General features: G+C 59.6%; 80 protein-coding genes and 3 tRNA genes (1 of these 83 cut by a window edge). 59 read left to right on the top strand and 24 right to left on the bottom strand.

Going from position 1 to position 81,992, the window contains the following annotated elements:
* Positions 1-414 precede the first annotated feature (414 nt).
* The 3 genes from K6T12_RS01895 to katG all read right to left on the bottom strand — a co-directional run bounded on the left by K6T12_RS01895 (position 415) and on the right by katG (position 5,644).
* Positions 415-2,235, bottom strand: coding sequence for an ATP-dependent nuclease (locus tag K6T12_RS01895; RefSeq protein ID WP_222218910.1), 1,821 nt, complete (start codon positions 2,233-2,235; stop codon positions 415-417).
* Between the two features lie 58 nt (positions 2,236-2,293).
* Positions 2,294-2,974 (bottom strand): hypothetical protein, encoded by a 681-nt coding sequence (locus tag K6T12_RS01890; RefSeq protein WP_222218908.1) that lies wholly within the window; start codon positions 2,972-2,974, stop codon positions 2,294-2,296.
* A gap of 519 nt (positions 2,975-3,493) precedes the next feature.
* Positions 3,494-5,644 carry a catalase/peroxidase HPI gene (gene katG, locus K6T12_RS01885; RefSeq protein ID WP_222218906.1) on the bottom strand — a complete coding sequence of 717 codons (2,151 nt, stop codon included), beginning with the start codon at positions 5,642-5,644 and terminating at the stop codon, positions 3,494-3,496.
* Positions 5,645-6,216: 572 nt separating this feature from the next.
* Here katG and K6T12_RS01880 point away from each other — a divergent pair.
* Both K6T12_RS01880 and K6T12_RS01875 read left to right on the top strand, forming a co-directional pair.
* Positions 6,217-6,744, top strand: coding sequence for a GNAT family N-acetyltransferase (locus K6T12_RS01880; protein WP_222218904.1), 528 nt, complete (start codon positions 6,217-6,219; stop codon positions 6,742-6,744).
* 13 nt (positions 6,745-6,757) lie between these two features.
* Entirely contained in the window at positions 6,758-7,609 is an 852-nt protein-coding gene (locus K6T12_RS01875) for a GNAT family N-acetyltransferase (RefSeq protein ID WP_222218902.1), read from the top strand.
* Between the two features lie 329 nt (positions 7,610-7,938).
* Here the strand turns inward: K6T12_RS01875 and K6T12_RS01870 are convergent, their stop codons facing one another.
* Positions 7,939-8,853, bottom strand: a complete 915-nt coding sequence (locus K6T12_RS01870) for a LysR substrate-binding domain-containing protein (RefSeq protein WP_222218900.1) — start codon at positions 8,851-8,853, stop codon at positions 7,939-7,941.
* A 177-nt stretch (positions 8,854-9,030) separates the two neighbouring features.
* On the opposite strand from K6T12_RS01870, the gene K6T12_RS01865 reads away from it, so the two are divergent.
* Positions 9,031-9,888: a PhzF family phenazine biosynthesis protein gene (locus K6T12_RS01865; protein ID WP_222218898.1), complete on the top strand. Its 858-nt coding sequence runs from the start codon at positions 9,031-9,033 to the stop codon at positions 9,886-9,888.
* A gap of 232 nt (positions 9,889-10,120) precedes the next feature.
* Here K6T12_RS01865 and K6T12_RS01860 read toward each other — a convergent pair whose 3' ends face one another.
* A complete protein-coding gene (locus tag K6T12_RS01860) occupies positions 10,121-10,765 on the bottom strand; it encodes a hypothetical protein (RefSeq protein WP_222218896.1) in 645 nt (214 codons plus the stop codon).
* A 510-nt stretch (positions 10,766-11,275) separates the two neighbouring features.
* Here K6T12_RS01860 and K6T12_RS01855 point away from each other — a divergent pair.
* The 7 genes from K6T12_RS01855 (at position 11,276) to K6T12_RS01825 (ending at position 17,212) form a co-directional block, all read left to right on the top strand.
* Entirely contained in the window at positions 11,276-11,566 is a 291-nt protein-coding gene (locus tag K6T12_RS01855) for a YciI family protein (protein WP_222218894.1), read from the top strand.
* 292 nt (positions 11,567-11,858) lie between these two features.
* Positions 11,859-13,172, top strand: coding sequence for a sigma-54-dependent Fis family transcriptional regulator (locus tag K6T12_RS01850; RefSeq protein WP_222218892.1), 1,314 nt, complete (start codon positions 11,859-11,861; stop codon positions 13,170-13,172).
* Between the two features lie 94 nt (positions 13,173-13,266).
* Positions 13,267-14,343 (top strand): META domain-containing protein, encoded by a 1,077-nt coding sequence (locus K6T12_RS01845; protein ID WP_222218890.1) that lies wholly within the window; start codon positions 13,267-13,269, stop codon positions 14,341-14,343.
* Positions 14,344-14,433: 90 nt separating this feature from the next.
* Positions 14,434-15,129: a class I SAM-dependent methyltransferase gene (locus K6T12_RS01840; RefSeq protein ID WP_222218888.1), complete on the top strand. Its 696-nt coding sequence runs from the start codon at positions 14,434-14,436 to the stop codon at positions 15,127-15,129.
* Between the two features lie 28 nt (positions 15,130-15,157).
* Positions 15,158-15,784, top strand: coding sequence for a LysE family translocator (locus tag K6T12_RS01835; RefSeq protein WP_255611477.1), 627 nt, complete (start codon positions 15,158-15,160; stop codon positions 15,782-15,784).
* A 16-nt stretch (positions 15,785-15,800) separates the two neighbouring features.
* On the top strand, positions 15,801-16,436 hold the full coding sequence (locus K6T12_RS01830) for a Crp/Fnr family transcriptional regulator (RefSeq protein WP_222218886.1): 636 nt from the start codon (positions 15,801-15,803) through the stop codon (positions 16,434-16,436).
* 38 nt (positions 16,437-16,474) lie between these two features.
* Positions 16,475-17,212 (top strand): SDR family oxidoreductase, encoded by a 738-nt coding sequence (locus tag K6T12_RS01825; protein WP_222218884.1) that lies wholly within the window; start codon positions 16,475-16,477, stop codon positions 17,210-17,212.
* A gap of 16 nt (positions 17,213-17,228) precedes the next feature.
* Here K6T12_RS01825 and K6T12_RS01820 read toward each other — a convergent pair whose 3' ends face one another.
* Together K6T12_RS01820 and K6T12_RS01815 are read right to left on the bottom strand one after the other, a co-directional pair.
* The gene (locus K6T12_RS01820; protein ID WP_222218882.1) at positions 17,229-17,618 is read right to left on the bottom strand and encodes a VOC family protein; all 390 of its coding nucleotides are present in this window, start codon (positions 17,616-17,618) and stop codon (positions 17,229-17,231) included.
* Between the two features lie 87 nt (positions 17,619-17,705).
* Positions 17,706-18,188: an HPP family protein gene (locus tag K6T12_RS01815; RefSeq protein WP_255611476.1), complete on the bottom strand. Its 483-nt coding sequence runs from the start codon at positions 18,186-18,188 to the stop codon at positions 17,706-17,708.
* A 123-nt stretch (positions 18,189-18,311) separates the two neighbouring features.
* Between K6T12_RS01815 and K6T12_RS01810 the strand changes: the two genes are divergently transcribed.
* The 6 genes from K6T12_RS01810 to nhaD all read left to right on the top strand — a co-directional run bounded on the left by K6T12_RS01810 (position 18,312) and on the right by nhaD (position 24,830).
* On the top strand, positions 18,312-18,884 hold the full coding sequence (locus K6T12_RS01810) for a TetR/AcrR family transcriptional regulator (protein WP_222218880.1): 573 nt from the start codon (positions 18,312-18,314) through the stop codon (positions 18,882-18,884).
* A gap of 144 nt (positions 18,885-19,028) precedes the next feature.
* Complete coding sequence (locus K6T12_RS01805) at positions 19,029-19,586, top strand: magnesium transporter (protein ID WP_222218878.1); 558 nt, start codon at positions 19,029-19,031, stop codon at positions 19,584-19,586.
* Positions 19,587-19,718: 132 nt separating this feature from the next.
* The gene (locus K6T12_RS01800) at positions 19,719-19,907 is read left to right on the top strand and encodes a hypothetical protein (RefSeq protein ID WP_222218876.1); all 189 of its coding nucleotides are present in this window, start codon (positions 19,719-19,721) and stop codon (positions 19,905-19,907) included.
* Between the two features lie 817 nt (positions 19,908-20,724).
* Positions 20,725-21,306: a heme-binding beta-barrel domain-containing protein gene (locus K6T12_RS01795; protein WP_222218874.1), complete on the top strand. Its 582-nt coding sequence runs from the start codon at positions 20,725-20,727 to the stop codon at positions 21,304-21,306.
* A 69-nt stretch (positions 21,307-21,375) separates the two neighbouring features.
* Positions 21,376-23,322, top strand: coding sequence for an alkaline phosphatase D family protein (locus K6T12_RS01790; protein WP_222218872.1), 1,947 nt, complete (start codon positions 21,376-21,378; stop codon positions 23,320-23,322).
* A 263-nt stretch (positions 23,323-23,585) separates the two neighbouring features.
* The gene (nhaD, locus tag K6T12_RS01785) at positions 23,586-24,830 is read left to right on the top strand and encodes a sodium:proton antiporter NhaD (RefSeq protein ID WP_222218870.1); all 1,245 of its coding nucleotides are present in this window, start codon (positions 23,586-23,588) and stop codon (positions 24,828-24,830) included.
* A 46-nt stretch (positions 24,831-24,876) separates the two neighbouring features.
* Here nhaD and purU read toward each other — a convergent pair whose 3' ends face one another.
* The 6 genes from purU to K6T12_RS01755 form a co-directional block, all read right to left on the bottom strand.
* On the bottom strand, positions 24,877-25,737 hold the full coding sequence (purU, locus tag K6T12_RS01780) for a formyltetrahydrofolate deformylase (RefSeq protein WP_222218868.1): 861 nt from the start codon (positions 25,735-25,737) through the stop codon (positions 24,877-24,879).
* Between the two features lie 575 nt (positions 25,738-26,312).
* Positions 26,313-26,975, bottom strand: a complete 663-nt coding sequence (locus K6T12_RS01775; RefSeq protein ID WP_255611475.1) for a TatD family nuclease-associated radical SAM protein — start codon at positions 26,973-26,975, stop codon at positions 26,313-26,315.
* Between the two features lie 120 nt (positions 26,976-27,095).
* Positions 27,096-27,686 (bottom strand): PqiC family protein, encoded by a 591-nt coding sequence (locus tag K6T12_RS01770; protein ID WP_222218866.1) that lies wholly within the window; start codon positions 27,684-27,686, stop codon positions 27,096-27,098.
* A complete protein-coding gene (gene pqiB / locus K6T12_RS01765; protein WP_222218864.1) occupies positions 27,683-29,302 on the bottom strand; it encodes an intermembrane transport protein PqiB in 1,620 nt (539 codons plus the stop codon). The genes K6T12_RS01770 and pqiB overlap by 4 nt, the downstream gene beginning before the upstream one ends.
* On the bottom strand, positions 29,289-29,963 hold the full coding sequence (locus K6T12_RS01760) for a paraquat-inducible protein A (RefSeq protein ID WP_222218862.1): 675 nt from the start codon (positions 29,961-29,963) through the stop codon (positions 29,289-29,291). Before K6T12_RS01760 ends, pqiB begins: the two co-directional genes overlap by 14 nt.
* Positions 29,956-30,579, bottom strand: coding sequence for a paraquat-inducible protein A (locus K6T12_RS01755; RefSeq protein ID WP_222218860.1), 624 nt, complete (start codon positions 30,577-30,579; stop codon positions 29,956-29,958). Before K6T12_RS01755 ends, K6T12_RS01760 begins: the two co-directional genes overlap by 8 nt.
* Positions 30,580-30,798: 219 nt before the next feature.
* On the opposite strand from K6T12_RS01755, the gene K6T12_RS01750 reads away from it, so the two are divergent.
* Positions 30,799-31,983: a cytochrome-c peroxidase gene (locus tag K6T12_RS01750; protein WP_255611474.1), complete on the top strand. Its 1,185-nt coding sequence runs from the start codon at positions 30,799-30,801 to the stop codon at positions 31,981-31,983.
* 358 nt (positions 31,984-32,341) lie between these two features.
* The gene (locus tag K6T12_RS01745) at positions 32,342-32,890 is read left to right on the top strand and encodes a hypothetical protein (RefSeq protein WP_255611473.1); all 549 of its coding nucleotides are present in this window, start codon (positions 32,342-32,344) and stop codon (positions 32,888-32,890) included.
* A gap of 71 nt (positions 32,891-32,961) precedes the next feature.
* On the opposite strand, the gene K6T12_RS01740 is transcribed toward K6T12_RS01745, so the two are convergent.
* Complete coding sequence (locus K6T12_RS01740) at positions 32,962-34,596, bottom strand: electron transfer flavoprotein-ubiquinone oxidoreductase (RefSeq protein WP_222218858.1); 1,635 nt, start codon at positions 34,594-34,596, stop codon at positions 32,962-32,964.
* Positions 34,597-34,906: 310 nt separating this feature from the next.
* Between K6T12_RS01740 and K6T12_RS01735 the strand changes: the two genes are divergently transcribed.
* Both K6T12_RS01735 and K6T12_RS01730 read left to right on the top strand, forming a co-directional pair.
* On the top strand, positions 34,907-35,656 hold the full coding sequence (locus K6T12_RS01735; RefSeq protein ID WP_222218856.1) for an electron transfer flavoprotein subunit beta/FixA family protein: 750 nt from the start codon (positions 34,907-34,909) through the stop codon (positions 35,654-35,656).
* 12 nt (positions 35,657-35,668) lie between these two features.
* On the top strand, positions 35,669-36,598 hold the full coding sequence (locus K6T12_RS01730; protein ID WP_222218854.1) for an electron transfer flavoprotein subunit alpha/FixB family protein: 930 nt from the start codon (positions 35,669-35,671) through the stop codon (positions 36,596-36,598).
* Positions 36,599-36,890: 292 nt separating this feature from the next.
* Here K6T12_RS01730 and K6T12_RS01725 read toward each other — a convergent pair whose 3' ends face one another.
* Positions 36,891-37,145: a hypothetical protein gene (locus K6T12_RS01725; RefSeq protein WP_315853552.1), complete on the bottom strand. Its 255-nt coding sequence runs from the start codon at positions 37,143-37,145 to the stop codon at positions 36,891-36,893.
* A gap of 322 nt (positions 37,146-37,467) precedes the next feature.
* Between K6T12_RS01725 and K6T12_RS01720 the strand changes: the two genes are divergently transcribed.
* The 3 genes from K6T12_RS01720 (at position 37,468) to K6T12_RS01710 (ending at position 40,391) form a co-directional block, all read left to right on the top strand.
* On the top strand, positions 37,468-38,034 hold the full coding sequence (locus tag K6T12_RS01720; protein ID WP_255611472.1) for a flavin reductase family protein: 567 nt from the start codon (positions 37,468-37,470) through the stop codon (positions 38,032-38,034).
* Positions 38,035-38,417: 383 nt separating this feature from the next.
* Positions 38,418-38,870, top strand: a complete 453-nt coding sequence (locus tag K6T12_RS01715; protein WP_222218850.1) for a VOC family protein — start codon at positions 38,418-38,420, stop codon at positions 38,868-38,870.
* A 198-nt stretch (positions 38,871-39,068) separates the two neighbouring features.
* Positions 39,069-40,391 (top strand): Na+/H+ antiporter family protein, encoded by a 1,323-nt coding sequence (locus K6T12_RS01710; RefSeq protein ID WP_222218848.1) that lies wholly within the window; start codon positions 39,069-39,071, stop codon positions 40,389-40,391.
* An 83-nt stretch (positions 40,392-40,474) separates the two neighbouring features.
* Here K6T12_RS01710 and K6T12_RS01705 read toward each other — a convergent pair whose 3' ends face one another.
* Positions 40,475-41,605: a GNAT family N-acetyltransferase gene (locus K6T12_RS01705; protein WP_222218846.1), complete on the bottom strand. Its 1,131-nt coding sequence runs from the start codon at positions 41,603-41,605 to the stop codon at positions 40,475-40,477.
* Between the two features lie 133 nt (positions 41,606-41,738).
* On the opposite strand from K6T12_RS01705, the gene K6T12_RS01700 reads away from it, so the two are divergent.
* The 19 genes from K6T12_RS01700 (at position 41,739) to nadA (ending at position 56,441) form a co-directional block, all read left to right on the top strand.
* On the top strand, positions 41,739-42,188 hold the full coding sequence (locus K6T12_RS01700; RefSeq protein WP_222218844.1) for an HIT domain-containing protein: 450 nt from the start codon (positions 41,739-41,741) through the stop codon (positions 42,186-42,188).
* A gap of 200 nt (positions 42,189-42,388) precedes the next feature.
* Complete coding sequence (locus K6T12_RS01695; protein ID WP_222218842.1) at positions 42,389-42,613, top strand: FmdB family zinc ribbon protein; 225 nt, start codon at positions 42,389-42,391, stop codon at positions 42,611-42,613.
* Between the two features lie 67 nt (positions 42,614-42,680).
* Positions 42,681-44,444: an aspartate--tRNA ligase gene (gene aspS / locus K6T12_RS01690; RefSeq protein ID WP_222218840.1), complete on the top strand. Its 1,764-nt coding sequence runs from the start codon at positions 42,681-42,683 to the stop codon at positions 44,442-44,444.
* Between the two features lie 115 nt (positions 44,445-44,559).
* Complete coding sequence (locus K6T12_RS01685; RefSeq protein ID WP_222218838.1) at positions 44,560-45,300, top strand: YebC/PmpR family DNA-binding transcriptional regulator; 741 nt, start codon at positions 44,560-44,562, stop codon at positions 45,298-45,300.
* A 95-nt stretch (positions 45,301-45,395) separates the two neighbouring features.
* Complete coding sequence (ruvC, locus tag K6T12_RS01680) at positions 45,396-45,911, top strand: crossover junction endodeoxyribonuclease RuvC (RefSeq protein ID WP_222218836.1); 516 nt, start codon at positions 45,396-45,398, stop codon at positions 45,909-45,911.
* A 99-nt stretch (positions 45,912-46,010) separates the two neighbouring features.
* On the top strand, positions 46,011-46,682 hold the full coding sequence (locus K6T12_RS01675; RefSeq protein ID WP_222218834.1) for a trimeric intracellular cation channel family protein: 672 nt from the start codon (positions 46,011-46,013) through the stop codon (positions 46,680-46,682).
* The gene (gene ruvA, locus K6T12_RS01670) at positions 46,679-47,308 is read left to right on the top strand and encodes a Holliday junction branch migration protein RuvA (protein ID WP_222218832.1); all 630 of its coding nucleotides are present in this window, start codon (positions 46,679-46,681) and stop codon (positions 47,306-47,308) included. The genes K6T12_RS01675 and ruvA overlap by 4 nt, the downstream gene beginning before the upstream one ends.
* 59 nt (positions 47,309-47,367) lie before the next feature.
* Positions 47,368-48,378: a Holliday junction branch migration DNA helicase RuvB gene (gene ruvB / locus K6T12_RS01665; protein WP_222218830.1), complete on the top strand. Its 1,011-nt coding sequence runs from the start codon at positions 47,368-47,370 to the stop codon at positions 48,376-48,378.
* A gap of 112 nt (positions 48,379-48,490) precedes the next feature.
* Positions 48,491-48,862 (top strand): TraR/DksA family transcriptional regulator, encoded by a 372-nt coding sequence (locus K6T12_RS01660; RefSeq protein WP_222218828.1) that lies wholly within the window; start codon positions 48,491-48,493, stop codon positions 48,860-48,862.
* A 523-nt stretch (positions 48,863-49,385) separates the two neighbouring features.
* Positions 49,386-50,066, top strand: a complete 681-nt coding sequence (gene tolQ, locus K6T12_RS01655; RefSeq protein ID WP_222218826.1) for a protein TolQ — start codon at positions 49,386-49,388, stop codon at positions 50,064-50,066.
* Between the two features lie 14 nt (positions 50,067-50,080).
* A complete protein-coding gene (gene tolR, locus K6T12_RS01650) occupies positions 50,081-50,497 on the top strand; it encodes a protein TolR (protein ID WP_222218824.1) in 417 nt (138 codons plus the stop codon).
* An 8-nt stretch (positions 50,498-50,505) separates the two neighbouring features.
* On the top strand, positions 50,506-51,474 hold the full coding sequence (tolA, locus tag K6T12_RS01645; RefSeq protein WP_222218822.1) for a cell envelope integrity protein TolA: 969 nt from the start codon (positions 50,506-50,508) through the stop codon (positions 51,472-51,474).
* A gap of 23 nt (positions 51,475-51,497) precedes the next feature.
* Entirely contained in the window at positions 51,498-52,772 is a 1,275-nt protein-coding gene (tolB, locus tag K6T12_RS01640; RefSeq protein ID WP_315853551.1) for a Tol-Pal system beta propeller repeat protein TolB, read from the top strand.
* 106 nt (positions 52,773-52,878) lie between these two features.
* Complete coding sequence (gene pal / locus K6T12_RS01635) at positions 52,879-53,409, top strand: peptidoglycan-associated lipoprotein Pal (RefSeq protein ID WP_222218820.1); 531 nt, start codon at positions 52,879-52,881, stop codon at positions 53,407-53,409.
* A gap of 3 nt (positions 53,410-53,412) precedes the next feature.
* Entirely contained in the window at positions 53,413-54,258 is an 846-nt protein-coding gene (gene ybgF / locus K6T12_RS01630; protein ID WP_222218818.1) for a tol-pal system protein YbgF, read from the top strand.
* 20 nt (positions 54,259-54,278) lie between these two features.
* Positions 54,279-54,968 carry a 7-cyano-7-deazaguanine synthase QueC gene (gene queC, locus K6T12_RS01625; RefSeq protein WP_222218816.1) on the top strand — a complete coding sequence of 230 codons (690 nt, stop codon included), beginning with the start codon at positions 54,279-54,281 and terminating at the stop codon, positions 54,966-54,968.
* A gap of 59 nt (positions 54,969-55,027) precedes the next feature.
* Positions 55,028-55,103 (top strand) — tRNA-Lys (locus K6T12_RS01620).
* Positions 55,104-55,137: 34 nt separating this feature from the next.
* Positions 55,138-55,213 (top strand) — tRNA-Lys (locus tag K6T12_RS01615).
* Positions 55,214-55,388: 175 nt separating this feature from the next.
* Entirely contained in the window at positions 55,389-56,441 is a 1,053-nt protein-coding gene (gene nadA, locus K6T12_RS01610) for a quinolinate synthase NadA (protein ID WP_222218814.1), read from the top strand.
* Between the two features lie 76 nt (positions 56,442-56,517).
* Here nadA and K6T12_RS01605 read toward each other — a convergent pair whose 3' ends face one another.
* Positions 56,518-56,991, bottom strand: coding sequence for a peroxiredoxin (locus K6T12_RS01605; protein ID WP_222218812.1), 474 nt, complete (start codon positions 56,989-56,991; stop codon positions 56,518-56,520).
* A 169-nt stretch (positions 56,992-57,160) separates the two neighbouring features.
* Between K6T12_RS01605 and dapA the strand changes: the two genes are divergently transcribed.
* The 3 genes from dapA (at position 57,161) to K6T12_RS01590 (ending at position 60,548) form a co-directional block, all read left to right on the top strand.
* Entirely contained in the window at positions 57,161-58,036 is an 876-nt protein-coding gene (gene dapA / locus K6T12_RS01600; RefSeq protein WP_222218810.1) for a 4-hydroxy-tetrahydrodipicolinate synthase, read from the top strand.
* A 16-nt stretch (positions 58,037-58,052) separates the two neighbouring features.
* Positions 58,053-59,483, top strand: a complete 1,431-nt coding sequence (gene bamC / locus K6T12_RS01595) for an outer membrane protein assembly factor BamC (protein ID WP_222218808.1) — start codon at positions 58,053-58,055, stop codon at positions 59,481-59,483.
* Between the two features lie 117 nt (positions 59,484-59,600).
* On the top strand, positions 59,601-60,548 hold the full coding sequence (locus tag K6T12_RS01590) for a 2-hydroxyacid dehydrogenase (protein WP_222218806.1): 948 nt from the start codon (positions 59,601-59,603) through the stop codon (positions 60,546-60,548).
* A gap of 269 nt (positions 60,549-60,817) precedes the next feature.
* Here the strand turns inward: K6T12_RS01590 and K6T12_RS01585 are convergent, their stop codons facing one another.
* Positions 60,818-61,447, bottom strand: a complete 630-nt coding sequence (locus K6T12_RS01585) for a pseudouridine synthase (protein ID WP_315853550.1) — start codon at positions 61,445-61,447, stop codon at positions 60,818-60,820.
* Positions 61,444-62,787: a 23S rRNA (uracil(1939)-C(5))-methyltransferase RlmD gene (rlmD, locus tag K6T12_RS01580; RefSeq protein WP_222218804.1), complete on the bottom strand. Its 1,344-nt coding sequence runs from the start codon at positions 62,785-62,787 to the stop codon at positions 61,444-61,446. Before rlmD ends, K6T12_RS01585 begins: the two co-directional genes overlap by 4 nt.
* Positions 62,788-62,913: 126 nt before the next feature.
* On the opposite strand from rlmD, the gene K6T12_RS01575 reads away from it, so the two are divergent.
* Together K6T12_RS01575 and K6T12_RS01570 are read left to right on the top strand one after the other, a co-directional pair.
* On the top strand, positions 62,914-63,900 hold the full coding sequence (locus tag K6T12_RS01575) for a glycosyl transferase family protein (RefSeq protein ID WP_222218803.1): 987 nt from the start codon (positions 62,914-62,916) through the stop codon (positions 63,898-63,900).
* Between the two features lie 69 nt (positions 63,901-63,969).
* On the top strand, positions 63,970-64,533 hold the full coding sequence (locus K6T12_RS01570) for a YcbK family protein (RefSeq protein ID WP_222218801.1): 564 nt from the start codon (positions 63,970-63,972) through the stop codon (positions 64,531-64,533).
* A 22-nt stretch (positions 64,534-64,555) separates the two neighbouring features.
* Here K6T12_RS01570 and K6T12_RS01565 read toward each other — a convergent pair whose 3' ends face one another.
* Both K6T12_RS01565 and K6T12_RS01560 read right to left on the bottom strand, forming a co-directional pair.
* Complete coding sequence (locus K6T12_RS01565; RefSeq protein ID WP_222218799.1) at positions 64,556-65,725, bottom strand: cation:proton antiporter domain-containing protein; 1,170 nt, start codon at positions 65,723-65,725, stop codon at positions 64,556-64,558.
* A gap of 65 nt (positions 65,726-65,790) precedes the next feature.
* On the bottom strand, positions 65,791-67,128 hold the full coding sequence (locus tag K6T12_RS01560) for an MATE family efflux transporter (RefSeq protein ID WP_222218797.1): 1,338 nt from the start codon (positions 67,126-67,128) through the stop codon (positions 65,791-65,793).
* Between the two features lie 164 nt (positions 67,129-67,292).
* Between K6T12_RS01560 and nfuA the strand changes: the two genes are divergently transcribed.
* The 5 genes from nfuA to K6T12_RS01535 all read left to right on the top strand — a co-directional run bounded on the left by nfuA (position 67,293) and on the right by K6T12_RS01535 (position 73,251).
* A complete protein-coding gene (gene nfuA, locus K6T12_RS01555) occupies positions 67,293-67,886 on the top strand; it encodes a Fe-S biogenesis protein NfuA (protein WP_222218795.1) in 594 nt (197 codons plus the stop codon).
* A gap of 468 nt (positions 67,887-68,354) precedes the next feature.
* Positions 68,355-70,781: an endopeptidase La gene (gene lon, locus K6T12_RS01550; protein WP_222218793.1), complete on the top strand. Its 2,427-nt coding sequence runs from the start codon at positions 68,355-68,357 to the stop codon at positions 70,779-70,781.
* A 133-nt stretch (positions 70,782-70,914) separates the two neighbouring features.
* Positions 70,915-71,190, top strand: coding sequence for an HU family DNA-binding protein (locus K6T12_RS01545; RefSeq protein WP_222218791.1), 276 nt, complete (start codon positions 70,915-70,917; stop codon positions 71,188-71,190).
* Between the two features lie 32 nt (positions 71,191-71,222).
* A tRNA-Asp gene (locus K6T12_RS01540) sits at positions 71,223-71,299 on the top strand.
* 68 nt (positions 71,300-71,367) lie between these two features.
* Positions 71,368-73,251 carry a SurA N-terminal domain-containing protein gene (locus K6T12_RS01535; RefSeq protein WP_222218789.1) on the top strand — a complete coding sequence of 628 codons (1,884 nt, stop codon included), beginning with the start codon at positions 71,368-71,370 and terminating at the stop codon, positions 73,249-73,251.
* A gap of 524 nt (positions 73,252-73,775) precedes the next feature.
* Here the strand turns inward: K6T12_RS01535 and K6T12_RS01530 are convergent.
* Together K6T12_RS01530 and K6T12_RS21725 are read right to left on the bottom strand one after the other, a co-directional pair.
* Complete coding sequence (locus tag K6T12_RS01530; RefSeq protein ID WP_222218787.1) at positions 73,776-74,078, bottom strand: hypothetical protein; 303 nt, start codon at positions 74,076-74,078, stop codon at positions 73,776-73,778.
* 49 nt (positions 74,079-74,127) lie between these two features.
* Positions 74,128-74,694, bottom strand: coding sequence for a PilZ domain-containing protein (locus K6T12_RS21725; protein ID WP_222218785.1), 567 nt, complete (start codon positions 74,692-74,694; stop codon positions 74,128-74,130).
* Positions 74,695-74,840: 146 nt separating this feature from the next.
* Here K6T12_RS21725 and K6T12_RS01520 point away from each other — a divergent pair, with 146 nt between their 5' ends.
* Both K6T12_RS01520 and lolD read left to right on the top strand, forming a co-directional pair.
* Positions 74,841-76,085 carry a lipoprotein-releasing ABC transporter permease subunit gene (locus K6T12_RS01520; RefSeq protein ID WP_222218783.1) on the top strand — a complete coding sequence of 415 codons (1,245 nt, stop codon included), beginning with the start codon at positions 74,841-74,843 and terminating at the stop codon, positions 76,083-76,085.
* Positions 76,078-76,758, top strand: coding sequence for a lipoprotein-releasing ABC transporter ATP-binding protein LolD (gene lolD, locus K6T12_RS01515; protein WP_222218781.1), 681 nt, complete (start codon positions 76,078-76,080; stop codon positions 76,756-76,758). Before K6T12_RS01520 ends, lolD begins: the two co-directional genes overlap by 8 nt.
* Before the next feature lie 168 nt (positions 76,759-76,926).
* On the opposite strand, the gene K6T12_RS01510 is transcribed toward lolD, so the two are convergent.
* On the bottom strand, positions 76,927-77,436 hold the full coding sequence (locus K6T12_RS01510) for a DUF2062 domain-containing protein (RefSeq protein WP_222218779.1): 510 nt from the start codon (positions 77,434-77,436) through the stop codon (positions 76,927-76,929).
* Between the two features lie 81 nt (positions 77,437-77,517).
* Between K6T12_RS01510 and K6T12_RS01505 the strand changes: the two genes are divergently transcribed.
* From K6T12_RS01505 to K6T12_RS01485, 5 genes are all read left to right on the top strand, one after another.
* Positions 77,518-79,731 carry a DNA internalization-related competence protein ComEC/Rec2 gene (locus tag K6T12_RS01505; RefSeq protein ID WP_315853548.1) on the top strand — a complete coding sequence of 738 codons (2,214 nt, stop codon included), beginning with the start codon at positions 77,518-77,520 and terminating at the stop codon, positions 79,729-79,731.
* Between the two features lie 79 nt (positions 79,732-79,810).
* Positions 79,811-80,431, top strand: a complete 621-nt coding sequence (locus tag K6T12_RS01500) for a MotA/TolQ/ExbB proton channel family protein (RefSeq protein ID WP_222218775.1) — start codon at positions 79,811-79,813, stop codon at positions 80,429-80,431.
* 12 nt (positions 80,432-80,443) lie between these two features.
* Positions 80,444-80,866 carry an ExbD/TolR family protein gene (locus K6T12_RS01495; protein WP_222218773.1) on the top strand — a complete coding sequence of 141 codons (423 nt, stop codon included), beginning with the start codon at positions 80,444-80,446 and terminating at the stop codon, positions 80,864-80,866.
* Positions 80,866-81,849: a tetraacyldisaccharide 4'-kinase gene (gene lpxK, locus K6T12_RS01490; protein WP_222218771.1), complete on the top strand. Its 984-nt coding sequence runs from the start codon at positions 80,866-80,868 to the stop codon at positions 81,847-81,849. Before K6T12_RS01495 ends, lpxK begins: the two co-directional genes overlap by 1 nt.
* Before the next feature lie 9 nt (positions 81,850-81,858).
* Positions 81,859-81,992, top strand: partial view of a Trm112 family protein gene (locus K6T12_RS01485; protein ID WP_222218769.1) — the 5' portion only. It continues 52 nt past the right edge of the window; the window shows 134 of its 186 coding nt (coding positions 1-134); the start codon lies at positions 81,859-81,861; its stop codon lies beyond the right edge, outside the window.

The raw sequence follows: 81,992 nt of genomic DNA, 5'->3' as shown, positions 1-81,992 counted from the left end.
TCAACTGCTGATAACTCATGGTGGTACTTCTTCTACTTTGGCGAGCTGAAGCGTATCACTGTCAGCAGTTGGCCACCTCCCGCCTTTCAACCATGAGTGTTGCACTTATTATCTGAATTCAGGGTTTCCTTGAATAAATCTTAGAAGTGAGATGCTATTTTTGGGGCTGTTATTCATGAAAAGGGTAGGTTTACCGATTGCACTGTACTCCTCAGGATGATTGTTCTTTAAATATGAACACAACTTCGAAATTTGTAGAAACCAAATAGCAACCAGTACGCCCAAAGCCGGGCCGATGATAAAAAGCAGTAAACCGACTAAAGCTTCCATTGCTCAAATTTTTCCGTGGGCTCATAACGTCCGCCAGCAGAGGCGCAGCTTCGCTGCGTCCTGCTGACTGGCTTTGTTTTGTTTTTATTCGCAAAATGCAAAGGTTACAATCTCTTTGAGAGTTGACTCACACTTTTCAGTTAAGTCTTGTGTGCCATCAATATAATCACGCACTCTTTTCCATGAGTTAAAAGGTTTATCAGTGGATTTAACAGATTCATTCTGCCCTTGATCCCAAAGTACATGTTCGAACGTGTCGTCAACCAAGAAAATCCTGTCAGCGGTTGCTATACTCGCTATTTTTTCGTTAGCCTTGTATGGATGAATTGAAGATTTTTCCTCCAGTTCAGCATCTGTAAGGCATTTTCTGTCGGTGTCATGAATAACTCGATAATCAATATCTAGAGCATTTAGCACTTTGGCCAGTGCTGGGATTGTCCATTTTCCTCCAGCCGAAACTACAGTAGTATCTTTATCGAGACTACCTTCAACTCCTAGTTTTTTGGCTAATTCACCAATCATACTAAATACCGCCACCTCTGTGTCGCCTTCAACTATAACAACACGTTTTGCAAACAAACTTTCGCAAACTGTAGGGTGGAAATCTAACGCAGCTCTCAAGATAGTGCGTTCGTCATATTCACCATCTTTTTCAAAAATATCGCTTTTAACTTGATGAACTTGCCGCTCGTTCCCACTATCTCTTTTTATTAGTTTAAGAGACTCTGGTTTCTCAGCAAGATTTATCAGGAAAGGGGAGTGTGTCGAACAAATTACTTGCCATTTAGGTGAGTTCGACCTTTTTTGTAAGGTTGATTTTAGCCTTCGCATTAGATGGGGGTGAATATAAAGCTCCGGTTCCTCATATAAAACGATAACTGTTCTTTGTTCACCTGAAACTTCTGACTCTACCGCAGCATTACTTTCTAACATTGCAAAAGCTAAGGCTCTTTGAACACCACTACCTTGATATTGAAGGCTTGTTTCAATTTCCTCATCCACGAGAAAAGTTGCAGCCTTCATAAACAAAGGTTCAATATCAATATCCCCAACGGCAAGCCTAACCTTTGAATCAAAGTCTAAAATCTGATTCAGTGTATTTGAAACCTGCTCAAGTGCATCACCCAACCCTTCTATTTCGCTACCGTCCTCTGCTTGCCCCTTCAACTTGTTCTGGAGTGATTCAGCCTTAGTGATGTAATCCTTGTATGTATTATCGTTCTTAACTTGTGGAAAGAGCTTATTAGTAAAAAGGAATGAAAAGGGGCTGTTGTTTGTGGCTTTAAGCTCATCTTCTATTTTGAAGCTTGCGGGAACATACATTACATGTGGGACTGCTTGTTGTAATGAGTTAGCAAACTTCTTAACGTGCCAATCTTCAGACTGAATAACATGATCTGAATGATTACCTACAGCGTGAGCCTCCAATTCAGTAGCTCTCTCTTTGAAAGCAGCAGCTGATTTAATCCCCAACTCATCAAAGATAGCCTTACAAGTTGCATCTTTCTTAGCATTGGTGAAGCTTTCATCAGACCATGGAAACCTAGTTTCAGTGTTATATACGGAGTATTCGTAACTATAGTCGGTCTGCTCTGCATTCCATTCAGCTGTTACGCGGATCTTTAGCTTGTCTCCAAAGAGTAATTTAGATATCGCCGGTTTGTTCTTCTCCCATTCTTCAAGATCACCAAATTCACATACTATTTCCATTAGTTGATCTGATGCCTTTTGACCTGGCCAATCTTCTAATTTAGGTTTCTTATTATCAAGAACTAAGTGAATAGCATTTAGTATTGTTGATTTGCCGATATTGTTGGGGCCAACAAGAGTTGTGAAGTTATTAATGTCGATTTCAGCGAACCCGATTCCTCGGAAATTACGTATGATGAGTTTTTCTAATTTCAAGATTCTCTCCTTGATTCAAAGTTTCCATGAAAATATAACAGCCCACTTAGGTAAATTCTTACCCAATATACTTAGCTGCAAAGATTGCTAGCTCTTGTGCTCTAACAGGCTCCCAGCCGCTCTGCACAGCAAACTGCCTTACAAGCTCTGGAGGTGCAGTGACACCATTCTTACGAAGTTCTGAAAACAGTTTCTTCGCCATTTCTTTGTCTGAAGGATGTGACAGCCCTGTTGCCATATTGATGCAACGACCTAGTTTTAAGACCACATCTTGAACAAATTGTGGCAAAGGATTAGTTGAAGCAACCCATGATTGATTACCGACAACTTGGGGTTTCCATGTTGAAAGCCAGCGCTTACCTTCTTCTTCATTCCATGGTAAGTACAAAATACTATTTGTATTATTAACCCCATCAATTACATCCATATCCTTAGCCGTTAGATATGTCGCTAATAAAACATCATATCTACCAAATGATTTGATGTTTTTAGGGATTTCCAGAGTAAGCTGAATTCCGTCACCTAAATTGACAGCTGAACCCTTAGTAAGAGCTTTCGCTGCTTTTTCGCCAAGGAACTGGGCAATATTTGAAGATGGAAACGATCCCTTAGTTGGGAATACTAATGTGATTTTGCTTAGCCCACTAGACTTGCAATTATGAAGTGCTTGGGCAAAAGCTAATTTTATTGCTTCTGGATTTGAACCGTGGTTTTCCACTAAAAACCTAGAAATTGGCATACTTTCTCCTTGACGCCTAACATTTTAATACTGCGCATGCGCGTTTAGGTGCAGAGCGCTATAGCGTGAAGAACGGCTAAGCTACTGAATGGAAAAGGTATTTGAGATGACACAGTCATTCTCCTCCGTTGAAAACGTGCATGCGTGTATGTGTTCAAGGCTGTGCGCAGTATCTGCCAGCCATCAATCCCTAATGCGTTGATATTGCCGAAGTTTATGCGATTCTGCCAGTGAAGATTTAGAACGGTCGTTTAACCGACTCGCACATTACCGCGGGAGTCTATTCAGCATACTTTATATAGCTTCAGTGATTCGGGGGGAGGGGCCAGAACAGGTCGGATGGGCAACATCTGAATCCTGTCCGGCAGCAGATGGGGCTGTAGGGCTACAGTCAGCACAATGGGAAGAGCTATTTGATCGATAGGGAGGGGCAGACCCGGCTATTCAACCTGCCACCCCTGATAAGGACGTACCCTCGCGCCGCAAAAATCACTGAGGCGCGGGGATACGTATCGAATATCAGGCCAGGTCGAAACGGTCGGCGTTCATCACCTTGGTCCAGGCGGCGACGAAGTCATTTACGAACTTCTCCTGGTTGTCATCCTGGGCATAGACTTCCGCGTAGGCGCGAAGGATGGAGTTGGAGCCGAACACCAGGTCGATACGGGATGCGGTCCACTTGACCTGATCCGTCTTGCGGTCGCGGATCTCGTAGAGGTTGTTACCGGCCGGCTTCCAGCTGTAGTTCATGTCCGTCAGGTTGACGAAGAAGTCGTTGCTCAGGACGCCTTCGCGGTCGGTGAATACGCCGACCTTGCTGCCGCCGTGGTTGGTGCCGAGCACCCGCATGCCGCCGACCAGCACCGTCATCTCGGGGGCGGTCAGCCCCATCAATTGGGTGCGGTCGAGCATCAGCTCTTCGGCGCTGACGGCATAGTCTTGCTTCAGCCAGTTGCGGTAGCCGTCATGGATCGGCTCCAGCACCTCGAACGAGTGGGCGTCGGTCATCTCTTCCGTTGCGTCGCCGCGGCCCGGTGAGAACGGCACGGTCACGTCGAATCCGGCAGCCTTGGCGGCTTGTTCGATACCGACACCACCGGCCAGCACGATCAGATCCGCCAGGCTGGCGCCACTGGCGGTGGCAATCGGTTCCAGTACCGCCAGCACCTTGCGCAGCCGTTCGGGTTCGTTGCCCTCCCAGTCCTTCTGCGGGGCCAGCCGGATGCGTGCGCCGTTGGCGCCGCCGCGGTTATCCGAACCGCGGAAGGTTCGGGCGCTGTCCCAGGCGGTGGCTACCATCTCGCCGACACTCAGGCCGCTGGCGGCGATCTTGGCTTTCACCGCCTGCACGTCGTAGTCGCTGCGGCCGGTGGGAATCGGGTCCTGCCAGATCAGGTCTTCCTGCGGCACATCGGGGCCGATATAGCGCGCCTTGGGCCCCATGTCGCGGTGGGTCAGCTTGAACCAGGCCCGGGCAAAGGTTTCGGAGAGGTAGGCCGGGTCCTTGTAGAAACGCTCGGAGATCTCCCGGTAGATCGGGTCCTTGATCATCGCCATGTCGGCATCGGTCATCATCGGGCTATGGCGGATCGATGGGTCTTCGACATCGACAGGCTTGTCTTCCTCCTTGATGTTGACCGGTTGCCATTGCCGGGCACCGGCGGGGCTGGTGCGGATCTCCCAGTCGTGGTTGAACAGCATCTGGAAATAGCCGTTATCCCACTGGGTGGGGTGCGTGGTCCAGGCGCCTTCCAGGCCGCTGGTCACCGCGTTGTGGCCGATGCCCCGGCTGGTTTTGTTGAGCCAGCCCAGACCCTGGTCCTCCACATCGCCGCCTTCCGGTTCCGGCCCCAGTATTGTGGCGTCGCCGTTGCCGTGGGTTTTGCCGACGGTATGGCCGCCGGCGGTCAGCGCGACGGTCTCTTCGTCATTCATCGCCATACGGGCGAAGGTGACCCGTACCGCCTCGGCCGTCTTCAGCGGATCGGGCTTGCCGTCAACGCCTTCGGGGTTGACGTAAATCAGGCCCATCTGCACCGCGGCAAGCGGGTTCTCTAGCGAGGCCTCGTCGCCGGCATCGGTATAGCGTTCCTTGGCCAGCCATTCCTTTTCCGCTCCCCAGTAGATGTCCTTTTCCGGGTGCCAGATATCTTCGCGGCCAAAGCCGAAGCCGAAGGTTTTCAAGCCCATGGATTCATAGGCGATGGTGCCGGCATAGGCGATCAGATCGGCCCAGCTGAGCTTGTTGCCATATTTTTGCTTGATCGGCCAGAGCAGGCGGCGGGCTTTATCGAGGTTTGCGTTGTCCGGCCAGGAGTTGAGCGGCGCGAAGCGCAGGTTGCCGGTACCGGCGCCGCCCCGGCCATCGGCGATGCGATAGCTGCCGGCCGCGTGCCAGGTCATGCGGATCATCAGACCGCCGTAGTGTCCCCAGTCCGCCGGCCACCAATCCTGGCTGTCGGTCATCAGCGCCTGCAGGTCTTGCTTGAGCGCGTCGAAATCAAGCTTCTTGACCTCTTCCCGGTAATTGAATCCGGTGGTCATCGGATTGGTCTTGCTATCGTGCTGATGCAGGATGTCGAGGTTGAGTGACTTGGGCCACCACTCCATGTTCGACATGCTGCTCTCGGTGGCAGCGCCGTGCATCACAGGGCATTTGTTTCCAGACATCGGTGATCTCCTATCCTTTTTTATTGACAGGGAGCTTGTATTAGAAAGTTGCTATAAGAATCTATGCCTAACTATAGGAGACCAAGAAGAGGGAAGCTGATTGTATTTTGCTAATGCCATATTCGGCTTTTTCTATCGAAAGGAAATGAGTGGTTGTTATTGAAAAGCGTCCGTTTATCAATGTGTTACAGGAAAAGGAATTAGCCCGCTCCAAAAAGCGGCTGCACTAGGTTGCAGGTGCAATCACGCAGAGACTGCTCAAGGAGTTTACAGCCTAAGGCAGGTGGGTGAAGGTTTCGGTGGTTTTGATATCCACATTCCCCAAGGGCTGTTGTGCTGTACGGATATCGGGAGCTGAGCGTCAGGGGGCAGTGGCGCACGAATGCGCCGGGGTATGGCAACTAACCGCTTTACGGATTCGTTGATCATGGGCGGCTTTCTTCACCCGTTTATTCAGGTTACTCTCGTCGAAGTGCTATCGATCCAGGCTTCTGCTAGCCGGGGCGATACTCAAACGGCAAGCAGGGAATACATAATGCCAGCCAAGTTCTCTTATTAAGGAAATAGTTTTCATGCGTGTCAATATCTCGGAAAGTATTAGTCTGGAACCGCTGGCTATATCAGATGCAGAAGAGCTTTTCCCACTGATTGATAGTGATCGATCCAGTCTTGGTGAATATCTTTACTGGGTTGATTCAGTGGTGGATGTTGAAACCACACGGGAATACATAAAAAGTAGAGTTAATAGTGGTCTCGCAGGGGCAAGCTGGTACAAGATCAAGTTTCTTTCCAGCACTGTAGGCGTATTCGGCGTAAAAATCATCCACCAGGATGAAGCGACGGCAGAGATCGGATACTGGCTTCACTCCGCCTATCATGGGAATGGTATAGTTTCTCAATCAGTGTCAGGTATCTCGCAGCACTTGAAATTGCAGCACTCTATACGCCGCATAGAGTTCAGGTGTCTTGAGAAAAACCGGGCAAGTATATCTGTGGCTCTACGTGCAGGTGGTGAATGTACGGGTATGATACCTGATTATCGAATTATCAATGGTGTATTGCAAAATCTAAACGTTTATACCGCAAAGTTGTCAGTTTGATAAGGAGTTTTTGATGCAAGATAAAAACTATTCCATCAGAGTGATGAGCCGTGACGAGGTTGATATCGCGGTTGAGTGGGCGGCAACAGAAGGTTGGAATCCGGGCCTTAAGGATGCCGACTGTTATATGGCAGCCGATCCAAATGGATTCCTGGTCGGTTGCCTTGGTGATGAACCGATCGCCACGATTTCGGTGATTAAATACGACGAGTATTTCGGCTTCCTCGGATTCTACATCGTTAAACCTGAATACCGAGGTCAGGGGTACGGCATTCAAATCTGGAATGCGGGCCTTAGATATCTGGAAGGTCAAAACATCGGTCTGGATGGAATTGTGGCCCAGCAGGACAATTATAAGAAGTCCGGCTTTAGACTGGCCTATCGAAACATCCGCTATGAAGGGGTTGGTGGGGGAGTTTCCCCAGAAGACATGGGCATTGTGAAGCTGTCTATTTTGCCGTTTGAAACCGTTGATGCATATGATCAGCCGTTTTTCCCAGCAACCAGATCGTCGTTCACCCGTTGTTGGATCAATCAACCGGAATGTCACTCCCTGGGGATCATGGAGCATGGGAAATTGGCAGGCTACGGCGTGATACGAAAATGCCGTAATGGCTACAAGATCGGCCCGCTCTTTGCGGACAACCCGAAGCTGGCCGAGTCCCTTTTTCGGGCCTTGAAAGCTAAAGCAACGTCATCCGATGCGATCTTTCTCGATACGCCAGAGGTCAATACGGCTGCGGTGTCCTTGGCAGAGAAATATGAGATGAGATGCTCATTTGAAACCGCCCGAATGTATACGGGGGCTTTTCCTGACATACCGTTGGATCGCGTTTTTGGCGTAACCTCCTTTGAAGTCGGTTGATCGAGGTTTGGCCGTTGGTAATGGAACGCACTCAACGGTTGCACGGCCGCGGGTGCTCTAATCATGATTATCTAATCCCTAACCCGCTACGATGCTAGCCAGACCATCTGGCCTGCCCCAGTAAAGTCGAGCCTGCTGTTGCGACCGAGGCGCATGGCAGCTAATCCCCGATTGCCGCTACGAAAGCGGTAGCCGGCGGGATGATATGAGTTCTCCCCGCGCGATATTGGCGCGGATCGCCGAGGTGCCGGGCGGTTGTCTCCATACCTGCTCGAAAAGCGGCTGTATTCATCCAGCTTTTTGGCCCGCTGGCATATGGGCAGCGCTTTCTATTCAACGTGGTCGCCTGCCGAGATCGGGGCCAGTTGCTGCCTCAGCCAGTCACGAAAACGTGCGACTTTCGGCCAGTTCGCTCGATCATAAGGGGTCGCGAAGTAATAGCGGAAGGGCGCCGACAGAGGCGGCGTGTTCAGTGCCACCAAACTGCCATTGGCCAGCGCATCCTGGGTGATATAGGTGCGCCCCAGGGCGATACCCTGGCCAGCCAGCGCCGCCTGCAACACCAGGTCGGTGCGACTGAAATACAGCACATCCGTACCCACTTCGATGCCCGTGCTTTCAGACCACTGCCGCCAGTCTTTCATACAGCTTTGCTCTCCGTCGGTCCTTGTCGCCAGCAGGGTTGCCGCTGTGAGCAGTTCCGTCTCATCCAGGCCGGGAAACCTTTGCAGCAGCAACGGGCTGCAGACGGGAAAAACCTGCTCCTGCCCCAGCAGTTCACTGGCAAAGCCGCTGGGCGGCGAGGACGCAAAGCGCAGAATCACATCGGCGCTGCCCGCTCCCGGTGGCCGTAATTGCTCCTCGGTATTCAGGTAAACCCGGATGTCAGGATTTTGAGCATGAAAATCCGGCAGCCTGGGCAACAGCCAGTACATGGCGAACGTAGAGAAGGTTTCCACCTGCAATACGCCTTGCTCCCGTTCGCTGTCAATACGGTCCAGCGCCGACTGAACTTCAGCGACGGCGTTGCGGATTCCCTTCAGCATAATCTCGCCCTGAGGCGTCAAGTGCATCCGCCGGGTGGTCCGTTCCAGCAACGGGTAACCCAGCTCCTGTTCCAGCCGTTTCATGGTTTGGCTGACGGCGCTCTGCGTCACCCCCATCTCCTCTGCGGCTGCGGTGAAGCTGCCCTGTCGGGCGACGGCATCCAGAAGCAGCAGGTCTACCAGTATACGCTTGTCCATGAGTACTCAATTATTAAGCTGAGCTAATAAGTATATCGTTCGTCAAGAACCTGTAGGGTCACCATAATCGAACCATAGCGCAATACACAAAGCGCATTAACCGGCTCGTTCCGTGTGAACAGCGCACTATATTTTGCAAATGAAATTAATGATTATGGGCTCTTTATGAAACACGCTATGAAACATCAGGTTGCCGTCTTCAGTGCTTTCGTCGATCAGGATTGCGGTGGCAATCCCGCCGGTGTGGTGTTGAATGCCGATCAAATGAGCGAAACCGAGATGCAGGCCATCGCGGCGGAGGCCGGTTTTCCGGAGACGGCGTTTGTATCCGCGTCTGAGGTTGCCGACATCAAACTGGACTTCTTTACACCGACCAAGCGCATTGCCCATTGCGGTCACGCCACCGTAGCCGCCGTTTCCGTATTGGCCAATCAGGGACAACTCGGCGAGGGTGAGCATACAAAAGAGACGGTGGACGGCCTGCGCCGCCTTCAAGTCCAGGATGGCAAAGCGTATCTGGAGCAGATCCCGCAACAGGTTGAACCGTTGACCGCAGAGCAAACCCGGCAGGTGGCGGACGCCGTTCAGCTTCCGATTGAAAAAATTACCTGCATCGCGCCACCGGCACGCATCGATAATGGGGTCGCTTTCATCGTGATCGCGCTGCCCGACGCCAACACCCTGAGAGACGTGCAGCCGGATTTCGAACGGATCAGCCGTATCAGTGAGCAGTTGGGATTGATCGGTTTCTACTTGATTGCACCGGATACCGAGGTAACCGGGCGTACTGCCAGTGCCCGCATGTTCGCCCCTTTCTACGGCATCGATGAAGAGCCCGCCACCGGCATGGGCGCCGGCTGCGCTGCTATCTATCTGCATCAGGTGATGAAACGGACAGATGATTGCTATCTGATTGAACAGGGACGCTTGATGACACCTGCCTCCCCCAGCTTGATCGAAATCCGTCTGGAAACTCAGGGCAGCCAGATCAATCGGCTATGGGTCGGCGGCAAGGGCAAAGTGATGGAACAGTAAAGCCAATGCCAATGCCAATGCCTTGCTCGGCCGGTTTCGTGCGTTCGTACGGTGCCCCCGCCACCTGGCGCTCAGGGGAAAGGTGTCTGTACGATGTCTAATAGAGGGGTCTTGCACCAACGGCTGCCAGATTTGGCCAACAGCCCCAACGGCTGAATTTACCGGCTCACACGGCTTTGCGCTTGGCTCCGGTGGCACGAGGGGGTAGGAAGCCTGTCACAGCGGCAGTGCGTCAAACATCCGGAGTGTTTTCTAAGTATTGAATCAAGGCTTGGAATTGGAATTGGGACTGGGCCTTGCCAGTTGGATCGACGATGCTGTGGCAGAAGTATTTCTCGATGTTGGCCGCTGTGATCTCTTTGCGGAGCGGGTCGTATGTCTCACCATTGGCGCCACCCGCCATGTGTCCCATCATGCGAATGAGCGCGATCTGGCTGATGCCGGCGGCGGCCTCGGTGTCGCCACTGGCGACCGCCTTGTTATAAAGTGCTTTTTCCTTCGGGCTCAGATTTGCCATGGTATTTACGAAGCCGCCAGCCTTTTGCATGTAATCGAGCTCCTCCGCAGTGAGCTGATCGGAGGATTTACTCTTGGAAGTTATTTCTGCAAGTTTCTTGTCGTTGGCGAACAGATAATCCTGATCTTCCTGCGTTCTACTAACTGCATCTTTAGCCTTGATCGCGGCAAGCTTTTCTTCGACCGACTTGTCGTCGCTTACAGCGATGGAAGAGGCCAAGGTGGCGATCTCTTGCGCTGGCCGGGACATGTGGATGTTTTCGGCAAAATTTGTCGTCGTTGCGGCAGGATTTTGCCGGGATGATGATGCACGCAAAGATTCGGCGGTGAAGTAACGGGCAGAAGTGGACTGAATTATCATGGCATGCCTCCGTTCTTTTAATGCACCAGACTTTTGGATCAGATTTAAGCACTATGCATGCCAACTAACCGCCCTTCAGTCGGGCAAAAGGGTTGGAGCTGAATTACAGCCACACTACATTTGTAACCGTTGCTCCGGCGGAGCGGCGTTGATCCCTGCATGAATCTTCCGGCGTTATCTAATCTCAGCCGGGGCTAAGTTGCGTTGGATATGGGCTTCAAACCGTATGCAGTCCAGTTCGATCTGTGGGATCTTCATCACGTCGAACCAGAAGAAGGTTTCCAGCGGTTCCTCGCCCAAGAACTTGAAGTTCAGATGGATGGGCAGGAATATGTCGTCTGCGCCCCTATTGAGCGGGATTTCATAACCATCCCGAGCAGGATAATTGGTCGTAGGCTTCTAACCGGCCATGCAGGGCAGCTGTCATTTGTAACACCAATGAAGTGGGTCGGGCGCGTGAGGGCTCAGACCGACAGATGGAATAAAGAACTTTAGCTAAGGATTTATCGAATGTTTCTACTGCTGCTGAACTACGTTAAACCGCTGTCCGAGGTGGATCGCTTCGTCGGCGAGCACCGCGAGTTTCTCGAGCGTTATTATGCTTCCGGGCATTTCCTGCTGTCCGGTCGCAAGGAGCCTCGCAGCGGTGGGGTGATTCTGGCTCGCGCCGACAACCGGCAGGCGATTGAGCAGATCGTCCGGCAAGACCCGTTCAGCCGCGAAGGGATCGCCGAGTACCAGATCGTCGAGTGGCTGCCATCGATGAGTGCCCCGGAGCTGGCGCAGCTGAAAGACGGCTAACCCGCTAAAGCGCCGGCGCATCGGTCGACCGGTGCTCTGCGAGTCGGGGCCCTGGCCGACCAGCTTGGCCCCGGTTATCCCACCTCTCTCATTCTGGCCGGGGCTGTCGCAGCCTGAGCGCCGCTATACTTTATAGGCACGGTCGCCAAGCCCGTGGCCAAGGTGGACGAGGGTTCATTTCCCCCCTTGGATTAACGGAATCGGATCGATTTCTACCGCTGGCTGTGGCGGCTAGTCTTGACCGCTTTAAGCGCCGGCCGGCGCTGACAGGCCCTGTGGCCGGGAGCGACCGATGGCAACCAGGCCCGCCCCAATCATTTCGGCCCAAGCCACTGCAGGTGAACTGACACCGGCTGCCCTGTTGCAGCAGAATGCACTGTTCATCGGCAGTGGCGGTGCCAGTGAGGGCAACCGTTCACTGGGCTTTCTGCCGGCGTTCTACGATATGGATACCGGTGGCGTGTATCCCTCCCGCTTTGCCAATGGCCTGCAGGCACCGATGCATCTGCTGGACGGCCTGCCGGAAGATCTGGTGGTGGCCCGCCAGGAAGATGGCCGGGTAACGGCGGTCAAGCCCGGTGTGGTGGCGGGGTTCCTGCGGCATGGCCAGTTCTTTACCCGCCAGCAGGCGGCTCAGGCGACCGAGCGGATGCGTGACCGTTCTCACCTGCTCAGTAATCCCGAGATGCATGATCGGCTGCTGTCGACCTGGGAGCAGTTCCTGCTGGAACAAACCTATCCCCGTGAGTTGATTCGCCCGGTGGTCGAGGATTCCTGGTATCGCTGCCAGTCATCGAAGGTCGATCCGGAGCTGCAACAGGCACCTGTACTCGCCCAGGAACAGTTGGAGCTGAGGCGTGCTTCTCAGTCGGATTTGCGCACCGCCGCTAAACCGGTATTGGAGCGTGCCGGCAGTTTGTTGTTCGAATCCGACAGCCTGGTTTTGCTGGCCGACACCGAGGGTTTGATCCTCGATATTGCCGGCGACCCGCCGGCCTGTGGCACCGGCCATAAGGTCAACCTGATCGAAGGGGCGCATTGGGGTGAAGCTTCGATCGGTACCAATGCGATCGGCACCGCACTGACTGCAGCGGAGCCGGTACAGCTGTATGGCGCCGAACATTTTTGTGCCGGTATCAAGCACTGGACCTGTTCAGCCGACCTGATCCGGGATCCGCACGATGGCCGGGTTCTCGGGGTACTGGACCTGTCCGGCCTGACCGACAGCTATCAGCGCCATGCACTGGACTTCGCGATGACCGCCGCCCGGATGATCGAAGCCAACCTGCAGGAACTCTATTTCCGCTGCCGGGAACAGGTGATCGAGGCCACCCGCGACCGGTTTCGCAACTGGCGGGGCCCGGGACTTCTGGCGTTCGACCGGCGCGGACGGCTGGTCAAAGCCAATGCGTTGGCCCATCGGGCGTTGCAGATGATCGGCGCCGATCTAGAGCTGACCCCGCAGACGAGATTGCCCGAACTGGATCTGGCGGCCCCGGCGACCGCAGCTGATACGCCGAACTGGCTGAATGCCCTGCAGCAGCAACCGATCATGCTCGGTCGGCATCGGGTCGGTACGCTGCTGATACTGTCCGGCTCCGAGTAAGTGATCGGTCTTGTGCCCTGGCGTGGGAACGAATACAAGGCACGGCGGTCTTCCTCTAGCCATGTAGTTGCCTGCCTCCGATGGGATCCTTTTGATGAACCTGACAAAAATACCGGGCGCGCTGGTCGGTGCGCTGTTGATGTTGCTGTTGCCCGGCTGTGCCGGAACAGTTTATGAGTCTGGTGAGGTCAAAGCGCCGGCGGAGTTCGCACAACTGCCGGCAAGCTTCACCGGCGAGCTGCCCTGTGCCGATTGTCCGGGCATCCGCTACCGGCTCAACCTGTTTGCCGATCACTCCTATTTCCTGAGCCGCCACTATCTGGACCGAGAGCCAGACAGCACCTTCTACGAACTCGGTGGCTGGGCGCTGGGTGCCGATGGGCGCCAGCTGGTACTGCGCAGTGAAGCAGCTGAACCGGTCCGCTTTGCAGTCGTTGACGCGGACAGCCTGCGGCTGCTGGATCGCGATGGACAACCGATCGGTTCCGAGCTGAACTACAGCCTTGAGCGTACGGCCCATTTCGAACGGATCGAGCCGCGCCTGAAGATGCGCGGCATGTACCAGTACCTGGCCGACGCCGCGATTTTCACCGAATGCCTGAGTCGCCAGCGCTGGCCGGTGGCCCTGTTGGCGGACAATGCGACACTGGAGCGCGACTACCTGGCACAGCGTCGCCAACCGGGCGAGCCATTGCTGGTCGAGCTGGATGGCCGGCTGGAGATGCGCCCGGCAATGGAGGGCGACCGGCTGCTGCCGACGCTGGTGGTCGAGCAGCACCGGGGCGTCTGGCCGGGCGAGAGTTGCGGCAGCCGCTTCGCGACCGAGCAGCTGGAGAACACCTACTGGAAGCTAACCCGGCTAATGGCAAAACCGGTAGCCGTATATGGTCAGCAACGCGAGCCCAGCCTGATCCTGCGGCCTGAAGACCGGCGCTTGGCCGGTTCTGGTGGCTGCAACCGGCTGATCGGCAGCTATCGGGTTGAAGGTAAAGAGATCAGCTTCGCCCTGGCCGCCAGCACCCGGATGGTCTGCCCGCAGGGGATGGATACCGAGCAGATATATATGGATGTGCTGGCGAAGGTACGTAATTGGCGGGTGGTCGGCCAGCACCTGGAATTGTACGATGCTGAGGGGGCGCTGCTGATGCGCTTTCAGGCGATCTATTTTTAGTTTTCGATGGGCTGGCGATAGTGTCTCTAGCAGAGTAGGGCACGCCACTGTCGTCGGCCTCAATCCCAATGGAATGGAATTAGCAGATCAATGTTTGACGATAAGAGCGCAGAGCAACAGATTCGCCAGAGCTGGCAACGCAATGCTGATCCCTGGGTCGAGGCGGTTCGGGCCCAGCGGATCGAAAGTCGCCGCCTCTGTACCGACCGGGCGATTGTCGAGGCGGTACTGAGTGTGGCGCCCAACCGATTGATCGATCTGGGCTGCGGCGAGGGCTGGCTCTGCCGCCGGCTGGCCGGGCAGGGGATCTCGGTAATCGGCATCGATGCCGTGCCGGCGTTGATCGACCAGGCGCGCCTGGCCGGCGATGGCGATTATCGGCTGCTGTCGTATGAACAGATTATCGCCGGGGAGCTGGCGGAGACTGTGGATACGGTGGTCTGCAATTTCTCGCTGTTCGGCAATGCCGCGGTGGCCGAACTGTTGCGTGCCGTTGCCAGGTTACTGGCGCCCGGCGGTATGCTGATCATCCAGACCCTGCACCCACTGACGAGCTGCGGCGACGAGCCCTACCGGGACGGCTGGCGTTCGGGAAGCTGGGCCGGCATCGACGGCAACTTTACCGACCCCGCGCCCTGGTATTTCCGTACCCTGGCCAGCTGGCTGCAGTTGCTGGCCGACTGCGGCTACCGGCTGCGCACATTGCAGGAACCTGTCCATCCCGCCAGCGGCAAGCCGGCCTCGGTGATCTTTATCGCCGAACCGGTTGCCGGCGGTGCAAGCTGAAGACCGATAACACGCAGGAGGCGTATCGATGTTTCCACTTGAAATCTGGCTGGCCTATAGCGTCGCCTGTTTGCTGCTGGTGATCTCGCCCGGGCCGGACAACCTGCTGGCGATCGGCCGTGGTATCAGCCAGGGGCGATTGGCGGCGCTGGTCTCCGGTCTGGCTTCCGGTAGCGGAATCCTGTTCCATGTATTTGCTGCCACTTTCGGCCTGACCCTGCTGCTGCAGACCTCGGCGCTGGCCTTCTATGCGGTGCAGCTGCTGGGCGCCGGCTACCTGATCTGGCTGGGTATCCGGGTGTTGCGCTCGCGCAGCCTGATCAGCCTCGATCCGGTCAAGCGGCAGCCGTTGGGCCGGATCTTTGCCACCGGTTTCCTGTCGGCGGCATTGAATCCGAAACCGGGCCTGTTCGTGCTGGCGTTCGTACCCCAGTTCGTCAATCCGGAACTGGGCTCGGTGACCACGCAGATGCTGGTTTACGGTGGCTGGTTTGCGCTGCTGACGGCGGCCGGCTTCGCCCTGATGGGTGTTTTCTCGGCCCGGCTGTCGGCCTGGTTGCAGGCTAAACCGAAGTTGGTTGCCGGCTTGAATATCGGTGCCGGCGCCACCTTTGTATCATCAGGGCTGGCGGTGGCCTTGATGAAACAGCGCTGAGCGAGGAGGGCGGTTCATGAACGGAAGATCTGACGTTAGCTTGCAGGCGCAACTTGAATTCCTGCACCAGGCACTGGCTGCGGTGGTGCCGTTGTCGGGTTCAGCCTGGCAGGCGGCGGAACCCCTGTTTTCCCGTTGCCGATTTGAAGCTGACGAACACCTGCTGAGCGCCGGTCGACCGGTCGATCAACTGCTGTTCCTGACCTCGGGGCTGGCCCGCTATTACTACCTCAACCGCGACGGGCGGGAGTTCAATAAGTCGTTCTGCGGTCCCGGTCAGGTCGCCAGCAGTGTATTGTCGCTGGTTACCGGTGAGCCGGCACCGTTCCATATCCAGGCCCTGGCGCCGGCCGAATGCCTGTCGCTGCGTTATACGGATTTTCTGATGCTGGCGGACAGCCAGGCCGATTGGAACCGGCTCTATCGGCGTATGCTGGAGCTGCTGGTGATCAAGAAGGAGCGCCGCGAAGCCGACTTCCTGTTGCTGTCGGCGGAGCAGCGCTACCAGAAGTTCCTGGCGGAGTTCGGTCAACTGGCCGGGCAGATTCCCAACTATCATATCGCCTCCTACCTGGGCATCACCGAAGTGGCCCTGTCCCGGATCCGTCGCCGAATGGGATTAACCCGGGTTAATGAAGCCGGCGCACGCTGAGCGGATACTCGGGCCTTCACCAACCGGGAGGCCCGACGATGAAACTGATTGGCAACACCATCTTGATTACCGGCGGCAGTGAAGGGATCGGCCTTGAGCTGGCCCGGGCGTTGCTGCCCGACAACCGGGTGATCATCTGCGGTCGCAATGACGATAAGCTCCAGCGTGCCAAGGCGGCATTGCCCGGTCTGCTGATCGAGCAGTGCGACCTGACCGACGAGCGCCAGCGCAACGCGCTGGTCGCCCGGCTGCTGGCGAGCTATCCGCAGTTGGATCTGTTGATCAATAACGCCGGAGGTAAACAGCCGGTCGATCTGCTGGAGGGGGACGACAACGACAGCGCCATGGCACGGGACCTGGCGCTGAACTTCATCGCGCCGGCGGCCTTATGTAACGCGTTGCTGCCGCAGCTGCGGGCCCGGCCACGGGCTGCCATCGTCAATATCACCACCGGCCTGGTCTACCTGCCGAAGGCCGAGCAGGCGTTCTACTGCGCCGCCAAGGCGGCATTGCATTCCTACAGCGAAAGCCTGCGCTGGCGATTGCAAGAGACATCGGTCGAGGTTTACGAGGTGTTGATGCCTCTGGTGGACACCCAGTTTCACCTGGGACAGTTGCCGGACAGCGTACCGGCGATCAGCGCCGAACAAGCGGCCCGGCTGACGTTGCAAGGGATCCGTGCCGGCTGCCATCAGATCAGACCGGGAAAGTCCAGGCTGGCCCGCTGGCTGGCGCTGCTGGCACCGCAGCGGGGGATGCGGCTGGTCAACGGGTAAATTGCAGCAGGGCGATTCAGCCGGCCATCTGCTCGATAAAGCCGGCTTCGTCGCGAATGCCGATCCGGTTGCCGTCCGGGTCGTGCAGGTTGATGGTCGAGCCCCAGTCGTTGCGGACGATCTCGGCGTCGATGCCCAGCGCCTTCAGCCGCGCCAGTGCCAGCTCGATATCGGCCACATTGAAACGTAGCTTGCAGGCGCCTTCGGCGATCGACTTGCCGCCGCGCTTGGCCTGGCCGCCGGTCTCGATCATCAGGTAGCTGCCGCCGAAGGCGCAGCAGGTCAGCCGGAAGTCGCCCTCTGTCTTTTGGAACAGGACCTCCAGGCCGAATACCGTCTGGTAGAACTCCACGCATTGGTCATAGTGTTCGGTATTCAGAATAATGCCGCTTCTGGCGATCTCCATGCTGTTGCTCCTTATCTCTGCAAATTTTCTTTCACGTCGGCCTGACTGTTTACTCCGTGCTGTGAACTGTCAACTTTAGAAAGCATCTCACAGCCAGCGGGTGGGGTAGCGACGACGGCAGATTACCCGGTGATAGATCAGTCCGAACAGCACGATCAGCACCGCTCCGATCGCCACCGGCGTGATCAGGAAACTCCAGCCCTGGCCGGTCAGCATTACCAATAGCGGGTTGGCGCCGGCCGGCGGATGGGTGGTGCCGGTCGCCAGCATCAAGGCCACCGCCAGGCCGACCGCCAAACCCAGCGACCAGGGCTGCACGCCGAACAGCTGCAATACGCTCAAGCCGATCAGCGTGGTCAGGATATGACCGGCGATGATGTTTTTCGGTTGGGCCAGCGGACTGTCCGGCAGGCCGAACAGGATCACCATGGTGGCGCCGAACGGGGCCATCAGCCACAGGCTGGCGCTGTTGAGTTGCTCCAGGCTGGCCAGGACGGTGATGCAGAGCATGGCGCCAAGACCGGCGATAAATGCCGGGCTGCGGGCCTGTTGCAGAAGGCTATTGATCATAAAACGGCTCCCAGTGAAAAATGTTGAATAGAGGTAGACCGATCTGTCTACCTTGGTCTGTATGGTAGACAGGTCGGTCTACTGCTGTCAACATGGCGTGGAAAGGCACTTTGAGGAGTCTCGATGGACAAACGACAGCAATTGGTCGAGACCGCTTTTGCGCTGTTTTACGCGCATGGCGTCGCGGCAGTGGGGATCAACCAGATACTCCAGGCATCGGGTATCGCCAAGAAAACCCTCTATCACCACTTCTCCAGCAAGGAGGAGTTGCTGGCCGCGGTGGTCGCCTACCGGGACGAGCGCTACTACGACTGGCTGGCTTCCCGGTTGGCTGCAGCCCGGAACGGCATCGAGGTGGTCGAGGCACTGTTCGATGCGCTGGATGACTGGTTCAACGATCGGGTCGATGCGCTGACCGACTTCCGTGGCTGTTTCTTTATCAATGTCTGCGGCGAGTACGGCGACCCCGAGCACCCGGTTCATCGTCAGTGCCAGAGTCACAAGCTTCGCGTCGTCCAACTGATCGCAGACCGGTTGCAACCGCTGGCCATCGACGACCGGCAACGTCTGGCGCTGAGTGAATCGATATGTCTGCTGAAGGAGGGAGCCACGGTGCAGGCCCATGTGCAGAATGATCTGGGCGCGGCACAGCGCGGCAAGCAGCTGGCACGACAACTGCTGCAGTCCTATCTGTAATCGGCGTGGCCGCTGTATTTGCCCAGGCGGTGCTATGCTAAACAGAGGTCAAAAGTGGAACATGCCGTAGTCCGCCGTTGTGAGCAGCTGCGCGGTTACGGTGCAGGACAGGAGGGACAGACCGCAAGCGATTGGAGGTGTGTCATGAACCGGCACTACTACGTCACCGATAACCTCGACGATGTCGAAATCGTGGAACAGGAACTGGAGTCCAGTGGCATCAATTCCGAACAGATCCACCTGCTCAGCGAGCGGGATGCCGAGGTCGACCATCATAAACACCTGCACGAAGTTACATCCTTTATGAAGAACGATGCGGTGCATTCCGGTGAGATCGGCGCCGTTATCGGCGTGGCGCTGTCGATGCTGGTATTGGGCGGCGCTTACCTGCTGGGCTGGACTGAGACTGCCGCCGGCTGGATACCCTTTATCTTCCTGGCGGTGATTATTCTGGGCTTCAGTACCTGGGAGGGTGGTTTTCTGGGCGTCCAGCGCCGCAATGCCCACTTCCGCCGCTTCAAGCGGTTATTGAAATCCGGCAAGCATATCTTCTTCGTCGACGTGGAGCCGGAACAGGAAGAGGTGGTCGAACGGGTGGTAGAACGTCATCCGCTGCTGAAAGCGGTTGGTACCGGTGAGGCGGCACCACATTGGCTGGTGGCCTGGCTACACCGCTGGCACCAGTTCCGCCGCTCTATCTAGAAGGCTTAGCAAAGGTTGTGCCGCAGCATCCTTGCGGACTGTTGTTCTGCCGGGGGCGCTGCTAGAATGGCGTTATCTTAACGGGCAGGCCTGTCGGTCTGCCCTCGCGCCAACAGTTCGGAGGGCCCAGCCATGACTCAGAACAGCACCACGACCCACCCGAAGTTCATCGAAGCGATGCAGAAACTCTCCGCCATGAGCGAAGAGGAACGTCTGTCCGAAGCAAACCGGGAGTTATTCGAACAGGCAATGGCCTATGCGCCGCTGGAGATCCAACCGAAGTTGGCTGCCATCTGTAAGAAGTACGATAACCTGCACTGAGTAATTCCACTCACCGACATCCCGAAAACGCCGCATTTGCGGCGTTTTTCATTTTTACCCCCGGTAATTTCTTCGCAGCAGCGGGCTCTGACCGCGACAAGGTGGCCGTAGTCCGTGGATGTCGCCCTCGGAGCGGGCTGCTACGGCAGGGCCTGTAGGGCGCCACCCGGGGTGCCACCGTCACCGGCGGTTGAAAACGCCTGTCGGCGTTCGGCCGGCCAGACCTACCCGGCCAGACCTACCCGGCCAGACCTACCCGGCCAGACCTACCCGGCCGGGCCTACCCGGCTAGGTCCGGCCCTACATTGGCATGGTGAAGAACCAGCAGGAGCGCCAGCCACAAGGGCTATAAAAGGCTGTTGTGGCCTGGTATCTACGGATCATCAGGAAACCTGCCCTCCCCAATAGTAGCGGGACACTCCGAATCAACCGGCACCGTGCCGGGCTATCCGGTTCGACCGGCTGCGTGCCGCTTGCGGCTTCCTCATGTAGCAGCGGGCTCAGACCGCGACAAGTTTGCCGTAGTCCGTGGATGTCGCCCTCGGAGCGGGCTGCTACGGCAGGAGCCAGTAGGGCGTCCCCGGGGCGCCACCGCCACCGGCGGTTGAAAACGCCTGGCGGCGTTTGGCCGGCCGGACCTACCCGGCCGGACCTACATTCTGTAGCAGTTCGCTCCGCGAGCGACTCTTGCCGCCGAAACAACCCGATTGGCTGAACCGGGACTGACACGTCTATCTTGTAGTCTATGTGTCGCACGGTGATCACCGGGATGCGGCGCGGTCTGTTCAAGCGGTCGATTGTGAAAGGAGTATGCATTATGGCCAAAACCATTAAGTTGCTGGCAGTGGAGCACCATCCGGAAGTGGATGTGGACCTGGGGCCGTTGTCGGCATTGGTGGGCACCTGGATCGGCAGTGGCCTGGACTTGGCGCCGACGCCCGACGGTACCCTGGAAACACCTTACCGGGAGGAGCTGACGTTCAGTGCGATTCCCTCGGTGCAGAACGGGCCGCAGAAGGTTTACGGTCTGCAGTACTGGAGCCGGCTCAGTCGGGAAGACGACCTGAGCCCGCTCTATCAGGAAACCGGCTACTGGTTGTGGATGCCCTTGCAGCAGCTGGTGGTGCGCCAGTTCGTGGTACCGAACGGTGTGGCGGTGATGGCCGGCGGCGAAGTGGCAGCCGATGCCAAGCGGATCGAGGTGACCGCCGAGAAGGGCTCCACCACCTTCGGTATCCTGCACTCGCCGTTTCTCGAAGACGAAGTGCCGATGGTTCGATTTTCCTCGCTCTTGGACCTCAGCGGTAACGTGCTGCGCTACGAGGAGCTCAGCGTGCTCGATTACCGTGACCAGATCTACGAGCATGTCGACCGGGCCCGGCTGATCCGTGCCAGTTGATGCCGATTGCCGAATGGCGGCGGCTTTCGGTATGGTGGCAGGGCATGTTGATCGATACAGGACCCTGCCGTGCCCCAGTCCGCCGATAGTTCCACCGCCACACTACCCGATATCCTCGCCGGCCCCATCGTCCGCCGCCTGAGCCAGCAGCAACTGGCGCTCTGGCTGGTCGGTTCGCGGCCGTTGACGATCCGTGCCGAGCTGTACCGGCCCGGCGACGCGGAACCGTTCCAGAGTACGCCGCTGGAGCCGGCCAATACCGAGCTGATCGCGGTCGGCGAGCGGGCTTATATCCACCTGATCCGGCTGCCGTTCGACCAGCCATTGGATGCAGGTTGTCTGTTCGAGTACGACCTGCGGCTCGACACCGCCGAGGGGGAGCGGGGGCTGGCCGATCTGCAGCCCTGGCTGCTCTACGATGGCCAGCAGCGGCCCAGCCTGATGCTGAAAAGCCGGCTCGATCGGCTGTTGCACGGCTCCTGCCGCAAACCCCACTATCCGGGCGAGGACGCACTGCTGCAGGCGGACCGCCAACTGGCCCTGGCGCAGGCCGGCGAGGAGACGCGGCCGGCACTGCTGATGATGTCGGGCGACCAGATCTACGCCGACGATGTCGCCGGGCCGATGTTGGTGGCAATCCACCGGACCATCGAGCTGCTGGGGCTTTGGCCGGAGCAGCTGGACGGTGCGCTGGTAGCGGATAGCGCAGCATTGCAGGCCAGCGAGCACTGCTACTACCGGCGCGAAGAGCTGCTGCCCCACGACAAGGCCAGCGCCACGCTGGAGGACCGCTTCTTCGCAGGGGTGCGCAAGCCGATCTTCACCAGCGACTCCGCCCATAACCATCTGATCACCCTGGCCGAGGTGATCGCCATGTACCTGCTGGTCTGGTCGCCGGTGCTCTGGCAACGGATCGATACGGCGCTGGAGCGGGTGCCGGACGACAACCGCCAGCGCTTCCTGAACGAGCAGCGGGAGATCAAGCGCTTCGCCGAGGGGCTGCCGCAGGTGCAGCGGTTAATGGCGCAGCTGCCGGTCTACATGATCTTTGACGACCACGATATCACCGACGACTGGAACCTGACCCGCGGCTGGGAGGAGACCGCCTACAACCATCCATTCTCGCGCCGAATCATCGGCAATGCGCTGATAGGCTATTGGCTGTGCCAGGGCTGGGGCAACGATCCGGAGCGGTTCGACGCCACCTTTATCAGCCAGCTGCAGCGCTATTTCCAGCGGCCGGAGAAAGCGCCGCAGGACCAGCTGATCGATGTTCTGCTGGAATTCGATGGCTGGGGCTACAGCGTGCCGAGCCAACCGAAGATGGTGGTGCTGGATACCCGTACCCGCCGTTGGTGGTCGGAGAGCAGCGCCGCCAAGCCGTCCGGCCTGATGGACTGGGAGGCGCTGTCGGAACTGCAACAGGAACTGATCGGCGAGCCGGCGGTGCTGCTGGTGTCGCCGGCGCCGATCTTCGGCGTCAAGCTGATCGAGACGGTGCAGCGGATGTTTACCTACTTCGGCCATGCGCTGCTGGTGGACGCCGAAAACTGGATGGCACATCCCGGCTCCGCCAACGTGATCCTGAATATCTTCAGCCACCCGAAAACGCCACAGCATTTCGTAATCCTGTCCGGCGACGTGCATTACTCCTTTGCCTACGACATCCGCCTGCGCCGGCGCAAGAACAGCCCGGCAATCTGGCAGATCACCTGCAGTGGCCTGAAGAACGAGTTTCCCCGTCGGTTGTTGCGTTGGTTCGACCGCATCAATAGCGCACTTTATAGCAGTCGCTCGCCATTGAACTGGTTTACCAAGCGGCGCCAGATGCGCATCAAGGCGCGCCGGCCGGTTGGCAATGGCGAGGCGCGATTGCTCAACGGCAACGGCATAGGTCTGTTGCAGCTGGATCGGCAGGGGCGGCCGGTCGAGGTGTCGGTACTGCAGGCGGATGGTCGGCAGACCGAGTTCGTCAGTCGCCAGCGTGCTGAAACAAAGGAAACCGAGCTGGCTTAGCCTGCTGTAAAGCAACCCTTTTTCAGAAAAATTGGGCCATTGGGTGAAAGTATCGGCTAGTTCGAGAGTGTAATAATACTCCTGCCAATAGCGGCTGCTGCAGTGCGGAAAACAGGCGTATAATCGTCCCGCTGCAGCGGCTCGTGACCACCAGACCATCCAAGTGGGCCGGGTGCTTGCCATGATCATGGCGAGGCATCCCTGCGGATGGACCGGTGCCGGCTGCACACCCCCCAATAACAAAAAAATGGTTAGCGAACATTATGCACACACTGCTGCTGTGCCTGATCGCGTTGGCGTTTCTGCTGATCGTGATCGAGGATATCGTGCACGTAAACAAGGCCAAGACCAGCCTGTTCCTCGGTACGTTGGTCTGGATTCTGGCGTTCATCTTTCCCGAGCAGGGCGTCGATGCGGCGGCTATTCAGCACAGCCTGAATGAGAACCTGCTCGACATCGCCACACTCTGGTTGTTCCTGATGGCGGCAATGACTTTCGTCGCCTATCTGAACCAGCAGGGCCTGATCACCCAGGTGGTTTACCGGCTGTTGCCGGGCCAGCTGAGTCAGCGTCGTTTGATGGTGCTGATGGCGTTGCTGGCGCTGTTGTTCAGTTCGCTGGCGGACAACATCACCGCCTCGCTGATCATGCTGTCGTTGCTGTCATCGCTGCAGCTGTCCGATAAACAGCTATTGAAGTTTGCCGCGCTGCTGGTGTTCGCAGTCAACTCCGGCGGTGTTGCGCTGATCACCGGTGACGTCACCACGCTGATGATCTTCCTGGCCGGTAAGGTAGGCATCACCGATCTGTTCCTGTTGATCCCTGCGGCATTGGCGGGGGTGTTCGTGCTGTTGGCCTGCCTGGTTCGCGGTAGCAGTGGCGAGCTGGAACTGCCCAAGTTCCGCCGACCGATCTCCGGCAGCGATAAGCTGCTGGCGCTGCTGTTCGTATTGACCATCGGCAATACGCTGCTGCTCAGTGTTTATTTCCGGGTACCGCCGGTCCTGACCTTCCTGTTTGGCCTGTCGGTGATGTTCCTCAGCTACCAGTTTCTGCACCGCAAGAAGGCGGAGCGTAAGAACATCCTGGAATTCATCCGCGAGATCGAGTTCGACACCCTGCTGTTCTTCCTCGGCGTGTTGCTGCTGGTGGGGATGCTGAAGGAGCTGCGGGTGCTGGATTCGCTGCCGCTGCTCTATCATGAGCTGCCGGTTTGGGCGGCCAACTACCTGGTCGGCCTGCTGTCGGCGATGGTCGACAACGTGCCGCTGACCGCGGCGATCCTGAAATCCGGCGTTGAGATGAGCAAGGCGGACTGGCTCTGCCTGACCTACGCTACCGGCGTCGGCGGCTCGTTGTTGATCGTCGGTTCGGCGGCCGGGGTGATCGCGATGAGCAAAATCGCCCAGCTCAGCTTCATCAGCTATATGCGCTTCCTGCACCTGCTGCTGCTGGCCTACAGCGTCGGCTACGCCGGTGTCTGGTTGATCGGTAACACGTTGGTTTGATCTGATTGCCCGAAATGCCGCTCAGCCAGGCTGAGCGGCTTCGGCCTCAACCGGCGTCGAAAACCACCGTGCGGGTGCCGTTCAGGAATACCCGCCGCTCGACGTGGTAGCGTACCGCCCGGGCCAGGGTGCCGCACTCGATATCCTGGCCCTTGGAGGCCAGGTCCTCCGGATAGTGGGCGTGATCGACCACTTCGACCCCCTGGGCGATGATCGGCCCTTCGTCCAGATCGTTGTTGACGTAGTGGGCGGTGGCGCCGACCAGTTTGACCCCTTTCTGATAGGCCTGGTGGTAGGGGCGGGCGCCCTTGAAGCCGGGCAGCAGCGAGTGGTGGATGTTGATCGCCCAGCCGGTCAGACGGTCGCACATCTGTGGCGACAGCACCTGCATGTAGCGCGCCAGCACCACCAGTTCGGCACCGCAATCCTGGATCAGCTGCCATACCTTCGCTTCCTGTTCGGCCTTGCTTTCCGGCGTGATCGGCAGGTGGTGGTAGGGGATCTTGTGCCACTCGGCCAGCGGCCTCAGGTCCGGGTGGTTGGAGATGATCGCCGGAATCTCGATCTGCAACTGGCCGGTACGGTAGCGGTACAGCAGATCGTTCAGGCAGTGGTCGAACTTCGACACCATGATCAGCACTTTCGGCCGGTGGCTGGCGGTGGTCAGCTCCCATTCCATCTCGAATTTGCCGGCCCGCTCCGCAAACCGGGCCCGGAAGTCGGCTTCGTCCAGTGGCTCGGAGGGGCGAAACTCGGCGCGGATAAAGAACCGGTTGCTGAGCCGGTCGTCGAATGAGTGTAGATCGGTAATGTAATGGCCACCGTGAAACAGCATGTCGGTTACCGCATCGACGGTGCCCAGCCGGCTGGGGCATTGGGCGGTCAGGATCCAGCAGTCGTTATTCATAAAACCCCCTGTGCTGTCTGCGTAGCGCTACTGTGCCGCTTGTCTTCCATGGTTACGTGAAGGGCAGGGCTCCATAACCGCCACGCTCTACCAGGCGTAAATGGGTATAACCTGAACCAAACGGCATTATGGCAGTAGGCCGCTTTTCTCAGTGTAGGTGCTGGGTGGGAGGGCGGAACAGGCTTAGGAACCTGCGAACAAGTCCCTTGGGCCTCTGGCTTTCGGAGCGGTCAGAGATCAATACCCACACGCAAGGGCATAAAGGCAACGATTACAGGCGTACTGGTTGTCCCCGGCGCACCGGCCGGACGTAAATCGTTAACGCAGAGCTCTGATCGCCCGGGTGCCGAACCACCGAAAGCCCCGGAGGGCGGGCTCTATAACGGCCATCTGCTTTGTCAGGCAGCTTGGAAAGGACGCGTCATTCCGCTTCGCTACCTTTCGCGCATCTGGCCGTTCTAGAGCCCGCAGAGAACATAAGGGACTCATTCGCAGGTTCCTTAGCTTATAGAGCGGGCGAGGCCGGTTTGGCCTAGCCGACCGCGTCTCAGCCGACCACGTCTAGCCGACCGCATCTAGCCGACCGCATCCAAAACCCGGCGGCGGAAGCTGGCGCCACGCTGTTCCGTCAGACGTCGGCAGGCGTCGATATCGACCCCATCCAATCCGTCGATGGCGCTGACGTGGACTTCCGGAATCAGCTCTGCCGCCCGGGCGATGAAGGCCAGCACGGCGGTATGGCTGCCCGGCAGGCTTGGCTGGCAGTGGCGGACATAGGTGGCTTCATCCTGGGCATTCAGCGAGATCGACAGCGCATCGATACAGCCGGCCAGCTCCGGCACGATATCCCGCTTGTGCACCAGGCTGCCCAGCCCGTCGGTATTGATGCGGGTGCGACCGCCAGCCGCTTTGATCGCCTGGGCGATCTGCAGCAGCGCCTGCAGGCGCAGGGTCGGTTCGCCGTAGCCGCAGAAAACGATCTCGTCGAAACGGGTCGGATCGCCGATCAGTGCGAGAATCTGCGCCACCTCCGGTCGTTGGTTAAGGTACAGCTCATGCCCCTTCACCTCGGTGCAACCGTTGTGCTTGGGGCAGAACTGGCAGGCCAGGGTGCAGCGGTCGGTCAGGTTTACGTACAGCCGGTTGTCGATCTGGTAGACCAGCGAATCCGGCTGGCCGTTGGCGATGCGACGGCTCGGGTTGGGGCGACTGGCTTGGATCGGAGTGGGAGCGGACATCGAGGCGCCTTGCGGACTGATTACCAAAGCGCCGACTCTAGCAGGCCCCGTTGTACGGAGGTTTGACCACCGTCAACGGGGTTTCATTCGGCCACCGGGACGCCGGCTTGTCTGAACGGCTTAGCGCGCCTGCTGACTGATCTCGGCGGCCAGTTGGCCGGCCAGTTGCCGCAACAGGGCCCGCAGCTGGATGACCAGCGCCGGATAGCCGCGCTCTGTCAGCGGCTGGCTCAGTCGGAAGCGCTGGCTGCTGAGCACCCGGTTGTCGGTTGGGTCTTCCAGCCGCCAGTTACCGGCCAGTACCGCCTCGCCGTTGGCGGTACCGTGAAACTGGTCCACCCGCAATCGCAGCCGATAATCCCAGCCGTCCAGGGTGCCGTCGCGGCTGTTGTCGATCCGGAACACCGGTAGTTGCTCGCCGAGATCGATCTGCAGCGCCCGGCCGATCGCCTGGCTGGGTGGCTCAGCCCAGCGGTGTTGCCGGGCCAGGTGTAGCTGATGCGAAGCGGTCAGCAGCGCCAACCCTTCATTGTCGATATAGTCGGCTACGCCGACCGGCGCGATGCCGATCACCGCCAGGGTTTGCTCGGCGAGCAGTCGCGGGCCGGCGTGGTCAGCGTCGTTGAGTGTGTAGTAGTGGGTCGGCGGTGTTGCGGTGGCGGCGCAACCGCCCAGCAGTAGCAGCAGGCAGAGGCTTGCTAGGGTTTTCATGATTCGCCTCCTGGCATCGGGTCCTGCTGCGGGGCGCGATCGAAGATCAACGCGCTGGGCCGGTCGTTCAGGGTATCCAGCACCGGCTGCAGCTTGTTCAGGGTGGCGCGCAGCTCGCGGGCGGCGCCGCCCAGTTCATCGTACAGCGGACTGTCCGGCGATAGCGAGCGGGCACTCTGACGGATCTGTTGCAGGGTGGCGCTCAGCTCCGCTGGCAGCTGGCGGGTCGGCTGGCTCTGTAGCAGGGTGTCGACCCCCTGGAGGGTCTGGTTGAGCTGCTGCAAAGCGCGCCGGGCTTCGGCCAGGCTGGCGTCGGCTTGGTTCAGCACCGGTTCCAGCGGCAGTTTTTCAAGTTTCTCCAGCAGGGCGAACACCTTGCTCTCCAGCCGTTGCAGGCCGCCGCTGATGGTGGGGATCACCGCATAGCCCTGGTGCACCTCGATGCTGGCCGGTTCGCTGTCCGGGTAGAGGTCGAGATCGACATAGAGTGCGCCGGTCAGCAGGTTGCCGGATTTCAGGCTGGCGCGCAGGCCGCGTTCGATCCAGCTGGCCACATACTGGTCCGACTGCTCGGTATCGAACAGCCCCATACGGCCCGGTTCGATGCGGATCAGCACCGGGATCTTGGCCTGCAGGCCGGTGACGTTGGAGGGCAGTAGCGCTTCCGCCACCCCGGATACCGTGCCAACCCGGATGCCGCGAAACTCGACCGGCGCGCCCGGCTTCAGGCCGCGGATCGACTGGTCGAACTGCAGCAGGTACTCGATGTAGTGGCTGTAGCTGCCCTCCAGCGCGGCTGCCTGGTTCGGATAAAGCCGGAACTGGTCGCCATCGCTGGCCGGTTCGCCGCGCGGCCAGCCCTCCGGTACTTCGAAGGCGATGCCGCCGGCCAACAGGGTATTGAGCGAGTCGGCGGCCAGTTTGATCCCCTCGGCCGAGGCGCTGATACTGACCCCGCTGGTGTTCCAGAACCGGCTGCCCTGGCTGACCAGGCGGTCAAACGGCGCGCGGATGAACAGCTCGTAATTCAACTGGCGCGCTTCGGCGTCGAACTCCAGGGTCTCGATCCGGCCGACCTCGTAGCCGCGATAGGTCACGCTGTCACCGATGTTGAGGGATTTGGCACTGTCGCTGACCAGCTTCAGTCGGATGCCCGGCGCGTCCGGCGGGGTGATCGGCGGTGTTTCCAGGCCGGTGAAGCGGCGGCGATCCTCTTTGCCGCTGCCGGGCCGCATCTCGATATAGGCGCCCGATACCAGGGTGCCCAGGCCGGAGATGCCGCCGCTGCCGATCCGCGGGCGAACCACCCAGAACTGGCTGCCGCCGCGTAGCAGCCGCCGTGCGTTGGGCGCCATCCGGGCCTTGACGATAACGCCGCGGTCGTTTTCTGCCAGCTCTAGCGTTTCCACCCGGCCGACGACCACGTTCAAGGTACGGATCTGGGTTTTACCCGCTTCGATGCCTTCGGCGCTCTCGAAGTGCAGGGTGATCATCGGTCCCTGGTTGGCCCAGTTCTGGTAAACCATCCAGACGCCGATCAGCGCCGCGACCAGCGGAATGATCCAGATGACCGACAGTGAGCGGGTGGGGCGGATCTCTGCATCAGGGGTTGTCATCGGTACTCCTGTCGGATGCTGTGCTGGTATGCGGGATAGGGTCGGGCGGCAGTCGGTCCCAGATTAGTCGCGGGTCGAAGCTGTTGGCCGCCAGCATGGTCAGGATCACCACCCCGGCGAAGGCCAGCGCCGCACTGCCTGGGTAGATGCTCATCAGCTCGCCCAGCTGGATCAGGCCGACCAGGATGGCGACTACGAACACATCGACCATCGACCAGCGGCCGATCAGTTCGGTCAGCCGGTACAGCACCGTGCGCTGGCGAGGCCACAACCGGTGGCCGCGCCAGACGCTGAACGACAGCCAGGCCAGCGCCAGGATCTTGCCGACCGGTACCACCACGCTGGCAATAAAGATTACCGCGGCGATCGGGTAGGAGCCCATCTGCCACAACAGTACCACCCCACCGATAATGGTGCTGACCGTCTCCTGGCCGAGCAGCGTGGTGCGCATGATCGGTTCGCTGTTGGCTGGAATATACAGCAGTATGGCGGTCAGCAGCAGCGCCCAGGTGCGTTGCAGGCTGTTGGGGATGCGCAGGTGCAGCCGACTGTGACAGCGCGGGCAGTGGTTCAGTGTCAACGGCGAAACCTTGCCGCAGGTATGGCAGGCCTGCAGTCCCTGTTCGGCGGCCGAGCCCTGGGAATATTGAGCTTCAGCCATGGTGCGCCTCGTCCAGTGCGTGCCAGAGCTGGTAACGGTCGATACCGGCAAATGCGGCGGTCAGTGACAGGCTGAACAGGATATAGGCCCAGAAAGACAGGCCAAGCACCACGTCGGCCTGGCTGCTCAGCTTCACCAGGCTCACCAGTACGCCGATCATGAACACCTCGACCATGCTCCAGGGTTGTACCGCGAACAGCAGGTGGGCGAAACGGAAGGTCCAGTCGCCGCTACGCCCGCGCCTGACCGCCAGCAGGACCGGCAGCAATAGCGCCAGCAGGGCGGTTGGGGCCAGCAGGATAAACAGCAGCAACAGCGCCGCCAGCAGCAGGTAATCCTGTTGGATCAGCTCCACTGCGCTATGCAGCAGGCTCATCTCCTGCATCCGCCCCTGAACCTTGAAGGCGAGAAACGGAAACATCAGCGCCAGGGTCAGGAACAGCAGCGCGCTGACCGCAAACGCCAGCGAGCGGTCGAGTGCGTGCCGTACCCGTCGGCTGATCGGGTGGCCGCAACGGGGGCATTGTGCCTTCTGGCCCGGTTGAAGCTCGGGCAGTCGCAGCAGGTAGTCGCAGCTGTGGCAGGCGGTGAGTTGGTCGCTGACAGGTTGATCCATATGGTCACCAGTTTAGCCGTTAAGCGGTGGGGGAAACATAGTGCGACGCTGCTGAATAACTGTCTCTGATAGGGCTTGCCTGAACGTATTGGCCATGGTGAACACTGACGCTGATCAATTTTCATTATTGTTTTGCGCCCCCGGCCTGCATGGCGGTGTTAGAATTCGGCAAATTAAAACGCAAGTGCGAATGATTCTAATGCTTAGTGAGGATTGGCGATGTCGGTGAGAATCTCTACGGTGGCGTTACTGATGGCGGCGCTGGCAGGGTGCAACAGCCCGGTGACTGAAAACCGTCACAGCGGTGATGCGCAGCGGCAGGCGCGCCAGGCGCTCGGCCAGCAGCTTTACTTTGACGTAAATCTGTCGCGTAACCGCAGCCAATCCTGCGCCACCTGCCACAATCCTCAGCAGGGCTTCGTCGACGATCGCGATAACGGCGTTGGCGGGGCGGTCTCGCTGGGTGATGACGGCCACTCGCTGGGTGATCGCACGGCGCCGACTGCCGCCTATGCAAGCTTCAGCCCGCCGTTCCATCGCAATGCTGACGGTGCCTGGGTTGGCGGTCAGTTCTGGGATGGCCGCGAGCCGGGTCTGGCAGGGCAGGCCGGCGGTCCGCCGACCAATCCGGTCGAGATGGGGCTGACCGACAAAGCGATGGCGGTGGCCCGGTTGCAGGAAAATCCGTCCTACGTGAAGCAGTTCAAAGAGCTTTACGGCGAGCAGATCTTCGCCAACGTGGAGCAAGCCTATAGGGCGATGGCGCAGAGCATCGCCGCGTTTGAAAAGACCGAGCTGTTCGCCCCGTTCGATTCAAAATACGACCGCTACCTGCGCGGCGAGTACAAGATGACCGAGCAGGAGGAGCTGGGCCGCACGCTGTTCTTCTCGCAGCAGTTCACCAACTGCAACCAGTGCCACCAGCTGAAAGCGACCCCGCGGGCACCGGGCGAGACCTTCAGCAACTACCAGTACCACAATATCGGCGTACCGGTGAACGCGGCGGTGCGGGCCAGGAACGGCGTGCCGCTGGACCAAGTGGACCATGGTCTGTTAAATAATCCGCAGGTGGATGATCCGACGCAGGACGGCAAGTTCAAGGTGCCGACCCTGCGCAACGTCGCGGTGACCGGGCCTTACATGCACAACGGGGTGTTCAAGGACCTGCGCACCGTGGTGCTGTTCTACGACAAGTACAACAGCCGCAGCGCCGAACGGCAGATCAACCCGGAGACCGGCCAGTCCTGGGGGCAGCCGGAAGTGCCGTACACCCTGTCGTTGAAGGAGCTGGAGGACGGTCCGGCACTGGATGACCGACGGGTCGACGCATTGGTGGCGTTCCTGAAAACACTGACCGACCGTCGCTACGAGCCGCTGCTGGAACAACAACAGGCTGCGAATTAACCTTCTCACTACCAGTCAGCCGCCCGGTTGGTTGTATGGCAGATTGTACGGCAATGGCTACGAGACTGACGCCTTGCGTTTGGTCTCGCTAGCTGCCTACAGCTACCTGCGGGTCTGCAATCGATCTCTCTCGACCAATTACAGACCTGTTATCTCATCTCTCGTGGCAGCTCGACATCCCAAGGTGCTTTGGGGTGGGTCTGACTTGCCCCCGGTACATAGCACCACTGGTACGCCTTTGTATGACGTTCGGATGCGGACTTACTGGGAAGTAGCGCGGGAACGGCTACGCTTGTTAGGACGCGATTGCATATGAACGGTCGCAGCTATTCAAGTGAGAGTGACAAGGAGATTCGGGATGAAAGTCAGAAAGCACTGGTTGGGCCTGGTGGCTGGGGTTGGGCTGACGGCATTCGGTGGGCTGGCGTCGGCGGCCCCGTTCGGTGACGAAGCCTCCGTGAAACTGGCCAACGATCTCTGGGCGTTGATGGTGGATAAGAACCTGGCCGGCGATAACGCCATTATCACCCGGCCCTACAAGGGCATGCCGCCGCACGGCATGATTCTGGAGTTGCTGGAGCTGCCGGTCACCCTGGATGGCGTGACGGGCGATCTGGTCGTCAAGCGCAATTATGGCGGTGACGGGTTGAGCATCGACGACGTAATCAACGATCCGAACAAGTATCTGCAAGCGGTTACCATCATGCTGAAACGCGAGTCCGGCTACGATGCGGAAAACCAGGACTGGTTCTACGTCAAGTACGGGCCGGATGGCAGCATCCTGACCAATCCGAAAGGCGCCAAACTGGCCGGCCGTGTGGCCAAGGGGATGCCGACCGGTTGCATCGCCTGTCATAAGGCGGCGCCTGGCGGTGACTTCGTGTTCAATCATGACCGCTACAAGTAGCGAGAGTGTGGCCGGTGGTTGAAATAAAAACGGAGCCGTTAGGGCTCCGTTTTCGTTTCTGAGAAATACGTTTACATATTCGGATAGTTCGGGCCGCCGGCGCCTTCCGGTACCACCCAGCGGATATTCTGGGCCGGGTCCTTGATATCGCAGGTCTTGCAGTGCACGCAGTTCTGGGCGTTGATCTGGAACCGCTTGCCGTCCTCGTCCTCGACCACCTCGTAAACCCCGGCCGGGCAGTAGCGCTGGGCCGGCTCGTCGTATTTCGGCAGGTTGTCGCGTAGCGGCAGTTCCGGGTCGCGCAGCTGCAGATGGCAGGGCTGGTCCTCTTCGTGGTTGGTGTTGGACAGGAACACCGAACTCAATTTATCGAAGCTCAGCTTGCCGTCCGGCTTCGGATAGTCGATGCGCGGGCAGTCTGCGGCCGGTTTCAGCTGGGCGTAATCCGGGTTGTCATCGTGTAGCGTAAACGGCAGCTTGCCGTTGAAAATGTTCTGGTCGATGAAGTTGAACGCGCCGCCCAGCATGGAGCCGAACTTGTGCATCGCCGGGCCGAAATTTCGCGAGCGGTACAGCTCGTCATACAGCCAGGAATCCTTGAAGATTTCAGTGTAGCCGCTCAGGTCGTTGCCGCCCTGATCGCCTGCCGCCAGCGCCTCGACGATGCTTTCAGCCGCCAGCATGCCGGATTTCATTGCCGTGTGGGTGCCCTTGATCTTGGCGAAGTTCAGGGTGCCGGCATCGCAGCCGATCAGCAGTGCGCCGGGCATGGTCATCTTCGGCAGGGCGTTGAAGCCGCCCTTGGTGATCGCCCGGGCGCCGTATGCCACCCGCTTGCCGCCTTCCAGGTACTGGGCCAGGGCCGGGTGGTGCTTCATCCGCTGGAATTCGTCGAACGGACTGAGGTGCGGATTGCTATAGTTCAGGTCGATGATCAGGCCGACCACCACCTGGTTGTCTTCGGCGTGGTAGAGGAAGAAGCCGCCGCTGGTGCCGCCGCTCAGCGGCCAGCCGGCCCCGTGTAGCACCAGCCCCGGCTGGTGCTTGGCCGGGTCGATATCCCACAGCTCCTTGATACCGATGCCGTAGTGCTGGGCGTCGGCGTCCTTGTCCAGTTCGAACTTGGCGATCAGCTCCTTGCCCAGGTGGCCGCGGCAACCCTCGGAGAAGATGGTGTATTTGGCGTGCAACTCCATGCCCGGCATGTAGCTGTCTTTTTGCTCGCCGTTGGCGCCGACACCCATGTCGCCGGTGGCGATCCCTTTGACGCTGCCGTCCTCGTTATAGAGTACTTCGGCGGCAGCGAAGCCCGGGAAGATCTCGACACCCAGCTCTTCGGCCCGCTCGGCCAACCAGCGGCACAGGTTGCCCAGGCTGGCGACATAGTTGCCTTCGTTGTGCATGGTTTTCGGCACCAGCGCATTGGGCACCCGCTGGGCGTTCTTGTCATCTTTCAGCAGCAGGATCTGGTCTTCGCTGACCGGCGTTTTCAGCGGTGCGCCGCGCTCCTGCCAGTCCGGGAACAGCTCGTTCAATGCGCGCGGCTCGATCACCGCGCCGGACAGGATATGGGCACCGACCTCAGAGCCTTTCTCCACTACGCAGACCGTCAGCTCCTGCTCCTTCTGCTGGGCCAGCTGCATCAGCCGGCAGGCGGTGGACAGGCCGGCCGGGCCGGCGCCGACGATCACTACATCAAATTCCATCGATTCACGAGTCACGGCTCATTCCCCTCTACGTATTCTTATTATTCCAATCGTCCCAGCCTACTGTATCCGCCGGGTTACAGCCATCCGGCGAGGTGTCGGGACGGAATCAATTATCTTTCAGGTATTATAAGTGAATACCCTAATATTTGAATAGCTATGCTGCGATATGCGACTAACGTAGTTAACGTAAGCGTAAAAATGCATCAAACCGCTATTAGGGTTATTGCTTATTTTTTGCAGATATGTATTCTGTCCCTATCACAACGCTAGCGTTGCCTTACGAGAATAACGAAAAGGGTCTAGTCAGATGAAGGTTCTTGTAACTGTTAAAAGGGTTATTGACTACAACGTCAAAGTACGCGTGAAGTCCGACAACAGCGACGTTGATCTGGCCAACGTGAAGATGGCAATCAACCCGTTCTGTGAAATCGCCGTCGAAGAAGCGGTGCGTCTGAAAGAGGCCGGCGTGGCCAGCGAGATCGTAGTGGTATCGCTAGGGCCGAAAGCGGCTCAGGAACAGCTGCGTACCGCGCTGGCGCTGGGTGCCGATCGCGCCATCATGGTGGAAACCGATGAGGCGCTGGAATCGCTGACGGTTGCCAAGCTGCTGGCCAAGGTGGTCGAGGAAGAGCAGCCGGAACTGATCATCATGGGTAAGCAGGCGATCGACAGCGACAACAACCAGACCGGCCAGATGCTGGCTGCGTTGACCGGCCTGCCGCAGGCGACCTTCGCCTCCGAGCTGAAGCTGGAAGGGGGTAAGGCGCTGGTGACCCGTGAGGTCGACGGCGGTCTGCAGACCCTGTCGCTGAACCTGCCGGCAATCGTTACTACCGACCTGCGTCTGAACGAGCCGCGTTACGCGTCACTGCCGAACATCATGAAGGCCAAGCGCAAGCCGCTGGATACCAAGACCCCGGCGGACCTGGGCGTCGAAGTGAAAGCGCACACCCAGCTGCTGAAGGTTGAGCCGCCTGCCGAACGTCAGGCCGGTATCAAGGTCGACAGCGTAGAACAGCTGGTCGACAAACTGAAAAACGAAGCCAAGGTAATCTAAGGGGGCGATCTGATGGCTATTCTGGTAATTGCAGAACACGACAACTCCGCCCTGAAAGGCGCCACCCTGAATGCGGTGACCGCAGCGAGCCGGATGGGCGACGATATTCATCTGCTGGTGGCCGGTGCCGGCTGCCAGGCGGTAGCGGACGAAGCGGCCAAGGTTGCCGGCGTCAACAAGGTGCTGCTGGCAGACAACGCGGCGTACGAACACCAGCTGGCGGAAAACCTGTCTCTGCTGGTCGCCGAACTGGGCAAGGACTACAGCCACGTGGTGGCGCCGGCCACCACCACCGGCAAGAACTTCATGCCGCGTGTTGCCGCGCTGCTGGACGTGGCGCAGATCTCCGACATCATCCGGGTGGAAAGCGCCGATACTTTCGTGCGCCCGATCTACGCCGGCAACGCCATTGCCACCGTGCAGTCGCTGGATGCGATCAAGGTGATCACCGTGCGCGGTACCGGTTTTGACGCGGCGGCGGCGGAAGGCGGTGCGGCGGCAATTGAAGCCGTCGGCGGCGTTCACGATGCCGGCATCTCCGCCTTTGTCGGCGAAGAGATGGCCAAGTCCGACCGTCCTGAGCTGACCTCGGCCCAGGTGATCATCTCCGGTGGACGCGGCATGGGCAGCGGTGAAAACTTCGCGCTGCTGGAAAAAGTGGCTGACAAGCTGGGCGCCGCGGTCGGTGCCTCCCGTGCGGCGGTGGACGCCGGTTTCGTGCCGAACGACATGCAGGTCGGCCAGACCGGCAAGATCGTCGCGCCGGATCTCTACATCGCGGTGGGTATCTCCGGTGCGATCCAGCACCTGGCCGGCATGAAAGACTCCAAGGTGATCGTGGCGATCAACAAGGACGAGGAAGCGCCGATCTTCCAGGTGGCTGATTACGGTCTGGTGGCCGATCTGTTCGACGTGCTGCCGCAGCTTGAACAGCAGCTCTGACTTCACTCGGATACGGCTCCGCTTCGGGGTGGGGCTGTCCCGTTCAGGCAGGTGCTGATGCCCTCCCGTGTCGTTCAGGCGATGCTGACGTGCACCTTCCTTCTTGCTTGGCCCGGCTTTATTAAAGCCGGGCCTTTTTTGTTTTCATCGTGCCGAGTTGCGAGCTAAAAGCGATGCGCATCACCTGCGCGTGCCGAAAATAAAAAAATGCCGATGGAGCGGGGACTCCACCGGCCCATAGGGGAGATGTCGACTTGACTTACTTGCTCGGTAAGGCAGCTAAAGTGGGCTCTCAGGCGGCTGTCTGAGAGTGGTCACCGTGCTGCGGGTGGCTGCTGATAAAGTGCTGCAGCACGCCACGTAAAACACGTTCATGGGCGTAATGACCGGTACGATGCGCATGCTTGATATCGTCCATGATGATGTTCTTTATCTTCTGCTCATCATCATGGGTGATCAGGTAGTGGCCGAGCGCCATGGCTATCATCGGTTCCATATGCTCATGCTCTGCAATCGCATTGATCTCGCCTTCCGTTAGATCGCTCATCGCCAGACATTCTTCATACGTTAGCATTTCCAGCCCCTCGTAACCTGAGTCGATTCTTTTATAGTGGTCAAAATTAAGGGCGCCATTTCCGACGCCCTCAAAGAGTGTAGACAACCGGCGGGACAATGCGCCAACCGATCTGGTTGCTAAATATTCACCCTGATCAACGGCTTGTGCGTTTCTGTTCATGCTGCAAACGCACATGAGAAATTCGTATCATAGAGCCGTAAAGCCTGTGAAAAGGCTGTATCAAACATGATTGTGCGGAGCGGAAATGAACTTAGATGTCACAGAAATGACACGAAATCAGGTGTATTTCACCATGATCCAGACCATTGTGCCCCGGCCGGTGGCCTGGGTGCTCAGCGAGCACGGCAATGGTGAATACAATCTGGCACCTTTTTCCTATTTCGCGCCGGTCTGCAGCGATCCACCGATGGTGATGATCTCGCTGGGACACAAGCCTGATGGCAGTCTCAAGGACACCTACCGCAATATCCTCGAGCGCCAGCATTTCGTAATCCACCTGGCGCACCGTGAACTGGCCGAAGCGGTCACCCGATCGGCCCGTGTGCTGCCGGAGGGGGAGTCGGAGCTGGCGCTTATTGGCATGGAAACGGTGCCTTTCGAGGGAAGCCCGTTGCCGCGCCTGGCCGCTGCCCGAGTGGCGCTAAGCTGCCGCCTGCATGAGGTCAAGGAGGTCGGTAATGGCCCTCAGTACCTGGTGTTCGGCCTGGTTGAGCGGATCTGGCTGGATGACGCGGTGGTGGGACAGGATGCCAAGGGGCGCACCAAGGTTCATGCCGATCGCATCGATCCGATCGGCCGGCTGGGGGGCAACGAATACGTAACCTTCGGCGAAATTGTCGATATTCCTCGCGATGCCTGAGCGGCGGGGGGAGATCGGTTGATTTTTTGAACGGCGCCGCAAACCCATCGGCCGATATGGGTCTACGCTAGGTTAGGGAACCTGTGAATAAGTCCCTTATGTTCTCTGCGGGGCTGTCGGTGGTCCGGCACCCGGGCAATCAGAGCTCGGCGTTAACGATTTACGTCCGGCCGGTGTTCCGGGGACAACCAGTACGCCCAGTACGCCTGTAATCGTTGCCTTTATGCCCTTGCGTGTGGGTATTGATCTCTGATCGCTCCGACAGCCAGAGGCCCAAGGGACTTGTTCACAGGTTCCTTATGTCTGCTATTGTCGGCTCGGGCCCGCCGGGTTGAGCCGGTACCGGCAGCTACAGACCTAGTTTGCGATTCAGGAGTGACGCGATGGCGGCAAAAAACGGTAAGCCGGAGCAGGCCAACTGGTTGACACCCTATCTGTGGGTGCCGGATGTGGATGAGGCGCTGAAGCTATACGCCGAGGCGTTCGGGTTTGAGCCGGGTATGACGCTACCCGGCGGCGACAGCCGGACTACGCATGGCGAGATGAGCTACCAGGGGCGATTGGTGCTCATGCTGGGTGCCGAGGGGGCGATGGGATCGCCGCTGCGCTCTCCGCAGACCAGCGGGAATGCCTGCCCGGTCGGGCTCTACGTTTACTGTCCGGACGTGGATGGTCTGGCGATCCGCGCTATGGGGGCCGGGGTGGCTCTGGTCGAGCCGGTGCAGGATATGTTCTGGGGCGACCGGATCGCCAGTCTGCGCGACCCGTTCGGTTACGCCTGGACCTTCGCCACCAATGTCGGCGAGTTCGATCCGAAGAACGTACCGGAACTCTGATCCATTGGTCCTGCCTGGCAGTAGCGGTCGTCCTTCAGACCGGCGACTACCTCGACTCATCGGCCGGCGATAATTGCTTTTGACAATGATCGCCGGTTTCTGCAAAGTGCCGCCCCTTTTGATACAGCACGGGGCGCCGGCGGGCGGCGTCGCCCGCTGTCTGTGATTGCTTTCGATCTGTCGGGGAAGTGGTAAGAAATGAACGCTGTAGTTCTGGCGGTGCTGACGATGTTGGTGCTGAGCCTGTTGCGTACCAATGTGGTGGTGGCGTTGATCATCGGTGCGCTGGTCGGCGGGTTGGCCGGTGGTCTGGGGTTGGATAACACCATTCAGGCATTCAACGAGGGGATCGGCGGTGGTGCCGGGGTGGCGCTCAGTTACGCGCTGCTCGGCGGTTTTGCGGTGGCAATTTCGCAATCCGGTTTGCCGCACCTGCTGGCCGATCGGGTCGTGCTGTTGTTGGGCCGAGACCATGATCCGCAGCGGGTGCGTTGGGTGCGCAACGGACTGATCGCCGTTATCGTGCTGGTGGCGATCTCGTCGCAGAATGTGATGCCGATCCATATTGCCTTTATACCGCTGCTGATTCCACCGCTACTGATGGTGATGAGCCGGATGCAGCTTGATCGGCGGCTGATCGCCTGTGCGCTGACCTTTGGCCTGGTAACCCCCTACATGTTCCTGCCGGTTGGCTTCGGCAGCATCTTTCTGAACGAGATCCTGTTGAAGAATATCGCCAATGCGGGGTTGGCGGTCGAAGGCATCAATGTGATCGAGGCGATGGGGATTCCGGCGCTGGGCATGGTCGCAGGTCTGCTGGTGGCGCTGCTGTTCAGCTACCGAAACAAGCGAGTGTATGATCTCGAGCGGATCGAGGTGGCCGAGCACCTGGAGGTGGCCTACAACCGCAAGGGGGTCAGCGTAGCCTTGCTGGCGATCGCGCTGGCGTTTATCTCCCAGCTGTATACCGACTCGATGGTAATGGGCGCGCTGCTCGGTTTCATCCTGTTCTCGGTCACCGGTGTGGTGCGCTGGCAGGAGTCGGATGGCTTGCTGGTCGACGGCATGAAGATGATGGCGACCATCGGCTTTATCATGATCTCCGCGTCCGGCTTCGCCCAGGTGCTGCGCGAGACCGGTGAGATTGCCACCCTGGTCAGTAGCTCGGCAGAGTGGATCGGCCAGAGCAAGCCGTTGGCGGCGCTGCTGATGCTGGTGGTCGGTCTGCTGGTGACCATGGGGATCGGTTCGTCATTCTCGACCATTCCGATTATCGCCGCGATCTACGTGCCGCTGGCCGCGCAGCTGGGCTTCAGTCCGCTGGCGATCGTCGCGCTGGTAGGGACCGCCGCCGCACTGGGCGATGCCGGCTCGCCGGCCTCCGATTCCACCCTGGGGCCGACCGCCGGGCTGAACGTCGATGGCCAGCACAACCATATCTGGGATACCGTGGTGCCGACCTTCCTGCATTTCAACCTGCCGCTGCTGATCGCCGGCTGGTTCGCGGCGATCACTCTGTAAGCAGTGAGTTAACAGTGAGGAGTTATCAGAGCGCACCACGCTGTGGCCGCTGTCCACCGATAACTTAACACTGTTAGCTGAACTCATTCTTTACGAAACGGTAGCAGTTCGCTCAATTCCTCGATCTGCTCACGCACCAGGGCGGCTTCCTCTGCCAGGTACTGCTCGATGGCGGCACGGAAGCCGGGCTCGCGGATCCAGTGGCAGGACCAGGTCTCGATCGGACGGAAGCCGCGCTGGATCTTGTGCTCGCCCTGGGCGCCGGGGTCGAAGCGCTTTAGCCCCTGTTCAATGCAGTATTCGATCCCCTGGTAGTAGCAGGTTTCGAAGTGCAGGCTGTCGAACTCGTCCAGGCAGCCCCAGTAACGGCCGTACAGGGTGTCGGAACTACGCAGCGACAAGGCGCCGGCGACCGGCTGGTCCTGGTACTCCGCAAGCACCAGCAGCAGTTGTTGCGGCATCCGTTCACGCAGCAGCTGGAAGAACTCCGCTGTCAGGTAGCCGCGTCGGCCGCGCTTCAGGTAGGTGAGCTGGTAGAAGCGGTAGAACTGGGCCAGCTGGGCATCGCTGATCTGTTCCCCGCTCAGGCGTCTCAGTTTCACCCCGTGCCGGACGATCTTCTGGCGCTCCTTACGCAGGTTCTTGCGTTTGCGGGAGCTGCAATGGGCCAGGAAATCATCGAACGAACGGTAATCCTCGTTGAACCAGTGGTACTGGCAGCCCAGCCGGGGCAGTAGGCCTTCGGCGACCCATGCCTGTTGCTGCGCCGGGCTGGGGAACAGGCCGTGCCAGGAGGACGCGCCGGTGCGTTCGGCCAGGGTTTTCAGGCCTTGTGCCAGCAACGGCATCAGCTCGGCATCCGGCAGGCGGCTGCCGAGTCGTGGCCCCCAGGCCGGGGTAAATGGGATCGCCGTGACCAGCTTCGGGTAGTAGTCCAGGCCATGCTGCTGGTAGGCGTCGGCCCAGGCCCAGTCGAACACATATTCGCCGTAGGAGTGGGATTTCAGGTACAACGGCATCACCGCAACCGTGCTGCCATCCTGCTCCAAGCGCAGGTGTAGCGGCTGCCAGCCGGTCTCGGCACAGACGCTGCCGGATTGTTCCAGCGCTTGCAGAAACTCGTGGCGCAGGAACGGGTAATCGGTGCCGCACAGCGCGTTCCAGCAGTGTGCGTCGATCTCGTCGAGGCTGTGGTGAACATGGATGTTAAGCATTGTTAACGTATACTGACAGTGTTCGAATTTCCGTTGTCGGGCTGACGTTGGCTGAGCAGTGTGTCTTGGACGCATCGGCTAAGCGGCAGAATTGTAAGCATTACCGGGCATCACTGAACAGGAGTGTACGCCAATGGATGAACTGGAACTTGAATTCGAGCTGCACCCGCAGCTGGTCGAGGATTGCGTGCTGCTGGGTAACTTCCCGCTCTGCACATTGTTACTGCTCAACGATAGCAACTATCCGTGGTTCGTGCTGGTGCCGCGCCGCGTCGAAGTCAGCGAGATCTATCATTTGCCAGAGCATGAGCAGCGTCAGTTGATGCACGAGTCGACCTTCCTGGCCGAGAACCTGGCCGACCTCTATGCCGCCCATAAGATGAATATCGCCGCACTGGGCAACATGGTGCCTCAGCTGCATCTGCATCATATCGTGCGATTCCGGGATGATCCCGCCTGGCCGGCGCCGGTGTGGGGCAAGGTGCCGGCCAAGCCATATACGGTGGAGGAGCTGTACGAACTGCGTCACAAGCTTGAATTCCTGATGGATGCCGAAATCCAGTTTGAGCCGCACGATCCCTGACTGTCAGGGCGCTTTAGGGTAGAGCGGCCGCAATGCGGCGGCCGCCGGCGCCTCGATCCTGATGGCACCTTAAAACCCTTGCGAAATCCTTTCGAACCCGCTGGACGGGCCTGTTACCGCTGCGCAAATCAGTTATAATCCGCTGTTTTCCAAGGCCCTGTATAGGATGAGATCCTATACCGATCAGGAATCGGTGAACGATGCCTATTTTTGATTTTCAGTGCGGCAGCTGCGGGCACGAGTTCGAAAAACTCCAGCTGCGTAGCGATGCTCCGATGCCGGCGTGTGTCGCCTGCGAAGCGGACAATGTCAGTAAGAAAGTGTCCGCGCCGGGCTTTCGGCTGTCCGGCGGTGGTTGGTATGAAACCGACTTTAAAACCGGCGGCAAGAAAAACCTGGCCGGCGACAGCGGTTCGGGCAGCTAATACATTCATTTGATATTTTCAGGTTTGGCACTGGCCAAACACGGGTAAGTAACAGGAACAGAGAACTATGCGCAGCCATTATTGCGGCGACCTGAGAAAAGAGCATATCGGCGAAGACGTGGTACTGTCGGGGTGGGTACACCGCCGCCGTGACCACGGTGGGGTAATCTTCCTGGACGTGCGTGACCGTGAAGGTCTGGCACAGGTGGTATTCGATCCGGATCGTGAAGAGAGCTTCGCGCTGGCTGACAGCGTGCGCAATGAGTACGTGATCGAGATTCATGGCACCGTGCGCAACCGTCCGGAAGGCACTGTCAATGCCGATATGCCGACAGGCGAGATCGAGGTGCTGGGTAAGGAACTGGTGATCCTGAACAAATCCGAGACGCCGCCGTTCCAGCTGGACGAGCACCAGCAGGTGGGCGAGGACGTGCGTCTGCGCAACCGTTTTGTCGATCTGCGTCGCCCGGAGATGCAGCAGAAAATGCGCTTCCGTTCCAAGGTGACCAACGCGATCCGCAACTATCTGGACGACAATGGCTTCCTGGATATCGAAACGCCGATTTTGACCCGTGCGACCCCGGAAGGTGCCCGCGACTACCTGGTGCCGAGCCGTACCCACGAAGGCAGCTTCTTCGCGCTGCCGCAGTCGCCGCAGCTGTTCAAGCAGCTGCTGATGGTGTCCGGTTTCGACCGCTACTATCAGATCGCCAAGTGCTTCCGTGACGAAGACCTGCGTGCCGACCGTCAGCCGGAATTTACCCAGGTGGACATCGAAACCTCGTTCATGGACGAGGAAGCGATCATGGGTATGGCGGAAAGCATGATCCGCAAGCTGTTCAACGAGCTGATGGGCGTTGAGCTGGGCGAGTTCCCGCGCATGCCGTACGCCGAGGCGATGAACCGGTACGGTTCCGATAAGCCGGACCTGCGTATCCCGCTGGAGCTGGTCGACGTGGCCGACCTGATGGCCGACATCGAGTTCAAGGTGTTCGCCGGTCCGGCCAAGGACCCGAAAGGCCGTGTCGCCGCGCTGAAGGTGCCGGGTGGCGCCGAGCTGACCCGTAAGATTATCGACGAGTACACCAAGTACGTCGGCATCTACGGTGCCAAGGGTCTGGCCTGGATCAAGGTCAACGAGCTGGAGAAGGGCGCCGAAGGCCTGCAGTCGCCGATCGTCAAGTTCCTCGGCGAAGAGGTGGCCATGAAGATCATGGCGCGCCTGGAAGCGAAGAACGGCGATATCGTATTCTTCGGTGCCGACAAAGAGAAGATCGTCAACGAGGCGATGGGTGCCCTGCGGATCAAGGTCGGCATGGATATGAACCTGCTGGAGCGCGAATGGGCGCCGATGTGGGTGGTCGACTTCCCGATGTTCGAAGAGCTGGACGGTGGCAACCTGACTGCGCTGCACCATCCGTTCACTGCGCCGAGCTGCAGCCCGGAAGAACTCAAGGCATCGCCGGTCGATGCGCTGTCCCGCGCCTACGATATGGTGCTGAACGGCTGTGAACTGGGTGGCGGTTCCGTCCGTATCCACGATCAGGCGATGCAGCGCACCGTATTCGAAGTGCTGGGTATCGGCGCTGAAGAGGCGGAAGAGAAGTTCGGCTTCCTGCTGAACGGTCTGAAATACGGTGCCCCGCCGCACGGTGGCCTGGCGTTCGGCCTGGACCGTCTGGTGATGCTGATGACCGGCTCCGAGTCGATCCGTGATGTGATCGCGTTCCCGAAAACTCAGAGCGCATCCTGCCCGCTGACCGACGCACCGGGCGAAGTCAGCGCGGCTCAGCTGCGCGAGCTGAACATCCGTCTGCGCAAGACACCCTGATCGGGTTGTCTGCCGTCTGCGGGCCCAGCCCGTAGGCGGATCAGTTGCAAACAGGCGAGTAAACGTAAGACCGTGCGGCCGCTGATGGCGGTCGCAGCAAGACCGAGGTGGTAATATGGCAGGTCATTCCAAATGGGCCAACATTAAACACCGTAAGGCGGCCCAGGACGCCAAGCGCGGCAAGATCTTCACCAAGTTGATCCGGGAGCTGGTTGTAGCGGCCAAAGAGGGCGGCGGCAATCCGGACGATAACCCGCGTCTGCGTGCGGCGGTGGACAAGGCGCTGGGCGCCAATATGAAGAAGGACACCATCGAGAAGGCGATCGCCCGTGGTGCCGGTGGCGGCGAGGGTGAGAACTACGATGAGCTGACCTACGAGGGCTATGGTCCGAACGGCGTGGCGATCCTGGTCGAGTGCATGACCGACAACGTCAACCGTACCGTCTCTCAGGTTCGCGCCGCGTTCAACAAGCACAACGGTAACCTGGGAACCAGCGGTTCGGTTGCCTACCTGTTCGACAAGAAAGGCCAGATCACTTTCGAAGAGGGCGCCGATGAAGACGCCATCATGGAGGTGGCGCTGGAGGTGGGCGCCGAGGATGTGGTCACCAATGACGACGGCTCGATCGACGTGTTCACCACGCCGGCGGAGTTCATGGACGTCAAACAGGGCTTGGTTGCTGCTGGTCTGGAGCCGGTGCTCGCCGAAGTGGCGATGATTCCATCCACCTCGGTGGAGCTGGATGTCGATGCCGGCCGCAAGGTGCTGAAGCTGATCGACGTGCTGGAAGACCTGGATGATTCTCAGGAGGTCTACCACAACGCCGAGATTCCTGAGGAAGCGATGGAGGAGTGATCTTCCGTACGCTGCGCTTATAAAGCCGGGACGATGTCTCGGCTTTTTCGTTTCTGTAAGCGGGTCGTGGATGTGCGCGGGATGAGCAAATATATATGTTGATACTGGGGATCGATCCGGGGTCGCGGATCACCGGGTTCGGCGTGATAAACAGCGTCGGTGCCAAAAGCGAATATGTCGCCAGCGGTTGTATCCGCATCCGGGGCGAGGCGCTGCCGGAGCGGCTCAAGCAGGTGTATGCCGGCGTCAACGAGCTGATCGAGCGCTACTGTCCGCAAGAGATGGCGATCGAGCAGGTGTTCATGGCGCGTAACGCCGATTCGGCGTTGAAGCTGGGTCAGGCGCGCGGGGTGGCGATCGTCTGTGGTGCCAACCACGACCTGCCGGTTTACGAATACGCCGCCCGCAAGGTCAAGCTGTCGGTGGTGGGCAAGGGGTCCGCCGACAAGGTGCAGGTACAGCATATGGTGTCCAGCATCCTCAAATTGCCGGGGCTGCCGCAGGCGGATGCCGCCGATGCGCTGGCCATTGCGCTCTGTCATGCTCATACCCGGCTGGGGCTGGTCAAGGTGGCTGGCGCCAGTTCGACCCGTAACCGCCGCTGGCGCTAAGCTGCGGGTGGGCTGGCTTCAACTGATTGGTTTGAATTTTTAAAAAGCCGTTCCATCGGTTGTTTGTTCAGGTGTCCAGGTCATCGGTCGGGAGGCGATATGCAATATCAGGAGTTCATCTATCTGGCCGAGCTGGTCGGGGTAGTGGTGTTCGCCAGTTCCGGGGCGCTGGCGGCGCAGGGTAAGCGGCTCGATATTCTCGGGGTGGTGGTGCTGGCGATCGTTACCGCATTGGGTGGCGGCACGTTGCGCGATATCGTGCTGGATTCCCATCCGGTCAGCTGGATCGCCAATACCTCCTACCTGTGGATGGCGATCGTTGCGGCGGTGTCGGTTTTTATCCTGTGTCGCTACTGGAACTATCCGCGCCGGGCATTGCTGGTGCTGGATGCGATGGGGTTGGCGCTGTTCGCCATTCTGGGGGCGCAGAAAGCGCTGGCGATGGAGTTGCCGCCGGTGATCGTAGTGATCATGGCGATGGTAACCGGCTGCGCCGGCGGTATGATCCGCGATATCATCACCGGCCAGATACCGCTGATCCTGCAGCGCGATGGCGAGCTTTATGCCACCTGTGCGCTGCTGGGAGCGCTGTTCTACGTGGTGTTCGACGGCACCATCGATGATCAGTTGCTGGCCCTGGTGGCGATGGCGATCATCTTCCTGGTGCGGTTGGCGGCGATGTTCGGTGATCTTTGCCTGCCGGAATTCGTTATGGCTGGTCACCGGCTGGAACCGCGTGAAGTTAAGAAACAGGAGACAGATAAGCCGTGATAGGGCGATTGAGAGGGGAGTTGGCTGACAAGCGTCCGCCGCAACTGTTGCTGGATGTGAATGGTGTGGGCTACGAGGTGGAGGCCTCGATGAACACCTTCTACAAATTGCCGGCCGTGGGCACGCAGGTTACTTTGCATACCCATTTCGTGGTGCGCGAGGATGCCCAGTTGCTGTATGGCTTTGTCGATGTCGAGGAGCGCTCGCTGTTCCGGGCGCTGATCAAGGTGAACGGGGTTGGGCCGAAGATGGCGCTGGCGATCTTGTCCGGTATCGATACGCCGTCCTTTATCCGCTGCGTGCATGATGGCGACAGCGGCGCGCTGGTCAAGGTGCCGGGGGTTGGTAAGAAGACCGCCGAGCGGCTGATTGTCGAGATGAAAGACAAGGTCAAGGATATGGTGCTGGCCGGCCCGGCAGACTTCAGCCTGGCGGGTGAGATGCCGATGGCGCTGGAGCAGGCGGCTAACGACCAGGCGGTTGCCGAAGCGGAAAGTGCGTTGGTGGCTCTGGGTTATAAGCCGGTACAGGCCAGCAAGGCGATCAGCGGCGCCGAAAAGGCGCTGGGTGACAGTGCCAGCAGTGAGGCGCTGATCCGTCACGCGCTGAAGTCGATGGTCGGCTAAGGCATTCGTTGCGCGGCCGTTGTTGTTGGATATTGGAAAATAGGTTGAAGGTTCAGTAGATGATCGAAGCGGATCGTTTTATCTCGCCGGTCGGTAATCCGGTCGAAGAAGCGCAGGATCGGGCGATCCGGCCGAAAATGCTGACAGACTATGTCGGTCAGCCCACGGTGAGCGAGCAGATGGAGATCTTCATTCATGCCGCCAAGGGGCGTGGCGAGGCGCTGGACCATACCCTGATCTTCGGTCCGCCGGGGCTGGGTAAGACCACCCTGGCGCATATCATCGCCAACGAGATGGGCTCGGATATCAAGACCACCTCCGGGCCGGTGCTGGAGAAGGCCGGCGACCTGGCGGCGCTGCTGACCAACCTGGAGGCCGGCGATGTGCTCTTTATCGACGAGATTCACCGTTTGAGCCCGAATGTCGAGGAGGTGCTCTATCCGGCGATGGAGGATTATCAGCTCGATATCATGATCGGCGAGGGGCCGGCGGCGCGCTCGATCAAGCTGGACCTGCCGCCGTTTACGCTGGTGGGGGCGACCACCCGGGCGGGGCTGCTGACGTCGCCGTTGCGTGACCGGTTCGGGATCGTGCAGCGGCTGGAGTTCTACAGTGTCGAGGACCTGGCCAGCATCGTGTCCCGTTCGGCGACGCTGTCCGGTACCCGCATCGCTGATGACGGCGCGCTGGAAGTGGCGCGCCGTTCGCGCGGCACGCCGCGTATTGCCAACCGGCTGCTGCGCCGGGCCCGGGATTATGCCGAGGTGAAGGGCGATGGCGAGATTACCGCCGAGCTGGCCGACCGGGCGCTGAATATGCTCAATGTCGACCAGCGCGGCTTCGATCACATGGACCGTCGCATGCTGTTGGCGATGATCGAGAAGTTCGGCGGCGGGCCGGTCGGGGTCGACAGCCTGGCGGCGGCGATCAGCGAGGAGCGTGATACCATCGAGGACGTGCTGGAGCCCTATCTGATCCAGCAGGGCTACCTGATGCGTACACCGCGAGGCCGGGTGGTCACCGATCATGCCTACCGTCATTTTGGTATTAGTCCGCCGTCTGAGGGTTAGTCCCTCCGTTCGGATTCCGCATCTTCTGTTGCGCCAGTGATTTCGATCAACAAGAGACTGGTTCGGCTGGCTTAAGATCCCATCGTCAGCCAATAAAATAAGAAGGTGCAATATGTCTGGGAGCCTAACCGCCTCGCAGGTACTCGAGTTCAAGGGAGAGATCCGGGCTCTGCTCGAACAGTTGCGACAGGAAGTATTGCAGGAACTGGCCGATGCGGGTCATGAGCGCAGCCTGGAGTTGATTGACGGCCCTGGGGATCAGGCCGATGAGGCAGTTGCCGAAACTGTTGCCCAGCTCAATATCGCCCATCTTGCCCGCCATGTCGAAGAGATTCGCAGTTGCCGTCATGCGCTCTATCTTATAGAGACCGGCGACTTTGGGTTCTGCGAAAACTGCGGTGAGGATATCGAGCTGAATCGCCTGCGTGCCAATCCGGTGGCCACCCTTTGTGTTAGCTGCCAAGCACGTAAAGAGCGCTCATAAACGCTGTTTGCCCTGCTTTAAGGTGGGGCTGCTGTTTACTTATCCTGGTCGCTGCTCCTGCTTTGATGAGTGGCGCCCGTCTCGTTCGCGCCGGGCGGTTGCCCGGTGTGTCGTTCCTCTTCAGCTGCCGGTAAAGCGGTTGTCTTCTCTGTGCCGCCACTGTTGCGCAGCCGCGTAAATTTCCCGGTGTTCGGGTTGTATAAATCAGTGTGACTGCTATTGTTGGCTCTTCCGTTTGCCGGAGCTGAAACCGCGGCGGAATGCGGCTTTGCGCCTGCTTACCAGGTGATCCATTGGCGGCTCCCGCGATTGGCGGGAGGCTGCAAGCGCTGAACTTTTTATCAACTTAGCCATCGAATTGCCGGCGCAATCCGGTGCTGTTCAGCTTGGGTCCGGGGTGCTTGTGCGGATAATGCCGGCGAATACCCTGCGTCCTGCACCCGTCGGTTGCGGCGATAGCGTTATTGAACACTGTATGAGAGCGACTGCGGGCGCTAGTCCCGCGGTGCGATAGGAGACTGTGGTGGTCGAAAAGATGTCGATCTGGAGTCTGGTGGTCAACGCCAGCGTGGTAGTGCAACTGGTAATGCTGATCCTGTTGCTGGCGTCGCTGATGTCCTGGGTGATGATCTTCCAGCGCCATACGATGTTGCGCAAGGCCCGACAGGCGTTGGTGGGGTTTGAAGAGCGATTCTGGTCCGGTGTCGATCTGGGGCAGTTGTTCCGCGATGTTAACCAGAATCCGAATCCGGCCAGCGGTGCGGAAAATATCTTCCGTGCCGGTATCAAGGAGTTTACCCGTCTGAACCAGCAGTCCGGTGTCGATCCGGACGCGGTAATGGATGGCGTGCAGCGCAGCATGCGGGTCGCGTTGGCGCGCGAAGAGGAGAAACTGGAGCAGCACCTGGCGTTCCTGGCGACAGTCGGTTCGACCAGCCCCTACATCGGTCTGTTCGGTACCGTCTGGGGGATCATGAACTCCTTCCGTGGTCTGGCCAATGTGCACCAGGCGACACTGGCCTCTGTGGCGCCCGGTATCTCTGAGGCGTTGGTGGCCACCGCCATCGGCCTGTTCGCTGCTATTCCGGCGGTCATTGCCTACAACCGTTACTCCGCCAAGGTTGAGGGGTTGCTGTCCAGTTACGAGACCTTCGCCGATGAGTTCTCCTCCATCCTGCACCGCCGCGTGCACGGCGGCGGCTGAGAGCGGGTGTCGCGATGATCAGGCGTAAACGCAAAACGCGTAAATTCAATTCCGAGATCAACGTGGTGCCCTACATCGATGTGATGATGGTGCTGCTGGTGATCTTTATGGTGACGGCGCCGATGCTGACCCAGGGGGTCAATGTCGAGCTGCCGAAGGCGGCGGCCGATCCGGTCGACAGCAAGGACAACGAGCCGGTAATCATTACCGTCGACCGGGACGGGCATTATTACATCGACGTGGGCGGCGACCCGCAACAGCCGGTGGCGCAGGACGCGATCGGTGCCCGGGTGCAGAAGATCCTGGCGGCCAATCCCGGCAAGATGTTGCTGGTGAAGGGTGATAAAAGCGTGGATTACAACACCGTGGTGCAGCTGATGGTGACCTTGCAGTCCGCCGGCGCACCCAGTGTCGGGCTGGTAACAGAGTAGGCGGTCGGGTGCGTTTTTCGAGCCATTCATCAAGTTATATCGTCCCGACGCTGCTGGCGGTGGGGCTGCATGCGGCGGTATTCGCGCTGATGATGCAGACCTGGTTTCAAAGTACGCCGGAGCATACCCGTACGCCGCGTCATGTGCAGGCACAGATCGTCGATCTGACGGCGATCAATGCCGCCAAGGAGACGGAGCGTAAGGCGGACGAGGCGCGCCAGCAAGCGGACGCCCGCAAAAAGGCCGAGGCGAAACGCCAGGCGGAAGCCGAGCGTAAGCGAAAGGAACAGCAGCGCAAGCAGGCGTTGGCGGAGAAGCAGCGTAAGGCGGATGAAGCCAAGCGCCAGGCTGAGGCGAAGCAGAAGGCTGAGCAGAAGCGCCAGCAGGAGATCGCCCGCAAGAAGGCGGAGGAGCAGAAGCGCAAGCAGGCGGCTGAAAAGGCTGCCGAGAAGAAGCGCCAGCAAGAATTGGCGCGCAAGAAAGCGGCGGAAGAGAAGGCGGCGGCAGAAACTAAGCGGCAGCAGGAACTGGCCCGTAAAAAAGCGGCTGAAGAGAAAAAGCGTCAGCAAGAGGCGCGCCGGCAGGCCGAGGCCGAAAGGTTGAAAGCGGCGCAGCAGCGCCGCGAGCAGGCGTTGGCCGAGGCGGCGGCCCAGGAGGCGGCTGCCGAAGCGCGGGCCCGGGCGGCGGCCAGCTATGAGGGCTATATTCGTGACCTGATCACTCGTAACTGGCGGATCAAGAGCGGTGCCAAGAACGGCATGGAGGTCGCGGTGCGGGTGCAGTTGTTACCGACCGGTGAGGTGGTTGACGCCTTTGTCGAGCGTTCCAGTGGCGACAGTCATTTCGACCGCAGTGCGGTGCAGGCGGTGCTCAGGGCGGAGCGTTTCCCAGAATTGCAGAAGTTGGATCCGATCGCTTTTGATCGGTACTACCGTTCATTTACGTTGAAATTCCGACCGGAGGATCTGAGGTGGTAGGGAAAATCAGAATATGGTGGGCAGTGCTGGCATTGTGGTTTATTGCGGCTGCCCCCGCTCAGGCCGAGTTGACCATTGAGATCACCCAGGGGGTGGATGAGCCGACGCCGGTGGCGGTTGTACCCTTTGCCTGGAGTGGTAGCCAGGCGTTGCCGGAGGATGTGGCGCAGATCGTTCACAACGATCTGGCGCGTACCGGCCTGTTCAAGCTGTTGTCGCGTGACAATATGCTCGGTTTCCCGAGTCGGGCTGATCAGGTCTATTTTCGTGATTGGCGGGTCAGCAACACCGACTTCCTGGTGATCGGTCGGATTGCGCCTCAGGGTAATGGTCAGCTGCGCGTCGAGTTCGAACTGTACGATGTGCTTAAAGAGCAGCGTTTACTGGCAGAACAGGTCAGCGCAGGTTCAGCTAATCTGCGCGATATTGGCCACTATGTTGCCGATATGATTTACCAGAAGCTGACCGGCCTGCGCGGTGCTTTTTCGACGCGCATTGTTTACGTGACAGCGGAGAAGATGGCCGATCAGCAGTATCGCTATCGTCTGCAGCTGGCTGATTCCGATGGTGCGCGCCCGCGTACTATTCTGGAATCGCGCGAGCCGATCATGTCGCCGGCCTGGTCGCTGGACGGTAAGAAGCTGGCCTATGTGTCATTCGAAACCAGCCGTCCGGCGATCTATGTGCAGGATCTGGCGAGCGGTAAACGGCAGAAGGTGCAATCGTTCCGTGGCTTGAATGGGGCGCCGGCCTGGTCGCCGGATGGTCAGAAGCTGGCGTTGGTGCTATCCAAGGATGGTAATCCGGAGATCTATATTCTGGATCTGGTACGTCGTCAGCTGACCCGGGTGACCCATCATTACGGTATCGATACCGAGCCGTCATGGACGCCGGATGGCCAGTCGCTGATCTTTACGTCGGATCGGGGTGGATTGCCGCAGATCTACCGGGTTCACCTGGCGAGCCGCGAGATCAGCCGGCTGACGTTTGAAGGGGCGTACAACGCCCGGGCGCGGATGACCCAGGATGGCCGCTTCCTGGCCATGGTGCATCAGACCGGTGGTTCTTTCCATATAGCCGTGCAGGATCTGAAGACCGGTCGGCTGGATGTGTTGACCGAGACCGGGCTGGATGAGTCGCCGACCATTGCGCCGAACGGCAGTATGATCCTCTATGCGACCCAGGAGGGGGTGCGCGGTCTGCTCGGCGGTGTCAGCCTTGACGGTAGTGTGAAGTTCCGCCTGCCGGCGGCGAAAGGGGATGTCCGCGAGCCGGCCTGGTCGCCTTACTTGCAATAAGCGGCAACAGCCTTTAATTTATGACCAATTCGATTGAGAGTGCGAATGCAGCCGCATGGAGCGGCTGCGTTGCTTACAAAGAATACTGACAGGAGTGATCAAATCGATGCGAGCTACCAATCTGACCAAGGCTGCGGCACTGGCATTGACTGTAGTATGGGCGGCAGGTTGTAGTACAACCGGCACGACTTCCGATTCCGGTGCAGATGCGGCGGCGGCAGGTGCCGGTACAGGCGCTGCGTCTGCTCAGGGCGTAGGCACTGGTGCAGGTGTTTCCGGCGGCTCCATGCAGGATGTGGCTAACCTGCGTACTGTCTTCTACTTCGACTTCGATAAGTCCGTAGTCAAGGCGGAAGGTTTTGCCGATCTGGAAGCGCATGCCAAATACCTGGCGCTTAACCCGGGTGCCAGCATCCGTCTGGAAGGTCACGCCGATGAGCGTGGTACTCGTGAATACAACATGGCGCTGGGTGAGCGTCGTGCCAAGGCGATCTCCCGCTTCCTGCAGGTCAACAACGTGAATGCTGACCAGCTGGAAGTGATCAGCTACGGTGAAGAGAAGCCGGCGGTGCTCGGTCACGACCGCGGTTCCTGGTCTCAGAACCGTCGCGTGGAGCTGAAATACGTAAGCCGTTAATCGATGTTTCCAGTATCCCGTCATACACTGGCAACGCTGGCGCTTCTGGTAAGCGCCGGCGTTTTTGCCGATGAGGTTCAGGTAATCGAGCTCAATGGTGGCCAGTCGAACGGCGTGGCCAACCGGGGTTCGGTACCGGAGCTGACCATTCAATCCGCCTCTAATGGTGGTCAGGGCCAGGCTGCCGGCGGTCTTAGTCAGAGTACCGAGCTGTTACTGTTGGTGCAGCAGTTGCAAGACGAGGTTCGTCTGTTGCGCGGCCAGTTGGAAGCCCAGTCGCATAAGTTGAAACGGATGGAAACCGAGCAGCTGGATCGCTACCGTGATCTGGATCGGCGAATCAGTTTTCTAATGCGCTCTGCCGCCCCGTCCTCTTCGGTGGGCGGTGCGGCTCCGACGGTTGCGCCTGCAGCGAAGGCTCCAGCCGATGCCGGGCCGAGACAACCGGCTGCTGTAAATGGTTCTGTGGCCAATATCGATGGCAACGACCTGCAGGCCTATCAGGACGCCTTCACGCTGGTGCGCCAGCGGGCTTATGATCCGGCCATCGGGGCCTTCAAGGCGTTCGTGCGGAACTATCCGCAGAGCGAGCGACTCGCCAATGCGCACTATTGGCTGGGTGAGATCTATCTGGCACAGCAGAAGCTGGAGCTGGCCCGGGATTCCTTCTCGGTGGTTGTTGCCCAGCATGCCGATCACAGCAAGGCTGCCGATGCGGCCTACAAACTCGGCAAGGTCTATGCTGAGTTGGGCGACAAGGCGAAGTCCGATCAATACCTTGATCTGGTGCTGAGCCGCTACGCCGATTCATCTGCCGCCCGTCTGGCGCGCGAACTTAAAAATCAGTAAGCGACTCTCTGGAGCTATCGATGAGCGAAACCGCACCTAAGGCAGTGGTGCTGCTTTCGGGCGGGCTTGATTCCGCCACCGCCCTGGCCGATGCCAAAGACCGGGGTTATCAATGTTATGTGTTGAGCTTCGACTACGGGCAGCGCTCGCTGACCGAGCTCAATGCCGCGCGTGCGATTGCCACGCAGCAGCAGGTTGTCGAGCACCGGGTGATCCGGCTGCATCTGGAAGACTTTGGCGGCTCGGCGTTGACCGATCACAGTATCGATGTGCCGGAGGGGGAAGAGGAAGGCGTTCCGATCACCTATGTGCCGGCCCGCAATACGGTGTTCCTGTCGTTGGCGCTGGGGTGGGCCGAGGTGCTGGAGGCCGAGGCGATCTTTATCGGTGTTAATGCGGTCGACTACTCCGGTTACCCGGATTGCCGGCCGGCGTTTATCCAGGCCTTCGAATCCATGGCCAACCTGGCCACCAAGATGGGTATTGAAGGTCAGCGAATCCGGATTGAAACCCCGCTGATCGATCTGACCAAGGCGCAGATTATCCAGCGTGGCACCGAGCTTGGGGTCGACTATGCGTTGACGGTCTCCTGCTATCAGGCGGACGACCAGGGGCGGGCCTGTGGGCATTGCGACAGCTGTCGTCTGCGCGCGCAGGGTTTTGCCGATGCCGGTCTGCCGGATCCGACCCGTTACGCGGATTCTAACTAAAAGCGATATTTTTACTTGCTTTTTCGTTCTGAGGCCGTATTATACGGCCTCCGTTGGAGGGGTCGTTAGCTCAGTTGGTAGAGCAGTTGGCTTTTAACCAATTGGTCATAGGTTCGAGTCCTATACGACCCACCACTCCCAACGGCAGCCTTCTTGAAGGCTAAATTCCGGGTCGTTAGCTCAGTTGGTAGAGCAGTTGGCTTTTAACCAATTGGTCATAGGTTCGAGTCCTATACGACCCACCAAATTTTCAAAAAGGAGCACCTCGGTGCTCCTTTTTCGTATCTGCCCGAAAGTCGCGCCCCTGGGCTTTGTTGTCACTAGAGAGTGGTCGGACTGTGTTATAATGCGGCCCTGGCCGTTTTGGTCGTTTTTTGCGGCGCCGGTGCCGCGGTGATTAACGGATAGTTGTGCGGATCTATGCTCGATACTAAACAAATTTCGGATCGCATCCTGGTACAGGAACATTTTGCCAAAGAGCATCTGCCGTCGGGTATGAGCCCAGAAGCCGTGGCGGACTACAAGGCCCGCATCAAGCGGTTGCTGAAAGAGAAGGATGCCTGCCTGGTCGCCCACTACTACACGGACGACATCATGCAGGAGCTGGCCGAGGAGACCGGCGGCTGCGTGTCCGACTCCCTGGAGATGGCACGTTTCGGGGCGACTCACGAAGCTTCAACGCTGGTAGTGGCGGGTGTGCGTTTCATGGGCGAGACCGCCAAGATTCTCAGCCCGGAGAAGCGGATTCTGATGCCGACCTTGGAGGCGACCTGTTCGCTGGATATCGGCTGTCCGATCGACGAATTCTCGGCCTTCTGCGATCAGCACCCGGATCATGAGGTGGTGGTTTATGCCAACACGTCGGCGGCAGTCAAGGCGCGCGCCGGTTGGGTGGTAACTTCCAGTATTGCGCTGAAAGTGGCCGAGCACCTGGCTGAACAGGACAAGAAAATCATCTGGGCGCCGGACAAGCATCTGGGCTCCTATGTGCAGCGTGAGACGGGTGTCGAGATGCTGATGTGGGATGGTGCCTGCATCGTGCACGAGGAGTTCAAGGCGAAAGGGATTCTGGATCTTAAGCAGGTCTACCCGGATGCCGGCGTGCTGGTGCATCCGGAATCGCCGGCCTCGGTGGTCGAGATCGCCGACGCGGTGGGTTCGACCAGCCAGCTGATCAAGGCCGCCCAGACTCTGCCGAACGAGCAGTTTATTGTCGCCACCGACCGGGGCATCTTCTACAAGATGCGTCAGGCTGCGCCGGGTAAGCAGTTCATCGAAGCACCGACCGGTGGTAGCGGCGCGACCTGTCGCAGCTGTGCCCACTGTCCGTGGATGGCGATGAATGGGCTGGAAAGTCTGCTGCATGTGCTGGAAACCGGTGACCAGGAGGTCCATGTGGATCCGGCGCTGATCGAGGATGCCCGTCGCCCGTTGCAACGGATGCTGGATTTCTCGGCGAAACTTAACGGTTAAGTTAATAGTCGATTAGTATCGGCGGACATGAAAAACGGGGCTTTTGCCCCGTTTTTGGTTTCTGGCTGGCGGGTTGTCAGCTGTTCAGTGCCTGGGCGGCGGCCAATACCTCGTCGGCATGGCCTTTCACCTTGACGCCGCGCCATTCCTGGCGGAGTACGCCGTTGGCATCGATCAGGAAGGTGGAGCGGTCGATACCCAGGTACTCCCGGCCGTAGTTCTTTTTCAGTTTGATAACGTCAAACTGTTTGCACAGCTCCTCTTCCTTGTCGCTGATCAGTTCGAACGGGAAGCTCTGCTTGGCCTTGAAGTTCTCGTGGGCGCGCAGGCCGTCGCGGGAGACGCCGAAGATGACGGTGTTAGCTGCTTCGAACTGGTCGTACAGGTCGCGGAAGTTCTGACCTTCGGTGGTGCAGCCCGGGGTGCTGTCTTTCGGGTAGAAATAGATAACGACGTTCTTGCCGGCCAGGTCGGAAAGGTTGATCGTCTGATCGCTTGTCGCCGGGGCGCTGAAGTTTGCAACAGGTTCGTTGATGGCCACTGTTGTCATCGAATTTCCCTATTTAATCAGGTGGTTGGATGGTGCTGAATTCGTTTAGAATATCAGCCCTTTATACGATAACAGATATCGGTGCGACGGAGGTCGGTCGTGGCTGCAGGGTTGAGCCCGGCCGGCGGCACTGTGTCGGCCTGCTGTGTGTAAGTTTATGGAGACAGAGATGATTACTGGCAGCCTTGTTGCGCTTGTAACCCCGATGACCGCCGATGGTGCAATCGATTGGCCGGCACTGGACAAGCTGACCGAAATGCATGTTCAGCAGGGAACCGATGCGATCGTCGCTGTCGGCACCACCGGCGAATCCGCGACCCTGGATTGCAATGAGCATTGCCAGGTGATCAAGCGTGTCGTGGATCTGGTTGCAGGCCGGATCAAGGTGATCGCCGGCACCGGCGCCAACAGTACCCGTGAAGCGATCGAATTGACCCGTGAAGCCAAAAAGGTCGGCGCCGACGCTTGCCTGTTGGTGGTGCCGTACTACAACAAGCCTACTCAGGAAGGGCTCTACCAGCATTTCAAGGCAATTGCCGAAGCGGTGGATATCGACCAGATCCTTTACAACGTGCCGGGCCGGACTGTCTGCGATATGTTGCCGGAGACGGTGCTGCGGCTGGCCGAAATCGACAATATCGTCGGCATCAAGGAAGCCACCGGTGACCTGCAACGTGCCCGTGAGCTGATCGAAAAGGCGCCGCAGGGCTTTGCGATCTACTCCGGCGATGACGCCACCGCCACCGAGCTGATGCTGATGGGTGGGCAGGGCAATGTCTCCGTGACCGCCAATGTGGCGCCGGCGCAGATGGCCGAACTTTGCCGGTTGGCCATTGCCGGCAGCGCCGATGAGGCGCGCAAGCTGGACCTGCAGCTACAGCCGCTGCACCAGAAGCTGTTCGTTGGGGCCAACCCGATTCCGGTGAAGTGGGCGCTGGCCGAGATGGGGCTGATCGACCGCGGCATCCGCTTGCCGCTGACGCCGTTGTCCGCCCAGTATCACGAGCAGGTTCGCGACGCTTTGCGTAGCGCCGCCATTATCTAAGGGATTGCGCCGTAGCATGAATAAACTGATGCCGATGACGTTGCTGGCCACCGCCGTATTGGCCGGCTGCAGCAGCTTGAAAGACAACGCGCTTTATGGCGAAAGCGGGCTGATCCGCGACCGCTCGCAGGACTATGAAGCCTCCAGAAAAGAGCAGGCGCTGGTGATCCCGCCGCATCTGCAGGCCAAGCAGCTGAACAACCCGCTGGAGATCCCCGATCTGGATCTGACGGCTTCCGAGCGTAGTACCGAGTTTCAGGTGCCGCGACCGGAGTTCTTCTATGCCGATACCACCAACGAAGCGGTCAACCTGGCCCGTGAAGGTGACCGGAAGCTGATTGTCGTCGATGAGCCGATCGGCGATGTGTGGGTCAAGATGCAGGAGTTCTGGCGCTACAACGGCGTCGAGATCGCCAAGTCCGATCCGGTGCTCGGGGTGATGGAAACCCAGTGGCTGGAGCGTGAGGGTGAGGATATAGATGCGATCGGTCGCTGGGTCAAGCGGCTAACCTTCCAGAGGATCGATGGCCCAACCAAGAACAAGATGCAGGTACGCCTGAAACCGACCGTCGATGATCCGGGCCGGACCAGCATTCAGATGCGTCATGTCCAGTTCCCGGCGGAACAGGAGGTGGCCGCCATCGACTGGAATCAACAATCGCGGGATATCGGTTACAAGTCGGATATGATGTTCCAGATGCTGCGTTACCTGAGCAAGGCGACCGGCGAGCGTAGCTCTGCCAGCCTGGTGGCATTGCGCGATCAGGTTAGCGGCGGTCACCAGCTGGGGCGGGATTCGCGTGGTAATCCGGTGCTGAAGATCGACGCATCGCTCGATACTGCCTGGGGGATGGTCGATCACGCGCTGGATGCGGCGGCGCTCGACGTGGGTACCCGCGACCAGCGCAAAGGGGTGTTCTATCTGACCTACACCACGTCCACCCCGTATGATGAGACTCAGAAGATGGGCTTCTTCGAGTGGCTGCACGGCGATCGTGGCGAGATCAAGCTGGATACCAGCTTCCTGGAGCGTGCGATCGGCGTGGGCGAAGAGGGCGGCGAGGCTGGCGAGGACGCTATCCGGTACAGCGCCAAGGCGGCGCCTGCGAAAGTGGCCTCCGCGGATGGTAACGACAGCCCAACGCATATCGTCAAAGAGGGCGAGATTGAAATACCGGCCGCCGACGACGAACTGGCTCAGAAAGACGGCTTCAAGATCTGGCTGGGTGGCAAGGTTATCTACGTGTTCAGCACCGACGAAGAGAGCGGTGTCTATAACGAGGAGACCGGCGAGGTCGAGCATGTCGGCCGTTACCAACTGACCCTGGATCGTTCCAGCGGGGGGGTGTTGCTGCAGGTCTTCACCGACGAGGGGCTGACTGCGCCGGCAATCGTTGCCGAAGAGATCCTCTGGAAGCTGAAGGATCAGCTCAACCAGGCCGGTTGAGCAGTGTTCAGCAAAAGAGCTGATGTCTGATTAGGAAATTGAAAAAGGGGCTCGCGGCCCCTTTTTAGTGGCCGTATCTCTGTGTCGGACAGGCCTGAAAAGACTAAGGAGAAAATTATGAAAGCGGTGATTCTGGATCTGGAAAGTCTGGAAGACCTTGAGCTGTCGGCATTGCGTGCCGAGTTCAGTGAACTGCAGGCCCATATGGCGACCACGCCGGAGCAGCTGGCGGAGCGGCTCGCCGGGGTCGAGGTGGTGATCACCAATAAGGTGGTGATCGATGCGGCCAGCATCGCCCGGGCGCCGGAATTGAAGCTGATCTGCGTGGTGGCGACCGGCACCAACAACATTGACCTGGCGGCGGCGCGCAGTGCCGGTATTCAGGTCTGCAACTGCGTGGCCTATGGTGTCGATTCGGTGGTGCAGCATGTTTGGGCGTTGATCCTTGCGCTGCACACCAATCTGTTGAACTACGACAAGGCGGTCAAGGCCGGCGACTGGGGGCGGGCCAGCCAGTTCTGCATGCTGTCGTTTCCGATCCGCGAGCTGGCCGGTCGCACGTTGGGGGTCTTCGGTTATGGCAACCTGGGGCGCGGCGTTGCCCGGATCGGCGAAGCTTTCGGCATGCGGGTGCTGGTCGGTGAACGGCCGGGGCAGCCGGTGCGCGACGGGCGGGTGGCGTTCGAGCAGCTGCTGGCCGAATCGGATCTGATCAGCCTGCACTGCCCGCTGACCGATGAAACCCGGGATCTGTTCAATGCCGGCACGCTGGTCAAAATGAAGCCGGGCAGCTTTCTGGTCAATGCCGCACGCGGCGGTATCGTCAACGAGCAGGCGTTGATCGAGGCGCTCCAGTCCGGTCACTTGGCGGGTGCGGCGACCGATGTGCTGAGCGAGGAGCCGCCGTGTAACGGCAATCCGCTGATCGATGCTCAGCTGGATAATCTGATCGTCACGCCGCACAGTGCCTGGGGCAGTCGCGAAGCGCGTGAGCGGATCCTGCAGCAGACTGTCGAGAATATTCAGGCGTTCAAGCGCGGTGAGGCGCTGCGCTCGGTGCTTTAATCACGGGGCCAGGCATAAAGAGGATTCTTCGCGCTTTAGTGGGAAGATCCTCTAACCCGTTCATAAAGCAAAAAGTGCTCGTCGACCGCTCGGGCTGTACTTTGTAGCAGCCCGCTCCGCGGGCGACATTCGCGGACTCTGTTGTCCGCGGCATAGAGAGCCCCGCCTAGGGGCTCCTGCCTTGTAACCTCGTAGGGTGGGCACGTTTTTTGTGCCCGCGCGGCGCTGTTCACCTGAGCTGGGTGTTTCCTGTTAATCCGCGAAGAGACTTAAAAAGGACAGGGCTTTTCGAAGCGCAGCGGTTCACCGCTGATCGGGTGCTGTACGCTGAGCATCTCGGCGTGCAGTAGCAGTCGCTCACTCTGTTTGCGTATCGGCTCGGGGGCGTAAAACTCGTCGCCGAGCATCGGATGGCCCAGCGACAGCATATGAACCCGCAGCTGGTGGCTGCGGCCGGTTATCGGCAGTAGCTCGACCCGGCTGTTGCCGTCGACCGCTTCCAGTCGACGCCAGTGGGTCTGCGCCGGCTTGCCCTGTTCGTAGCAGACCATCTGCAGAGGTCGTCTTTCCCAGTCGCAGCGCAACGGTAGTTCGACGGTGCCTTCGCTCTGTGCCAATTGGCCGGCGACGATCGCCTGGTAGCGCTTGCCGGTCTGGCGGTGCTGGAATTGCAGGCTCAATGCCCGATGGCTGTCGGCAGTCAGGGCCAGCACCATCACCCCGGAGGTGGCGTAGTCGAGCCGATGCACGATGCGGGCGGTCGGAAACTGTTGCTGTACCCGGTGCCAGAGGCAGTCCTGCTTGTCCGGACCCTTGCCCGGCACCGATAGCTGCTTGGCCGGTTTGACGACCGCCACCAACTGGTCGTCGCTGTAGAGAATCTCCGGCATCGGTTTCATCGCGGCTGCCGTACGAACAGCGCCAGCGACTCCACATGGGTGGTCTGCGGGAACATATCCATCACGCAGAACCGGGTAAGTCGGAAGCCTGCCTTGTGCAGTTCGCCGCCATCACGGGCCAGTGCCGCCGGGTTGCAGGAGACGTAGAGCAACTGGTCGGCGGGGCCGTGGATCAGCTGGCGTACCAGTTCCAGCGCACCGGTGCGGGGCGGGTCGAGCAGCACTTTGTCGAAACCCGCTTTGAACCAGTCGCTCTTACGGATCGGCTGGCTCAGGTCGGCCGCTTCGAACCGGCAGTTGTCCAGCCCATTGCGGGCGGCGTTGGCGCGGGCCCGTTCGACCATCCGCTCGCTGCCTTCGATGCCGATCACGCTGGCAGCCCGGCTGGCCAGCGGCAGGGTGAAGTTACCGAGGCCGCAGAACAGGTCCAGTACCCGCTCTTCCGGGGTTGGTGCCAACCAGTCGAGGGCGCGGACGATCATCTGTCGGTTCAGTGCGTCGTTGACCTGGATAAAGTCGCCCGGCGCAAACTCGAGCGTCTGGTTGAACTCCGGCAGTGAAAAGGTCAGTTCACCGGCCTGTTGGACGATTTCGATCCGCTCGCCGTGGTCCAGGTAAAGATTTAGCTGCTGCTCGCTGGCGAGCTGTTTCAGCGCGCCCAGTAGCGCGTCGCCAGGACATTTTTTGACCCGCAGAGTCAGTGCGCCGACCTGGTCGCCGTAGCTCAGTTCGGCGTGGGTGATCTGTTTGCTGCCGCCATGCTGGTCCAGCAGTTCGCTGAGCAGCCGAAACAGCGGCTCGCCCCGTTGATCCAGCACCGGGCACTGTTCCAAGGCGGTAATCCGATTGCTGTTACGGCGTCGGAAACCAACGATCGAGCTGCCGTCCTGGCGCTGGTTGATACCGATGCGCGCGGCGCGGCGGTAGTGCCAGCTGTCCGATGTGAGCGGCGGCTCGACCTGTTCCGGTTGCAGCCCGCCGAGTCGTTCCAGTTGTTCCAGCACCCACTGCTGTTTCTGGTGGATCTGCTCGTCATGGGATAGGTGCTGCAGTTGGCAGCCGCCGCAGCTGCCAAAATGAGGGCATCCCGGCGTCGCACGCTGATCGGACGGTTGCTCTATCGACAGGCATTCGGCTTCGTCGTAGCGGCGGTGCTGCTGGCTGATCTTGGCCGTTACCTGTTCGCCGGGCAGGGCGCCTTCGACAAACACCGTCTTGCCTTCGTGGCGGGCGATACCGCGGCCTTCGTGACTGAGCTTGTCGATGCTGAGCGACAGCGGTTGCTGCGGCGTTTTACTGCGGCGCGGTTGCGGGCGGCCGAACTGGATCCGTTGACGCATGCTCTGTACCTGAAAAATCAAAGCGCGCATTCTACCAGTGGTCTCTAATGATGGTAAGCGCAGTTGGTGGCAACCGCCGCCGGCCGGTATAGTGGTCGGCTGGCATTGCCGTAGATGGAGATAGATATGTCACATGAACATCCTTTTGCCGGTTTTATCCGCATCCTGGGTAAGGGTAAGCAGGGCTCGCGCCCGTTGAGCCGGGACGAGGCCCGCGAGGCGTTGACGATGATCATGCGGGGCGAGGCGCGCCCGGAGCAGATCGGCGCCTTCCTGATGCTGCTGCGGGTGCAGGAGGAGACGCCGGAGGAGCTGGCCGGTTTCGCCGATGCGGTACGGGCCCAGATGCAGGCGCCGTCGCTGGCGGTGGACCTGGACTGGGCGACCTATGCCGGTAAGAAGCGCCGTCACCCCTGGTTCGTGCTGGCGGCGCTCTGCCTGGCCAGTCACGGCGTGCGGGTGTTCATGCATGGCGCCCAGGGCCATACCGTCGGTCGGCTGTATGCCCAGCAGGTACTGGAGGCGCTCCAGGTGCCGATTTGTAGGGACTGGCAGCAAGTGTCCGCAGAGCTGAACCGCAGCCAGTTTGCCTACCTGCCGCTTGAGCGGATGGCACCGGCGCTGGGCGAGCTGATCGAGTTGCGTGCAGTTCTTGGGCTGCGTTCGCCGGTGCACACCCTGTGCCGAATGCTCAATCCGCTGCATGCGCCGGCCAGTATCGACGGGGTGTTCCATCCGCCCTACGGCCCGCGTCATCAGCAGACCGCCCAGCTGTTGGGCAGCGAGCGCAACCTGACCCTGAAAGGGGACGGTGGCGAGGCCGAGGCGCGGCCGGACAGTGAGAGCTGGGCACTCTGGCTGCTGGACGGCGAGCTGAGTGAGCAGCAGTGGCCACGGCTGCTGGATAAGCGGCTGGTGCGTGACGATCAGATCGACCTGGATACGGTGGTGGCGCTCTGGCGTGGCGAGCGGGCGCATGAGTATGGCGAGGCGGCGGTGATCTCGACGCTGGCGATCACCCTGAAATTGCTGGGGCGAGGGGAGCAGCCCGAGGCCCTGTTCGCGCAGGCGGCCGAGCTATGGGCTCAGCGTGATATAGGTCATTTTGTTTGAAAAATGTACAAACGAGCGTTTGATATGGATAATTGCTGTTCCAATTATTGAACAGATACTAAAGAGTCCATGATTCAGAAACCGCTCCGTCGCCGTTGTTTTCTCAAGGCGCTCAGTGGCGCTACGCTGGGCGCGATTGGTGCGCCCGGCCTGGCCAAGGCCAATGTCCGGTCCAATTTCGTTCGCGACCAGGATATCGGCTTCCTGAACCTGCATACCGGCGAAAAGCTGCTGACCAGCTTCTGGACGCCGGACGGTTATCAGCCGGATGCGCTGCAGTCGATCAATCATGTGCTGCGCGACCACCGCGCTGATCTCAGTACCCAGATGGATATCCGGTTGCTGGAGATGCTGGCCGAACTACGCCGTCGGCTGGGAACCCACGAGCTTTTCCATGTGATCTCGGCTTACCGTTCGCCGCAAACCAACGAGATGCTACGCAACAAAGGCCACAAAGTGGCCAAGCGCAGCTTCCACACCAAGGGGCAGGCGATCGATATCCGGATTCCGGGCATTGAACTGCGTGATCTGCACCGCGCCGCACTGTCGCTCAAGCACGGCGGGGTGGGTCTTTATACCGGTTCGGACTTCGTCCATGTCGATGTCGGCCCGGTGCGTCGCTGGGGCAGCTGAGTCCGTAGCGATCAGGCGCGGCTCAATCGCGTCTGAGCCGGTCGGAGATGGCGATCGGCGACGGGAAGTAGAAGATCACCACGTAGGTCGACAGCAGGAAGGTCAGAATCGCGGTGGCCTGAATGACGTGCGAGGCCTGCTGGCCGATCAGCTGCGCGCTGGTCGCCATATAGGCGATCAGCAGCGAAAACTCGCTGGTCTGGCCGAGTCGGAAGCCGATCTCCCAGCCCATCTTCGGGCTTTCGCTGATCCGGCTCAGCAGGAAGCGGAAGGTGGTGGGTTTCAGCACCATGGTCAGCAGTGCGGCGATCACCGACGGCACCAGAATCTCCTCCCACAAGCTCAGATTGAAGCTGGCGCCGATCGAGAAGAAGAACAGGATCAGGAAGAAGTCGCGCAGCGGTTTCAGGCTGGTGGCGATATATTGGGCGATCGGGCTAGTGGCCAGCGCGATGCCGGCAATAAAGGCGCCGATCTCGGCCGACAGGCCGGCCATATGGGCCAGCTCGGCCACCCCCAGGCACCAGCCCAGGGCGACCAGGAAGATGTACTCGTGAAAGCGATCGAAGCGGGTAATCAGCTTGATCAGCACGTAGCGCACGAACACGAAGGCCCCGACAGTCAGCAGCGGCAACGCCAGGATGGTTTTGACAAAGCTTCCCACGCCATTGTCCGGTGATTCGCCACTATAAAGGAACAGCAACACCATGATGGCGATGACGTCCTGCAGCAGCAGCAGGCCGACTACCAGTTCGCCGGTGTGCTTATGGTGCAGTACCGTGGTTGGCAGCAGTTTGATGCCGATGATGGTGCTGGAGAACATCATCGCCACGCCGATGATCACCGCCTCGCTCTGGGTAAAGCCGAAAATGATGCCCACCAGATAGCCGGCCGCCATGAAGATCACCGAGCTGCCGATCGCCACCAGGGTCGCTTTTTTCAGCATATGGGCCAGGTGGCTGGGCTGCATATCCAGCCCCAGCAGGAACAGCAGGAAGATAATGCCGATATGGGAGATCTCGGCCAGCAGCCGGGTATCGGTTACCAGTTCCAGTCCGTAAGGGCCCATCAGCGCGCCGAGTACGATATAGGCCACCAGCAACGGTTGACGGGTATAGAGTGCGACCGATGCCAGCGCCGCGGCGCCGGTAAAGATCAGAAAAAACGAAAAGACCAGACTCTGCTCTTCCATTGACATCCTTCTTACGGCTTGGCTCGACTGCTCAGAGCTGCCAGTCTAACAGATCGACTGTTTCCTTAAACACAGATCTCGGCCCAGCGGCGTTGCTGCCAGACCCGGATATAGATCAATGACGACAGCGCCCGGTAGAGGACCTGCAGCTGCCAGATGCCGAGCAGGCCGAACCCCAGTACCGGTCCGACCAGCCAGGCCAGCGGCAGAAACAGCAACCACTGCACGCTGGTGGAGATCATCAGTACCAGCCGGTTGGCGCCGGCGCCAAGTAGCGACTGCGCCAGCACGATGGCGGCGGTGTCGGCGCAGATCGCCAGGGCGGTCAGCCGCAGCGGAGCGCTGGCCTGGTCGACCAGGGTTTCGTTGTTCAGGAACAGCGCCAGCAGCAGTTCAGGAATCAGTAGCAACGGCAGGCTGAGCAGGCCGATCAGCCCCAGCGCGGTGATGATCACCTGCCAACCCCAGCGATAGGCGCGCTCGGACTGGCCGGCGCCGAGCGCGTGGCTGACCAGCGAGGTGCTGGCGACGCCGAAGCCGACCGCCGGCAGGATCAGGAACAGTGCCAGGTTGATCAATACATGGGCGATCGCCTGTTCGGCGGTGCCGAGCAGGCCGACGATCCAGAACAGGATCAGAATGCCGAGCGCCATAAACAGCTGTTGCAGGGAGTGGGGGATTGACAGCGCCAGCAGCGTGCGCAGCGGTCGATAACCGTTGCCGAGCCTGCGCAGGAACCCTGCGTGGCGGGCATCGCGCCAGACCAGCACGCCATTCAGTGCGCAGCCGACATAGAGTGCGATCGCCGTGCCGAGGCCAGCGCCTGGAGCGCCCATCTCCGGCAGGCCGAACCGGCCGAAGATCAGGCCGTAGCTCAACACCACATTCAGCAGGTGCATCGCCAGCAGGGTGCGAACATAGCTAGCGGGACGGTGGCTGCCATTCCACCAGCCGCGCAGGGCCAGATTGAGTGCCACGGCGGACATGGCGGCGGTGCGGTAGTCGAAATACTGACGGGCGATTGCGGCGGAGGTCGGTTCGGCCAGCCAGCCGGTCAGCCAGGGCGACAGGCTGATGAACAGCAGGCTGAGCGGCAGGGCGACCAGCAATGCCAGCAAGATCGCCCAGTTAACCGGCTCGGCCGCCAGTTGGTGACGATTCTGTCCCTTGCGGCGGGCCACCATCGCCTGCACGCCGGAGGACAGCCCCAGGATCAGGCTGATGGCGACGAAGTTGGCATAGCTGCCGGCGCCGACACCGGCCAGGGCCGCTTCGCCGAGCCGGCCGACCAGCGCTGCGTCAACCAGGTTCAACAGACTTTGTGACAGCATGCCGCCGATGATCGGCAGGCCCAGCGCGAGAATGGTGCGATAGGGCGCGGTGCTGGGCGTCTGTCGGGTCATCGGAAACTCTGGCTGGACAAAGGCCGCTAGTCTAACAGATTTGCGCGCAGGGGTGAGTGTGGCGCTGGGTTGGTCAATAACTGATCAATTTACTCGGGTTTTGAATCGTTGTATGCTGGGCGCAAACCAACCCTCCGAGTGTGTTACCGGGAGACGCGAGTTATATGAACATTACCGTTACTGCCAGTGCCGAATCCTACCTGGCCGACCTGCTGGCAAAGCAGGAGGCCGAAGGGATCGCCGTACGCATGTTTGTTACCCAGCCGGGTACCCCGTACGCCGAAACCTGCCTGGCCTACTGCCGCCCGGAAGAGGTGGTGGCGGATGACGAACTGATGGAGCTCGATAAGATTCGGGTCTACGTCGAACGCAACAGTGTGCCTTTCCTTGATGAGGCACTGGTCGATTTTGCCGAAGACCGGATGGGCGGCCAGTTGACCATCAAGGCGCCGAACGCCAAGGTGCCGAAGGTGTCCGAGGACAGCCCGTTGGCCGACCAGGTCAACTATATCCTGTATTCCGAAATCAACCCGGGGCTGGCGTCCCACGGTGGTGAGGTCAAGCTGATCGAGCTGGTGGAAGAGGATCAGGGCTACATCGCTATTCTGGAGTTCGGTGGCGGTTGCCAGGGCTGCAGTGCCGTCGACATGACCCTGAAAGATGGGGTTGAACGTACCCTGGTGGAGCGGATTCCGGCGCTGGCCGGGGTGCGTGACACCACCGATCACAGCGTGCGTGAAAACGCATACTACAAGTAAGACGGATCGTTACGGGCCCCGGTGGCACCGCTTCGGTGTCCCCGGGGCCTTGCAGTCTGTCGGGCTTGGCCGATCGTGGCGAGGGAAAGCGGGGTTGAGGCAGGTTTTTCGAACGATTGAGGCGAATAGCGAGCTATTTAGCGAATTTGTTCGGAAAAAATGACCAATATCGGTTTTTCCGCACGACTGCATGGATGCAGTCGTTAGGGCGAAGCAGGAAGCCAGAGCCGAGTAGATCAGTGCTAAGTCCGACCGGCTACCAGCCTCCTCAAACGCGCGCCGTCGCGTTGTTTCACGGTAGGGATACTGCTATATACTGATAGACGTCAGTCGCCGAACTTCCCGCGAAATAAACTTTGTCACAGCCCTTGTAATCGGTAATACAGGGCCCCATGTACGCTAGTAATCGTGTAGTAATGAACGTTAGGCTGCCGTTGTTCGATGGCAGTCAGGGTAAAGAGGATACTCATGGCGCACATTGAAGATCAGGAAGAAAACATGACCATTGAGCTTCCGGTCCTGCCACTGCGGGATGTCGTGGTCTATCCGCATATGGTGATCCCGCTGTTTGTCGGTCGAGAGAAATCGATCCAGGCACTCGAAGCGGCCATGAGCCAGGATAAAGAGATTCTGCTGGTTGCCCAGAAGAACGCCTCCGATGACGAGCCCAGCTCGACGGATCTGTTCGACGTGGGGACGGTGGCCAGCGTATTGCAGATGCTCAAGCTGCCGGATGGCACCGTCAAGGTGCTGGTTGAAGGCGACTATCGGGCGCGCATCCACTCGCTGAGCGAAGAGGGCGACCACTTTGCGGCCACTATCTCGGTATTGCCGGTTGAAGAGCTGAGTGAAAGCGAGGCGGAGCTTTACAAGCGCTCCGTGTTGGAGCAGTTCGAGCGCTTCGTGCAGGTCAACAAGAAGATCCCGTCCGAGGTGATCGCTTCGTTGCAGAATATTGATGATGTCGGTCGCCTGGCCGATACCATCGCTGCCCATATGTCGTTGAAGCTGGACGAGAAGCAGAAGATTCTCGAGACCCTCGGCAACCGTGAGCGCCTGGAGCACCTGATGGCGCTGATGGAGGGCGAGATCGACCTGGTCGAGGTTGAGAAGCGGATCCGCGGCCGGGTCAAGAAGCAGATGGAGAAGAGTCAGCGCGAGTACTACCTCAACGAGCAGATGAAGGCGATCCAGAAGGAGCTGGGCGATCTCGACGAGGCCGGCAGCAACGACATGGATGAGCTGAAAAAGCGCATCGATGAGGCGAAGATGCCGAAGGAAGCGCTGGAAAAGACCATGGCGGAGTACAACAAGCTGAAGATGATGTCGCCGATGTCCGCGGAAGCCTCCGTGGTGCGTGGCTATATCGACTGGATGCTGCAGATCCCCTGGTCGAAACGCTCCAAGGTCCGTCATGATATGAAGCGTGCCGAGCGGATCCTCAACGAGGACCACTACGGTCTGGAAGAGGTCAAGGACCGCATTATCGAATACCTGGCGGTGCAGAAGCGGGTCAAGAAGATCAAGGGGCCGATCCTCTGTCTGGTTGGGCCGCCGGGGGTGGGTAAGACCTCGCTCGGCCGCTCGATTGCCCGGGCAACCAACCGCCAGTACGTGCGCATGGCGCTGGGTGGGGTGCGAGACGAGGCTGAGATCCGTGGTCACCGCCGCACCTACATCGGTTCCATGCCCGGCAAGCTGGTGCAGAAGATGGCCAAGGTCGGGGTCAAGAACCCGCTGTTCCTGCTCGACGAGATCGACAAGATGGGCATGGACCACCGCGGCGATCCGGCGTCGGCACTGCTGGAAGTGCTGGATCCGGAGCAGAACAGCACCTTCAACGATCATTACCTGGAGGTCGACTTCGACCTGTCCGATGTGATGTTCGTCTGCACCTCGAACTCGATGAATATTCCGGGCCCGCTGCTGGACCGTATGGAGATTATTCGAATCCCCGGATATACCGAGGACGAGAAGTTAAATATTGCTCGCAAGTACTTGATTCCTAAGCAGGTTAAAAATAACGGCCTGCGTGAGGCAGAGGTTGATATCGCCGATGAGGCGGTGCGCGACCTGGTCCGCTACTACACCCGGGAAGCCGGTGTGCGTGGTCTTGAGCGGGAGATCGCCAAGATCTGCCGTAAGGTGGTCAAGGAGCTGGCGCTGACCGACAGCAAAGAGGTGCAGAAAGTCGACAGCGAATCGCTGGAGGGGTACTCCGGGGTGCGTAAGTACACCTTTGGTATCGCCGAAGAGCAGGATCAGGTCGGTCACGTCACCGGTCTGGCCTGGACCCAGGTGGGTGGTGATATCCTCAGCATCGAAAGTGCCATCGTGCCTGGCAAGGGGCGCCAGGTGCATACCGGCTCGCTCGGTGACGTAATGAAGGAGTCGATCCAGGCGGCTCTCACGGTGGTACGTAACCGTGCCGAGAGCCTGGGGATCGAGCCGGACTTCCACGAGTCGCACGACATCCATATTCACGTGCCCGAAGGGGCGACGCCGAAAGATGGTCCCAGTGCGGGTATCGGCATGTGCACGGCGATTGTTTCCGCGCTGACCGCTATTCCGGCGCGGGCCGATGTGGCGATGACCGGTGAGATCACTTTGCGCGGTCAGGTGTTGGCGATCGGCGGACTCAAAGAGAAGCTGCTGGCGGCACACCGTGGCGGTATCAAGACGGTGATCATTCCTCAGGAAAATGAGCGCGATCTGAAGGAAATTCCTGACAATATCAAAGCCGATCTCGACATTAAGCCGGTTAAATGGATAGATGAGGTGCTCGATATCGCGCTCAAATATCCGCCTAAACCGCTCGAGAAAAAGGCCAAGGAAGAGGCTGCTCAAAAGAAAAAAAGCGCTAAAAATGAGCGGGAACAAATTAAGCCGCATTAAGGGCTGAATCGCGTGAAATGCCCGTATTGCCTGCTTGACAGCGGTTTCGGGCAGTTGGTATAAAGTGCCAGACAAACGTGCTGGGCATAGACAACAGAACACATAGAATAACGATTCGACAAAGGGGAACAACGTGAATAAGTCTGAACTGATCGACGCTATCGCAGCTTCAGCGGACATTCCGAAGGCAGCGGCTGGCCGTGCACTGGACGCTACTCTGGATGCCATCACAGAAGCGCTGCAGAAGAGCGAGTCCGTCGCTCTGGTTGGCTTCGGTACTTTTGCGGTTAAGGAACGTGCAGCACGCACTGGCCGTAACCCGCAGACCGGTCAGCCGATCGAAATCGCAGCTGCGACGCTGCCGACGTTCAAGCCGGGTAAAGCCCTGAAGGACGCAGTAAATAAATAAGACTCCTGGGTATTAGGAGACTTATTTGAGCAGGAGCGGTAGTTCAGCTGGTTAGAATACCTGCCTGTCACGCAGGGGGTCGCGGGTTCGAGTCCCGTCCGTTCCGCCAGATATAAAAAAGGCGTATTCCACTAGCGAATACGCTTTTTTTTTAGCTGAAAGTAATCTGAGGAAAAGATGCTTCAATCAATCCGAGATAATTCACAGAGTATCGTCGCCAAGGTCATTGTCGGCCTGATCGTGGTTACCTTTGCGCTGTTCGGTGTGGAGTCCCTGGTCAGCCTGACTGGCGGCAGTAATGCGCCGGCAACGGTCAATGGCGAGGAGATCGGTGAGCGCGAGCTGTTGCAGGGGGTTGAACTGCAGCGTCGCCAGTTGCTGGCCCAGATGGGCGAGAATGCCGATCCGTCGCTGCTGGAAGACGACGCGATTCGTGAAGGGGTGCTGGACGGACTGATCGAGCAGGCAGTGCTGGTGCAGTCTGCCCAGAATCAGGATATGCGCATCTCCGATCAACTGATCGACCAGCTGATCGTCGGTACGCCGGACTTTCAGCTGGACGGTAAATTCGATCGTCAACAGTTCGAGGCGCTGTTGCGTAATGCCGGCCTGACGCCGCTGACCTATCGGGCCCTGCTGCGCAAGGAGAAGCTGATCGAGCAGGAGCGTCTTGGCTACATGATGTCCGCATTTACCCTGCCGGGTGAGGCGCAGCAGGTGGTGGAGCTGGATCGGCAGACCCGCGACCTGAGCTACTTCGTACTGCCGGCGGAGCCGGTCAAGGCGACGATCGAGATTTCCGACGAAGAGCTTGCTGCAGAATACGATAAGCGTCGTGGCAGCCTGATGACCGACGAGCAGGTTGTCGTCGACTATCTGCTGTTGGAGCGCGAATCGCTGGAATCCGAAGTCTCGGTAACCGACGATGAGTTACAGACGCAGTACCAGACTCTGCTGGAGAACTTCAGTGCCGAGGAGCAGCGTCACGCCGCCCATATCCTGGTGGAGGTTGGTGACCAGCGTGATGACGCCGCCGCCAAGGCGCGCGCCGAAGAGTTGTTGGCGCGGCTGCAGGCCGGCGAAGATTTTGCCACGCTGGCCCAGGCCGAGTCCGACGATATCGGTTCCGCCGAAGCCGGTGGTGACCTGGGGGTGAACGGCAAGGGTGTATTCGTGCCGGAGTTCGAGGAGGCGCTGTATGCGCTGACCGACACCGGCAGCCTGTCTGAGCCGGTGCGCACCGATTTCGGTTATCACATCATCAAGCTGATCGATGTGAAGCAGCTGCAGGCGCCGAGCTTTGCCGAAACTGAGGAGCGTTTGCGTGCGGAACTGGTTCGGGAGAAATCCGAGGCGATCTATGTCGAACAGCGCGAACGACTGGCCGATATCAGTTTCTCCTCCGCCGACCTGGCAGAGCCGGCTGAAGTGCTGGGGCTGACCATCCAGCAGTCAGCGCCGTTCGGCCGTAACGGTGGTGCCGATTCAATTACCGCCAATCCCAAGGTGATTAAAGCGGCCTTCGGTGATGAGGTGTTGAAAGATCGCGTTAACAGCGTATTGATCGACTTGGATAACAGCCGGGCGGTGGTACTGCACCTGAAAGAGCATCGCCAGCCGCGTACCAGGACGCTGGATGAGGTGGCCGAGCAGCTGCGGGCCGAGCTGGTCGAAAGCCGGGCGCGTGAGCAGCTCAAGGCAATGGCGCAGGAGAAGCTGGCTGCGCTGCGTGCCGGTGCCACCATGGCGGAGCAGGCCGGAGAGCTTGAGCTGGTGTCCCGTGAAGGGGTTCAGCGTGCCACGCGGGATCTGCCGCTGGAGGTGCGCACCGAGCTGTTCCGGATGGCGCAACCGGAAAACGGTGCCAGCTACGCCAGTGTTCCGATGTTCGATGGTAGCTATGCCGTCATAGCGCTGGAGCAGGTAGCGGTAGCGGATTCCGAACTGTCCGATGACGAGCGCCGTAGTATCCAGCGAGTGCTGGCGTCCGGTCGCGGCCAGGCGGATTATCGTGCGATGCTGGAGCAGCTGAAGTCCGAGGCCGAGATCGAGCGCCTCTGAGGTGTGAGCTTTCCAGGCCGGTAAGATACAAAAGGGCGTCTCTTAGGGGCGCCCTTTTTTATCCCCTTCGGGGAGCGACAAGAGGCAAACTGCAAGCGGAACAGCGGATAGCCCTAGTAGGCTCTGGCGCAAGATCTGGTAGATGTCGGGGCGCCGTTGAGCGCGGCAGAGGTTGACCGGCAGTGGGGCAAGTTTTCAACTTGCTCCCTTGCTGGTCGGCTAGTGATTCTACGCTTCTCCAGGTCCAGGATCGGTCGCCTGCGGCATCTGTGGGCAAAAATAGCTTGGTATGGTGGGCTCGTTTTCTGTGCTCGCACGGCGCTTGTTCACCGGATGTCGATGCTTTCCTCTGCTTCGCGAAGACCTTTTTATTATTAATCTGCCCGCTTTGACTGGAGCAATCGGATAGTCTTGGCGGTGCCGGCGAGACTGGTGTAGCTGCAACCGGTCTGGCCATCGTGTCCATGTGGATACAGGTGGTACGAGGTTGCGCCCAGGCAATCCGGTATTGGCGGAGTTGTACCTTACGACTGTTTGTCGTCCGTGTCCTTGTCATCCTTTTTCAGGCTGGCGTAGTACTCATCCTCGTAGTAGCGGCCCCGCACCGACAGCTTGGCTTCCAGCCAGCGGTTGTAAAGCTTCCAGATAAAGAACCCCGGGGTCATCAACAGCATGATCCCCAGCATCAGGCCGCCGCCGGCATAGCGCTCGGGAACCTGCTGGGCGACCCAGTCGAGGATGCCCAGCTGGTGACCGGCGTAATACCACAGGATCAGGCCGAGGAAACCGGCGCCGACACCGATATGGTGAAGAGTCTTGTTATGCATGTTCAGTCATTATCTCGATCTATGTGGCTGGGGTAGGCAGCTTGGTTGTCTAGCCGTTGCTGATCTGGCGTCGTGTCTGTGCCTGGCTTTCGATAATCTGGCGGGCCAGTTGGGTGCGGCAGTTTTCCGGCAGACGGTAAAACTCCACCGCAATCTCGAATTCGTCAGCCAGCCGTTTGCAGCGCAGTACGCGGGCGTGCAGCAGGATGCCGAGACAGGAGTCCGGGAAGATCAGCTTCATCGCCAGGTAGCCGTCTTCGTCAAGCGGCTGCGGGTATTGAAACAGCATCCCGCCTTCCGACAGGTTGATGTGCTGGTGGATCATCCGATCCATGTTGATGCTGCTCGATACCAGTGCGCGACCCAGGGCGTCTATCTTGTTGTTGAGCAGCTGCAGGTAGCTGGCCACCGCACCGTCCCTCTCAGCGATCTTGCGCAATAGGTGGTGGCTTTCGGCGTCCTGTTCATGGAGCTCGCAGAGCAGCGAAAAGGCGGGCGATACTTCGAACTGCTCGGGGCGGGGGCCAGCCAGCAGTTCACTTTCCTGGATCGGTCTAATATCCAGGGCGACTTTCTGGTTGATTCGAAAAAACTGGCGACGGTCTTTGTCCTGCACGGTCCGCTCGCTGAATGATTGTCGTTTGGCTGCAGTATAGCGGAGAACCCTAGCTGAATGGTATCGGGGTCTTTGCTGACAATTCCGCTCTGGCGGGTGTGGCCGGGCTTACTGCCGGGGCTGGTTCTGTGATTTAATGCGCCGCTATGTTTAAGCCATTTTCCATCTTTGTTGGCTTGCGCTATACGGCGGCCAAGCGCAGCAACCATTTTATCTCGTTCATCTCGCTGGCCTCGATGCTCGGCCTGATGCTGGGTGTCGCGGCGTTGATTGTCGTGCTGTCGGTGATGAACGGTTTCGATCGCGAACTGAAGCAGCGGATCCTCGGCATGGTGCCGCACGCCACCATCAGCGAGTACGGCAAGTCAATCGCCGACTGGCGGCCGCTGCTGGCGGAGCTGGAGCAGGCACCGACGGTGGTGGCTGCGGCGCCCTATATCCAGGCGCAGGCGATGCTGACCAATCGGGGTGCCGTGCAGGGAGCGTTGATCAACGGTATCGATCCGGCCTATGAACGCAAGGTGTCGATCCTGTCGCAGCATATGGCCGCCGGCAGTCTGGAAGCGCTGGAGCAGCAGTCGTTCGGTATCGTGCTGGGCGAGCTGCTGGCGCGTTACCTCGGCGTGTCGGTGGGGGACAAGGTGACGCTGGTGTTGCCGGAGGCTTCGGTCAGCGTGGCGGGGGTGATCCCGCGGTTGAAGCGCTTCACGGTGGTAGGAGTTTTTGCGGTCGGGGCGGAGCTGGATGCCTCGCTCGGCTATATTCACCTGCGTGATGCGGCCAAGATCAAGCGGCTTGGCGACCAGATCGACGGCATTCGGCTGCAGTTCGACGACCTGTTCGAGGCGCCACGGCAGGTGCGCGAGCTGGCTGCCGGATTGCCGGGCTATTTCCGGGCCAGCGACTGGACCCGTACCCACGGCAACCTGTTCCAGGCGATCCAGCTGGAGAAGCGGATGATCGGCCTGCTGCTGTTTCTGATCGTGCTGGTGGCGGCGTTCAATATTGTCTCCACGCTGGTGATGGTGGTGACCGACAAGACCGCCGATATCGCTATTCTGCGCACTATGGGCGCGACGCCGGGCCTGGTGATGCGGGTCTTCATGGTGCAGGGGTCGGTGATCGGCGTGGTGGGCACGCTGCTCGGTACCGGGCTCGGCACCCTGCTGGCGCTGACCATCTCCGACCTGATCAGCTGGTTGGAGGACACCTTCGGTATCCAGTTCCTCAACGCCGATGTCTACTTCATCAGCTACTTCCCGTCCGAGCTGCGCCTGGCGGATGTGCTGGTGATCACTCTGTCGGCTCTGCTGATCAGTTTTCTGGCGACGCTGTATCCGGCCTGGCGCGCTTCACGGACCCAGCCGGCGGAGGCATTGCGTTATGAGTAAGGCGGTAATGCAGGGCCGGCAGATCGGCAAAATGTACCGGGATGCCGGCGAAGAGCTGCAGATTCTGGATGGTGTCGAGCTGGTGCTCAACGCTGGCGAGCAGGTGGCGATCATGGGGAGCTCCGGCTCCGGCAAGAGTACCCTGTTGAATATCCTCAGTGGTCTGGATAAACCCACGGATGGCACCGTGGAGGTGGTCGGTCAGGACCTGTTCGCCCTGAGCGAGGCGAAGCGGGCGGCACTACGCAATGCGGAACTGGGCTTCGTGTATCAGTTCCACCACCTGTTGCCGGAGTTCTCGGCGTTGGAAAACGTTGCTATTCCCCAGCTGCTGGGTGGCCGTCCGGTTGCCGAGGCCCGTGAACGGGCGGCACAGCTGCTGGGCGATGTCGGCCTGGCCGGCCGTCTCAAGCACAAGCCCGGCCAGCTTAGCGGCGGTGAACGGCAGCGGGTGGCGATCGCCCGGGCGCTGATCAATCAGCCCTCCTGCGTGCTGATGGACGAGCCGACCGGTAATCTGGACCAGCACACCGCCCAGGAGGTGCAGGCGCTGATGCATCGACTCAATGAACAGTTCGGTATCGCCTTTCTGGTGGTGACTCATGATCTTGAGTTGGCCCGTCAGATGGATCGGCTCTATGTGCTGGAAGAGGGTTGTCTGCGGCAGGGATAGTTTTTGAAGTTAACAGTTGGAAGTTGACAGTTCTGAGCTGATATCGGTGGTTGATTGCCGCAAGATGAACCTCTGTTGTAGGAGAGGTTCAGCCAGACGGTTCTACCAAGAAAAGCGAATGTCTTAAACCTGGCGTGCTGCGATATTGTAGTAAGCTTGTTGCAGCTTTCAGCGATTCCGCCGGCGAGCCCAGTTGCGGTTGACGTGCCACATCCACAGGCCGCGCACCGCGAAGTAGGATGCCACCCCGCCGATCAGGCCGCACACCAGCGAGCCGAGCAGCAGCGGCCACCAGATCGCCGACAGGCTCTCGCTCAACCAGCTCATCGACAGTTCGAACTGGATGGTCGGGTCCTGGCCGCCCAGCAAGGCGGCACCCACCAGGTAGGTACCGTAGAAGATCGGCGGCATGGTGATCGGATTGGTCAGCCAGACCAGACCGACCGAGATCGGCAGGTTGCTGCGGAAGATAAATGCCATCGCCGCCGCTACCAGCATCTGGGCCGGAATGGGCAGGAAAGCACAGAAAATTCCGACGAAAAAGGCGCGCGAAACTGATTTGCGGGTCAGGTGCCAGAGGTTGGGTTCGTGCAGATGGTCGCCCAGCCAGCTCAGGTGTTTGTGTTCCTTGAGCTTGGACTCGTCCGGCATGTACTTTTTAATGAGTTTGCGCGGCATTACTTCTGCTGACCCGGCGTCGTTTTAATCCGCGCTATTATGCACCCTGCATTCAACTAAGCCAAATGGACGAGATCAAGGATGATCGCATATGTGGCTGGTATCGCGCTGGTGGCGCTCATGCCCCGGTTGCTTCCGCTTTGGTTACTGTTTCTGCCGGTTCTTCTGGTATTGCTATCGTTACGTGGGCGCCCGCCGGGCTGGCTGGTCGCGTTATGGCTGGGTCTGTTGGTGGCTACCCTGTGGGGGCATTGGCAGCTGCAGCATCGGCTGCCGTCTAATACGCCGCGTGCTGACTGGCAATTGCGGTTGCTGATCAACGATCTGCCGCAGCGCAAGGCGGGCGTGCTGCGTTTTAATGCCAGGGTGTTGAACGCACATTCCGTGCAGGTCGGAGCGCACCCTTTGCGCCAGGTCCGACTCAGCTGGTATCAACCGTCGGTCAGCTTGGAGCCTGGCATGATGATCGATGTCCAGGCACGACTTACCCCACCACATGGTCTGTCCAATCCGGGCGGCTTCGACTATCCCCGCTGGCTGTTGAGCCGCGGTCTGGACGCCACCGGTTATGTGCGCCAGCTGAGTGTCATCGACCGGGGGCGTTGCTGTCGGCTGCAAAGTTACCGGCAGCAACTCCATAGCTGGTTGGAGGCCCGTTACCGGGTGCCGGACACTGTCGCCACGGCGGCTGCGTTGCTGCTGGGGGTCAAGCAGGGCTTCGATGAGCGCCACTGGCAGCTGTTGCGCAGTACCGGCACCGTGCATCTGGCGGTGATCAGCGGCCTGCATATCGGCTTCGCGGTGCTGCTGGGCTGGTGGCTGGGGCGCCAGCTGCAGCGCTGGCGCAAGCGGGTACAGGATGCTCGGGGCGGTCCAGTGGTGCTCGGCTTATTGTGCGGCCTGCTATATGCGCTGTTGGCGGGTATGGCGCTGCCGACCCAGCGGGCGATGTTGATGGTCGCGGTATTGTTGGGCAGCTTCCTGCTGCAGTGGCGTACCGGTCACTGGCAGCGCTGGTGGTTGGCGATGGCCGTGGTGCTGACGCTGGCGCCGCTGGCGTTTTATGAGGCCGGCTTCTGGTTGTCGTTCGGTGCGGTGGCGGTGTTGCTGTGGTTGGCTGGCCTGCGCCGGCAGGGAGCCGGTTTGTTGCGGGTTCAGCTGGCGATCTTTATCGGTATGTTGCCGCTGCTGGCGTGGTGGTTCTCGGGCTTCTCGATACTGGCGCCATTGGTCAACCTGCTGGCGATCCCCTATGTCGCGATGATGCTGCTGTTGTTTCTGCTCGATGGCCTGCTGGCGCTGTTGCGGCTCGATCTACTGCTGCCACTGGTTGATGGCGCTGTGGCGCTGTTCTGGTGGGGGCTGGCGGCGGTCGCTGACTGGCCGCTGAGTCATCTACAGCTGCCACAGCCGGACTTGCCGGCGACGCTGTTGGCGCTGCTGGGCAGCGGACTGTTGCTGATGCCGCGTGGCTTTCCCATTCGCTATCTCGGCCTGTTGCTGTGGCTGCCGCTGCTGACCGGCCAGGCAAAAGTGCCGGTGCCGGGGCGATTCGAGGCCTGGTTGTTCGATGTCGGTCAGGGGCTATCGGTGTATGTCACCAGTGGCAATAAGCACCTGCTGTACGATACCGGTCCGGCTTACCGCTCCGGTGGCAGCGCCGCCGAACGGGCGGTGTTGCCGGCATTGCGCAGCCGGCAAGTGGACCGGCTCGACCAGTTGATCATCAGTCATAACGATATCGACCACGCCGGTGGCCGCGAGGCGGTGCTGGCGCGGCTACCGGTGGCGCAGCGGCTGACCGGCAGTCCTGAGCTGCTGTCCGAAGCAGGTATGCGGCTGTGCCGACCCGGTCGGCAGTGGCGCTGGGGCGGGGTGGATTATCGGCTGTTGGCGGGCGGCGAGGGTGTCGACGACAACGACCGCTCCTGCGTGTTGGAGGTCCGCAACCGGCACTGTTCATTGTTGCTGCCCGGTGATATCGGTAGCGACAGGGAACGGACGCTGCTGCCATCGTTACGGCCGGTCACCTGGCTGGTGGCGTCCCATCACGGTAGCCGGTTCAGCTCCAGCCGGGCGTTTTTACAGCAGCTGGCACCGGAATACCTGTTGTTCAGCGCCGGGTATGCCAATCCGTTTCAGCATCCCCATCCGGACGTGCGGGCGCGGGCCGACGCATTGGGGATTCAAATGCTGGATACCGTCAGCAGCGGCGCAATCCGGTTGATCGGTGACGCCGATGGCCGCTGTCGGGTAACAGCCTGGCGCCCAGCGCAGTCAGGCTATTGGCACTAATGCTTTGAAAACCGGGCGGGTTTGGTGGTGTTCGGAGGAACTGTGATAAAGTATCGGCCACAAATTAGGAGGAGTTTGGGTGTTTGAGCTGATTCAATCCGGTGGCTGGCTGATGGTGCCGATTCTGGCCTGTTCGGTGCTGGCGTTGGCGATCTGTCTGGAGCGTTTATGGACCCTGCGGGTAAGTCGCATCGCGCCGCCGGGGCTGTTGGCGCAGATCTGGGGGCAGGTGCGCGATGGCGAGCTGACCCTCGAGCAGATGCAGGCGATCAAGGCCTCCAGCGCACTGGGTCGCATCCTGGTGGCGGGCCTGAACAATGCCCGCTTCGGTCGTGATGTGATGAAGGACAGTATCGAGGAGGCGGCCAGTCATGTGGTGCATGAGCTGGAACGTTTCCTCAACCCGCTCGGCACCATTGCCGCGATCACCCCGTTGTTGGGGCTGCTGGGTACCGTTATCGGCATGATCAAGGTGTTTACCGAGATCATGGTGCAGGGTACCGGCAACGCCAACGTGTTGGCCGGTGGCATCTCCGAGGCATTGATCACCACGGCGGCCGGCCTGTCGGTAGCCATTCCGGCACTGATCTTCCACCGCTATTTCCAGCGCCGGGTCGATTCGCTGGTGGTGACCATGGAGCAGGAGTCGATCAAGTTGATCGAGGCGATGCATGGCGAGCGCGAAGTCGACTATGACTGACGGGGGCGCACGATGAAATTTCGCCGCCAGAGGGTGGAGGAGGTCAACGTCAACCTGACGCCGCTGATTGACGTGGTGTTCCTGTTACTGATCTTCTTCATGGTGTCGACCACCTTTACCCGCGAAACCCACCTGGAGATCGACCTGCCGCAGGCGGAAGGTGTCAGTGAACAGCAGGAGCAGAAGGAGCTGCTGGAGATCCTGATCGCCGCTGACGGCAGCTACAGTGTCAACGGCACGCCGCTGGTCAATACCCAGCCCGATACCCTCAAGCGGGCGCTGCGGGAATTGTCCGCCGGCGATACCAAGCGGCCGCTGACCATTACCGCCGATGCCAATACGCCGCACCAGTCGGTAGTAACAGCGATGGATGTGGCCGGCCAACTGGGCTTCATCCAGCTCAGTATCACCACCCAGGAGCCGGGTGCGGATTGATGTCGCGATTGCAAGAGCGCTGGTACAGTGATCAGGCGCCGGCACTGCCGTGGCGGTTGCTGGAGTCTTTCTACCGCTTTGTCGTAACCCGCCGTAGAGCGGCTGCCAAGCAGGCCTGGCAGCCGCCGGTACCGCTGGTGGTGGTCGGCAACATTACCCTGGGCGGCACCGGTAAGACGCCGCTGGTGGCCTGGCTGGTGGAGCGGGCGCGCCAGGCCGGTTTCCGGCCCGGTATCGTCAGCCGCGGTTACAAGGCCAAGCCGCCGGCGCTGCCCTGGGTGGTCGAAGCTTCCGGTAATCCGGCCCAGTGCGGTGATGAGCCGCTGATGCTGGCCCGGCGCTGTGGTTGTCCGGTGGTGATCGACCCGAATCGGGTACAGGCTGCCCGGCATCTGCTGGAGCGCTTTGATTGCGACCTGATTATCAGCGACGACGGCCTGCAGCATCATGCCCTGGGGCGGGATCTCGAGCTGGTGGTGATCGACGGGGTGCGTGGCCTGGGCAACGGCCACTGTCTGCCGGCCGGGCCGCTGCGCGAGCCGGCCGAGCGTCTGTCGTCGGTGGATTTTGTTATCAGTAACGGCCGCCCGAAGCCGTCGCTGGAGCGGGTCGATGTACAGATGCGGCTACAACCGCAGCGCTACCGCGCGCTGGATGGTGCAGAACTGCCATTGGAGCATTTTTCCGGCGAGCGGGTGCATGCCGTCGCCGGTATCGGCAACCCGAAGCGGTTTTTCGATACGCTGGCGTCGCTTGGGGTGTCGTTCATGCCCCATCCGTTTCCGGATCACCATGCCTATACGGCGGATGAGCTGCAGTTCGAGCCGCCGCTGCCGTTGCTGACGACAGAAAAAGATGCGATTAAATGGGCTGGGCTGGGCCTCCGTCAGGGGTATTACCTCGAAGTGGCGGCCGAGTTGCCCGAAACCTTTGCAGCGGCGTTGCTGCAGCGCTTAACTGAGATTGCGCAAACTAAACGGTAAACGATCAATATGGATACGAAACTGCTCGAAATTCTGGTCTGCCCGGTGTCCAAGGCGCCGTTGGAATGGAACAAGGAGACCAATGAACTGATCTGTCGCGCCAGCGGACTGGCCTACCCGATTCGTGACGATATTCCGGTGAT

The organism is Marinobacterium arenosum, assembly GCF_019795155.1.
Classification (GTDB): domain Bacteria; phylum Pseudomonadota; class Gammaproteobacteria; order Pseudomonadales; family Balneatricaceae; genus Marinobacterium_C; species Marinobacterium_C arenosum.
The sequence above is the reverse complement of the archived record's forward strand: the minus strand, read 5'-3'. Positions and strand labels throughout refer to the sequence as shown.

Coding starts and splice junctions, on each gene's coding strand:
- K6T12_RS01890 (WP_222218908.1), bottom strand. CDS start 2,974: ATGCCAATTTCTAGGTTTTTAGTGGAAAACCACGGTTCAAATCCAGAA.
- katG (WP_222218906.1), bottom strand. CDS start 5,644: ATGTCTGGAAACAAATGCCCTGTGATGCACGGCGCTGCCACCGAGAGC.
- K6T12_RS01880 (WP_222218904.1), top strand. CDS start 6,217: ATGCGTGTCAATATCTCGGAAAGTATTAGTCTGGAACCGCTGGCTATA.
- K6T12_RS01875 (WP_222218902.1), top strand. CDS start 6,758: ATGCAAGATAAAAACTATTCCATCAGAGTGATGAGCCGTGACGAGGTT.
- K6T12_RS01870 (WP_222218900.1), bottom strand. CDS start 8,853: ATGGACAAGCGTATACTGGTAGACCTGCTGCTTCTGGATGCCGTCGCC.
- K6T12_RS01865 (WP_222218898.1), top strand. CDS start 9,031: ATGAAACATCAGGTTGCCGTCTTCAGTGCTTTCGTCGATCAGGATTGC.
- K6T12_RS01860 (WP_222218896.1), bottom strand. CDS start 10,765: ATGATAATTCAGTCCACTTCTGCCCGTTACTTCACCGCCGAATCTTTG.
- K6T12_RS01855 (WP_222218894.1), top strand. CDS start 11,276: ATGTTTCTACTGCTGCTGAACTACGTTAAACCGCTGTCCGAGGTGGAT.
- K6T12_RS01850 (WP_222218892.1), top strand. CDS start 11,859: ATGGCAACCAGGCCCGCCCCAATCATTTCGGCCCAAGCCACTGCAGGT.
- K6T12_RS01845 (WP_222218890.1), top strand. CDS start 13,267: ATGAACCTGACAAAAATACCGGGCGCGCTGGTCGGTGCGCTGTTGATG.
- K6T12_RS01840 (WP_222218888.1), top strand. CDS start 14,434: ATGTTTGACGATAAGAGCGCAGAGCAACAGATTCGCCAGAGCTGGCAA.
- K6T12_RS01835 (WP_255611477.1), top strand. CDS start 15,158: ATGTTTCCACTTGAAATCTGGCTGGCCTATAGCGTCGCCTGTTTGCTG.
- K6T12_RS01830 (WP_222218886.1), top strand. CDS start 15,801: ATGAACGGAAGATCTGACGTTAGCTTGCAGGCGCAACTTGAATTCCTG.
- K6T12_RS01825 (WP_222218884.1), top strand. CDS start 16,475: ATGAAACTGATTGGCAACACCATCTTGATTACCGGCGGCAGTGAAGGG.
- K6T12_RS01820 (WP_222218882.1), bottom strand. CDS start 17,618: ATGGAGATCGCCAGAAGCGGCATTATTCTGAATACCGAACACTATGAC.
- K6T12_RS01815 (WP_255611476.1), bottom strand. CDS start 18,188: ATGATCAATAGCCTTCTGCAACAGGCCCGCAGCCCGGCATTTATCGCC.
- K6T12_RS01810 (WP_222218880.1), top strand. CDS start 18,312: ATGGACAAACGACAGCAATTGGTCGAGACCGCTTTTGCGCTGTTTTAC.
- K6T12_RS01805 (WP_222218878.1), top strand. CDS start 19,029: ATGAACCGGCACTACTACGTCACCGATAACCTCGACGATGTCGAAATC.
- K6T12_RS01800 (WP_222218876.1), top strand. CDS start 19,719: ATGACTCAGAACAGCACCACGACCCACCCGAAGTTCATCGAAGCGATG.
- K6T12_RS01795 (WP_222218874.1), top strand. CDS start 20,725: ATGGCCAAAACCATTAAGTTGCTGGCAGTGGAGCACCATCCGGAAGTG.
- nhaD (WP_222218870.1), top strand. CDS start 23,586: ATGCACACACTGCTGCTGTGCCTGATCGCGTTGGCGTTTCTGCTGATC.
- purU (WP_222218868.1), bottom strand. CDS start 25,737: ATGAATAACGACTGCTGGATCCTGACCGCCCAATGCCCCAGCCGGCTG.
- K6T12_RS01775 (WP_255611475.1), bottom strand. CDS start 26,975: ATGTCCGCTCCCACTCCGATCCAAGCCAGTCGCCCCAACCCGAGCCGT.
- K6T12_RS01770 (WP_222218866.1), bottom strand. CDS start 27,686: ATGAAAACCCTAGCAAGCCTCTGCCTGCTGCTACTGCTGGGCGGTTGC.
- pqiB (WP_222218864.1), bottom strand. CDS start 29,302: ATGACAACCCCTGATGCAGAGATCCGCCCCACCCGCTCACTGTCGGTC.
- K6T12_RS01760 (WP_222218862.1), bottom strand. CDS start 29,963: ATGGCTGAAGCTCAATATTCCCAGGGCTCGGCCGCCGAACAGGGACTG.
- K6T12_RS01755 (WP_222218860.1), bottom strand. CDS start 30,579: ATGGATCAACCTGTCAGCGACCAACTCACCGCCTGCCACAGCTGCGAC.
- K6T12_RS01750 (WP_255611474.1), top strand. CDS start 30,799: ATGTCGGTGAGAATCTCTACGGTGGCGTTACTGATGGCGGCGCTGGCA.
- K6T12_RS01745 (WP_255611473.1), top strand. CDS start 32,342: ATGAAAGTCAGAAAGCACTGGTTGGGCCTGGTGGCTGGGGTTGGGCTG.
- K6T12_RS01740 (WP_222218858.1), bottom strand. CDS start 34,596: ATGGAATTTGATGTAGTGATCGTCGGCGCCGGCCCGGCCGGCCTGTCC.
- K6T12_RS01735 (WP_222218856.1), top strand. CDS start 34,907: ATGAAGGTTCTTGTAACTGTTAAAAGGGTTATTGACTACAACGTCAAA.
- K6T12_RS01730 (WP_222218854.1), top strand. CDS start 35,669: ATGGCTATTCTGGTAATTGCAGAACACGACAACTCCGCCCTGAAAGGC.
- K6T12_RS01725 (WP_315853552.1), bottom strand. CDS start 37,145: ATGAGCGATCTAACGGAAGGCGAGATCAATGCGATTGCAGAGCATGAG.
- K6T12_RS01720 (WP_255611472.1), top strand. CDS start 37,468: ATGATCCAGACCATTGTGCCCCGGCCGGTGGCCTGGGTGCTCAGCGAG.
- K6T12_RS01715 (WP_222218850.1), top strand. CDS start 38,418: ATGGCGGCAAAAAACGGTAAGCCGGAGCAGGCCAACTGGTTGACACCC.
- K6T12_RS01710 (WP_222218848.1), top strand. CDS start 39,069: ATGAACGCTGTAGTTCTGGCGGTGCTGACGATGTTGGTGCTGAGCCTG.
- K6T12_RS01705 (WP_222218846.1), bottom strand. CDS start 41,605: ATGCTTAACATCCATGTTCACCACAGCCTCGACGAGATCGACGCACAC.
- K6T12_RS01700 (WP_222218844.1), top strand. CDS start 41,739: ATGGATGAACTGGAACTTGAATTCGAGCTGCACCCGCAGCTGGTCGAG.
- K6T12_RS01695 (WP_222218842.1), top strand. CDS start 42,389: ATGCCTATTTTTGATTTTCAGTGCGGCAGCTGCGGGCACGAGTTCGAA.
- aspS (WP_222218840.1), top strand. CDS start 42,681: ATGCGCAGCCATTATTGCGGCGACCTGAGAAAAGAGCATATCGGCGAA.
- K6T12_RS01685 (WP_222218838.1), top strand. CDS start 44,560: ATGGCAGGTCATTCCAAATGGGCCAACATTAAACACCGTAAGGCGGCC.
- ruvC (WP_222218836.1), top strand. CDS start 45,396: ATGTTGATACTGGGGATCGATCCGGGGTCGCGGATCACCGGGTTCGGC.
- K6T12_RS01675 (WP_222218834.1), top strand. CDS start 46,011: ATGCAATATCAGGAGTTCATCTATCTGGCCGAGCTGGTCGGGGTAGTG.
- ruvB (WP_222218830.1), top strand. CDS start 47,368: ATGATCGAAGCGGATCGTTTTATCTCGCCGGTCGGTAATCCGGTCGAA.
- K6T12_RS01660 (WP_222218828.1), top strand. CDS start 48,491: ATGTCTGGGAGCCTAACCGCCTCGCAGGTACTCGAGTTCAAGGGAGAG.
- tolR (WP_222218824.1), top strand. CDS start 50,081: ATGATCAGGCGTAAACGCAAAACGCGTAAATTCAATTCCGAGATCAAC.
- pal (WP_222218820.1), top strand. CDS start 52,879: ATGCGAGCTACCAATCTGACCAAGGCTGCGGCACTGGCATTGACTGTA.
- ybgF (WP_222218818.1), top strand. CDS start 53,413: ATGTTTCCAGTATCCCGTCATACACTGGCAACGCTGGCGCTTCTGGTA.
- queC (WP_222218816.1), top strand. CDS start 54,279: ATGAGCGAAACCGCACCTAAGGCAGTGGTGCTGCTTTCGGGCGGGCTT.
- nadA (WP_222218814.1), top strand. CDS start 55,389: ATGCTCGATACTAAACAAATTTCGGATCGCATCCTGGTACAGGAACAT.
- K6T12_RS01605 (WP_222218812.1), bottom strand. CDS start 56,991: ATGACAACAGTGGCCATCAACGAACCTGTTGCAAACTTCAGCGCCCCG.
- dapA (WP_222218810.1), top strand. CDS start 57,161: ATGATTACTGGCAGCCTTGTTGCGCTTGTAACCCCGATGACCGCCGAT.
- bamC (WP_222218808.1), top strand. CDS start 58,053: ATGAATAAACTGATGCCGATGACGTTGCTGGCCACCGCCGTATTGGCC.
- K6T12_RS01590 (WP_222218806.1), top strand. CDS start 59,601: ATGAAAGCGGTGATTCTGGATCTGGAAAGTCTGGAAGACCTTGAGCTG.
- K6T12_RS01585 (WP_315853550.1), bottom strand. CDS start 61,447: ATGAAACCGATGCCGGAGATTCTCTACAGCGACGACCAGTTGGTGGCG.
- rlmD (WP_222218804.1), bottom strand. CDS start 62,787: ATGCGTCAACGGATCCAGTTCGGCCGCCCGCAACCGCGCCGCAGTAAA.
- K6T12_RS01575 (WP_222218803.1), top strand. CDS start 62,914: ATGTCACATGAACATCCTTTTGCCGGTTTTATCCGCATCCTGGGTAAG.
- K6T12_RS01570 (WP_222218801.1), top strand. CDS start 63,970: ATGATTCAGAAACCGCTCCGTCGCCGTTGTTTTCTCAAGGCGCTCAGT.
- K6T12_RS01565 (WP_222218799.1), bottom strand. CDS start 65,725: ATGGAAGAGCAGAGTCTGGTCTTTTCGTTTTTTCTGATCTTTACCGGC.
- K6T12_RS01560 (WP_222218797.1), bottom strand. CDS start 67,128: ATGACCCGACAGACGCCCAGCACCGCGCCCTATCGCACCATTCTCGCG.
- nfuA (WP_222218795.1), top strand. CDS start 67,293: ATGAACATTACCGTTACTGCCAGTGCCGAATCCTACCTGGCCGACCTG.
- lon (WP_222218793.1), top strand. CDS start 68,355: ATGGCGCACATTGAAGATCAGGAAGAAAACATGACCATTGAGCTTCCG.
- K6T12_RS01535 (WP_222218789.1), top strand. CDS start 71,368: ATGCTTCAATCAATCCGAGATAATTCACAGAGTATCGTCGCCAAGGTC.
- K6T12_RS01530 (WP_222218787.1), bottom strand. CDS start 74,078: ATGCATAACAAGACTCTTCACCATATCGGTGTCGGCGCCGGTTTCCTC.
- K6T12_RS01520 (WP_222218783.1), top strand. CDS start 74,841: ATGTTTAAGCCATTTTCCATCTTTGTTGGCTTGCGCTATACGGCGGCC.
- lolD (WP_222218781.1), top strand. CDS start 76,078: ATGAGTAAGGCGGTAATGCAGGGCCGGCAGATCGGCAAAATGTACCGG.
- K6T12_RS01510 (WP_222218779.1), bottom strand. CDS start 77,436: ATGCCGCGCAAACTCATTAAAAAGTACATGCCGGACGAGTCCAAGCTC.
- K6T12_RS01505 (WP_315853548.1), top strand. CDS start 77,518: ATGATCGCATATGTGGCTGGTATCGCGCTGGTGGCGCTCATGCCCCGG.
- K6T12_RS01495 (WP_222218773.1), top strand. CDS start 80,444: ATGAAATTTCGCCGCCAGAGGGTGGAGGAGGTCAACGTCAACCTGACG.
- lpxK (WP_222218771.1), top strand. CDS start 80,866: ATGTCGCGATTGCAAGAGCGCTGGTACAGTGATCAGGCGCCGGCACTG.